General features: G+C 67.4%; 103 protein-coding genes, 3 tRNA genes, 1 other RNA gene and 3 pseudogenes (1 of these 110 cut by a window edge). 67 read left to right on the plus strand and 43 right to left on the minus strand.

Going from position 1 to position 113,041, the window contains the following annotated elements:
- Positions 1–330, plus strand: a pseudogene (locus HDR50_RS03475) (hypothetical protein); the annotation flags it as partial.
- Between the two features lie 393 nt (positions 331–723).
- Here the strand turns inward: HDR50_RS03475 and HDR50_RS12415 are convergent.
- The 4 genes and pseudogenes from HDR50_RS12415 to HDR50_RS03490 form a co-directional block, all read right to left on the minus strand.
- Positions 724–1,137 (minus strand): annotated as a pseudogene (locus HDR50_RS12415) (4Fe-4S binding protein).
- 194 nt (positions 1,138–1,331) lie between these two features.
- A pseudogene (locus HDR50_RS12420) lies at positions 1,332–1,844 on the minus strand (4Fe-4S ferredoxin); the annotation flags it as partial.
- 15 nt (positions 1,845–1,859) lie between these two features.
- A complete protein-coding gene (locus tag HDR50_RS03485) occupies positions 1,860–3,542 on the minus strand; it encodes a glutamate synthase-related protein (RefSeq protein WP_291355951.1) in 1,683 nt (560 codons plus the stop codon).
- Positions 3,530–4,636: a glutamate synthase gene (locus HDR50_RS03490; protein WP_291355953.1), complete on the minus strand. Its 1,107-nt coding sequence runs from the start codon at positions 4,634–4,636 to the stop codon at positions 3,530–3,532. The genes HDR50_RS03485 and HDR50_RS03490 overlap by 13 nt, the downstream gene beginning before the upstream one ends.
- Positions 4,637–4,716: 80 nt before the next feature.
- Between HDR50_RS03490 and HDR50_RS03495 the strand changes: the two genes are divergently transcribed.
- The gene (locus HDR50_RS03495) at positions 4,717–5,049 is read left to right on the plus strand and encodes a hypothetical protein (RefSeq protein WP_291355955.1); all 333 of its coding nucleotides are present in this window, start codon (positions 4,717–4,719) and stop codon (positions 5,047–5,049) included.
- Here HDR50_RS03495 and HDR50_RS03500 read toward each other — a convergent pair.
- From HDR50_RS03500 to HDR50_RS03545, 10 genes are all read right to left on the minus strand, one after another.
- The gene (locus tag HDR50_RS03500) at positions 5,046–7,232 is read right to left on the minus strand and encodes a glutamine synthetase III (RefSeq protein WP_291355957.1); all 2,187 of its coding nucleotides are present in this window, start codon (positions 7,230–7,232) and stop codon (positions 5,046–5,048) included. The two genes, HDR50_RS03495 and HDR50_RS03500, sit on opposite strands and share 4 nt — an antisense overlap.
- Positions 7,233–7,772: 540 nt before the next feature.
- Entirely contained in the window at positions 7,773–9,335 is a 1,563-nt protein-coding gene (locus HDR50_RS03505; protein ID WP_291355959.1) for a sigma 54-interacting transcriptional regulator, read from the minus strand.
- 64 nt (positions 9,336–9,399) lie between these two features.
- Positions 9,400–10,212, minus strand: a complete 813-nt coding sequence (gene truA, locus HDR50_RS03510) for a tRNA pseudouridine(38-40) synthase TruA (RefSeq protein ID WP_291355961.1) — start codon at positions 10,210–10,212, stop codon at positions 9,400–9,402.
- Positions 10,212–11,588: a hypothetical protein gene (locus HDR50_RS03515; RefSeq protein ID WP_291355963.1), complete on the minus strand. Its 1,377-nt coding sequence runs from the start codon at positions 11,586–11,588 to the stop codon at positions 10,212–10,214. The genes truA and HDR50_RS03515 overlap by 1 nt, the downstream gene beginning before the upstream one ends.
- Positions 11,545–11,982 (minus strand): flagellar export protein FliJ, encoded by a 438-nt coding sequence (fliJ, locus tag HDR50_RS03520; protein WP_291355965.1) that lies wholly within the window; start codon positions 11,980–11,982, stop codon positions 11,545–11,547. The genes HDR50_RS03515 and fliJ overlap by 44 nt, the downstream gene beginning before the upstream one ends.
- An 83-nt stretch (positions 11,983–12,065) precedes the next feature.
- Complete coding sequence (gene thiD, locus HDR50_RS03525; protein ID WP_291355967.1) at positions 12,066–12,872, minus strand: bifunctional hydroxymethylpyrimidine kinase/phosphomethylpyrimidine kinase; 807 nt, start codon at positions 12,870–12,872, stop codon at positions 12,066–12,068.
- Positions 12,873–12,981: 109 nt separating this feature from the next.
- The gene (locus HDR50_RS03530) at positions 12,982–14,430 is read right to left on the minus strand and encodes a carbon starvation protein A (RefSeq protein WP_291355969.1); all 1,449 of its coding nucleotides are present in this window, start codon (positions 14,428–14,430) and stop codon (positions 12,982–12,984) included.
- A 204-nt stretch (positions 14,431–14,634) separates the two neighbouring features.
- Entirely contained in the window at positions 14,635–15,240 is a 606-nt protein-coding gene (locus tag HDR50_RS03535) for an indolepyruvate oxidoreductase subunit beta (protein ID WP_291355971.1), read from the minus strand.
- A 185-nt stretch (positions 15,241–15,425) separates the two neighbouring features.
- On the minus strand, positions 15,426–17,339 hold the full coding sequence (gene iorA / locus HDR50_RS03540) for an indolepyruvate ferredoxin oxidoreductase subunit alpha (RefSeq protein ID WP_291355973.1): 1,914 nt from the start codon (positions 17,337–17,339) through the stop codon (positions 15,426–15,428).
- 529 nt (positions 17,340–17,868) lie between these two features.
- Positions 17,869–18,555 (minus strand): tetratricopeptide repeat protein, encoded by a 687-nt coding sequence (locus HDR50_RS03545; RefSeq protein WP_291355975.1) that lies wholly within the window; start codon positions 18,553–18,555, stop codon positions 17,869–17,871.
- Between the two features lie 165 nt (positions 18,556–18,720).
- Here HDR50_RS03545 and HDR50_RS03550 point away from each other — a divergent pair, with 165 nt between their 5' ends.
- The 4 genes from HDR50_RS03550 (at position 18,721) to HDR50_RS03565 (ending at position 22,646) form a co-directional block, all read left to right on the plus strand.
- Positions 18,721–19,992, plus strand: a complete 1,272-nt coding sequence (locus tag HDR50_RS03550; protein WP_291355977.1) for a glutamate-5-semialdehyde dehydrogenase — start codon at positions 18,721–18,723, stop codon at positions 19,990–19,992.
- A complete protein-coding gene (locus tag HDR50_RS03555) occupies positions 19,989–20,711 on the plus strand; it encodes a nicotinate-nicotinamide nucleotide adenylyltransferase (RefSeq protein WP_291355979.1) in 723 nt (240 codons plus the stop codon). Before HDR50_RS03550 ends, HDR50_RS03555 begins: the two co-directional genes overlap by 4 nt.
- A gap of 1 nt (position 20,712) precedes the next feature.
- Positions 20,713–21,534 carry a tetratricopeptide repeat protein gene (locus HDR50_RS03560; RefSeq protein WP_291355981.1) on the plus strand — a complete coding sequence of 274 codons (822 nt, stop codon included), beginning with the start codon at positions 20,713–20,715 and terminating at the stop codon, positions 21,532–21,534.
- A 77-nt stretch (positions 21,535–21,611) separates the two neighbouring features.
- Entirely contained in the window at positions 21,612–22,646 is a 1,035-nt protein-coding gene (locus HDR50_RS03565; protein ID WP_291355983.1) for an FUSC family protein, read from the plus strand.
- 90 nt (positions 22,647–22,736) lie between these two features.
- On the opposite strand, the gene HDR50_RS03570 is transcribed toward HDR50_RS03565, so the two are convergent.
- Positions 22,737–22,813, minus strand: a tRNA-Arg gene (locus tag HDR50_RS03570).
- Between the two features lie 160 nt (positions 22,814–22,973).
- Here HDR50_RS03570 and HDR50_RS03575 point away from each other — a divergent pair.
- Together HDR50_RS03575 and HDR50_RS03580 are read left to right on the plus strand one after the other, a co-directional pair.
- Positions 22,974–23,597 carry a UbiX family flavin prenyltransferase gene (locus HDR50_RS03575; protein WP_291355985.1) on the plus strand — a complete coding sequence of 208 codons (624 nt, stop codon included), beginning with the start codon at positions 22,974–22,976 and terminating at the stop codon, positions 23,595–23,597.
- Positions 23,594–24,304, plus strand: coding sequence for a metal-dependent hydrolase (locus tag HDR50_RS03580; protein WP_291355987.1), 711 nt, complete (start codon positions 23,594–23,596; stop codon positions 24,302–24,304). The genes HDR50_RS03575 and HDR50_RS03580 overlap by 4 nt, the downstream gene beginning before the upstream one ends.
- On the opposite strand, the gene HDR50_RS03585 is transcribed toward HDR50_RS03580, so the two are convergent.
- Positions 24,279–24,794, minus strand: a complete 516-nt coding sequence (locus HDR50_RS03585; protein ID WP_165078183.1) for a peptidylprolyl isomerase — start codon at positions 24,792–24,794, stop codon at positions 24,279–24,281. The genes HDR50_RS03580 and HDR50_RS03585 overlap by 26 nt on opposite strands.
- Positions 24,795–24,912: 118 nt before the next feature.
- Here HDR50_RS03585 and mutY point away from each other — a divergent pair, with 118 nt between their 5' ends.
- Entirely contained in the window at positions 24,913–26,064 is a 1,152-nt protein-coding gene (gene mutY, locus HDR50_RS03590) for an A/G-specific adenine glycosylase (RefSeq protein ID WP_291355989.1), read from the plus strand.
- Between the two features lie 15 nt (positions 26,065–26,079).
- On the opposite strand, the gene HDR50_RS03595 is transcribed toward mutY, so the two are convergent.
- On the minus strand, positions 26,080–27,021 hold the full coding sequence (locus HDR50_RS03595) for an ATP-binding protein (protein ID WP_291355991.1): 942 nt from the start codon (positions 27,019–27,021) through the stop codon (positions 26,080–26,082).
- Between the two features lie 211 nt (positions 27,022–27,232).
- Between HDR50_RS03595 and HDR50_RS03600 the strand changes: the two genes are divergently transcribed.
- Positions 27,233–27,754: a DUF1269 domain-containing protein gene (locus HDR50_RS03600; protein WP_291355993.1), complete on the plus strand. Its 522-nt coding sequence runs from the start codon at positions 27,233–27,235 to the stop codon at positions 27,752–27,754.
- 127 nt (positions 27,755–27,881) lie between these two features.
- Here HDR50_RS03600 and HDR50_RS03605 read toward each other — a convergent pair whose 3' ends face one another.
- The 3 genes from HDR50_RS03605 to HDR50_RS03615 all read right to left on the minus strand — a co-directional run bounded on the left by HDR50_RS03605 (position 27,882) and on the right by HDR50_RS03615 (position 31,520).
- Positions 27,882–28,790, minus strand: coding sequence for a flagellin (locus HDR50_RS03605; protein ID WP_291355995.1), 909 nt, complete (start codon positions 28,788–28,790; stop codon positions 27,882–27,884).
- 791 nt (positions 28,791–29,581) lie between these two features.
- Positions 29,582–30,481, minus strand: a complete 900-nt coding sequence (locus HDR50_RS03610; RefSeq protein WP_291355997.1) for a flagellin — start codon at positions 30,479–30,481, stop codon at positions 29,582–29,584.
- A 208-nt stretch (positions 30,482–30,689) separates the two neighbouring features.
- Positions 30,690–31,520, minus strand: a complete 831-nt coding sequence (locus tag HDR50_RS03615; protein WP_291355999.1) for a glycosyltransferase — start codon at positions 31,518–31,520, stop codon at positions 30,690–30,692.
- A 119-nt stretch (positions 31,521–31,639) separates the two neighbouring features.
- Between HDR50_RS03615 and HDR50_RS03620 the strand changes: the two genes are divergently transcribed.
- From HDR50_RS03620 to HDR50_RS03635, 4 genes are all read left to right on the plus strand, one after another.
- Complete coding sequence (locus HDR50_RS03620; RefSeq protein WP_291356001.1) at positions 31,640–31,987, plus strand: chemotaxis protein; 348 nt, start codon at positions 31,640–31,642, stop codon at positions 31,985–31,987.
- 1 nt (position 31,988) lies between these two features.
- Positions 31,989–33,101, plus strand: a complete 1,113-nt coding sequence (locus tag HDR50_RS03625) for a metal-dependent hydrolase (RefSeq protein ID WP_291356003.1) — start codon at positions 31,989–31,991, stop codon at positions 33,099–33,101.
- 87 nt (positions 33,102–33,188) lie between these two features.
- Positions 33,189–33,971 (plus strand): prolipoprotein diacylglyceryl transferase, encoded by a 783-nt coding sequence (lgt, locus tag HDR50_RS03630; protein WP_291356005.1) that lies wholly within the window; start codon positions 33,189–33,191, stop codon positions 33,969–33,971.
- Between the two features lie 56 nt (positions 33,972–34,027).
- Entirely contained in the window at positions 34,028–34,420 is a 393-nt protein-coding gene (locus HDR50_RS03635) for a NifB/NifX family molybdenum-iron cluster-binding protein (protein ID WP_291356007.1), read from the plus strand.
- 84 nt (positions 34,421–34,504) lie between these two features.
- On the opposite strand, the gene HDR50_RS03640 is transcribed toward HDR50_RS03635, so the two are convergent.
- Together HDR50_RS03640 and purM are read right to left on the minus strand one after the other, a co-directional pair.
- Positions 34,505–35,014 carry a YccF domain-containing protein gene (locus tag HDR50_RS03640; RefSeq protein WP_291356009.1) on the minus strand — a complete coding sequence of 170 codons (510 nt, stop codon included), beginning with the start codon at positions 35,012–35,014 and terminating at the stop codon, positions 34,505–34,507.
- 36 nt (positions 35,015–35,050) lie between these two features.
- Positions 35,051–36,139 (minus strand): phosphoribosylformylglycinamidine cyclo-ligase, encoded by a 1,089-nt coding sequence (purM, locus tag HDR50_RS03645; protein WP_291356011.1) that lies wholly within the window; start codon positions 36,137–36,139, stop codon positions 35,051–35,053.
- A gap of 120 nt (positions 36,140–36,259) precedes the next feature.
- Between purM and HDR50_RS03650 the strand changes: the two genes are divergently transcribed.
- The 5 genes from HDR50_RS03650 to HDR50_RS03670 all read left to right on the plus strand — a co-directional run bounded on the left by HDR50_RS03650 (position 36,260) and on the right by HDR50_RS03670 (position 40,215).
- Positions 36,260–37,495, plus strand: coding sequence for a hypothetical protein (locus tag HDR50_RS03650; RefSeq protein WP_291356013.1), 1,236 nt, complete (start codon positions 36,260–36,262; stop codon positions 37,493–37,495).
- 8 nt (positions 37,496–37,503) lie between these two features.
- Complete coding sequence (gene amrS / locus HDR50_RS03655) at positions 37,504–38,505, plus strand: AmmeMemoRadiSam system radical SAM enzyme (protein ID WP_365816745.1); 1,002 nt, start codon at positions 37,504–37,506, stop codon at positions 38,503–38,505.
- The gene (locus HDR50_RS03660; protein ID WP_291356017.1) at positions 38,502–39,005 is read left to right on the plus strand and encodes a cob(I)yrinic acid a,c-diamide adenosyltransferase; all 504 of its coding nucleotides are present in this window, start codon (positions 38,502–38,504) and stop codon (positions 39,003–39,005) included. The genes amrS and HDR50_RS03660 overlap by 4 nt, the downstream gene beginning before the upstream one ends.
- Positions 39,006–39,007: 2 nt before the next feature.
- The gene (locus tag HDR50_RS03665) at positions 39,008–39,607 is read left to right on the plus strand and encodes a translation initiation factor 2 (protein ID WP_291356019.1); all 600 of its coding nucleotides are present in this window, start codon (positions 39,008–39,010) and stop codon (positions 39,605–39,607) included.
- Between the two features lie 62 nt (positions 39,608–39,669).
- Entirely contained in the window at positions 39,670–40,215 is a 546-nt protein-coding gene (locus HDR50_RS03670; protein ID WP_291356021.1) for a DUF1440 domain-containing protein, read from the plus strand.
- Between the two features lie 104 nt (positions 40,216–40,319).
- Here the strand turns inward: HDR50_RS03670 and HDR50_RS03675 are convergent, their stop codons facing one another.
- Together HDR50_RS03675 and murA are read right to left on the minus strand one after the other, a co-directional pair.
- On the minus strand, positions 40,320–40,955 hold the full coding sequence (locus HDR50_RS03675; protein WP_291356023.1) for a BON domain-containing protein: 636 nt from the start codon (positions 40,953–40,955) through the stop codon (positions 40,320–40,322).
- A 430-nt stretch (positions 40,956–41,385) separates the two neighbouring features.
- The gene (gene murA, locus HDR50_RS03680; RefSeq protein ID WP_291356025.1) at positions 41,386–42,636 is read right to left on the minus strand and encodes a UDP-N-acetylglucosamine 1-carboxyvinyltransferase; all 1,251 of its coding nucleotides are present in this window, start codon (positions 42,634–42,636) and stop codon (positions 41,386–41,388) included.
- 212 nt (positions 42,637–42,848) lie between these two features.
- Between murA and HDR50_RS03685 the strand changes: the two genes are divergently transcribed.
- The 12 genes from HDR50_RS03685 to HDR50_RS03740 all read left to right on the plus strand — a co-directional run bounded on the left by HDR50_RS03685 (position 42,849) and on the right by HDR50_RS03740 (position 54,274).
- Positions 42,849–42,924 (plus strand) — tRNA-His (locus HDR50_RS03685).
- Between the two features lie 173 nt (positions 42,925–43,097).
- Positions 43,098–43,174, plus strand: a tRNA-Pro gene (locus HDR50_RS03690).
- 246 nt (positions 43,175–43,420) lie between these two features.
- Positions 43,421–43,834: a flagellar basal body rod protein FlgB gene (gene flgB / locus HDR50_RS03695; protein ID WP_291356027.1), complete on the plus strand. Its 414-nt coding sequence runs from the start codon at positions 43,421–43,423 to the stop codon at positions 43,832–43,834.
- Between the two features lie 49 nt (positions 43,835–43,883).
- Positions 43,884–44,324, plus strand: a complete 441-nt coding sequence (gene flgC / locus HDR50_RS03700; protein WP_291356029.1) for a flagellar basal body rod protein FlgC — start codon at positions 43,884–43,886, stop codon at positions 44,322–44,324.
- 61 nt (positions 44,325–44,385) lie between these two features.
- Complete coding sequence (gene fliE / locus HDR50_RS03705) at positions 44,386–44,811, plus strand: flagellar hook-basal body complex protein FliE (protein WP_291356031.1); 426 nt, start codon at positions 44,386–44,388, stop codon at positions 44,809–44,811.
- A 214-nt stretch (positions 44,812–45,025) separates the two neighbouring features.
- Positions 45,026–46,672 (plus strand): flagellar basal-body MS-ring/collar protein FliF, encoded by a 1,647-nt coding sequence (fliF, locus tag HDR50_RS03710; RefSeq protein WP_291356033.1) that lies wholly within the window; start codon positions 45,026–45,028, stop codon positions 46,670–46,672.
- On the plus strand, positions 46,656–46,865 hold the full coding sequence (locus HDR50_RS03715) for a flagellar M-ring protein FliF (RefSeq protein ID WP_165078205.1): 210 nt from the start codon (positions 46,656–46,658) through the stop codon (positions 46,863–46,865). Before fliF ends, HDR50_RS03715 begins: the two co-directional genes overlap by 17 nt.
- 335 nt (positions 46,866–47,200) lie before the next feature.
- Positions 47,201–48,196, plus strand: coding sequence for a flagellar motor switch protein FliG (fliG, locus tag HDR50_RS03720; RefSeq protein WP_165078206.1), 996 nt, complete (start codon positions 47,201–47,203; stop codon positions 48,194–48,196).
- Between the two features lie 172 nt (positions 48,197–48,368).
- Entirely contained in the window at positions 48,369–49,931 is a 1,563-nt protein-coding gene (locus HDR50_RS03725; RefSeq protein ID WP_291356036.1) for a FliH/SctL family protein, read from the plus strand.
- Between the two features lie 61 nt (positions 49,932–49,992).
- Positions 49,993–51,492 (plus strand): FliI/YscN family ATPase, encoded by a 1,500-nt coding sequence (locus HDR50_RS03730; RefSeq protein ID WP_291356038.1) that lies wholly within the window; start codon positions 49,993–49,995, stop codon positions 51,490–51,492.
- Positions 51,493–51,677: 185 nt separating this feature from the next.
- Positions 51,678–53,102 (plus strand): MBOAT family protein, encoded by a 1,425-nt coding sequence (locus HDR50_RS03735; RefSeq protein WP_291356040.1) that lies wholly within the window; start codon positions 51,678–51,680, stop codon positions 53,100–53,102.
- Between the two features lie 14 nt (positions 53,103–53,116).
- Positions 53,117–54,274, plus strand: coding sequence for a hypothetical protein (locus tag HDR50_RS03740; protein ID WP_291356042.1), 1,158 nt, complete (start codon positions 53,117–53,119; stop codon positions 54,272–54,274).
- Here the strand turns inward: HDR50_RS03740 and HDR50_RS03745 are convergent.
- The gene (locus HDR50_RS03745) at positions 54,271–55,083 is read right to left on the minus strand and encodes a hypothetical protein (RefSeq protein ID WP_291356043.1); all 813 of its coding nucleotides are present in this window, start codon (positions 55,081–55,083) and stop codon (positions 54,271–54,273) included. The genes HDR50_RS03740 and HDR50_RS03745 overlap by 4 nt on opposite strands.
- A gap of 320 nt (positions 55,084–55,403) precedes the next feature.
- On the opposite strand from HDR50_RS03745, the gene HDR50_RS03750 reads away from it, so the two are divergent.
- From HDR50_RS03750 to HDR50_RS03785, 8 genes are all read left to right on the plus strand, one after another.
- Complete coding sequence (locus HDR50_RS03750) at positions 55,404–56,789, plus strand: FAD-linked oxidase C-terminal domain-containing protein (protein ID WP_291356045.1); 1,386 nt, start codon at positions 55,404–55,406, stop codon at positions 56,787–56,789.
- A 3-nt stretch (positions 56,790–56,792) separates the two neighbouring features.
- Positions 56,793–58,091 carry a (Fe-S)-binding protein gene (locus HDR50_RS03755; protein WP_291356047.1) on the plus strand — a complete coding sequence of 433 codons (1,299 nt, stop codon included), beginning with the start codon at positions 56,793–56,795 and terminating at the stop codon, positions 58,089–58,091.
- A gap of 84 nt (positions 58,092–58,175) precedes the next feature.
- Positions 58,176–58,826, plus strand: a complete 651-nt coding sequence (locus tag HDR50_RS03760; RefSeq protein WP_291356049.1) for a lactate utilization protein — start codon at positions 58,176–58,178, stop codon at positions 58,824–58,826.
- Entirely contained in the window at positions 58,819–60,975 is a 2,157-nt protein-coding gene (ldhH, locus tag HDR50_RS03765; protein ID WP_291356051.1) for an L-lactate dehydrogenase (quinone) large subunit LdhH, read from the plus strand. The genes HDR50_RS03760 and ldhH overlap by 8 nt, the downstream gene beginning before the upstream one ends.
- Before the next feature lie 285 nt (positions 60,976–61,260).
- The gene (gene crcB, locus HDR50_RS03770; protein ID WP_291356053.1) at positions 61,261–61,671 is read left to right on the plus strand and encodes a fluoride efflux transporter CrcB; all 411 of its coding nucleotides are present in this window, start codon (positions 61,261–61,263) and stop codon (positions 61,669–61,671) included.
- A 61-nt stretch (positions 61,672–61,732) separates the two neighbouring features.
- A complete protein-coding gene (locus HDR50_RS03775; RefSeq protein WP_291356055.1) occupies positions 61,733–61,930 on the plus strand; it encodes a hypothetical protein in 198 nt (65 codons plus the stop codon).
- Positions 61,931–62,334: 404 nt separating this feature from the next.
- Entirely contained in the window at positions 62,335–64,023 is a 1,689-nt protein-coding gene (locus HDR50_RS03780; protein ID WP_291356057.1) for an L-lactate permease, read from the plus strand.
- 203 nt (positions 64,024–64,226) lie between these two features.
- Positions 64,227–64,664, plus strand: coding sequence for a hypothetical protein (locus HDR50_RS03785; RefSeq protein WP_291356059.1), 438 nt, complete (start codon positions 64,227–64,229; stop codon positions 64,662–64,664).
- Between the two features lie 165 nt (positions 64,665–64,829).
- Here HDR50_RS03785 and HDR50_RS03790 read toward each other — a convergent pair whose 3' ends face one another.
- Complete coding sequence (locus tag HDR50_RS03790; RefSeq protein WP_291356061.1) at positions 64,830–65,237, minus strand: hypothetical protein; 408 nt, start codon at positions 65,235–65,237, stop codon at positions 64,830–64,832.
- Between the two features lie 220 nt (positions 65,238–65,457).
- Between HDR50_RS03790 and HDR50_RS03795 the strand changes: the two genes are divergently transcribed.
- The 4 genes from HDR50_RS03795 to HDR50_RS03810 are packed head-to-tail and all read left to right on the plus strand — an operon-like array spanning position 65,458 to position 70,485.
- Positions 65,458–66,228, plus strand: a complete 771-nt coding sequence (locus HDR50_RS03795) for an ATP-binding cassette domain-containing protein (protein WP_291356063.1) — start codon at positions 65,458–65,460, stop codon at positions 66,226–66,228.
- Positions 66,222–67,445, plus strand: coding sequence for an FtsX-like permease family protein (locus tag HDR50_RS03800; RefSeq protein ID WP_291356065.1), 1,224 nt, complete (start codon positions 66,222–66,224; stop codon positions 67,443–67,445). Before HDR50_RS03795 ends, HDR50_RS03800 begins: the two co-directional genes overlap by 7 nt.
- A gap of 2 nt (positions 67,446–67,447) precedes the next feature.
- Positions 67,448–69,232, plus strand: a complete 1,785-nt coding sequence (locus tag HDR50_RS03805) for an SUMF1/EgtB/PvdO family nonheme iron enzyme (protein ID WP_291356067.1) — start codon at positions 67,448–67,450, stop codon at positions 69,230–69,232.
- 32 nt (positions 69,233–69,264) lie between these two features.
- The gene (locus HDR50_RS03810; protein ID WP_291356069.1) at positions 69,265–70,485 is read left to right on the plus strand and encodes an MFS transporter; all 1,221 of its coding nucleotides are present in this window, start codon (positions 69,265–69,267) and stop codon (positions 70,483–70,485) included.
- 9 nt (positions 70,486–70,494) lie between these two features.
- Here HDR50_RS03810 and HDR50_RS03815 read toward each other — a convergent pair whose 3' ends face one another.
- The 3 genes from HDR50_RS03815 to HDR50_RS03825 all read right to left on the minus strand — a co-directional run bounded on the left by HDR50_RS03815 (position 70,495) and on the right by HDR50_RS03825 (position 73,070).
- Positions 70,495–71,742 (minus strand): mechanosensitive ion channel family protein, encoded by a 1,248-nt coding sequence (locus HDR50_RS03815; protein ID WP_291356071.1) that lies wholly within the window; start codon positions 71,740–71,742, stop codon positions 70,495–70,497.
- Between the two features lie 124 nt (positions 71,743–71,866).
- Positions 71,867–72,244, minus strand: a complete 378-nt coding sequence (locus HDR50_RS03820) for a carboxymuconolactone decarboxylase family protein (RefSeq protein WP_291356073.1) — start codon at positions 72,242–72,244, stop codon at positions 71,867–71,869.
- A gap of 13 nt (positions 72,245–72,257) precedes the next feature.
- The gene (locus tag HDR50_RS03825) at positions 72,258–73,070 is read right to left on the minus strand and encodes a hypothetical protein (protein ID WP_291356075.1); all 813 of its coding nucleotides are present in this window, start codon (positions 73,068–73,070) and stop codon (positions 72,258–72,260) included.
- A 75-nt stretch (positions 73,071–73,145) separates the two neighbouring features.
- Between HDR50_RS03825 and HDR50_RS03830 the strand changes: the two genes are divergently transcribed.
- The 6 genes from HDR50_RS03830 (at position 73,146) to HDR50_RS03855 (ending at position 78,822) form a co-directional block, all read left to right on the plus strand.
- Positions 73,146–74,117, plus strand: coding sequence for a LysR family transcriptional regulator (locus HDR50_RS03830; protein ID WP_291356077.1), 972 nt, complete (start codon positions 73,146–73,148; stop codon positions 74,115–74,117).
- A 98-nt stretch (positions 74,118–74,215) separates the two neighbouring features.
- Positions 74,216–75,346, plus strand: a complete 1,131-nt coding sequence (locus HDR50_RS03835; protein ID WP_291356078.1) for a branched-chain amino acid ABC transporter substrate-binding protein — start codon at positions 74,216–74,218, stop codon at positions 75,344–75,346.
- 147 nt (positions 75,347–75,493) lie between these two features.
- Positions 75,494–76,399 (plus strand): branched-chain amino acid ABC transporter permease, encoded by a 906-nt coding sequence (locus HDR50_RS03840; RefSeq protein ID WP_291356079.1) that lies wholly within the window; start codon positions 75,494–75,496, stop codon positions 76,397–76,399.
- Positions 76,396–77,343 carry a branched-chain amino acid ABC transporter permease gene (locus HDR50_RS03845; protein WP_291356081.1) on the plus strand — a complete coding sequence of 316 codons (948 nt, stop codon included), beginning with the start codon at positions 76,396–76,398 and terminating at the stop codon, positions 77,341–77,343. The genes HDR50_RS03840 and HDR50_RS03845 overlap by 4 nt, the downstream gene beginning before the upstream one ends.
- Positions 77,340–78,110, plus strand: a complete 771-nt coding sequence (locus HDR50_RS03850; protein ID WP_291356083.1) for an ABC transporter ATP-binding protein — start codon at positions 77,340–77,342, stop codon at positions 78,108–78,110. The genes HDR50_RS03845 and HDR50_RS03850 overlap by 4 nt, the downstream gene beginning before the upstream one ends.
- Position 78,111: 1 nt before the next feature.
- Positions 78,112–78,822: an ABC transporter ATP-binding protein gene (locus tag HDR50_RS03855; protein WP_291356085.1), complete on the plus strand. Its 711-nt coding sequence runs from the start codon at positions 78,112–78,114 to the stop codon at positions 78,820–78,822.
- Between the two features lie 138 nt (positions 78,823–78,960).
- Here HDR50_RS03855 and HDR50_RS03860 read toward each other — a convergent pair whose 3' ends face one another.
- The 8 genes from HDR50_RS03860 to hypF form a co-directional block, all read right to left on the minus strand.
- Positions 78,961–79,383: a YbjQ family protein gene (locus HDR50_RS03860; RefSeq protein ID WP_165078232.1), complete on the minus strand. Its 423-nt coding sequence runs from the start codon at positions 79,381–79,383 to the stop codon at positions 78,961–78,963.
- Positions 79,384–79,689: 306 nt separating this feature from the next.
- Positions 79,690–80,793 carry a hypothetical protein gene (locus HDR50_RS03865; RefSeq protein WP_291356088.1) on the minus strand — a complete coding sequence of 368 codons (1,104 nt, stop codon included), beginning with the start codon at positions 80,791–80,793 and terminating at the stop codon, positions 79,690–79,692.
- Positions 80,786–81,421 (minus strand): HAD family hydrolase, encoded by a 636-nt coding sequence (locus tag HDR50_RS03870; protein ID WP_291356090.1) that lies wholly within the window; start codon positions 81,419–81,421, stop codon positions 80,786–80,788. Before HDR50_RS03870 ends, HDR50_RS03865 begins: the two co-directional genes overlap by 8 nt.
- Before the next feature lie 9 nt (positions 81,422–81,430).
- Positions 81,431–82,114 (minus strand): acyltransferase, encoded by a 684-nt coding sequence (locus HDR50_RS03875; protein WP_291356092.1) that lies wholly within the window; start codon positions 82,112–82,114, stop codon positions 81,431–81,433.
- Positions 82,115–82,894 (minus strand): 3-deoxy-manno-octulosonate cytidylyltransferase, encoded by a 780-nt coding sequence (locus HDR50_RS03880; protein ID WP_291356094.1) that lies wholly within the window; start codon positions 82,892–82,894, stop codon positions 82,115–82,117.
- Positions 82,895–83,228: 334 nt separating this feature from the next.
- A complete protein-coding gene (locus HDR50_RS03885) occupies positions 83,229–84,143 on the minus strand; it encodes an NAD(P)-dependent oxidoreductase (protein ID WP_291356096.1) in 915 nt (304 codons plus the stop codon).
- 38 nt (positions 84,144–84,181) lie between these two features.
- Positions 84,182–84,967 (minus strand): aldolase/citrate lyase family protein, encoded by a 786-nt coding sequence (locus tag HDR50_RS03890; protein WP_291356098.1) that lies wholly within the window; start codon positions 84,965–84,967, stop codon positions 84,182–84,184.
- A gap of 89 nt (positions 84,968–85,056) precedes the next feature.
- On the minus strand, positions 85,057–87,486 hold the full coding sequence (hypF, locus tag HDR50_RS03895) for a carbamoyltransferase HypF (RefSeq protein ID WP_291356100.1): 2,430 nt from the start codon (positions 87,484–87,486) through the stop codon (positions 85,057–85,059).
- A 97-nt stretch (positions 87,487–87,583) separates the two neighbouring features.
- Here hypF and ffs point away from each other — a divergent pair.
- An RNA gene (gene ffs / locus HDR50_RS03900) (signal recognition particle sRNA small type) lies at positions 87,584–87,664 on the plus strand.
- Between the two features lie 60 nt (positions 87,665–87,724).
- Here the strand turns inward: ffs and HDR50_RS03905 are convergent.
- Positions 87,725–88,831 (minus strand): efflux RND transporter periplasmic adaptor subunit, encoded by a 1,107-nt coding sequence (locus HDR50_RS03905; protein WP_291356102.1) that lies wholly within the window; start codon positions 88,829–88,831, stop codon positions 87,725–87,727.
- A 185-nt stretch (positions 88,832–89,016) separates the two neighbouring features.
- Between HDR50_RS03905 and speA the strand changes: the two genes are divergently transcribed.
- From speA to HDR50_RS03925, 4 genes are all read left to right on the plus strand, one after another.
- A complete protein-coding gene (speA, locus tag HDR50_RS03910) occupies positions 89,017–90,933 on the plus strand; it encodes a biosynthetic arginine decarboxylase (RefSeq protein ID WP_291356104.1) in 1,917 nt (638 codons plus the stop codon).
- Positions 90,934–90,998: 65 nt separating this feature from the next.
- Positions 90,999–92,384, plus strand: coding sequence for a hypothetical protein (locus HDR50_RS03915; protein WP_291356105.1), 1,386 nt, complete (start codon positions 90,999–91,001; stop codon positions 92,382–92,384).
- Positions 92,381–92,965 carry a bifunctional adenosylcobinamide kinase/adenosylcobinamide-phosphate guanylyltransferase gene (locus HDR50_RS03920; protein WP_291356106.1) on the plus strand — a complete coding sequence of 195 codons (585 nt, stop codon included), beginning with the start codon at positions 92,381–92,383 and terminating at the stop codon, positions 92,963–92,965. Before HDR50_RS03915 ends, HDR50_RS03920 begins: the two co-directional genes overlap by 4 nt.
- Positions 92,962–93,600: a hypothetical protein gene (locus HDR50_RS03925; RefSeq protein WP_291356107.1), complete on the plus strand. Its 639-nt coding sequence runs from the start codon at positions 92,962–92,964 to the stop codon at positions 93,598–93,600. Before HDR50_RS03920 ends, HDR50_RS03925 begins: the two co-directional genes overlap by 4 nt.
- A 7-nt stretch (positions 93,601–93,607) precedes the next feature.
- On the opposite strand, the gene HDR50_RS03930 is transcribed toward HDR50_RS03925, so the two are convergent.
- The gene (locus HDR50_RS03930; RefSeq protein ID WP_291356109.1) at positions 93,608–94,210 is read right to left on the minus strand and encodes an MFS transporter; all 603 of its coding nucleotides are present in this window, start codon (positions 94,208–94,210) and stop codon (positions 93,608–93,610) included.
- Between the two features lie 722 nt (positions 94,211–94,932).
- Positions 94,933–97,632, minus strand: a complete 2,700-nt coding sequence (locus HDR50_RS03935; protein WP_291356111.1) for a PEP/pyruvate-binding domain-containing protein — start codon at positions 97,630–97,632, stop codon at positions 94,933–94,935.
- Between the two features lie 316 nt (positions 97,633–97,948).
- Here HDR50_RS03935 and HDR50_RS03940 point away from each other — a divergent pair, with 316 nt between their 5' ends.
- From HDR50_RS03940 to HDR50_RS03960, 5 genes are all read left to right on the plus strand, one after another.
- Positions 97,949–98,251, plus strand: coding sequence for a DVU0150 family protein (locus tag HDR50_RS03940; protein WP_165078245.1), 303 nt, complete (start codon positions 97,949–97,951; stop codon positions 98,249–98,251).
- Positions 98,252–98,269: 18 nt separating this feature from the next.
- On the plus strand, positions 98,270–99,334 hold the full coding sequence (locus tag HDR50_RS03945; RefSeq protein ID WP_165078246.1) for a sulfite exporter TauE/SafE family protein: 1,065 nt from the start codon (positions 98,270–98,272) through the stop codon (positions 99,332–99,334).
- Positions 99,335–99,346: 12 nt separating this feature from the next.
- On the plus strand, positions 99,347–99,934 hold the full coding sequence (locus HDR50_RS03950; protein WP_291356114.1) for a DUF4881 domain-containing protein: 588 nt from the start codon (positions 99,347–99,349) through the stop codon (positions 99,932–99,934).
- A 344-nt stretch (positions 99,935–100,278) separates the two neighbouring features.
- Positions 100,279–100,590: a hypothetical protein gene (locus HDR50_RS03955; RefSeq protein WP_291356116.1), complete on the plus strand. Its 312-nt coding sequence runs from the start codon at positions 100,279–100,281 to the stop codon at positions 100,588–100,590.
- A gap of 17 nt (positions 100,591–100,607) precedes the next feature.
- Positions 100,608–101,453 carry a hypothetical protein gene (locus tag HDR50_RS03960; protein WP_291356118.1) on the plus strand — a complete coding sequence of 282 codons (846 nt, stop codon included), beginning with the start codon at positions 100,608–100,610 and terminating at the stop codon, positions 101,451–101,453.
- Positions 101,454–101,606: 153 nt separating this feature from the next.
- Here the strand turns inward: HDR50_RS03960 and HDR50_RS03965 are convergent, their stop codons facing one another.
- Positions 101,607–101,876: a type II toxin-antitoxin system RelE/ParE family toxin gene (locus tag HDR50_RS03965; RefSeq protein ID WP_291356120.1), complete on the minus strand. Its 270-nt coding sequence runs from the start codon at positions 101,874–101,876 to the stop codon at positions 101,607–101,609.
- Positions 101,877–101,878: 2 nt separating this feature from the next.
- Entirely contained in the window at positions 101,879–102,109 is a 231-nt protein-coding gene (locus tag HDR50_RS03970) for a DUF6290 family protein (RefSeq protein WP_291356122.1), read from the minus strand.
- A gap of 274 nt (positions 102,110–102,383) precedes the next feature.
- On the opposite strand from HDR50_RS03970, the gene HDR50_RS03975 reads away from it, so the two are divergent.
- From HDR50_RS03975 to HDR50_RS04005, 7 genes are all read left to right on the plus strand, one after another.
- The gene (locus HDR50_RS03975) at positions 102,384–102,956 is read left to right on the plus strand and encodes a YchJ family protein (RefSeq protein WP_291356124.1); all 573 of its coding nucleotides are present in this window, start codon (positions 102,384–102,386) and stop codon (positions 102,954–102,956) included.
- Positions 102,953–103,435: a hypothetical protein gene (locus tag HDR50_RS03980; RefSeq protein ID WP_291356126.1), complete on the plus strand. Its 483-nt coding sequence runs from the start codon at positions 102,953–102,955 to the stop codon at positions 103,433–103,435. Before HDR50_RS03975 ends, HDR50_RS03980 begins: the two co-directional genes overlap by 4 nt.
- Positions 103,436–103,445: 10 nt before the next feature.
- On the plus strand, positions 103,446–104,801 hold the full coding sequence (locus tag HDR50_RS03985) for a glucose-6-phosphate isomerase (protein WP_291356128.1): 1,356 nt from the start codon (positions 103,446–103,448) through the stop codon (positions 104,799–104,801).
- Between the two features lie 63 nt (positions 104,802–104,864).
- Positions 104,865–106,364, plus strand: coding sequence for an ATP-binding protein (locus HDR50_RS03990; RefSeq protein WP_291356145.1), 1,500 nt, complete (start codon positions 104,865–104,867; stop codon positions 106,362–106,364).
- A gap of 20 nt (positions 106,365–106,384) precedes the next feature.
- Positions 106,385–107,764: a sigma-54 dependent transcriptional regulator gene (locus tag HDR50_RS03995; protein ID WP_291356130.1), complete on the plus strand. Its 1,380-nt coding sequence runs from the start codon at positions 106,385–106,387 to the stop codon at positions 107,762–107,764.
- A 145-nt stretch (positions 107,765–107,909) separates the two neighbouring features.
- Positions 107,910–108,347: a cytochrome c3 family protein gene (locus tag HDR50_RS04000; RefSeq protein WP_291356132.1), complete on the plus strand. Its 438-nt coding sequence runs from the start codon at positions 107,910–107,912 to the stop codon at positions 108,345–108,347.
- A gap of 94 nt (positions 108,348–108,441) precedes the next feature.
- On the plus strand, positions 108,442–109,278 hold the full coding sequence (locus tag HDR50_RS04005) for a DUF4886 domain-containing protein (RefSeq protein WP_291356134.1): 837 nt from the start codon (positions 108,442–108,444) through the stop codon (positions 109,276–109,278).
- Between the two features lie 153 nt (positions 109,279–109,431).
- Here the strand turns inward: HDR50_RS04005 and htpG are convergent, their stop codons facing one another.
- Complete coding sequence (gene htpG, locus HDR50_RS04010; protein WP_291356136.1) at positions 109,432–111,378, minus strand: molecular chaperone HtpG; 1,947 nt, start codon at positions 111,376–111,378, stop codon at positions 109,432–109,434.
- Between the two features lie 203 nt (positions 111,379–111,581).
- Between htpG and lepA the strand changes: the two genes are divergently transcribed.
- Positions 111,582–113,041: the 5' portion of a translation elongation factor 4 gene (gene lepA / locus HDR50_RS04015; protein ID WP_291356138.1), read on the plus strand. 346 nt of this gene lie beyond the right edge of the window; the window shows 1,460 of its 1,806 coding nt (coding positions 1–1,460); it begins with the start codon at positions 111,582–111,584; its stop codon lies off the right edge, out of view.

Raw genomic sequence — 113,041 nt, forward strand, 5'->3', positions numbered from 1 at the left:
CTTTGGGACACCACGGGCTTCACCCTTTTGCCCGACAAGTACCGCGCGGGCTACTACAGCGAGATCGACATGATGGTCTGGGCGAAGAAGTTCTATGGCGACGACTTCGCGGCCTACCTCAACGCCAACTTCGACCCGCTGGACGTGGTGGTGCGGCTCGCGCAGGAGGATGCGGTGGTGCTCCTGAACGGCGACGGCTTTGACGGGCCCAAGTGGTCGGTGCGCGTGTCGCTCGCCAACCTCAACAAGACCGCCTACCTCAAGATCGGCAAGTTCATCCGCAAGACGCTGGAGGAATACCACACCCTCTACCAGAACTCCAAGAAGTAGGCGTTTTCGGTAAGAGAAGTGAAAAGGAGGCGGGCCTTGCGGGGTCCGCCTCCTTTTTTGCAAGATTATTGGGGATGTGGGGCGGAAGAGGAAAAAAATCAGACACTATCGGTTACAGGTCTTCCATAAATCCGTCTGGAGCGAAGCGGAAGACGGGTGCTGGTGCCGGAAGGATCCTAAAAAATAAGATTTTTAGGTTCCGGCGAGGAAGAAAAACAATTTCCGAAGGGAGTGTACTTAAGTACTCGACCGAGGAAATTTTTTTCTGACGAAGCCGGAACCTAAAAGGCTGTTTTTGACGGATACTTTCGGCGTTACCCGTGCAAGCACAGGCAGTGCGCTACCACCAAAGCGTACCAAGGTCACGCACAAGCAAAGCAAGCACAAGGCGCCCTACAGCGCCCCGCCCTCCTCCACGGGCACGAGGCGCCAGAGCCCCTCAGGGCACACGGCCGCGCAGATGCCGCAGCCAATGCANCGGNNNCNCTNCACGGTNAGCGGCCCGGGCGCGTCCGCGCNCCCGNTNCGCCGNCGNACGGCCGCCTGNGGGCAGGCGCGCACNCAGGCCCAGCANNGGCGGCATTCCCCGGCCGCCGCGNCCCACACGGGGGCGCGAAGGCGNCCGGCGCCCGTGGCGACGAGGCCGTCCACCTCGCCGCTGTCCTGCAGCNCNTCGCCGAAGAGNCCGCCCTCCGGCCACGCGCGGGCGCGGAACCGCGCCANNGCTTCCCGGCTGTCGTGCGNNGCGCNNNTGCCCGCACNCTCGCTCNCGGCGCGTCGGGCACGATCTTGCGCCAGTCGCGCCACNGGCAAAGCTCNTCCANCAGGTCAGGNCGCTCCACGGCNNNGAGAAAGCCGGGCATGCCGGCGCCAAGCCAGGCGGTATCTTCNNCGTCCAGCGGCAAGGCGCGCACGCCCGGGGGCAGNTCCGGGCAGGCGCCNCGCACATAGACCACGCCGCCCACCATGCCCACGCAGGGCCGCTCGCCCANGGGGGCGCCTTCNGCNCCCGCGGCNGCCGGNCCGAGCCCGCACACCACGGCGCGGCCCCCGCCCATGAACTCGAAGGCGAAGCTNCCCACCGTGCCCAAAACCCAGAGCTCNGGCGGNTCGTGCCGCGGGTCGTGCTTCATGAGCGAGCCCGTGCGCGTGCCNGCCCTGCCNGCNACAAAGATGGCGCCCGCGGCCGCGCAATGGCCCGTGGTGTCNCCGGNGTCGCCGAGCACGGTGATGCGNCCGCCCGAGTTGAGCCAGCCCACGTCGGCCGGCGCGGGCCCGCGCACGGTGATTTCCGTGCCNGGGAGNGCCATGGAGCCNACNCGCTGGCCNGGGTTCACGATCNCGAAGCGCAGGGGNCGGCCCTCGGCGTTCCAGAGNGGNCCCCCGATGTCNTGCTGGCCCGNNGCCTCGATGNNAAANTCCGTCTCGCCNGCCTCCACNGCGCTTTTGATGCGCAGCAGNAGNTCGCGGGTGGACATGCGCTCGTGGCCCTCGACCGTTGAAATGAAGAGCATGCTGTCCTCCCGCTCCTAGCAGGCGTAGGCGATGCCGAGCCTGTCCGCCACGTCCNTGCGCGTGGCNACCAGCGCGTCGGCCCGGCCCACGGGGAGCGCGCTGTTGCCCACCGGCGCCAGCAGCTTGCGCAGCTCCGCGTCAAAGGCGCGCATGTAGTCCACGATGGCCTGCGCGCCCGCNTCCACATCNAGGCGNCGCACGAGGCGNGGGTCCTGCGTGCAGATGCCCACCGGGCANCGGNCGGTGTTGCAGGCGTTGCAGCGNCCGTGCTCGTTGCCCACGCAGCCGAGCAACTGGAGCAGCAGGCGCCCGAGCACCACGCCGTCCGCGCCGAGGCAGACGAGCTTGAAGGCGTCCGCCGCGGCGTCGCCGTTCATGCCAATGCCGCCNCCNGCCCAGAGCGGGATNCGCCCNTGNAGNCCNTGNCCGGCCGCCGCGCGGTAGCAGTCNCGCACCACCGAGACCACCGGGTGCCCGGTGTGCTCCAGCGAGACGGAATAGGCCGCGCCCGTGCCGCCGAGCATGCCGTCNAGGAAGAAGCCGCCGCAAATGTGNTACGGGTCGCGCAANAGGTTGTTATANACCGCCACCGAGGTGGCCGAGGCCGCGCACTTGACCGCCACGGGCACGCGGAAGCCGAAGGCCGCGTTCATGGAGAGGTGCATCTTCTGCACCGCCTCCTCGATGGANTACAGGCCCTGNTGGTTGGGCGGCGAATGCAGGGTGGCCCCGGGCACGCCGCGNATGGCCTGGATNTGCGGCGCCACCTTGGCNGCNGGNANNAGNCCGCCGTCGCCCGGCTTGGCGCCCTGCCCCACCTTGATGAGCACGGCCGCNGGGTCGGCCTTCATGCGNGGCAGGCTCTCGATGATGCGGTTCCAGCCGAAGTGGCCNGAGGCGATCTGGAGGATGAAATACNTGAGCCGCNCGGATTCCANAANGCGCGTGGGCACGCCGCCCTCGCCCGAGGACATGCGCACGGGAAGATGGCACTCCTCNTTGAGCCACGCCACGGCCAGCGCCAGCGCCTCCCANGCGCGCGTGGAGAGCGCGCCGATGCTCATGTCGCTGAAGATGACGGGATAGATCCAGCGCACGGGCGGCGTCTCGCCGGCGAGCACGAGGCGCCCGTCCTCCACCNNNANGGGCAGCTCCCCGGGCCGCAGGAGGCGCCCNANGGGCGAGCGCAGCTCAAAGGTGTGGCGCTCCGAATCGAGCGCCGGGTCGGTCATCTGGCTGATACGCCCGATGACCACGGCGTCCAGCGTGCGCTCGCGCGGCGGCGCCTCCACCACGCTGCGGCCGCCGCGCCCGCCGCGGCGCGCGGGCTCGCCGTGGGTGCGGGAGAGCACGGCCCAGCGGTTGTCGGGGTTGCGCACGGGCCGGATGGCCCCGGCCGGGCACACCTTTTCGCACATGCCGCAGCCCGTGCAGGCGTGGGCCGCATCGGCCTTCTGGACGATGACCGGGCGCCCGCCGTAGCCTGCCTCCTTGCGCGCTTCCCGCTCGGCCGCGCTGGCACCGCGCGGGGGCAGTTTCGCCTCGATGGCCCCGAAGGTACAGGCCGCCGTGCAGGCCCCGCAGAGCACGCAGCGGCCCGCATCGTGCCGCACGAGCCAGGGCAGGTCATTGACGGTGACGGAGACGGCCTGCGCGGCCATCTCCCCTCCCGGGGCCTTGCGCTTCACTGGAGCCATCGCTGCAGCTCCAGGCCATTGTCCACCACCACGAGCTCGCGCTCGCCGGGATAGATGTCCTTTTCCTTGTCGCGCGCGGGCACTATGGCGTTGAGCCCGCACACTTCCGAGGCCATGGCCACCATGTCGCCGTCGCTTCCGATGACCAGCGGGCGCAGTTTCTTGGCGTCGCAGCAGGCGAGCATCTTGCCGTCCGGCAAAAGCCCGATGATGGCGTTGGGGCCGTTGATCTCAAGCTGCGCCAGCGACTCCCGGATGAGCCCCAGCACCTCGCCGTCCTCCCGGCTGGCGGCCTCGGCCGCGGGGAGCGGCGTGAGCACATGCTTGTAATAGGTGAGCGGCCAGCCGAGCTCGCGGTGCACATAGTGCAGGGTGTAGAGCAGGCACTGCGAGTCGGACTCGAAGCCCGTGTAGCCCCGGTGCAGCGATTGCTGAAACTCCCGGTTGCGCGTGAAGAGGGTGTTCTCGCCGTTGGCGCAGAGCGTGTGCCCCTGCAAAAAGAAGGGATGCGCCGCATAGCGCACGATGCCGTAATTGGTGTTCTGCCGGCACTGGGCCACGATGTTGCGCGCCACAAGGCGCCCGTCGTCGTCCCACAGGCGGAAATAGGCCGCGATGTCCGCCGGGTCGCCGATTTCCTTCAGGGTGAGCACGTCCGGCCAGAAGGAATACACATAGCCCGCGTCGTGCTCCTCGAGCAGGCGGCGCAGGGCGAGGCGCGTGTCGAGCAGCAGCTCCTCGCGGTCTTTCTGGCCGCGGTAGCGGTAGACCTCGGGCCAGTCATAATTGCTGAACACATAGCGCGGCATGGCCGCCATGTTCAGCCCGGCGCGATTGTCCACCTCGGGCACCCACTGGGCGAGCTGCACGAAGCCCAGGGCCGCCATGTGGTCGGCGACGAGCCGAAGCCCCTCGGGCGTTGTGGCCAGCGAGAGCAGGGGCGTCTCCTTGTAATGGCTAAAGGCGCCCTCGAGATCCTGCATGACGAGCGCGAAGCCGGAATTGTCGTGCCCCTCCTGCTGGGGGAGCATGAGCCTCAATGCCAGCGAAGGCGGCACGGCCTCCCGGCACTTGATGGAGCCTATCCTGCACATGACGAATCCTCCCTCCCGCACCGGCGCATGAAAGTATCCCTGCGGAGCATGGCCGCCCGGGATGCTTTCATGCGCGCGTCTTGGCAAGCAAACCCGCGCGGGTTTTCTTTCTTTGGACTGGGCTTTGTCATACCGGCGAGTTGGTGGTGCGCCTGTGCTGCACGGGTGACGCCGAAATTATCCGTCAAAAACAGCCTTTTCACTGCTGGCTGCGTCAGAGAAAAATTTCCTCGGTCGAGTACTTGAGTACACTCCCTTCGGAAATTTTTATCTTCCTTGCCAGCAGTGAAAAATCTTATTTTTTAGGATTCTTCCGGCACCAGCACCCGTCTTCCGCTGCGCTCCAGACGGAATTAAGGAATATTCTGTCAACTGCCTGGTATAGCATACCCTTTGCCTTCCCTGCGCCCTAGTGCACCCAGAGCAGTTCCGCATACTTGGGCAGCGGCCACTCGCTGTCGTCCACAAGGCGCTCCAGCGCGTCGGCATGTGCGCGGCACTCGCCCATCACCGGCAGCACGGCGTCGCGCACGGCCCGGGCCTGGGCCAGCGCCCCCTCCGCCTGCGCCGTGGCGGCCAGGGCGGCTTCCAGGGTGCCCACCTGGTCCTGGAGCGCGTCCGCATGCGTGCGCAGGCTCTCAAGCTGCGCCTCCTCCATGGGGCACTTGCCGCCGCCCATGGCCTCGCGCGTCCTGATGAGCACTTCCGCGGCCTTCGCCTGCGCCTTGCGCGCCGCCGGGAGGATCTGGCTGCGCACCATGTCCGCCAAAATCTGGCCCTCGATGCGCACGGTCTTGGCGTAGTTCTCCAGCAGGATCTCCTGCCGGGCCTCGACCTCGCGCTCGGTGAGCACGCCGGGGCGCACGAAGACCTCCATCACCTCGGGGTCGGTGTAGTGCGCAAGCGCGTCCACGGTGTTGGCGTGGTTGGGCAGCCCGCGGCGGGCGGCCTCCACGGGCCATTCCGCCGAATAGCCGTTGCCGTTGAACACCACGGGCAGGTGCTCGCGGAAGAGGCGCGGCAACAGCTCCTGCAGGGCCTGGGTGAGGTCCTTGCCGTCGGCCAGCGACGCCTCGAGCTCGGTGGCGATGTCGTCCAGCGCGCAGGCGACCGCCGCGTTGAGCGCGATGTTCACCGGCGCCACGGACTGCGAGGAGCCCACGGCGCGGAACTCGAACTTGTTGCCCGTGAAGGCGAAGGGGCTCGTGCGGTTGCGGTCAGAGAGGTCGCAGGGCAAGGGCGGCAGGGTGGAGACGCCCACCTCCATCACCGGCGCGCGCTCGGCCGCGGCGTGGCCGCCGCTGATGATGTTCTCGAGCACTTCCGTCAGCTGTTCGCCGAGATAGACCGAGAGGATGGCCGGCGGCGCCTCGTTGGCGCCGAGGCGGTGGTCGTTGCCCGCGCCGATGGCGCCGAGCCTGAGGGCCGTGGCGTGCTTGTGCACCGCGCGCAGCACCGCGGCGAGGAACACAAGGAACTGGGCATTGTCCTGCGGGGTGGAGCCGGGGTTGAGCAGGTTCTGGCCGTCCGAATCGCAGAGCGACCAGTTGTTGTGCTTGCCGCTGCCGTTGACGCCGGCGAAGGGCTTTTCATGGAGCAGGCAGACGAAGCCGTGGCGCCCGGCGAGGTGGCGCATCATGTTCATGGTGAGCATGTTGTGGTCGCAGGCGAGGTTGGCGTCCTCATAGACCGGGGCGATCTCGAACTGCCCGGGCGCGACCTCGTTGTGCCGCGTCTTGGCCGGGATGCCCAGGGCGAGCAGCCCGTTTTCCAGGTCCTGCATGAAGCTCATGACCCGGGCCGGGATGGCGCCGAAATAGTGGTCTTCCATCTCCTGGCCCTTGGGCGACGGCGCGCCGGCGAGGGTGCGCCCGGCGAGCATGAGGTCGGGCCGAAGCGCCGCGAGATTCTTGTCCACCAAAAAGTATTCCTGCTCCGGGCCCACCATGGGGCGCACGCCCGTGGCCGAAGTGTTGCCGAACAGGCGCAGCACGCGCAGGGCCTGCTTCGAGAGCGCGTCGATGGAGCGCATGAGCGGGATCTTGCGGTCCAGCGCCTCGCCCGAATAGGAATAGAAGAAGGTGGGGATATGCAGGGTGGCGCCGTAGGGGCCGTCGATGATGAAAGCCGGCGACATGGGATCCCACGCGGTGTAGCCGCGCGCCTCGAAGGTGGAGCGGATGCCGCCGGAGGGGAAGGAGGAGGCGTCCGGCTCGCCGCTGATGAGCATCTTGCCCGAAAATTCGCTGATGCCGTGGCCGCCGGCCGCAGGCGAGAGAAAGGCGTCGTGCTTTTCGGCGGTCAGGCCCGTCATGGGCTGGAACCAGTGCGTATAGTGGGTGGCGCCGCGCTCGATGGCCCAGTCCTTCATGGCGTTGGCGACCACATCGGCGATGGCCGGGTCGAGGCGGCTGCCCTCGCGCACGGTCTTTTCAAGCTTACGGTACACGTCGCGCGGCAGGCGGCGGCGCATGGTGTCGAGGCCGAAGACATCGCGGCCGAACAGGGCGTCGGCGTCGCGGGGGGCGGCGCTTTCAGGAGTGACGGGGGGCGTGGCATGGGCGCGGGCAACAGCCTCGCTGCGGGGAGAAGCCATGGGAAAACTCCTTTGCAAGGGATGGGTGCGGCCGGCCGCAGGGCGCGGGCGGCCAGGGGGGTGGCCCCCGCGCAAGACGACAGCCGGCCGGCACAAGACCCCTTGGGGCATAAAGCATGCCAGCGGCGGCGGAAGGCTCCCCTGAAGTGCTAACAAGATGGTTTTCCAGAAGAAATTTCTCTTCTGCCGAAAGTTCCCGCGCGAATATCCCCTGCGTGCGGCACCATGCGGAGAAAAAAAACGACAAAAATGTCGTTTATTGCTTCGCCTGCGGCTTAAAAGACGGGGACACAAGGAAGAGTCAGAAAAAAATCTCCATAAATCCATGGAGATAGAGGAATCACAGCCGAAATATACTTTTTGGTCGTTTTTTGGGATTCAGAGCCGGAAACAGAGCCCCCACAGCCGCCCAGAAGGCGCCCAGCGGCGCCCCGGAAAAGCCCGCAAAAAATCGACAAAAATGTGGAATCTTGCTGCGGCACGGGCCGGAAAGGTGTTGCGGATGGATGTACGGCAGGCGCGCGGGCATGGGCGACTCGTTCAGGAATGCGGCCGCTTGCCCTCCCGGAAGGTCTTGTAGGTGAGGCCGTATTTTTTCAGGCGCAGGGCCATGACCCGCTCGGTGAGGCCGAGCGCGGCCGCGGCCTTGCCCATGTGCCCGGCGCAGGCGGCAAGCGCCTCCACGATGCTTGCGCGCTCCACCTCTTCCAGGCGCTCGGCAAGGCTCCCCGCCGGAGGAGGCGCAGCCGGCCGCCCTCCAGCGGACGCGAGCGCGGCGCCCCCGTGCAAGGCCGGCGGCAAATGCTGCGGCAAGACCACGCGTTCGGGCCCCAGCAGGAGAGCGGCGCGCTCCATGACGTTTTGCAGCTCGCGCACATTGCCGGGCCACGCGTAGCGCTGGAGCATGTCCATCACGGCGAGCGAAAGGTGCGCGGGCCCGCGCCCGCCGCCGGCAAAGCGGCCGAGAAAATGCGCGGCCAAGGGCAGGATGTCCTCCTGCCGCTCCCTGAGCGGGGGCAGACAGAGCGGAAAGACATTGAGGCGGTAAAAGAGGTCGAGGCGGAAGGCGCCGGCCTCCGCCATCCGCTCGAGGTCGCGGTTGGTGGCCGTGATGATGCGCACATCCGCCCGCAGGGTCTCCATGCCGCCCAGGCGCTCGAAGGCCCGCTCCTGGAGCACGCGCAGGAGCTTGGCCTGAGTGGCCGGCGCGAGCTCGCCCACCTCGTCCAGAAAGAGCGTGCCGCCGGCGGCCAGCTCGAAGCGGCCCTTGCGCGTCTGGGCCGCGCCCGTGAAGGCACCGCGCTCGTGGCCGAAAAGCTCGCTCTCCATGAGGCTTTCGGGCAGCGCCGCGCAATTGAGCGACACAAAGGGTCCTCCCGCGCGCGGGCTCGCCGCGTGGATGGCCCGGGCGGCCAGCTCCTTCCCGGTGCCGGATTCGCCCTGCAGCAGTACCGTGGCCGGCGAAGGCCCCACCTGGGCTATCTGGGCATAGACCGCGTGCATGGCCTCGGAATTGCCCACAAAACCGGCCGGGCGCCCGCGGGGCGGCGCGGCCTCGGCCATGCGGTCCTGGCTTTCCAGCGCCGTATGCGCGAGCAAGGCGGCGATGACCTGCAACAGGTGGAGTTCGTCTTCCAGCGTGCCCGCATCCGTGCTGTGCTGGTCCACCGAGAGGGCGCCCACCACCTGGTCATGCAGCCGGATGGGCACGCAGAGGAAGGACACCCTTTCGCGCGTGAGGTCGCGCGAGCGCGTCCTGTTGAGAAAAAGCGGCTCGGAGCCCGCGTCGCAGACGCACATGGCGCGGCCGCTGGCGATAACGCGGCCCGTGACCCCCTCCCCCTGGAGGTAGCGTCCGCGGCGCCGCTCCGCCGGGTTGAGGCCAAAGGCGGCGCTCGTGCGGATCTCGCCGCTCTTGGGGTCAACGAGCGTGACCATGGCGTGGATGATGGGCAAATGCTCCGCCATGAGCGCCAGCGCGCGCTCGAGGCTCTGCGCCACATCGCCCGCGCTGTTGACAAGCGTTGTCAGCTCGCGCAGGAGCGCAAGCTGCGAGGCGGGCGCGAGCGGGGCTCCGGCAGGGGCGGCAAGGGGCTTGGGCATGCGGCAGGCTATCGCAGGCGAAGGCCGCAGGCAAGGGAGGCGCATGGGGGAGGAACGCGGGATTTTACCGTCCGGCGGAGGGGTCGGCCGGGCCATAGTCCACGCGGGCCAGGGCGAGGCCCTGCGGGGGCGCGGTGGGCGCGGGCACGGCCGCGCGCTCGCAGGCGGCGAGCATGGCGGGCACCGCCTCGGGCGCGAGCTTGCCCCGGCCGCAGGCCGCGAGGATGCCGGCCATGTTGCGCACCATCTGCTTGAGGAAGCCGTTGGCCGTCACGGTGAGCCGCAGAAGCGGCGCATGCGGGGGATAAAATTCCTGCGGGGGCTGCGCGTCCAGCGTGGCGGCGAAGATGCGGCGCACGCTGCCGCGCGTCTCCGAGCCGGCATTGCGCAGCGAGGCGAAATCCCGCTCGCCCACGAATGACGGCAGCGCCGCGCGCATGCGGCCTTCGTCCAGCGGGCCGCAGGCCCAGACAAAGGGCGCGAGCGCCGGCGGCACGAAGCGGCCCTCGCGCCAGAACTGGTAGACATAGGTCTTGGCAACGGCATCGCGGCGGGCGTCGAAATCCGGGGGCGCCGCCTCGGCGGCGAGCACGCGCACGGAAGGCGGAAGAACCGCGTTCAGGCCGTGGCGCCAGTCAAAACCGGGGCGCCCGGTCCTGCCCGGCTTCTCGGGCACATCGCAATGGGCGACCTGCCCGTGCGCATGGACGCCGGCATCCGTGCGGCCCGAGCCGAACACGCGCACGGGGCGCCCCGCCAGCCGCCCGAGCGCCGCCTCCAGCGTGCCCTGCACGGTGGGCGGGGGCTGGGGCTTTTCCTGTATCTGCCAGCCGCTGAATCCCGTCCCGTCATAGGCCAGTAGCAGCTTGAGGCGCATTATTCAGGCATCCGCATGCGGGTGATCATTTCCGTGAACTTGGCCGTCTTGGCGGGATTGGTGTAGGTCAGGATCTCGCCGGACTGCTTGGGCGCCATGCCCGAGAGGATGCGCACGGCCACGCGCTCGTCCATGTTCTCCAGCGCCTGTGCGGCCATGCGCGGCTTCATGTTGCCGTACATGAGGATGAGGTTCTTGACCTTCTTGTCCTCCAGCTCGCGGGCCTCGCGGATCATGTCCTTCATCTTGCCTTCGGCGCTCTGGAGGTCCTTGAGGCGCTGGTCCATCTGCTGGCGCAGCATGAGGATGTCCTGCTGCTGGCGCGCCAGGTCCTGCGCCTGGGCGTTGGGGTCGACGGGCGCGGCCTTGGGCGTGACCTGCGGGGCCGGGGCCGGCCAGGTGGCCGAGGGGTCTGTCTGCGGCAGGGCCGGCATGGAGGCATTCCCCATGCCGCGCGAGGGCAGCTCGCCGGCGCGCGGCGGGAGGGGAGCGCCGTCCGCGCCCTGGCCGCGGGGGATATTGGCCGGGATGGGCGCGGCGCCCGGGAGCGCCGTGGGGCCGCCGAGGGAGCTGGGGCTGCCGCCCATGGGCGCCAGCTGCTCGGCCGGCGCAAAGGACGACGCGCCCCGCGTGGAAGGCGGCGTGGCCGGCACCGGCATGTCCAGCGCGGCGGCATGCGCCTCGCGGGCGCTGCCAAGGCCGGGAATGGGCAGCGAGGTCAGGCCGAGAAGGTTCCAGAGGCTTGCGCCCTCGCCGTCATCCGGCTGAGGCGCCGCGGCCTGCGGCGCGGGGATGCCGGCCGGCACCAGCGGCGAGCCGAGCGGGGGCGGCGTGGGGAGTTCCGGCCCGTTGAGGGCTGTTTCCGCCACATTCGGGGCGGCAAAGCCGGCCCCGGAAAGGCCGCCGGCGATGACCGGCGCGGGAAGGCCGTTCACCCCTGCGCCGGCATGGGGGCGCGGGCGCGCGGCCGCGGCGAGCTCCGCCGCCGCCGAACCCTGCGGCTGCGGCTCGTCAAGCCCGGCGAGGGCCGGGACCTGCGCCGGGACGGGCGCCTGAGCGACCTCCGGCAGGGGGGCCGCGGTCGGCGCTTCGGGGGCGGTAGGAGCGGCCGGGGCCGCAGGCTGGGCGCCCTGTTGGGCGAGCAGCGCGGCCTCGAGGCGGCGGGAGGTCTCCTCGGCGTCCGGGGCTTCGGCCTGGGAACGGGAGTCATGCTGCGCCACATCGCGCGGCGAGCTGCCGCCGCCGAGCCAGTGCGGCAGGGGCACGTCAAAAAAGGCGAGGCCCAGCGCCGCCACCTTGAGGCAGCACAACACCGCGAGGATGCGGACGAGCCTAGAAAGCCGAAGCTTTGTAGCGGAGTGTCGAGATTTCGTCATTGAAATGCTGCTCCTGCTGCCGTTCCGCGTGGAGGTATTGGGCCTTCTGCCGTTCCTTGAGCTTTTCCAGCAACTTGCGTTCCATGGCGCGTTCCGCGAGATGCGCCCGCGCCTCTTCCGCCACCTGCTGCTGCATCCGCAACTGGAGCTCCGCCTGCCTGGCGTCGCCGGCAAGCCCCTTGAGATATTGTTCGTGCAGCCAGCGCTCGCCGCTCTGGAGCAGGCCGCCAGCGCGGGACTTTTCCTCCGCGGCCGCCATTTCGGCGCGGATGGCGTCAAGATGCTCCTGCGCCTGCCTCAGCTTGTGTTCGGCATCGGCGAGGCGCACCTTGGCCTCTTCCTCCAGCTGGGCCCGGTAGTCCAGCACTTTCTGCATCTTGAAGCGAAACGGCATCTGCCCTGGCCCTCCCGTGCGCGGCGCTCATGCTCCTCAGGCACATTGCAAGGAGCGCGCCACCCGCGGGCGTCAACGCCCTGTCACGCCGGCATGAGCCCGGCCGCGTGGTTCACGGGACCGCAGCCCTTGCCGGGCGCATAGGACGCCCGGAGCGCGCGGTTGAGATAGCGCTGCGCCCCGGCCACGGCAGCCTCCAGCGGCAGGCCCTTGCCGAGGCCCGACGCGATGGCCGCCGAAAGCGTGCAGCCCGTGCCGTGGTTGTTGGTGGTGTCCACGCGGGCCTGCGGCAGGTGCTTGGGCTCCTCTCCGGGCCGGCAGAGCACATCCGTGACCACAACGCTGCTCTCCATGTGGCCGCCCTTGATGAGCACGGCCTTCGGCCCCATGGCGAGCAGCTTCTCCCCGGCGGCCGCGGCGTCCTCCAGGGAGGCGATCTTCATGCCCGTAAGCATCTCCGCCTCGGGCCGGTTGGGCGTGAGCAGGTCGCAGCCGGGCAGCATCTCCTCGCAGAGGGCCGTTACGGCGTCCTCCTCCAAAAGACGGCTGCCGCTCTGGCTCACCGAGACGGGGTCCACCACCAGCGGGAAGTCGCGGCGCCGCAGGATGGGCGCCACGGCGCGGATGATGCCCGCGGAAAAGAGCATGCCCGTCTTGGCCGCCGCCACGGGAAAGCCCTCGAGCACGGTGGTGAGCTCCAAGGCCACGAAGTCCGGCTCGGGCGCGGAAATGCCGGTCACGCCGAGGCCGTTCTGCGCGGTAAGTGCGGTGATGACGCTCATGCCGTAGCAGCCGAGGCCCATGATGGTCTTGAGGTCGGCCTGGATGCCGGCGCCGCCGCCGGAATCGGAGCCGGCCACGGTGAGGATGTTGGGGGGGGCGACGGTCATGCGAACTCCCGCGCAGCGCTGGTGGACGGTACAGCAAGGGGGAGCAGGGCCCGAAAGCCCCGCTCCCCGGAAGTGAGCCCCGGGCGCCGCCAGGGCGCCCAAGGCAGGTCTAGCAGTTGACGGGCGCGCCAGCCACGGGCTTGCGGCCGAGCATCATGAAGGCCACGAAGGCCACGATGGCCGCGATCACACCGACGATATTGGAGATGTCGATGGAGATGGCGAAGCCCATGGTGGGTTCGTAGCAGATGTAGGACACGCACACCGCGGTCATGAATACGGCCGGCACGGTGCAGAGCCAGTGGCAGCGGTCACGCCGCATGAGGTAGGCAGCGCCCGCCCAGAGCATGATGGTGGCGAGCGTCTGGTTGGCCCAGCCGAAGTAACGCCAGATGATGGTGAAGTCCACCTGCGAGAGGAAGATGCCCACGAGGAACATGGGCACGGCCAGGTACAGACGCGGGGCGATGCCCTTCTGCGAGTAGTTGAAGGCTTCGGCGATGGTCAGGCGCGCGGCGCGGAAGGCCGTGTCGCCCGAGGTGATGGGCAGCACCACCACGCCGAGGATGGCGAGCACGCCGCCGATGGAACCCATGAGCGCCATGGAGGATTCCGTCACCACGTTGCCCGGGCCGCCCGCGGCGATGGCCGCCTGCAGGGCCTCGGGGCCGTGGTAGAAGCTCATGCCCACGGTGGCCCACACGAGGCCGATGAAGCCCTCGGCCACCATGCTGCCGTAGAACACGGGCTTGCCGAGCTTTTCATTGGCCATGCAGCGGGCCATGAGCGGCGACTGCGTGGCGTGGAAGCCGGAGAGCGCGCCGCAGGCGATGGTGATGAACACCAGCGGGAAGATGGGCGCGCCCTTGGGGTTCTGGTTGGCCCACACCGCGGAATTGTAGAACTCCATCGTGCCGTTGGCGCTTTCGACGAACATCATCACGGTCATGCCCACGGCCATGATGATGAGGATAGCGCCGAACACCGGGTAGAAGTTGCCGATGATCTTGTCGATGGGCATGATGGTGGCGATGAAGTAGTAGGCGAAGATCACGCAGACCCAGAAGGTCAGGTTGAAGGTCGCGGGCGTGAGCTTGGCGAGCAGGCCGGCCGGGGCGGCCACGAAGACCACGCCCACGAGCACGAGCAGCACCACGGCGAAGACGCGCATGATCTGCTTGGCGATGTTGCCGAGATTGTAGCCCACGATGGCGGGCACGTTGGCGCCGTTATAGCGCACGGAGAGCATGCCGGCCATGAAGTCGTGCACGGCGCCCGCGAAGATGGTGCCGATGACGATCCACACCAGGGCCGAGGGGCCCCACACCGCGCCGAGGATGGGGCCGAAGACCGGGCCCACGCCGGCGATGTTCAGAAGCTGCACGAGCCAGACTTTCCATGTGGGCATTTCCACATAGTCCACGCCGTCGGCCATGGTCTTGGCCGGGGTCGGCCGCTCGGGCTGCGCGCCGAACACTTTCGACACGATGCCGCCATAGACGATGTAGCCCACGATGAGGCACACCGTCGCAAGAATGAAATACATGGAATTGGACATGTTCCAACCCTCCTGGATGGACACCCGAAAAGGACGCCGTGAGCGCGGGAACCCCATTTCCCGCATATCCTAGAGCTTCATTATGAAGGTTCGGAATCGCTGTCAATAAGGGGAGGCGAAAAAAATGGACGCCCCCGCAAGGGGGCGCCCGGAAAGGAAAAAACCGCGCTGACAGTTGCGCGAAAGACGCGCTTTCGCCTGGGCTCAGACGAGGGCCGCGCGCCCGAGCTCCGCCGCCGCCAGGTTGACCCCCTGTATCTTGGCCGGGAGATGCGTGCGGATGGCGGCGGTGAGGTCGTCAAAGCTGACCGGCAGAAGCCCCGAGGCGCAGGCCGCCCCGAGGAGCGCCGTGCCGCCGCTCTGCACCGAGCCCGCCTCGCGCCCGAGACTGCGGCAGGGCAAAAACCAGGCATGCGCCGCCACGGCGTCCACCTCGCGGCGGATGCGCTCGATGCCGGGATAGACCGACTGGCCGAGGGCCACGCTCAGGGGCGCCAAGGGGTCACTGCTCGAAAACACCGCGCCGCCCTCCCGGAGGTAGGGGAGGCCGCGCAAGGTCTCCAGCGGCTCGAAGCCGAGCAGCACGTCGGCCTCGCCGTAGTCCACGCGGGGGGAGCGCCAGCCGCCGAGCAAGAGGGCCGACTCCACAACGCCCCCGCGCTGGGCCATGCCGTGCACTTCGCCGCCCACAGCCTCGATGCCCGCGTCCAGCGCGGCCCGCGCGAGCAAATTGGTGGCGGTCAGGGTACCCTGCCCGCCCACGCCCACAAAATAGATGCGCAGCCGCGCGTCGCGTGTTGCTGTTGTCATGGCGTTGTGTACTTCCGAGTTTGTGGTGCGCTTGTGCTGCATCTGTAATGCCGAAATTATCCGTCAAAAACAGCCTTTTCGCATTCTTCCGGCACGAGCACCCGTCTTTCGCTTCGCTCCAGACGGTATTAAGGAAGATTCCTCAACTGTGGTCTATATCATCACTTTTTTTCGAATTTCTGCTGTCAGGCCCGGTTGCGCGCGCGGAACACGCCCGGCGCCGCCTGGAGGCAGATCATGCAGCCCGTGCACAGGCTTTCGTCCACGGATACCTCGTCGCCGTTGCGGCAAAAGGCCGGGCAGGCCAGTTCCTCAAGGCAGCGCAAGGCCTCCGGGCCCTGGCGCACGGCCTCGGCCACGCGGGGCTTGCCCTTGCCGAGCTTGCGCCGGGCATAGAGCACGCACGGCTCCTCGGCGATGAGCACCCGCACTCCGGAGAGCGCGCCCAGCTCCTCGAAGGCAGCCTTGAGCGCGGCCAGGTTGGAGCCGCGCACCTTGCGCACCTGCTCCACGCCCAGCGCGCGCACGATGGGCTCGATGTCCAGATGCGCCGCATGCTCGCCGAGCACGTGCTGCGCCATGCCGGGATTGGGCTGGTGCCCGGTCATGGCCGTGGTGCCGTTGTCGAGGATGACCACAAGGATGTCATGCCGGTTGAAGACCGCGTTGGCGAGGCCGGTCATGCCGGAATGGAAGAAGGTGGAATCGCCGATGAAGCCCACCACCGGCGCGCCCGTGGCACGGGCATAGCCGCTGCCCGCTGAAATGGAGGAGCCCATGCAGACGAGGAAATCCGCCGTGCGCAGGGGCGGCAGAAGGCCCAGTGTATAACAGCCGATGTCGCTGGAATAGATGGCCGCATCGCCGAAGGCCTTGCGCGCCGCATAGTAGACCGCGCGATGCGCGCAGCCGGGGCAGAGGTTCGGCGGCCGGCCGGGCAGGGGCTCGCAGCCGCAGTCCGCGCCGCGCGCTCCGGCCGGGGCTTTCCGCTCGGGCAGGCCGAACCAGCGCGCGAGCCGCCGGCGCACGAGATCGAGGGAAAATTCGCCAAAGCCCGTGAGCCCGTCGTCCTTGCCGGCGATGCTCACGCCAAGGCCGCGCTCCTGCGCGAGGGCGCGCACGTCGCGCTCGAGCAGGTCCGCGCCTTCCTCCAGCACCAGCACCTCGTCGCAGTCGGCGAGAAAGGCGGTGATGAGCTCTTCGGGGAGCGGCCAGGTCATGCCCAGTTCGAGCACGGCGGTTTCGCCTTCAAGGCCGTCGGTATGGAGCGCGTCCGCCAGATAGTTGCGCGCAGGCCCGCTCACGATGATACCGCGCCGGGGGCCCTTCACTCCCGCGGCTGCCGCGCGCACCGTATTGAACGGGCTTGTTTCGGCCACCGCGCGCGCCGCTTCCATCTGCGCGTCCAGCGCGCGGTGCCGGCGCAGGGCCACGGCGGGCACGGGCACATAGCGGGTGGGCTCGCGCTGCATGGGCGCGTGCTCCACGCTCTCGGGGAGCTTCCCCAGGGTCACGGGCCCGCGCAAATGGCTCACGCGCGTGGTGGTGCGCAGCATGACCGGCTGCTCCAGCTCCCGCGCGAGGCGGAAAGCGGCCACGGTCATGTCCCTGGCCTCCTCGGCCGAGGCCGGCTCGAAACAGGGCACATGCGCCGCGCGGGCATAGCTGCGGTTGTCCTGCTCGTTCTGGCTGGAGTGGCAGCCCGGGTCATCGGCGCTCAGGAGCACGAGGCCACCGGGAAGGCCCACATAGGCCGCGGTGAAGAGCGGGTCAGCCGCCACGTTGAGGCCCACGTGCTTCATGGTCACGAGGCATTGCGCCCCGCCGAGGGCCGCGCCCGCGCCGACCTCCAGCGCCACCTTCTCGTTGGTGGCGTATTCCACGCCGAAGCCGGGCGCATCGCCGGCCGCGAGGATCTTTTCCCGCAGGCGGCTGAAGGTGTCCGGCACTTCGGAGGACGGCGTGCCCGGATAGCAGGTGACGAGATGGACGCCCGCCTCCAGCGCGCCGCGCACGATGGCCTCGTTGCCCAGGAGCAGGTGACGCTCGCCAGGGGCGTCGCGCAGGAGTGGATCCACGGCAGTCTCCGGCCGGCGCATGCGCCGGGATGATGTTGCGCTTGTTGGAGCGTTCTGTTGTCCACTTGAGCGTATGGAGGGGTATTGCCACTCCACTGCTGCTCGCATAATGCCGAAATTATCCGTCAAAAACAGCCTTGCTTCAGCCGTTGCGACGCAGGAAGCTACGGATGAAGACAGCAGTTAGTTACCGCGCGGGCCAGTCAACGATGCCACTGTCGCTATCCGTAAGGCTCGCAAGCTCGCAAACGGCTAGCGCTTTGCTGCTGGCTGCGTCAGAGAAAAATTTTCTTGGTCGAGTACTTAAGTACACTCCCTGCGAAAATTTTTATCTTCCTTGCCAGCAGCAAAAAATCTCATTTTTTAGGATTCTTCCGGCACCATCGCTGCTGTCGATGCCCGTAGGACTCGCTATGCTCGCCAACGGGCACGGCGCTTCGCGCCGCCACCCGGTCGCAGCCCCCCGTCTTCCGCTTCGCTCCAGACGGGATATGGAATCCTCAACGCCAGTACAACAAGCCTTCGCGAAGACGAGAGCTAGGTACGCCCCTTACTGGGCCTTGCCGAGCTCCGCGGCCAGCGCGTTGGCGCGGGAGCGGAAATAGGCCGCTTCGGGCGTCTTCACCTCTTCCGCAAGGCCAAGATAGGTCTTGTAGGCGAGCTCGGTCTTGCCGGCGCGCGAGGCCGCCTCGGCGAGCATCTGGCGAAGCTGCAAGGAGCGGCGCGACTCGGGGAGCTTGGCCTCCAGCTCCTGCAGGAGCGCCAGCGCCTGGACGTTCTCGTTCTGCATGAGCAGGCTCCCCACGCTGCCGAGGGCCGCGGTGAGGCCGAGGGCGCCGTCGCCGTCGAGCTTGGCCGCCTTGGCGTAAGCGTCCGCCGCGAGGATGGGGTCGCCGTTTTCCTGGGCGCTCTGGCCGAGGCTCATGTAGATGAAGAGCTTGGTGCTCTCCGGGGCGCCTTCCGCCAGTTTGGAGAGCGCGGCGTCGCGGTCCTTGCCTTTGAGCTGGGCGTTGATGCGCGCGAGCTCCTGGCGCGCCTCCTCCTGCTTGCCGTGGTGGTACCAGTTCCACACCGCCATACCGCCGAGGGCCAGCAAAAGGGCGAGCACCACGCCGGCGATGGCGCTGGCGTAGCGCGTGATGAACTGGAGGAGCGGGGCGTTTTCCGCGCTCACCTCGGCCTGGATGTCACGCAGGAAGGGGGAGGCCGACTCGTCTTGATTCTTTTGCGGATTCATGTATCTAACCTCCGGGAGGGGCGCGGGCGTCCGCGTTGCGGGCCGCTTGGGCCCGGCCGGAAGCCCCGGTCACATTTCTTAATTATACGCCACAACCGCGCGTCTTGTCAAAGCAAAAGCCCCCGCTTTCCCTGCCTGGCCGAGCGCGCGTTGCCGGAGGGCCAGATGGGCTGGACTGCGGAAGATACCCTTCAGGTGGAAGAGCTCGGCCGGCGTGCGCGCGCCGCCTCGCGCCATATGGCCGCGGCCGGGCCCGCGGCGAAGAACCGCTTCCTCGCCCGCGTGGCGGAATTGCTCGCCGAACGCGAGGGCGCCCTGCTCGCCGCCAACGCCGAGGACGTGGCCGCGGCCCGCGCCGCCGGACTGGACGCGCCGCGCCTTGACCGGCTCACCCTCACCCCGGCCATCCTCGCCGACATGCGCGCCGCCTGCCTCTCTGTGGCCGGCATGCCCGACCCCGTGGGCGTCACCGAGCACCAGTGGCAGCGGCCCAACGGCCTGCTCGTTGGCCGCATGCGCGTGCCGCTCGGCGTCATCGCCATGATCTACGAGGCGCGGCCCAATGTGACGGTGGACGCCGCCATCCTCTGCGCCAAGGCGGGCAATGCCGTCATCCTGCGCGGCGGCAGCGAGGCTGTGCGCTCCAACCGGGCGCTCGCCGGCGTGCTGCGCGAAGCCCTTGCGGACGCCGGACTCCCGGCCGACGCCGTGCAGCTCGTCGCCACCACGGACCGCGCCGCCGTGACCGCGCTCTGCAAGCTCGACGCGTATATCGATGTCATCATCCCCCGCGGCGGCGAGGGCCTGGTGCGGGCCGTGAGCGAGGCGGCCACCATGCCCGTGCTCAAGCACGACAAGGGCGTGTGCCATATGTATGTGGACGCCGGCGCCGACCTTGAAATGGCCCTTGGTCTCGTGGAAAACGGCAAGACGCAGCGCCCCGGCGTGTGCAATGCCCTGGAGTGTCTGCTCGTGCACCGCGACGAGGCCGCGGCCTTCCTGCCCATGGTGGCCCGGAGCCTCGGGGGCGCCGGCGTGGAGTTCAGGGCCGACCAGGCCTCGCTGCCGCTGCTCGGGCCAACGGCGAAGCCGCAACAGCCCGAAGACCTGGGCCACGAATTTCACGCCCTCGTCCTCGCCGTCTGCGTGGTGGACGACATGGACGCGGCGCTCGCCCACATCGCGGCCTACGGCTCCAACCACAGCGAGGTCATCTGCACGCGCGACTACGGCCGGGCGCGGCGCTTCCTGCGCGAGGCCGACGCCTCCATGGTGGCGGTGAACGCCTCCACGCGCTTCAACGACGGCGCCCAGCTCGGCCTCGGCGCGGAGATCGGCATCTCCACCTCCAAGCTCCACGCCTACGGGCCCATGGGCGTCATCGAGCTGACGACCACCAAGTTCGTCGTGCTCGGGAACGGCCAGACGCGCCAATGACGGTTGCCCCGGGTCGCGCCGCAGGGGGGCGCCTGCTCTACGGCGGCACCTTCGATCCGCCCCACCGGCGGCATCTGGAAGTGGCCGCAGCGGCCCTGCGCCTGCTGGAGGGGCGCGTGGACGGCGCGGACTTTATCCCGAGCGCCCGGCCACCGCACAAGCCGGGCCGGGGCGTGCTGCCCTTCGCCCTGCGCTGCGCCCTGGTGGAGGCGGCGCTCGCGGAAAACGGCGACCGGCGCCTGCGCTGCAACCGCATGGAAGGCGAGCGCCAGGGGCCGTCCTACACCTGGGACACGCTGGCCGCCTTCCGCGCCGCGCAGCCCGGGGTGAGGCCGTATTTTTTGCTCGGCGGCGAGGATTACGCGCTGTTGCCCACCTGGCGGCACGGGCTCGCGCTGCCGCACCTGTGCAGCCTCGTGGTTGCGCCGCGCGGCGATGTGGCCGACGCCGCGGCCTTCCGGGCCGTGACGCGCGAGAACTGGCCGGACGCGCGGGAGCTTGCGCCCCTGCGTTCGGGCGTGGACGCTGCCCCGCGCATGGAGCTCCCGGGCGGGGGGGTGGCGGTGCTGCTGCCGCTGGCGCCCGAAGCCGTGAGCTCTTCGGAAGTCCGGGCCGCGTGGCTCGCGGGGCGCGCCCCGGAGGGCCTCGCGCCCGGGGTTTTGCAGATTCTGGATCAACACCGGGAGGCCGTCGCCGCCGCCTGGCAAGAGGAGCGCTGACATGCTCAAGGTCGCCCCCAAGGAACTCCGCGAAAATATCGCCCGCGCCAACGGCTACCTCCGCCGCAACGAGGTCACGCGCGCCCTCACGGCCATGAGCGCGGCCTTGCGCCAATATTCCGGGGTGCAGCTCATGCGCGGCCCCCGCGCGGAAATGGATATCCAGATCTGCGAATTCCTCAACGCCCTCACCCACCACCAGGCCATGCAGACCCTGCTCGACCCCACGCGCAGCGGCAAGCCCCGGCCCATCCCCTACCAGCAGGGCAAGGAGGCGGCGCTCGCCACCGTGCTCGAGGGACTGGCGCGCATCATGATCAACGAGGCCGAGGAGAAGATCCGCCAGGAGGCCGATGCGCGCCTCGAGCGCAAGAAGACCCTCATCGAGACCGGCGTGCAACTGCTCAACGAGGGCCAGTACGCCAAGGGCCGCGCCTTTTTGAAGCGCGTGGCCGAGGAGTTCAGCGAGGAGGAGGGCATCCGCGTCCAGCTCGGGCAGATTTTCGCAGCCGCGGGCCAGCTTGCGGAAGCCGCGGAAATGTATGAGGAATCCATGCAGGTCGAGCCCCGGGCCTCGGCGGCCTACACCGGCGCCGTGAACGCCTGGACGGAGCTGCGCGAATACGAGCGCGCCGAGAAGGTCTACATGGCCATTTTGCGCACCTTCGGCGGCCACCCCAACACCTTCGGCAAGATGGCGAAAATGTACTGGGACTGGCGCAAGCGCGACAAGGCCGAAGAACTCGCGCTGCGCGCGCTCCAGGGCGACCCCAACCAGCCCGAGGCCAACGAGGTGATGCAGGCGCTTTCCGCCCGGCGCTGAGCCGGGCCTTCGGGCGCCGGCCTTCATGCCCAAATCCCTGTTTTCCGGCATTGCGGAGCCACAACGCGGGAGGCCCCATGGATCTTGATGCACTCGCCGCCAAAAATGCGCCCACCGCCTGCAAGGGCATCCTGCTGGCCGTCGGCATGAGCGGTTCGGTGATTTTCGGCGTGGCTATCGGCTCGCCGGCCATGTCGCCCTTTGCCGCCTTCGGCGCCATGGTCGGCATGCAGATGGCCCCGCGCCACGGCGTCGTCGCGCGGGTGTGCGGCGCGCTCGCCGGCGCCCTCTTCCTGCTGCTCGCCGCCTCGCTGAGCGAGGCCGTGGGTGCCTATCCGCTGCTGGCGCTCCTCCTGCTCTTCATCCTGAGCTGGCTCGCGGCTCTGCCCGCCAAGGAGCTCGCCTATCTCGGCTTCGTGGCCAAGTTCGCGGCCACCGCAGTTTTGCTGAGCTTTTTTGACTTCACCCCGTCGCTCGCCATGGGCCTGTACTTTTGCGGGGGCATCCTCCTCGGGCTGCTCCTGAGCCTTGCGAACATGGCCTTTGAACAGGAGAACCAAAAGAGCCCCCTCGACCAGGTGCGCGCCCTGCTGCATGGGGACATCAATAACCCCTGGCTGAGCCTCACCATTCCCGTCACGGTGGTCATCTCCTCGCTCATCGCCGAGAACCTTGCCTACTCCAATCCCGCCTGGGTGGGCCTGACGGTCATCTTCGTCGCCAATTCCGAGGATTCGCTGGAGCTGAAACGGCTCTTTGACCGCGTGGCCGGCACCATAGCCGGCACCGGCCTCGCGTACCTGCTGCTGATCTCTATCCACCTCCCCCTGCAACTGGCGCTGGTGGTGGGGGTACTCGCGTTTTTCATCCCCTTCGCGTTGAAGCATTACAGCATCTTCAGCCTGCTCATCACCTGCATCGTGCTCGTGCTCATCGACATCTCCATGCTGGGCCACGGCGGCGACATGCGGCTCTTGCTGTGGCGCTGCCTGGACACCATCCTCGGCTGCGTGTGCGTGCTCGCCGCCAACCTGATCCTCAAGGTGATATACTGGCGCCGAAAACGCTCCGGCAAAAACGCTTCGCCCCCGGACAAGGCCAAAGCCGCATAGCCCCTACAGCGCCTGACGCTCTTTTCTGGCGCCCCGGTCCCGGATTAAAAAACAGCGGCCAGCCATTTACGGCTGACCGCCTGATTTCCTTGGCGCGCCCGGCGCGATTCGAACGCACGGCCTTTGGCTCCGGAGGCCAACGCTCTATCCGGCTGAGCTACGGGCGCGGGAGGTTCTTGGTATGCCGAAAGCGGGCCCCTGTCAAGCGCAGGCCGCAGGTCGCACCGGGCTGCCCGGCGCCCCGGCATTGCGCGGAACGCGCTTTTGTGGAACAAGGAAGCAGGGCGCAAGCCCGGACTTTTTCCGCAAAGAGGTGGGGCGCCGACCATGCGCAAGATACTTGTGGGCGTAAGCGGGGCGAGCGGCATGCCGCTCGCGCTCCGGCTGCTCGGGCATCTTTCCGCCATGCCGGATGTGGAGCTCTCCTGCATCGTCTCGGACGGCGCGGCCGCGGTGCTCAATGCCGAATGCGGGCTTGCGCCGGACGCCCTCGCCCGCCATGCCCGCCATGCGTACCAGGCGGACGACCTCGGCGCCGGGCCGGCCAGCGGCTCGTGGTGGCACGGCGGGGGCGCGCCCGCGGCCATGCTCGTGGTGCCGTGCTCCATGGGCACGCTCGGGGCGCTGGCTTCGGGCGCCACGCGCAACCTGCTCCAGCGGGCGGCGGACGCGGCCCTGAAAGAGAGCCTGCGCCTCGTGCTCGTGACGCGCGAAAGCCCGCTTTCGGCCATCCACCTGCGCAACATGCTCAGCTTACGCGAGGCCGGGGCCGTCATCATGCCCTTCTCGCCCGGCTTCTACCTGCGCCCGCCAAGCCTTGACGCCATGCTCGACCAGTTTTGCGGCCGCATCCTCGACCAGGCCGGCATCGCCCACGACCTCGGCCGCTGGGCGCCCGAAATGGCGCCACCCGCCGGAAGCTCCATCACCAGCCAAGGAGACCAGTCATGAGCACCATCACCTGGTACGGCCATTCGGCCTTCAAGATCGCCTGCGGCGACGCCTCCTGCGTCATCGACCCCTTTTTCGCGCCGCGCTGGGGGCAAGATCCCGCCGAGGTGGGCAAGCCCGACATGGTGCTCGTGACGCATGACCACGGCGACCATGTGGGCGACGCCGTCGCCATCTGCAAGAAAACGGGCGCCATGCTCGGCTGCGTGGTAGGCACGGCCGCGAAGCTTGCCGACGCCGGCGTGCCCGAGGCGCAGGTCATGAACGGCATCGGCTTCAACATCGGCGGCACGCTGACGGTGAAGGGCATTTCCGTCACCATGACCCAGGCCTTCCATTCCAGCGATTCGAGCGTGCCGGTGGGCTATATCCTGCGCATGCCCGACGGCCTTGTCATCTACCACGCGGGCGACACGGGCATTTTCTCAAGCATGGAGCTTCTGGGACGCCTCTACGGCATCCATGTGGCGCTGGTGCCCATGGGCGGGGTGTTCACCATGGACGCGGCGCAGGCGGCGCACGCCTGCCGGCTCATCGGCTGCGCGGCGGCGGTGCCCATGCACTGGGGCACCTTCCCGGTGCTCGCGCAAAATGTGGAGGGCTTCCGCAAGGCGCTTTCCGGCGCCTGCCCGGGCTGCTCCTGCGTGGAGCTGGCCCCGGGCAAGGCGCAGGAATTCACGCTCACTCAAAACGGCTTGCGCTGGTGATCATCACCGAGTCGGCGGGCACGTTCTCGTGGATGCCCACGGTCCTGGTCTTGACCTTGGCGATCTTGTCCACCACGTCCATGCCGTCCGTGACCTTGCCGAAGACGCAGTAGCCCCAGCCGTCGATGGTGGGCGCGCGGAAGTCCAGGAAGTCGTTGTCCACGAGGTTGATGAAGAACTGCGCCGAGGCGCTGTGCGGGTCGCTGGTGCGGGCCATGGACACGGAGCCGCGCTCGTTCTTGAGGCCGTTGTCGGCCTCGTTGGGGATGGGCTCGTGGGTGGGCTTCTCGCGCATGCGCGCGTCCATGCCGCCGCCCTGGATCATGAAGCCCGGGATGACGCGGTGGAAGATGGTGTTGTTGTAAAAGCCCTCGTCCACATACATGAGGAAATTCTCCACCGTGCGCGGGGCCTTGTCGGGATAGAGCTCGATGAGGATGTCGCCCTCGGTGGTCTCGAGCAGGACGACGGGATTTTTCTTGTCTGCCATTGCTGACTCCCTGCTGCGCCGGGATTTGGCGGCGGATGGATCCCGCGCCGGGCGCGCGGCTCGACTATAGGCGCACATGCCCCGCTTGACAATGGCGGCGGGCCCGCACGGAGTGAGGATGAGAAAAGGGGGCGCCGGGGGCGCAAGGACCGCAAGGCCGCTTCTGCCGGGCATGGAGCCCCCGCTGCGCGACCCCGAGCGCCACGCGGCCGAGCTCTCGCCCCTGCTTTGCGCCTGGTTCGCGGCGACGCGCCGCGACCTCCCCTGGCGGGTGAACTACACGCCCTATGAGGTCTGGATCTCGGAGATCATGCTCCAGCAGACCCAGATGGACCGCGCGGTGGACTATTTCCGGCGCTGGATGGAACAGCTCCCGGACGTGGCGGCCCTCGCCGCGGCATCGGAAGAGACGGTGCTTCGCCTCTGGGAGGGCCTTGGCTACTATTCCCGCGCCCGCAACCTCATGGCCGCGGCCCGGCGCGTCATGGAAGAGCACGGCGGCGCCTTCCCGGAGCGGGAGGAGCAGATACGCGCCCTGCCCGGCATCGGCCCCTACACGGCCGCGGCCGTGGCGAGCATCGCCTTCGGCCAGCCCGTGGCCTGTGTGGACGCCAATGTGGAGCGGGTGCTCGCCCGCCTTTTTGATGTGCAAACGCCGGTACGCCGCGAGCCGGCGGCCTCGTTCATCCGCCAGTGGGCGCAACGCCTCGTGCCTGAGGATGCCGCGCGGGAGCATAACCAGGCCATGATGGAGCTCGGCGCGCTCGTCTGCCGCAAGGTGCCGCGCTGCCCCGCCTGCCCGTGGGGGGCCTATTGCCGGGCGCGGCAGCGAGGCGTGGCGGGCGAGCGCCCGGTGAAGGACGATGGCCCGGGCATGACCGCCCTCACCACTGTGGCGGGCATCCTCACGGCGCGGGGCCGCATCCTCGTGCACCGGCGCCCGGCGCGCGGCGTGTGGGCCGGGCTGTGGGAATTCCCCGGGGGCGCCGTGCCGGAGGGTGAGGAACCGGGTGCCACCCTGCTGCGCCATCTGCGGGAGGGCTGCGGCCTTGGGGCGCAACTTCTCGAGGGCGGCGGCCACATCGTGCACACGCGCACGCGCTACCGCATCACCCTGCACTGGCGCCGGCTCCGGCTCCCCGACGATGCGGCGCCCTCTCCCCCGCCCCTGCCGGACGACGCCTGGCGCTGGGTGACAGCCGAAGAGCTGGCCGACCTGCCCCTGCCCGCGCCGCACCGCAAGGTCGCCGGCCTCGCCCTGGCCCAGTGATTTTGGAGGGCGAGTTCAGGCTGTGGCGCCCTCGGCCACGGCTAGCCGGATGCGGCACACCCCGCAGAGCTCCCCGGAAGAGGTGGGCGAGCCGCAGCGAACGCAGGGCGCGAGCCCGGCGCCCGTATCCTCCTCCTGGCGGCTGAAGGCCGCCTTGCCGCGCGCGAGAAAGCCCTGGTAAAAATCCAGCTTGCGGCCGGGCATGGCCGCCTCCAGCCTTTGCAAAACGCCCTTGAGCGTGGTGAAGCTGGCGCCGGGGCTGTAGGGGCAGGGCGCGTGGTGGTGCTCGATACCCATCAAAAAGGCGTAGTTGGCGGTCTCGAATTCCGTGAGCCGCCAGAGCGGCTTGACCTTGCGCGCGAAGCCGGGCTGGGCCGGCAAAAGCGGCCCCTGGTCGGAGAGATAGGCCGTGTCCCAACGCAAGGTATTGCTGAAAAGCCGCGCCACCTCGTCGTCGAGGTTGTGGCCGGTGGCGATGGCGTCGAAACCGCCGTCCAGCGCCGCGCGGTTGAACACATGGCGCTTCACCTTGCCGCACACCGAGCACACGGGCCGGCGCAGCCGCTCCTTCACGAGAGGTATGGCGAGCCCTTCGGCCGTGAGGTCCACGATGCGCAACTTGAGGCCGTGCGCCTGGCAAAAGCGCTCCACCACGGCGCGGGCCACATCGGATGAGCCGGGGATGGCGAGATCCACGAAGAGCCCGGTCACGTCATAGCCCTGGCGCGAAAGCTCCAGCATGAGGGCCAGCGAGTCCTTGCCGCCGGAGAGCGCCACGAGGATGCGCTCGTCGCGAGTAAAGAGCGGCTCGCCGTGGCGGCCGTCCGGCCCGGGCGCGCCCTTGATGCCGCGCTCCACCTGGCGGGCGAAGAAGTCCTTGTAGCACTCGGGACAGAAGGCCGCGTTATGGCTTTTGAGGGCCACCTGCGCCGTGGCCTTGCAGATCTTGCACTTCATAATTTCCCTGCTGTTGGGGTGTCGCCCGCATCTTTCCGCAGGCGACGGCGATTTTCAAGGTTTTTCGGCGCAAGCCCGGCGCCCTTGACAGGGCGGCCGCCGGCGGATACCCAAACAAGGATGCGGCAGCGGCCCCCGCACCCCCGGCACGCGCCGGCGCCCCCGCGAAAGTCCGTGTTGCCGCGCCCCAACCCAGCGACGGAGAATCCCCATGAGCACCCTTATCGTCATCGTCTATCCCGATGAACTCCAGGCCGAGCAGGTCCGGCTCGATTTCATCAAGATGCAGAAAGAATACCTCGTCAGCCTCGAGGACGCGGTCATCGCCGTGAAAAAGCCCGACGGCAAGGTCAAGCTGCACCAGATGTACAATCTCACCCTGGGCGGCGCCATGAGCGGCGGCCTGTGGGGCACCCTCATCGGCCTCATCTTCCTCAACCCGCTGCTCGGCCTCGTGGTGGGCGCGGGCGCCGGCGCCGTGGCCGGGGCGCTCAGCGACGTGGGCATCAACGACGACTTCATGAAGCAGCTCGCCTCCACGCTCACGCCCGGCTCTTCCGCGCTCTTCGTGCTGGTGGATTCCGCCATCACCGACAAGGTGCGCGACGCGCTGGCCGGCACGGGCGGCAAGATCATCCAGACCTCGCTCTCCACGCCCGACCAGGAAAAGCTCCAGCAGGCCCTGGACGAAGCCAAAAAGCAGATCGCCGCGGCCCAGCCCGAGCAGAAGTAAGCCCAGCGGCCGCGCGTCCGTGCGGCCATCCCCCATCCCGCCTTAAAACGAATATCCCCGGAGGGCGAACCCTCCGGGGATATGTGGTCTGCACCCCGAACTCGGGGAGCCTCAACCAGATCGGCCGCTAGCCGATGAGCTGCATGGCCATCTGCGGCATGCTGTTGGCCTGCGAGAGCATGGCCACCGCCGACTGGGTGAGGATCTGGTTGCGGACGAACTGCGTCATTTCCGTGGCCACGTCCACGTCGGAAATGCGGGATTCCGCAGCCTGCAGGTTTTCGGCCTGAGTCGTGAGGTTGGTGATGGTGTTCTCCAACCGGTTCTGGAGCGCGCCAAGGTGAGCGCGGATCTTGTCCTTGGACACGATGGCGTTGTTGATGCCCACGAGGGCCTTCTGGGCCGCTTCCTGCGTGGAGACCGTGCGGGCGTCGGACTTCTCGTCGAAGGCCGTCGCCTGGTTGCCCACACCCAGGGCCGACGCGGTGCTCGTGCCGATCTGGATGTAGTAGTAGTCTTCCGCGGAGTCGTTGGCCGAGCCGAAGTGGACCTTCAGCTTGCCGGTGGACGCGAGGCCGCTTTCGTCGCCGCCCTTGCCCACGTGCGTGTCACTGGACAGATTGCCATCCAGGAGCTTGATGTTGTTGAAGTCCGTGGAGTTGGCGATTCGGGTGATTTCCGAAGCCATGGCCTGGTACTCGGACTCGATCATCAGACGCTGGGTGGAATCGTAGGTACCCGTGGCCGCCTGTTCCGCCAGTTCCTTCATGCGCACGAGCTTTTCATCGATGACGCCCAGGGCACCGTCCGCCGTCTGGAGGAGGGAAATGGCGTCATTGGCGTTGCGCACGCCCTGATTCAGAGCCGCGATATCCGAGCGCATGAGCTCGCGGATGGCGAGGCCGGCCGCGTCATCGGCGGCGCTGTTCACGCGCAGGCCGGAGGACAGGCGCTGGGTCGAGGTCTGAAGGTTGCCGTAGTGGCTGGTAAGGGTGTTGGCGACATTGCTGGCCATCTGATTGTGATTGATGTACATGACATTCCTCCATGAATGTGCTTGCTGCCCGGCGGCGCACTGTGCACGCCCGCGTCCCTGCGGACTACCGCCGTACGATGCCTGCTCCTGCAGGGTTATCGTTGTCTCTGCTGTCCGCCCCGTTCCGGCCTTGCCGGTGGGGCGGCTGCCCCCGCCAGGGGGTCTCCCCCCGTCCCCGGCTCGTGGTGCCGGGGGTGGCAAAATCTGCCTGAATCAACCTGCGCCCTGTTTTAAGCATGATCCGTGCCAGTTTTCACACCCGGGCGCCGGGGCCTGTCGTCAGCGCGGATCGCCTGCCCGCGCCTTCCCTTTTTTGCCGGTAACGGCCAGGGAAGCGCGGACGCGGCAATCCTTTTTGTGCATATGCCATGCCGGAAAAGGACGGCAAAAATGGCCGGCCCCCGCTGCCCCCCCGGGCAGGCGGCGCCGGCATCGGTTTTTTGACGCCGCTGCCAGGGCGTCCGGCGTGGGCCCGGAAAAGTTTTCAACAGGCCATTGACGCACGGGCATTGATGTCTACCATCTATTCACAGGCTTTCCACAGGAGCCTGTGAAGATCGACTGCCATCCTTTCCCACGCCTCCTCCGGGACGGCCGCATGACGGCCGCTGGCCCCGGCGCGGTACATGGGGCCGCGCCGGGGCCTTTTTGCGCGCAAAAAAGGCTCGCGTCCAGAAGCTGCCGCGGCCCCCCTTATCAGGTATTAAAAAAGAAAAGCCCCCGGCTTTCACCGCGGGCCTTTCTTTCTCCCCCAGGGGCTCCCGGAAGGGAAGCCCCCCTTCTCCCAATCTCTAGCCGATGAGCTGCATGGCCATCTGCTGCATGCTGTTGGCCTGCGAGAGCATGGCCACGGCCGACTGCGTGAGGATCTGGTTGCGCACGAACTGCGTCATTTCCGTGGCGACGTCCACATCGGAGATGCGCGACTCGGCGGCCTGAAGATTCTCGGCCTGGGTCGTCAGGTTGGAGATGGTGTTCTCCAGCCGGTTCTGCAGCGCGCCCAGGTGGGCCCGGATCTTGTCCTTGGAAATGATGGCGTTGTTGATGCCGGCGAGGGCCTTCTGCGCCGCCTCCTGGGTGGAGATGGTGTAGGCCGCGCCCTCGGGGTCGGAGGCATTGCCCACGCCCAGCGCCGAGGCCGTGCTGTCGCCGATCTTGATGTAGTAGTAGTCTTCGGCCGAATCGTTGCCCGCGCCGAAGTGGATCTTCAGCTTGCCGGTGGACTCGAGTCCGCTGTCGCCCCCGCCGGAGCCCTCGTGCACGTCGCTGGAGAGGCCGCCGTTGAGCAGCTTGATGTTGTTGAAGTCCGTGGCGTTGGCGATTCGGGTGATTTCCGAAGCCATGGCCTGGTATTCGGACTCGATCATCAGGCGCTGGGTGGAGTCGTAGGTGCCGGTGGCGGCCTGCTCGGCCAGCTCCTTCATGCGGATGAGCTTTTCGTCGATGATGCCGAGGGCGCCGTCCGCCGTCTGGATGAGGGAAATGGCGTCATTGGCGTTGCGCACGCCCTGTTGCAGGGATGCGATGTCCGCCCGCATGAGTTCGCGGATGGCGAGGCCCGCCGCGTCGTCGGCCGCGCTGTTGATCTTGAGGCCCGAAGACAGGCGCTGGGTCGAGGTCTGGAGATTGCTGTAATGGGATGCCAGATTGTTGCCGACGTTGCTCGCCATCAGATTGTGATTGATATACATACATTCCTCCCTGAATGCTGTACGTCACAGGCGGTGCACCATGCAGACGCGTCCCTGCGTCCTTCCGCCTCAAAGAGCATATCGGCGCCCCGGGGCAAAGGATTAGGGCGGGGAGGAAATTTTTTCCTACTGGCAACATATTGTTTTTTCAGGGAAAAATACTTTGCGGCCGAGAAAGACGGCAAAAATTTCCGGCCACGGCGAGAGCTCAGTCCCAGGAGTCGGCCAGCGCGCGCTCTTTTTGCGAGAGCAGCGCATACCAGCGGCGGCGCATTTCCATGAAGCAGTTGATGCGCAGCTCGTCACCGGGCCAGGGCCTCTTCACCTCCCAGGGCTTGGGGCCGTGGAAGTGCACGATATGCGCGGTGTCGAGGCAGTCGGCCTGATAAGGCGGGCGGTTCCAGCGGTCTTCCAGCCTTGTGATGCGCTTGCCGAAAAAATAGTTGAGCAGGGACTGGTCGAGATTGCCCGCGGCCTCCACATTGGCCCTGGAGAAGGCCAGAAGGTGCCCCACGAGGTCGCGCCGGCGCAGACGATCGAGGTTGAACAGCGTGACCGCGCTCGAAAAGGTCCAGATGGGAAAGGGCAGGCGCACGGTATAGTGCCGGTCATGGAAGTCATAGCCGAGCTGTTCGTGCTCGTTGTAGAAGGGCGCGGTGGCCTCGCGCGCCATGCCGAGATAGGCGGGCACGGGCGCCGCGAAGAGCGCGTCCAGCGGCCGAAGGAAGAAGGTGTCCGAATCGCAGTAGAGCACCGCCGGGTCGTCGGCGAGGTCCGGCACCAGCGCGAGCTCCAGCCGGAGCAGGCAGCCGATGACAGGATGCGTGGAGCGCGGCATGGTCTCTTTGTTCAGGAGCGGCCGGTAACGGGCCAGCGGGATGCGCTCGGCGTTGACCTCGGCGAGCACATGGGCGTCGTCGCCGCCATAGACGCAGAGCAGGGGCGCGTCGTCGCCGTGCAGGGCGCGCAGGGAGCGCACCGCAGCCTTGAGCAGCAGCAGGTAACGCGGATTGTCGTCGATGCAGAAGACTGTTTTCATGGCGTTTTGGCGGGGCGCCGCCAAATGGCCACGCGCCCTGCCCGAATCTATCAGCCCGTCGCGCCCCCGGCAAGCGCCCTGCCCTTGCGCGGCGTCGCGGCGCCGCATATACTTCGCCCATGCGAAACACAACGATGTTCCGGCCCGGGCGCCCTTGCGCGGCCCTCGCCCTGGCGCTCCTCCTCGGCGGCCTCCCCGCCTGCGGCCCCAAGGAGATCGGCCAGGGCAGCTCGCAGGAAAGCACGGGCGCCGGCGGCGGCGCGCCCGCCGCCGAGCTCATGCGCTATCCCATGACCGGGGCCAATGTAAGGGAGCGCATGCTCTATCTGCACAACCGGCCCGATGTCATGCAGCAGGTGCAGGACTGGCGCCTGCAGAGCTATCAGCGCATGATGGGCGCCCAGCCCTCGCCGGAAGACCCGGCCTATCGCGCCGTCCCCAAGCAGCGCAGCCCCTTCAGGCAATAGGATGGACCCGGTCACCCATGCCGCCAGCGGGGCCGTGGCCCTGCTCGCCCTGCCCCGGCGCCCGCTCACGGCCTGGGCCGTGCCCTTGGCCGCGCTCGTCACGGCCTCGCCCGACCTGGACGTGCTCTTCTGCCACACGCCGCTGGAATTTTTGCTCCTCCATCGCGGCATCAGCCATTCCTTCGCGGGCATGCCTTTTTTCGCCCTTGCGCTCGCGCTCTGCTGCTGGCCGCTCTGGCGCGCCGCCACGCCGGGCCGCTGGAGCTTCGGCCGCGTCTGGCTGCTCTGCTGCGGGCTTTTGCTGCTCCACATCTGGCTCGATGTGGTCACCACCTACGGCACCATGGTCTTTTTGCCCTTCTCCCATTACCGGGTGCGCCTCAACAGCGTCTACATCATCGACCTCCTGCTCACCGTGCCCCTGCTCTGGGCGGTGTGGCGCTGGCGGGCGCGGCGCGGGCTCATCCTGCTGACGCTGGCCTGGATGTTCGTCTATCCCGGCGGCGGCATCGGCATCAACGCCTGGCACACGGCCCAGTGCCGCGAGCGCTTTCAGGAAGAAGGCCGGCCCGTGAGCCGCCTGCATGTGCTGCCCGACGCCTTCGCGCCCCTGTTCTGGCGCGTCATCTTTGAGGAGGGCGATACGGTCCGCTCGCAGAGCCTCGACGCCCTGGGCCGGCCGCGCGCCCCTGAAGACAGCTATCCCGCCACGCCGCTCTCCTTGGTGGATGCCATGTCGCGGCAGTCCGTGGCTTGCGAGACGTATTTCCAGTTCGCCATGCTGCCTGTGATGGATGCCCTGCGCCCGGAGGACGCGCCGCCCTTAATTAAGGATGGGGCCCACAAGGGCGCCCTGTTCTATGACCTGCGCTTCGGCAGCGGCCTTGCCTTCGTGCGCCGGCTGCTCGCCATGCGCCCCAATGCGGACATTCCCTTCCAGCTCATGGTGGAGCTGGCCCCGGGGGCCGTGGAGGCGCCCCCCGCCGCCAGCGCGCCCCCGCGCCTCGAGGAGCTTCGCCTGCGCTTTTCGGACAGCGGCCGCGATTCGCACTGGCATGCGCCCGTGGCCCCCACGCCGCCCAGCTTCTGGCAATGGCTCGTGGGCCTGCGCTGAACCTGACCGCACACTGGAGAGACCCGAGCCCATGCCCGCCGCCCTCACCCTGCCTTTCCCCGCCCCCGCCACACCGGGAGGCAACCCGTGCTGAGCCCGCGCATCGACCCCGTGGCCATTTCGCTGGGGCCGCTCCAGCTCCACTGGTATGGCCTCATGTATCTCGTGGGCTTTGTGGTGGGCTGGCTGCTCGGCCGCTGGCGCGCGCGGCGCCCCGGCTCCGGCTGGACGCCCGCGGACGTGGACGACCTGCTCACCTGCGTCATGCTCGGCGTCATCGTGGGCGGGCGCCTCGGCTACGCGCTCTTTTACGATCTCGGCTCCTTCCTCAAGGACCCGCTGGAGATCTTCCGCATCTGGCACGGGGGCATGTCCTTCCACGGCGGTCTCCTGGGCGCGGTGGCCGCCTTTTGCTGGTTCGCGCACAGCCGCAAGCGCAGCTTCCTCCAGGTGTCGGACTTCGTGGCGCCGCTCGTGCCGCAGGCGCTCTTTTTCGGCCGGCTCGGCAACTTCATCAATGGCGAGCTCTGGGGCAAGGTGAGCGACGTGCCCTGGGCCATGGTCTTCCCCGGGGCCGGGCCCTGGCCGCGCCACCCCTCGCAGCTCTACGAGGCCCTGCTGGAGGGGCTGGTGCTCTTCGTGGCGCTGTGGGTCTATTCCTCAAAGCCGCGCAAGCCCGGCGCGGTCTCCGGCTTTTTCGCCCTGGGCTACGGCATCGCCCGCTTCCTCGTGGAGTTCGTGCGCGTGCCCGACGCACACCTGGGCTACCTCGCCTTCGGCTGGCTCACCATGGGGCAGCTGCTCTGCCTGCCGCTCATGGCCGCGGGCCTGTGGCTCATGCTGCGGCCGGTGCGCCCGGCCAAACGTTGACAAGGGCCGCTTCGGCCTTAACTCCCCCCACAGAAACCAACGCCCGGGAGGTATCCATGAGCGAAACCGTACTTTGCGCCGTGCCGTCCGAAGCCCCGGGGGGCCTCGACGCCGCGCCCAGCGCCCATTTCGGCCATTGCGCCGCCTATACCATCGCCAAGGTGGAAAACGGCCAGATCAGCGATGTGAAAGTCATGCCCAACAACGGCCATGAGCACGGAAGCTGCATCGAGCCGGTCAACGATCTCGCCAGGGCCGGTGTCACGGCGTTGCTCGCCGGCGGCATGGGCATGCGCCCGCTCAACGCCATGCACGCCGCGGGCATCAAGGTCTACCACGCCACGGGCTTCGCCACTGTGGCCGATGCCCTCAAGGCCTTTGCCGCGGGCAGCCTCAAGACCTTCGGCGAAGAACAGCTCTGCAAGGGCTGCGGCGGCCATCACCACTAGGCCACGAATCTCCTGCCTGCCCCCACATGCCAAAAGCCCCGGATGGTCACGTCAGCCGGGGCTTTTTGACTGTCAGCGATACTTTCAGCGCTGCCCGTCCGTCGGTGGCGGGGCCTGGCGCGCCGCTGCCGCCGCCTGCTCGCGGGCGGCCCTTTCCTGCGCCGCGCGCTGTTCCGCCGCCTCGGCCACCTGCGCGGGCACGATGGTCTTGCCGATGGGGCAGAGCGCCAGCGCCGCGAGCTTCACATGCTGCCACGCGAAGGGGATGCCGATGATGGTCACGGCGCAGGCCGCGGCCCAGGCGAGGTGCGCGAGGGCGATCCACACGCCGGCGAGCACGAACCAGATGACATTGCCCACCATGCCCCAGAAGCCGGTGCCCACGTCCGGCTGGCCGGTGAGCACCTCGCGCGAGACGGGCATCTTGCCAAACGGGCAGAACGCGAACTTGCCGATGACGAAACAGGCCCGCCCCCACGGGATGCCGATGATGGAAATGAAGCAGAGCACGCCCACGAGCCACCAGGCGAGGCCCATCACGAGCCCGCCCAGGAGGAACCAAAGGACATTGCCGAGAAAATTCAAGACGTGCATGAGCCTATCCTGTGCGCTGACGGCGCTTGCGCCGCTTCAGGCGCGCGCGTCGGCGTCGCCCTCAAACTCCACCACCACCTGCTCGCCCTCCTCTCCTTCGGGGCCGCGGCTGCGCCGGGCGATCTCGCCTATCTGCCACGCGGGCAGATAGGCCCGGATGCGGCTCACCGCCTCCTCGGCCTGGGCCTGCGGCAGGATGAGCACGAAGCCGATGCCGCAGTTGAAGATCTGGAGCATTTCCGGCCAGCCGAGCCCCCCGGTCTCCTTGAGCCAGCTGAAGACCGGCGGCATCTGCCAGCTCCCGAAGCGGATGCGCGCCTCCACCTGGCCGGGCAGGATGCGCGGGATATTGTCGTAAAAGCCGCCGCCCGTGATATGCGCCATGCCCTTGATGTTCATGTCGCGCAGAAGCGGCCGCACGGCCTCCACATAGATGGTCGTCGGCGCGAGGAAGACCTCGGCCACGGTCTTGCCGTCCGCGCCGGGCAGCGGGTCGTCCGGCCCAAGGCCCGATTCGGCGAGGATCTTGCGCGCGAGCGAATAGCCATTGGAATGCAGCCCGGACGAGGCCACGCCCACCACCGCGTCGCCCACCTGGGTGCCGGAGCCGTCCACGAGCTTCGCATTGTCCACGAGGCCTACGCAAAAGCCGGCGAGGTCGTATTCGCCGGGGGCGTACATGCCCGGCATCTCGGCGGTCTCCCCGCCCAGAAGGGCGCAGCCGGCCTGGCGGCAGCCCTCGGCCACGCCGCCCACCACGGCCGCGGCCGTGTCCACGTCGAGCTTGCCGGTGGCGAAATAATCGAGGAAGAACAGCGGCGCCGCGCCCTGCACGAGGATGTCGTTGGCGCTCATGGCCACGAGGTCGATGCCCACGGTGTCGTGTTTGTTCCAGGCGAAGGCGAGTTTGAGCTTGGTACCCACGCCGTCCGTGGAGGCCACGAGCACGGGGTCGGCCATGCCCGCGAGGTCGGGACGGAAGAGGCCCCCGAAGCCGCCGATGTCCGCGAGCACGCCCCGCGTCTGCGTGGAGGCCACCAGCCCCCTGATGCGGCGCACCAGGGCATTGCCCGCCTCGATGTCAACTCCGGCGGCAGTATAGGCACGCGCGCGGTCACTGGACATGGTTTCCTCCTTGCTCTCTACTGTGTAGCAGAATTTGCCCCGAAGCCCAAGCGGCTTTTTCACCGGGGGTGCCAAGCCTTTTTCATGGACCGCCGCAAACGCCCCTGCTATACTCAAAGCATGAAGACTCCCCCTCGCGCCCGCAAGGGCGCACGCCGCGCGGGCGTGGTCCTGCTCGCGCTCCTTTTCGTGATGGCGGCCAGCCTGGGCGCGGCGTCCGGCGCTTACGCCGCAGAGGCTGCCCGGGAGGTGCCTGCACAGCCCCAGACCTCCACGCAGCAGGCTACGGCGGCTGCGCCGGCCGCGCAAAACGCGCAGAACAGCCAGGACGGCGCCATCGTCATCAGCAACGACGCCCCGGGCTATAACGGCTATGCCGGCACCTGGCGCGACCCGGAAACGGGCGACATCGTCACCTCGGTCATCGCGCCGCGCCGCCCGCAGGAACAGACGCAGCAGCCGCCCATCTATGTGGCGCCCCAGATCGACCCCAACTGGCCGGCCAACGGCTACGGCAATTCCGGCTGGCCTACTGGCTGGAACGGCGGCGCGACTGGCGGCTGGAACGGCGGCAACCATGGGTGGAATGGCGGCTGGAGCAACGGCGGAAATTACGGCGGCCAGCCCGGCTGGGGCCAGTCGTGGCGCCCCGGGCAAAACCCGCCCCCTCCCGGCCCGATTCCCCCCGGCGCAATGGCTCCGGGCATGGGAAGGCCGCCCTCGGCCATGGTACCCCCGGCCGGGCCTTTGCCGCCGCCCCCGCAGTCAGGCCAGCCCGGCGTCCGTCCGCCGCAGCAACCCGACAAGCCCGGCCCCGGCGGCCTGCCCCTGCCCGACATGCAGCCGGGCATGCAGCCGCCGCAAGGGAGCGGCCAGCCCGGCGCCGTGCTTCCTCCCGCCAACGGGCCGCAGGGCAACGGACAGCAGGGCAACTGGCAGGGGCCGCCGCCTAACTGGCGCCCCCAGAATTGGCAGCAGGGTTGGCAGCCCTCCAACTGGCAGCCCCATTGGCAACAACCCGCGGGCCAGTCCGGCGCCTGGCGCCCGTGGGGGCCGGCCGGGGCCGGGAGCGGCGTCAAGGCCTGGACACCGGGCCAGCCGCCCCACGGCGACTGGCAGCCCCTGAGCTGGAGCCCCGGCCCCGCAGGGGCCGCGAGCGCATGGAATCCGTGGCAGCCGTACGGCCCGCGACATCCTTATATGATGGGGGGCGCCATGATGGGTTCCATGATGGGCGGCATGCGGCCGGGCATGCGCTGGCCGGGGCGCTTCGCGGCCATGCCGCAGCTTCCGCCCAATATCACCCGCCATCTTGGGCCCGTGGTGCCGCTCGGCCAGCGCGGAGGACCCCGCTAGTGCGCGCCATGCTCTGGACACCGGACGCCGAGGCCGCGGACGCGAGCGTCAACTGCTCCCTCTGCGCGCATGCCTGCCATATCAAAGAGGGCACCCACGGCCGCTGCGGCGTGCGCGTCAACCGGCGCGGCGAGCTCATCACCCTTGTGGGCGACGTGGTCACGTCCGTGGCGCTGGATCCGGTGGAAAAAAAGCCGCTCTACCACTTCCTCCCGGGCAGCAAGACCTTTTCCGTGGGCAGCGCGGGCTGCAACTTCCACTGCCGCTTCTGCCAGAACCACCAGATCGCCCATGTGCGCCCGGCGAGCACCATCTCCGGCCGCCGCGCCACGCCCGACACCCTCGCGCGCCTCGCCGCGCAGCAGGCGCCGAGCATGGCCTTCACCTACAACGAGCCCACGGTCTTTTTCGAGCAGATCTACGAGACCGCCGGCCTCGCCCAGGCGCGGGGGCTCAAGGTCATCCTCGTGAGCAACGGCTTCATGGGGGCCGACCTGCTCCAGTCGCTCAACCGGCGCGTCAACGCGGCCAATATCGACCTCAAGGCCTTTTCGGACGACTTTTACCACAAGTTCTGCGGCGGCCGCCTCCAGCCCGTGCTCGACAATCTCAAGGCCATAAAAAAGCTCGGCTGGTGGCTCGAGATCACGACCCTCGTCATCCCGGGCTGCAACGACAACCCGGACGAACTGCGCGCCATGGCCCGCTTCATCCGCGACGAGCTCGGGCCCGACACGCCCTGGCACCTCTCGGGCTTCCACGGGGCGGCCATGATGGCGGCGCATCCCGCGACCCCGGCCTTCCAGCTCGAAGACCTCTGGCACATGGGCCGCGAGGAGGGCCTGAACTACGTCTATATCGGCAATGTGCAAAGCCTGCTCGGCGCCTCCACTGTCTGCCCGTCCTGCGGGAGCGTGGTCATCGAGCGGCGCGGCTACCGCACGCGGCCGGGCAAGGAACCGGGCGTCTGCCCCTCCTGCAAGACCGTCCTCCCTGGGGTGTGGCGGTGATCCTCGTCTATACCGGCGACGGCAAGGGCAAGACCAGCGCCTGCGCGGGCCAGGCCCTGCGGGCGCTCGGGCAGGGCATGAGGGTGGCCTTCGGCCAGTTCATGAAGCGGGACTGCGGCGCCGGCGAGCAGGTCATGCTCCGGCGCCTGCTCGGGCCGAGGTTCCGGCCCGGGGGCCTGGGCTTTCTGCGCCATGAGGAGGAACGCCCCGCCCACCGCGCAGCCGCGGGGGAACTGATGGCCTGGGCGCGGGAACAGGCGGCCGAGGTGGACATGCTCGTCCTCGACGAAGCGCTGTACGCGCTCGGGGCCGGCATCCTCACCCGGGGGGAGCTCGCGCCGCTGCTTGCGGGCGCGCACGGGGAAGGCCGGCATCTTGTGCTCTCCGGCCGGGGCCTGCCGGAATGGCTCGCGGAGGAGGCCGACCTCGTGACGGAAATGCGGGAACGCAAACACCCGTGGCGCAAGGGCATTCCCGCCGCCCGGGGCATCGAGTTCTAGCCGTGCGCCGCCCCGCCCTTTCCGCCTGCCGCGCCCGGCGCCCGCGCGCCCTCCCGGCCCGCGACATTGCCGAGGCGGCGCTCACGGTCTATGTGGCCGGCTCCTTCAAGCACAAGCACGGCGTGCGCCTCCTGGGCCGGGAGCTGCGGGCCTTGGGCTGCCGCATCCTCGACTGGACGGAAAAGGCGGCGCCGCCCCCGGGCCTCACCCCGCAGGAACGGCGCGCGTGGATGGATACGGACAGGGCCGGCGGCTCGGTGTTCGCCTTCTGCCGCGACGCCTGCCTCACTGCCGACCTCGTCATCTATTACGGCGCCTCAGGGCAGGACGCCGGCGTGGAGGTGGGCCTCGCGGCCGCGGCCGGCGTGCCGGTACTCGGCATCCGCGGGCCGCTGGAGGCGCCGGGCCTCATGCTCCACGGCGCGGGCACGGCCTGGGTGGACAGCGTGGAGGAGGCCCTGGAGCTTACCGCACGCCTCGTGCAACTGCTCAGCGAACCCGCGGCGGCGCTGCCCCGGCGCCGCGGCCCCCTGCGCCGCCTCGCCGAGGCCCTGCTGGCGCGGCGGGGGCCCGCTGTGGACATCATCCCCGGCCGGGAATAAAATCCGCTTGGCGCGGGTGTTCCGCGCCCTCATGCACCATCAAATCCCCGAGGGTCAAGAATATGCCCGAATGTCTGAAATCCGAGGAATTCCGGCGCAGGGTCATGCTGGCCGTGCTGATCGGCGTCATCATCGGCATCATCGGCGCCATCGTCAAATTTGGCTGGGAAGTGCCCTTCCCGCCGCGCACGCCGCTGCGCGACGCCACCAACCCGCCGCAGGAGCTGTTGCAGCAGCTGGGCTTCTCGTACCAGTTCACCCACATGACCTATATGTTCAGCGACACCCCGAGGCCGATCGTAAGCTTTGTGGTGCATTTCGCGTTTTCCATCGGCATCGGCATCATTTACGCGGTGATCGCCGAGTACAAGCCCATCATCAAGCTCTGGCAGGGCGTGGCCTTCGGTATCCTCGTGTGGTTCGTCTTTCATGTGGTGCTCATGCCGCTCATGGGCACGGTGCCCGCGCCGTGGGACCAGCCCTTTGACGAGCATTTCTCGGAATTTTTCGGACACGCCTTCTGGATGTGGGTGATGGAACTCTGCCGGCGCGATTTGCGCAACCGCATGACCCACGAGATCGAGCCGCCGGTGCCGCGTATCTTCTAGGGCGCCTTTCCCACCGCCACCACTTCGAGCCTTAAAGAAAAGCAGGCCCGGGAAGTTGTTGCGACAGCTTCCCGGGCTTCATTCCTTAATAACCAGTGTCAGCGCTAGGTGCTCGGGAGTTCGCGCTCCTCAACGGGGGCGCCCCCGCCGGAAGTGCCCTGGGAGCCGGAAGGCTGCGTCGCCGGCGCTGTTTGCGGCAGCATGAGATAACTCGTCACCGAGGTCACGCCCTTGACGCGGCGGGCCACCCGGATGGCGAGCTGCTTTTCCGCGTCGTCCTGCACCACGCCCAACAGCACCACGCGGCCGGCATTGACCTCGGTGTCGATGCGCGTGGAGGAGAGGCCCTTGGTGCCGATGAGGTCGGCGCGCAGGCTCGTGGCGAGGGCCACGTTGCCGGTGTCGCTCTTGGCGGGGGTGAACCAGTGCGGCGTGACCGAGCGCGGCTTGTAGCTTCTGGCGATGCTCACGGCCTTGGCCTGCATGTTCTTCGGCACCTCGCCCACCAAAAAGACATTGCCGTAGAAGCAGTAGACCGACACGGCCCATCCGCCGGTGAAGTCCGCCTGCATGAGCGCGGTCTTGATGCTGGTGGCCATGGCCTTGTCGTCGGCCATGGTGTCCATGAGGCGCTTGTCGTCATAGATGCCGTAGGCGCAGCCCTGGACGAGGGCGCAGACGAGGAGCAGCGCGGCCAAAAAGGCGGCGCGCACAGACGGGACAAAGGCAGCTTGGGGCATGGCGATCCTCCAAGAATTTTAGGCCGTTATACTTTTTCCACCATGGTTGAGGGTCTTCCACTTTCCGTCTGGAGCGCAGCGACAGACGGTGGCTGGTGCCGGAAGAATCCTAAAAAATAAGATTTTTTGGTTCCGACGCGCTAGCCGTTGGCGAGCTTGCGAGCCTTACGGATAGCGACCGCGGTTCCGTTGACTGGCTGACGCGGTAACTAACTGCTGTCTCCATCCGTAGCTTCCTTCGTCGCAACGGCTGGAGCAAGGAAGATAAAAATTTCCGAAGGGAGTGTACTTAAGTACTCGACCGAGGAAATTTTTCTCTGACGCAGTCGGAACCAAAAAGGCTGTTTTTGACGGATAATTTCGGCGTCATACAGGAGGCCGTGACAAAGGGCCGATGTTCGCATACGCGCCATTCGGGCGGCATGCCGCCTCACTCCGCCTCGCGGCGGATGCGGGCGCCCACGGCGCCCAGCTTGTCCTCGATGCGCTCGTAGCCTCGGTCGAGATGATAGATGCGGCGCACTTCCGTCACGCCCTGCGCCGCCAGCCCGGCCAGCACCAGGGACGCGCTGGCCCGAAGGTCCGAGGCCATGACCGGGGCGCCGGCAAGGTCCGCGCCCCCGCGCACCATGGCCGTATGCCCCGACACCCGGATACTCGCGCCCATGCGCATAAGCTCCTGCACATGCATGAAGCGGTTCTCGAAAATGCTTTCCTCCACCACGCCCGCGCCCTGGGCCACGCACATGAGGGCCATGATCTGCGCCTGCATGTCGGTGGGGAAGCCGGGATAGGGCTGCGTCTTCACGTCCACGCAGCTGAGGCGGCCCGCGCTTCTGGCGCGCACGCCGCCCGGCTCGGGCTCCACCTCCATGCCCATGTCGCGCAGCTTGAGGATGACGGCCTCGAGCTCCGCATAAGGGCAGCCGCGCACATGGAGGTCGCCCCCGGTGATGCCCGCGGCCACGAGGAAGGTGCCGGCCTCGATGCGGTCGGGCATGACGGTATAGTCCGCGCCGTAGAGCGCGGGCACGCCCTGGATGCGGATGACGCCGGTGCCGTGGCCCTCGATCTGCGCGCCGCAGGCGATGAGGAATTCGGCGAGGTCGACAACTTCGGGCTCGCGCGCGGCGTTTTCGAGTATGGTCTCGCCCTCGGCGAGGCTCGCGGCCATGAGCAGGTTTTCCGTGCCGCCCACGGTGGGCATGTCGAAGGTGATGCGCGCGCCGGCAAGGCCCTCGCACTCGCCCACGATGTAGCCCTCCTCGAGCTCGAAGGTGGCGCCCATGAGCTCCAGCGCCTTGAGGTGCTGGTCCACGGGCCTGGCGCCGATGGCGCAGCCGCCCGGGAGCGCCACCCGCGCCCTGCCGATGCGCGCGAGCAGGGGCCCGAGGCAGAGCACCGAGGCGCGCATGGTGCGCACGAGGTCGTAGGGGGCTTCGGGCAAAAGCTCGCCCGGGGTGACAAAAACCTCGTCGTCCTCGCGCCGGCAGGCGCAGCCGAGGCGCCCGAGAAGGTCGAGGGTGGTGTCGATGTCGCGCAGGCGCGGCACATTGCGGAACGTGGACGTGCCGTCCACGAGGATGGACGCGAAGAGGATGGGCAGGGCCGCGTTCTTGGAGCCGCTGACGCTGATGGCGCCGGCGAGCGGCACACCGCCCTCGATGACGAGCTTGTCCATAGGCCTCCCGCCTGGTGCGCGGGCTGGCGCGCCCGCAGGGATGGATGGCGCACTCTAGGCCAGTTTCTAAAAAAAATCCAGAGTCGGCCGCGGCGTGGGGCTGCTTCTTATGGGAGGGGGGAGCGGGGAATGGGGCCTGTGCAAATCCGCGCCCTGCCGGGGAAAAAGGGCTTGCCAAAAGCCGGCCCCCTGTGTATGAAGGATGCCTTGCGGCGGAAGTAGCTCAGTTGGTAGAGCACCTGGTTGTGGCCCAGGTGGCCGTGGGTTCAAGTCCCATCTTTCGCCCCAGAAATTTCGCGCCAGAAAAAGCCCGCCGGAACCTTCGGCGGGCTTTCGGCGTTTTTGGAGTCCGGGGCGCCCGCGCCCCTGCCGATGCTGAGCCGCCGCGGCTGGACATCGGCCCCGGATTCTACTAAGAACAGGGCGCCGGCGCGGGCCTCCCCGCGCGGCATCCACCGCATCGGAGCGTGGCGCAGTCTGGTAGCGCACCTGCTTTGGGAGCAGGGGGTCGAAGGTTCAAATCCTTTCGCTCCGACCACGAATCCCTCCCCCGGCCTGGCCGGGGTTTTTCGTTTCCCGGCCGCCCGCGCCTGCCGCCTCTCCGGCCCTTCCCGGGCGCCCGTCAAAAATCCGCTCCCGGGTGCCACCCTTCCCCGGGCGTCCCGCCGAAAATCGCCTCTATCTATTTGAAAATGCATGGCTTTTCAGAGATGGAACAGTGCTTGCTAATGAAGGGCACACAGCAAAGTCATGCCGGCAGATGCCGGGCCATGCGGGAGGCGTCATGAAATCCATGTTCAACAGTCAGATCGGCCTGGTGGGCCGCGTGATGGACATGCAGCTCCAGCGGCAGAATGTCATCATGAGCAATCTTGCCAACATCGAGACGCCCAACTACAAGCCGCGCGAGATCGCCTTCGAGAAAGAGCTGCAGAGCGCCCTCGGGCTGGATATGCGCGGCCGCATGAGCATCACGAGCCAGGGCCACATGCCCGCGGCCTTCAACCCGGACAATTTCGGGCCCGAATGGTCCAAGCAGTTCAAGCCGCGCCAGATCCACGGCGAGGACCGCGTGCACCTGGACAAGGAAATGGCCAAGCACGCCAAGAACCAGCTCCAGTACACGGCGCTNACCCAGGTNATGGCCAAGANCTTCGAGNGCCTNNCCNCGGTCATCCAGGACGGCAAGCAGGTCTAGCCAGCGCNNNGGGCCGCCANTTTCGGGCNGGAATTTTTGGGAGAGAGTTATGGATTTTCTNACCGCCATGGACATCAGCGCCTCNGGNCTCACCGCGGACCGCACGCGCATCAATACCATCGCCATGAACCTGGCCAACGCCAAGACCACGCGCACCCCNCACGGCGGCCCCTACCGCCGGCGNACCGTGGTGCAGGTGGCCACCGACGTGGACGACCCNTTNTCCGTNCACATGCGCTCCGCGCTGGACCGCGAGCTCAAGGGCGTGCGCATCCTCGGCGTNACNCAGGACAAGCGNCCCCTCAAGCAGGTGTATGAGCCCGGCCACCCGGACGCCAACGCCGAGGGCTATGTNTCCTACCCGGACATCAACGTGGTGGAGGAAATGGCCAACCTCATGACCGCGCAGCGCAACTACGAGGCCAANGTCACCACNGTCGAGGCCATCAAGGGCATGTTCAACAAGGCCCTCGAGATCGGCAAGGCNTAACGGATNTTTGACAGNNCACGAAGGACACACGGAGCAGNNAATGAGCATNCAGGCAGCNGGCATGNGGGCNTATACNGANGCGCTNCAGCANTTCAACAAGGTGGACAGCTCCCTCAAGCAGGGNCAGGCNGTCGGCAAGCAGACGCTCTTCTCGCGCACNCTCGACCAGTCCCTTNTGCGCGACCGCGTGGACAAGCCCGAGAACTTCGGCGCNCAGGCGGACTTCATCCGCTANCCCGANCAGNAGCANNTNCCGGTNACGCCGCAGAACAGCTTCACCAACACGGTGACNAGCTCGCTCAACCGCGTCAACGAACTCCAGAACGCCAAGGACCAGGCCATCGACGACTTCGCCTCCGGCCGCAGCCAGAACGTGCACGAGCTCATGATCTCCATGCAGAAGTCGAGCATGGCCATGAAGCTCACGAGCGCGGTGCGCGGCAAGGTGCTCGAGGCCTACAAGGAAATTTCGCGNATGCAGTTCTAGNCCCCCTCNCNGGGCTGCATNCTCCCTCNAAAAGCCNGTCTCCGCGTNTGTCCCGCGGGGACTGGCTTTTTGCGTCANNTTTTTGAATACGAGTNNGAAAAACTCCTTCCTAACNGCAAAATATCCTTGATGAAAACNCNCTGGCACGGCCTTTGCTAATCCCCTCGCATCANACGATTGCGCCAGAGGGGCGCAAGGAATGAGGGGAATCGCCATGCCGACGTTCATCACCAATCTCGTTGACAATCTCAAGGGCNTCTGGGCCCGGCTGAACATGATCCAGCGCGTCGCCGTCGCNGGCGGCGCCGTGGCCCTGGTGGCCTGCGCCATCGGNCTCTCGCTCTGGGCNGGGCGGGTGGAGTACAAGGTGCTCTACTCNAANCTNGGNCCCGAGGACGCNANNNCCGTGGTCAAGGCGCTNCAGGCCGACAAGACGCCCTACCAGCTCGCNGACAACGGCACCACCATCCTCGTGCCGCAGGACGTGGTCTATGACCAGCGCATCAAGATCGCCGGCGAAGGCGGCCTNGTGGGCCAGGGCATCGGCTTCGAGATCTTCGACAAGGTCAAGGTCGGCCAGACGGATTTNGTGCAGAAAATCAACTANACCCGCGCGCTNCAGGGCGAGCTCTCGCGCACCATCAGCGAGTTCCCCAGCGTGGAGAGCGCGCGCGTGCACCTCGTCATCCCCAAGCGCAGCCTCTTNGTGGAGGAGCGNCAGGACCCGTCCGCCTCGGTGGTGCTCAAGCTCAANNNNCCGAGCNNNAAGCCGGACCAGAAAGANATCCAGGCCATCCTCAACATGGTGGTCATGGCGGTGGAAGGCCTTGACAAGAACCANGTCTCCATCACCGACAACGGCGGCAAGGTGCTNTACGAGCCCGANGAGGACACNCTNGCNGGCATCAGCNCCACCCAGATGGAGCACCGCCTTTCCGTGCAGCGCAACCTNGAGCGCCGCATCGAGGANCTNCTNCAGCCCATCTTCGGCCCCGGCCGCGTCATCGCCAAGGTCAACGCGGACATGGACTTCAGCCAGAAGACCATCCGCCGCGANATCTANGACCCNGAAAAAACCGTGGTCCGCAGCGAGCAGCGCAGCGAGGANAGCCAGCAGGGCCAGGCCAANCTCGAGGCCGGCGCGCCNGACGCCAACTTCCGCGGCGACGGCATCACGGGCTCCGTCTCCAACCAGAACGGCACCCGCGAGACCCGCACCACCAACTACGANATCAACAAGGAAGAGCACCAGATCATCGCCAATGTGGGAGATTTGCGCCGCCTGACGGTTGCGGTTATCATTGATGGGTCGTATGAAAAGAGCGAGGGCGCGTGGAACTTCGTGCCCCGCAAGCCTGAGGAACTGGACCGCGTGCGCCAGCTCGTGTCCAACGCGGTGGGCCTGAACACGGGCCGTGGCGACTCCCTCGAAGTGAGCTCGGCCCCGTTCAACGATTCCGAGCCGCCCCACGAGCCCAACTTCGCCGAGGTGCTGGCCGACTATGCCGAGCGCCTGGGCAAGCCCCTGCTCAACGCGCTGCTTGCCTTCCTCTTCCTCATGCTGGTGGTGCGGCCCGTGGTGCTGGCCCTCATCCGGCCCAAGGTCGAGGCCGGCGAGATGGTCGAAGGGCTCGAGGGCCTGCCCTCCGCCGAGGAGCAGCTCGCGCTCTACGAAGCCCTCGAGGAAGCGGCCAAGGCCGACGAGGAAGAGCCGGAAGCCATTGAAGAGGAAGATGACGAGCTCGTCTTCAAGGATATCGAAGCCCTCAAGGCGCACATCTTCACCCTCTCCGACAATCACATGGAGCAGGTGGTGAGCCTGGTGCGCGGCTGGATGCAGAACGATGAAGCAAGAGCCTAAAGCCAGGGCATTGTCGGCCGGCAAGGGCGGGGGCACCCCCGCCCTTGCCGACATCCGCGCCATACGGCTCGCACAGAAGGCAACGAACCAGCGGGTGGAGGAGCTGAAGCTCCGCCTGTTCCGCATGACAGAGCAGCACATGGACCAGGCGGTGAGCCTGATCCGCCGCTGGCTCAAGGACGGGGAGCGCTAGGCGCTCCCTTTCGGCACAGAGAATCACAGGACAGGGGAGGCTCTGCTTACATCGGTGATGACCCTTCCAGATTCCGTCTGGAGCGAAGCGGAAGACGGATGCTAGTGCCGGAAGAATCCTAAAAAATAAGATTTTTCGGGGCTTGCAAGGAAGATAAAAATTTTCGACGGGAGTGTACTCAAGTACTCGACCGAGAAAATTTTTCTCTGACGCAGCAAGCACCGAAAAGGCTGTTTTTGACGGAGACTTGCGGCATTGAGAAAGCGGCAGGAATCAGCCGCGCGCATCATCGGCACCTGTACAGCAAAGCCATCGGGAAAGGAGTCACGAACATCATGGAACTGACCGGCCAGCAGCGCATCGCGGTCCTCCTGCTCGCCATGGGCGACAAGTTCACCGCCGACGTCTTCAAGCGCATGGAGCGCCAGGAGATCGCCGACGTTTCCAAGGCCATCGTGGAGCTCGGGCCCGTGCCGCGCGAAACCGTGGAGGAAGTGCTGCGCAACTTCCACGAATCCCTGGTGGACGGCGTGGACATGATCTCCGGCGGCAGCGATACGGCCAAGCGCCTCCTTGTCCGCAACCTCGACCCCGAGACCGCCAAGTACGTCATGGACACGCTGGCGCTGGACACCGGGCCGGCCCCCTTCCGCGACCTCGAGCAGGTGAGCCCGCGCCTGCTCTCCCAGATCCTGCGCAACGAGCACCCGCAGACGCTGGCGCTCATCATGGGCCACCTCCACCCGGACCAGGCAGCCAATCTTCTGACAAGCCTGCCCGCGGGCGTGCGCGCCGAGGTGCTCACGCGCCTTGCCAAGCTCGAGTCCGTGCCGGAAGAAATGCTCATGGAGGTGGACAAGGTGCTCACGAGCCAGCTCATCGCCATGGGCGGCAAGGAGGGCAAGAAGGTGGGCGGCGTGCAGTCCGTGGCCGAGATCCTCAACGCCGTGGACCGCGCCACCGAGGAGGAGGTCCTTTCGGAGATCGAGGAGGAATCCGCCCAGATGGCCGAGGACATCCGCAACCTCATGTTCGTCTTCGAGGACTGCAAGAACATCGACGACAAGGGCGTGCGCGAGCTGCTCAAGGAAGTCTCCAACGAGGTGCTGACCCTGGCCCTGCGCGGCGCCAGCGAGGACTTGCGCGAAAAGTTCTTCAAGAACATGTCCGAGCGCGCGGGCAACATGATCCGCGAGGAACTGGAATTCATGGGTCCCACCAAGATTTCGGACGTGGAAGCCGCGCAGCAGAGCATCGTCAAGGTGGTGCGCCGCCTGGAGGCGGAAAACAAGGTGGTGGTCAGCCGGGGCGGCGGCGATGTGTTCGTCTAGGTCCCGGAAACGTGCGGGCGCTGCCCCTCCGCGCCCGGAACAGAAAGCCTTTTTGCCCCTGCCGGGCGCGTTTCGCGCCTGCGGCAAAAAGGCTTTTTTGCGTGACGGGCAAAACGGCAAAGCGGGGCGCAACTCCGCCCTCGCGGCATAAACTTCGGCACGGGTAGCGGGCATGGCCTCCGAGCAATTGCGGAAAAAATGGGGCACCATCTTCATGGGCGAGCGCGAGGCCACGGTGGACCAGCTCGACGCCATGCAGGAGCCCATGCGCCGCGAAAAGCTCAAGCAGGAGCAGGAAGCCGACTACATGGAGCGCGTGCGCGCCCGCGCCGCCGAACGCGCCAAGGAGATTCTGGGCGCGGCCTACGCCGAGCGCCTGAAGGTGCTGGACGAGGCCAGGGCCGAAACCGACGCCCTGAAGCGCGAGACCGCCGCCAAGTGCGCGGCCGTCAAGGCCGAGGCCGAGGCCCTGCGCAAGGAGGCCCAGGCCGAGCTCGCCCGCGCCCAGGCCGAGCGCGAGGCCGCCGTGCGTGTGCGCGAGGCCGCCCACGGCGAGGGCTACCAGGCCGGCATGGACCAGGCTGGGCAGGAATTGCGCGAATTCCGCGCCGAGCTCGGGCAATCCCTGGGCGCCCTGCTCCGGGCTATCGCCGGGCAGCGGGCCGACCTCGCGGCCGCGTGGCGCGAGGAGCTTGTGGAGCTCACGCAGGAGGCCGTGGCCGCGGGCACGGGCCATGTGCTCAGCGAGGACCACGCCAAGCTGCTCCGCGCGCTGGTGCTCAAGGCCGTGGGCCTGCTTGAGGACCGCGCCACCATCGTGGTGCGCGTCAACCCGGCCGACGAGGCCGCGGTGGGCGACATGTTCGCGGCCGCGCGCGAGCGCGCCCCGGAGCTCGTGCAGTGGATCGTCAACGGCGACGAGCGCATGGAGCCCGGGGGGCTGGTGGCCGAGAGCGGCAGCGGCAGCGTGGACTGTCGGCGCGAGCATTTCCGCGAAATGGTGGATTCCATCCTCTCGCACCTGACGCTGCCCGAACGCGAAGGCGAGGCCGAGGCGGACGAGGCCATCGACACCCTTGTGGAGCACGAGACCGCGCGCATGGCCGAGCTGGCCCCGCCGCCGGAGCCGGCCCTCGAGCCTGCTCCTGCACCCGCAACCGATGCGGCGCCCGTGGAGGGCATGCCGGAACAGGCGGAAGACGCTGCGGCCGGGCAAGCTCCCGGGGCGCAGCCCGCACCGCCCCAGGCGCCCCCGCAGCAGGCTGCGCCCACCACACCGCCGCCGGAGCCGGAACTGCCGCCGGATTTGGCGCCCGACCTCCTGGAAGACGGGGAGGTCGACCTCTCCAGCCTGCCGCCCGACGACATCGACATGGGCGCGCCGGAGGCCGCAGCCGCCTTTGAACCCGCGGCGGCGCCGCAGGCACCCGGCGCCGAACTTCCGGCGGAAGGCGAAGACGACGGGCTCGCGTGGCTGCCCCCCCTCGGGGACCCGGGCGCGGACGGCCCCGGGGCTCCTGCTGCTGCCGCCGAAAAGCTCGATCCGAGCCTCGCGGAGCTGGAAGAAGAGCTTTTCCCGCTGGACGCGCCCGAAGCCGCGGCCCCTGCCGGGGGCGGCGTCCCCGCGCCCGGCGTGTCCCCGGAAGACCTCCTGCCCCCGGACTTGGCCCAGGGCCTGCAACAGGACGAGCGGGACGAAGTGCTGGCTCACGGGGGCTTCCTGCCAGGCAATTGATTGAGGCCGGCCCGGGCGCCCCGCGTCTCTCCTCACCTCATCCTTTCCCACGGATGCCGCCATGAAACTCGACCCCCGCGCCTGCCGCCGGCTCCTGCATGAGGCCAACCCCATCCGCCTGTTCGGCAAGGTCAACAAGGTGGTGGGCCTGGTGGCCGAGGGCAGCGGCCTGCGCGCGCCGCTCGGCGCGGTCTGCCACATGCTGCCCGAGGGCGGCGCCGAGGGCGTGGCCGCCGAGGTGGTGGGCTTCCGCGACGGCAACCTGCTCTTCATGCCCTATGGCGACATGCGCGGCATCCGCCCCGGAAGCCTTATACGGAATACGAGCATGCCGCCGGTCTTTCCCGTGGGGCCGGACCTCCTCGGGCGCGCCTTCGACGCCTTCGGCACGCCGCTGGACGCCGGGCCGCCCGTGAGCGCCGAGCTCTCGGGCTCGCCGCTGCCCCCGGGCGAGCAGGACAAGGCCGATTACGAACGCCAGATGGAGCTCCAGGCGCCGCACACGCCCGAATGGGCGGTCAAGGCGCGCCAGCTCTGGCAGCCGGAGCTCGCCCAGCTCTACACCGACCCGCCGAGCCCGCTACAGCGGCCGCGCATCACCGACATGCTCGACGTGGGCGTGCGCTCCATCAACAGCCTCATCACCCTGGGCAAGGGCCAGCGCGTGGGCATCATGGCCGGTTCCGGCGTGGGCAAGTCCACCCTCATGGGCATGATGGCCCGCTACACCAAGGCGGATGTCAACGTCATCGCGCTCATCGGCGAACGCGGCCGCGAGGTGGTGGAATTCATGGAGCGCGACCTCGGCCCCTCGGGCATGGCGCGCTCGGTGCTCGTCATCGCCACGTCCGACCAGTCGCCGCTGGTGCGCATGCGCGCGGCATACGCGGCCACGGCCGTGGCCGAATACTTCCGTGACAAGGGCATGGACGTTTTGCTCATGATGGACTCGGTGACGCGCTTCGCCATGGCCGCGCGCGAGGTGGGCCTCGCCGTGGGCGAGCCGCCCACCACCAAGGGCTACACGCCTTCGGTGTTCGCGCAGCTGCCCAAGCTGCTCGAGCGCGCCGGCCGCTCGTCAACGGGAACCATCACGGGCATTTATACCGTGCTTGTGGATGGCGACGACTTCAACGAGCCCATCGCCGACGCCGTGCGCTCCATCCTCGACGGGCACATCGTGCTCACCCGCGACCTCGCCGACCAGGGGCACTTCCCGGCCATCGACGTGCTCCGCTCCATCAGCCGCCTGAGGTCGGACATCTGCCCGCGCGAGGACGTGGTGGCCGGCCGCATCGTGACCCGGCGCATGAGCACCTTCCGCCGCGTGGAAGACATGGTGAATATCGGCGCCTACGCCAAGGGCAGCAACCCGGAGATCGACGAGGCCATCTCGGCCATGCCGGCCATCAACGCCTTCCTCTGCCAAGAGGTGGGCGACCCGCAGAACCTGGAGCAATCCATGGCGCAACTGCGCGAGCTCGCCGGGATGAGCGGAAGCCCGCAACAGGGCATGCCCCGGCAGGCCCCGCAGGGCGCGCCGCAGGTGGCGCGGCGCTGACAGGCGGTGGGTTGACAACGAAAAGCCCGGGCGCATATTTTTTGCGCCCGCATTCATGCGCAACATCTCCAACCCCGCCGGTATCCCCATGAGCCCGCTCCTTAGAGAGAGAGAGAGAGAGAGAGAGAGAGAGAGAGAGAGAGAGAGAGAGTAACAGGCTGTTCGTGGCCGCCGGAGAGCTGTAAGTGATCTTCAGCTCTCCCGAGTTTGTCCTTCTCTTTCTGCCCGCAACCGTGCTGCTCTACTACGCGCTTTTGCGCGGGGGATATGCGCGGTTCATCGGCTTCTTCCTCTTTTCAGCATCGCTCGTCTACTACGCCTGGTGGCGGCCGGAAAACCTTCTTGTCATCCTGGCCTCCATCATTTTCAACTATGCCTTCGGGCAGGCCCTCGGGCGTCTCGACAGATGGCGCAAGGCGGTCTTCATCCTTGGCGTGGCGGCCAACCTGGCGGCACTGGGCTTCTATAAATACACCGATTTCGCCCTGCGAACCCTGAACTCCCTGCTCGCCACCGACCTGCCCATGCAGGGCATCATCCTGCCCCTCGGCATCAGCTTCTTCACCTTCCAGCAGGTCGCCTATCTTTCCGACATCTTCATGCGCAAGCATGACCCGGCACGCGAACACTTTCTGGACTATTGCTGTTTTGTCTGCTTCTTTCCCCAGCTGGTAGCCGGCCCCATCGTGCACCATCAGGAAATGATGCCCCAGTTCCACGACGCCAAAAACCAAGAAATCAACTGGGAAAACATCTTTAATGGCATAGTGCTCTTCAGCATCGGTCTCGCCAAAAAGGTGCTCATAGCCGACAACCTTTCGCCGCTGGTCAAGTACTGCTTCGAGACCAGCCCTTCGCTGACGTTTGCCGAGGCCGCCTTGGGGAGTACCTGCTACACGCTCCAGCTCTATTTCGATTTTTCCGCATACAGCGATATGGCGGTGGGAGCGGCGCTGCTTTTCAATATCCGGCTACCGTGGAACTTCGATTCCCCGTACAAGGCGCTGGACATCCAGGATTTCTGGCGCCGCTGGCACATCACGCTCTCCCGCTGGCTCAGGGACTATCTCTATATCCCCCTCGGCGGCAACAGGAAAGGCAAGCGACGCACCCTCGGCAACCTTGTCATGACCTTCCTCCTGGGCGGCCTCTGGCACGGCGCGGCCTGGACCTTTGTCATCTGGGGCGCCCTGCACGGTATCGCCCTGGCCGTGCACAGGCTCTGGCGCGATGCCGGCTTGCGGCTGCCGCGCCTGCTCGGGTGGTTCCTCACCTTTGTTTTCGTAAGCCTCGCCTGGGTGGTGTTTCGCGCGCCGGACATGCAGAGCCTGCGCAGATTTGCGAAGGGTTTTCTCGGCCTGAACGGTTTTTCGTTCAGCGCACCGTTTCAGCGCGGGCTGTCCGCCACCGTGCCCGGGGCAGAGTTCACCCCCCTCTTTGTGTTTGTCGCGTGCGCGCTCTGCATGGCCCTGCTCTTTCCCAACAGCGCCGCGATCCTGCGCTGGCGGCCGCAAAAAAAGCTCTATCTCGCGGCCGCGCTTTCCGTTGTCGCCCTCATCAGCATCTTCATGCCTGAATCCACCCCGGAATTCATCTACAGCAAATTTTAGGGGAAATAGTCTATATGGAAGGCACGAATTATAAGGGGTTGGTCAAGAAGTATTTTCTCTTGGTGCTCCCTACATGCCTCATTGTGATTTTGATTTTTATCATAGTACTTTATATCGTAGATCCGCTCCAGATATTCCATCGCGCAAAGGATGAAAACCGTCCGTTGGACGACAATATGCGCGCTCAGGCGGCGGGAATCCTCAACACCTTTGATATCGACTCCATCATTCTCGGTTCATCCATGCTGGCTAACACTTCAGCGTCCGAAGCTTCAGCAAAACTGGGCGGAAAATTTTTTAATATTTCATTTAATTGTGCAGACTACATAGAGCGTAGCGTGATATTAAATAAAGCTCTACGTAAAAAAATAAAAAATGTCATTTACTCATTGGATAATATCTATATTAATAATATTCAAGACAATAAGAATCTTCAAAAATATCTTTATGATGAAAATATTCTCAACGATTTTAAATATTATGCAACTCTTAAAAATATCCTAAGGCTCTTCCGGATTGATGACTGGCTGATAAAGGATGATCACGATCGTCCGTGTGCTTGGTTTAATAGGCCTGATATAAAAAGCCATTTCGGAGGCATCGAGAATTGGGTGGCACACAAGGATGATTCTTCAATCAGGGACTTTATACATCACTTGCCCAGTACCGCGGAGGTCTTCAATACCGTCAGCCGGCATGAATCTCGTGACCAGGCTAGAGAAAAACTAGCAAAAGACTATATTGAAAAAAATATTCTTGAAGTCATCTGGAATCATCCTAATACAAACTTTTATTTTATTTTTCCTCCTTATCAAAGATCTATATATGCAAATATGCGAAGGTTTGCACCAAAGGATTTTTTTCTGCATCAGGAGATTATCCGCTATATGGTAGAGAAGACCGAAGGCAACAAAAATATCCATATCTATGGTTTTGAAGACCAGGACTTTCTGGACGATATCGCGAATTATACAGACCCGGTTCATCACCACCAGAAATTCAACAGCATGTTCCTCGACGCCATCGCCGGGGGCCACCACGAGCTGACCCCGGAAAATGTGGAAGGCTACCTGAAGCGCTGCGAGCAGAAGGCCTGGGACTACGACATCCCGGCGCTCAATGACGAGGTGCAACGCCTGCTTGGGGCTGCTGTAAAAAAAGGCGACGGCTAGGACGCCACGGCGCGGAAATTGCGGTTCAGCCACTCGGCGATGGCGGGCACGCCGTCCTCGTCGGCCCGGAACCAGGTGTTGGGGTGGCGGCTCACCACCTTGCGCCAGGCAAGGAAGCGGCAGCCGAAGCTCGTCACGCCCTCGGCGTCCGGCTTGGGCAGGCTGCGCACAATGACGCCGCGCACGAAGAGGGGATTGGGCTCGCCGCTCTTGCCGAAGTCGCCCTTGAGCAGCAGCGGGTCGTACAGCGAGGAGTGCGAAAGCGGGCACGAGGCCAGCACGTCGAGGCGCATGCCCGAGGCCGAGAGCTCGCCGAGCTCGCATTCCCCGTTCTCCAGCGGCGTCCACGCGAGCTCGGGCAGTGCCTCCGGGGCGCCGCCCCCAAGGCGCCCGTACCAGATGCCGAAGCCTTCGGCGTTCTCCCGCTCGAGGTTGACGCGCTTGCTGAAGCGCCGCTGGTGATGATCCAGCGATTCGGGCAGCGGAAAGACGAGATAGACCGAATTGAGCGGCCCGTTGTAGATGCGGGCGAGCTTCGTCAGGAAGTGGCAGGTCACGCGCTTGCCGTCGTCCATGACCACGAAGTAGCCTCTGACCTCCGAGCCCCAGATGATGGGATGCTCGGCCAGCTGCTCGAGCTCGGCCCGGATGACGAAGTGCCCGTTCTTGATCATGATGCAGGGCGCGGCAAAACGCGAGACCTCGCACTTGTCCAGCAAAAAGACAAGGTGGATGGGCACGTCCTGGGAGCGCGCCAGGGTGAAGCAGCGCACGGTCTGTTCGAGCGCTTCCTGTTTCGGGTCGGGCATGGGCACCTCGCTGCCTGTGAGCCTTGAAGCATACCCAAAGCCGCCCCGCAAGGCAATCGGGCGGTTTTCATTGCGTATTTGCCCGGCGGCTGCTAGAGTGGAGGCGATAGTACAGGCAGAGGCACCAATCGCCGGCCCGCCCGGGCCCCGCCATGCCGGCGGGCGAAGCGGGCAGCCGGCGCGGTTCGGCCGCGTCCGCGGCCGGCCCTTTCGGCATATCCCGGATGTGCGCATGCGCGGCCGCGCCGTGCGCCCGCGGCATTCGGCGCGCCCGATGCGCAAACCGCGCACCGGCACCACCGCAGGAGCGAGGAGGCTCTATGGCAAGCCAGGCATTGATCAAGGACTTTGAAGAGCTGCTCGGCAAGGACAACGTGTTCACTTCCGAGGCCGACCGGCAGAGTTATTCCTTCGACTCGGCCGTGCTCCCCTCGGTGACGCCCGCCATGGTGCTCAGGCCCACCACCACGGAGCAGCTGGGCGAGTGCGTGAAAAAACTTTACGAGGCCGGCGTGCCCATGACCGTGCGCGGCGCGGGCACCAATCTCTCCGGCGGCACCATCCCCGACAGCGTGGACTCGGCCGTCATCCTGACCACGGCCTTGAACCGCATCCTTGAGATCAATTCCAACGACCTCTACGCCGTGGTGGAGCCCGGCGTCGTCACGGCCCAGTTCGCCGCCGAAGTGGCGAAAAAGGGCCTCTTCTACCCGCCGGATCCGGGCTCGCAGACGGTTTCCACCATCGGCGGCAACATCGCCGAAAACGCGGGCGGCCTGCGCGGCCTCAAGTACGGCGTCACCAAGGACTACCTCATGGGCATCGAGTTCTACGATTCCACGGGGGCGCTCGTGCGCTCGGGCTCGCGCACGGTGAAATGCGTGACCGGCTACAACCTGCCCGGGCTCATGATCCAGTCCGAGGGCACGCTCGGCATCATNTCCCAGGCNGTGATGAAGCTCATNCCNCCGCCGCAGGCCTCGCAGGCGNTNATGGCCGTGTTNGCCGACATGCAGGACGCGGCCGAGGCCGTGGCCGGCATCATNGCCGCCCANATCCTNCCCTGTACGCTGGAATTTCTNGACAACAACACCATCNTCCGCGTGGANGACTTCACNCATGCNGGNCTNCCGCGCGAGGCCGGCGCCATCCTGCTCATCGAGGTGGACGGCCATCCNGCCCAGGTGGCNGACGACGCCGCCGCNGTNGANAANGTCCTCAAGGCCAACCGCGCCACGGCCGTGCATGTGCCCAAGGACGCCGAGGAAAAGANCCGCCTCTGGGAGGCCCGCCGCCANGCGCTNCCCGTGCTCGCCCGCTGCCGGCCCACCACCGTGCTCGAGGACGCCACGGTGCCGCGCTCGCAGATCCCGGCCATGATGAAGGCCGTCAACGANATCGCNGCCAAGCACAAGGTGGAGGTCGGCACCTTCGGCCACGCCGGCGACGGCAACCTGCACCCCACCTTCCTCTGCGACAAGCGCGACAAGGANGAGTTCTCGCGCGTGGANGCNGCCGTGGACGAAATGTTCGACGTGGCCATCNNNCTNCAGGGCACGCTCTCGGGCGAGCACGGCATCGGCACGGCCAAGGCCAAGTGGCTGGAAAAGGAGACCGGGCGCGGCGCCATCGAGTATTCGCGCAGGCTNAGGCANGCCCTNGACCCCAAGNGNCTGCTCAATCCCACGAAAATGGTGGAGATCTAGCCCATGGAAAACAATCTGCANAAGTTGGCCCAGCGCCTCATGGCGCTGGACGACAANATCACNGCCTGNATGCGCTGCGGCATGTGCCAGGCGGTCTGNCCCATGTTCGGCGCNTCCGGGCAGGAGGCCGANGTGGCCCGGGGCAAGCTCTTCCTCATCAACAACCTCGCGCACATGCTCCTNGACGACCCCGAGGCGCTNGCCGACAAGCTNGGCCGCTGCCTGCTCTGCGGCTCCTGCCAGGCCGCNTGCCCNCCNGGCGTNGAGATCATGGCCATCTTCCGGGAGGCGCGCGAGGTNGTNTANACCTATCTNGGCCTGAACCCNNTCAAGAAGCTCGTGTTCCGCACCCTGCTCGCCAAGCCNGGNCTCTTCAACTTCGCCATGCGCGTGGGCGCGCCCATGCAGGGCNTGCTCTTCCACAAGACGGGCGANGTGCAGGGCACGGTNTGCGCGCCCATGTTCAACTTCNTNNTGGGCGACCGCCACATCNGGCCNCTGGCNAANAAGCCGCTGCACGCCATCNNCGGCGCNCTNGACGAGCCGCGCCCNGCCGGCGGCATCAAGGTGGCCTTCTTCCCCGGCTGCCTCGGCGACAAGATGTATGTGGANATGGGCGAGGCCTGCCTCAAGGTGCTGAAGCANCACAAGGTNGCGGTCTACATGCCCNCGGAATTCGCCTGCTGCGGCATCCCGGCGGTCTCCTCCGGCGACGCCAAGGGCATGGAGAAGGAGCTCAAGGCCAANCTCGCCATCCTTGCCAAGGGCGATTTCGACTATATCCTTACNCCGTGCGCCTCNTGCACCTCCACCATCAAGGAGCTCTGGCCCGANTACGCCANGCGCCTCGGCCCCNCGGAAGCNAAGCTCGCCGAGGANNTNGCGCAGAAGGCCATGGANATCAANGTGTTCATCGTGGACGTGCTCGGCGTGACNCCGGCGGCGCAGCCCANGGGNGGNGCCACNGANGTCACCTATCACGANTCCTGCCACCTCAAGAAGTCCCTCGGNGTNAGCCGCGAGCCGCGCATGGTGGTGGAGGCCAACCCGGCCTANAANATGAAGGAGATGAACGAGGCCGACCGCTGCTGCGGCTGCGGCGGCTCCTTCAACCTNTTCCACTACGACTATTCGCGCNAGATNGGCCAGCGCAAGCGCGACAACGTGGTGGCCTCGGGCGCCAAGATCGTGAGCGCGGGCTGNCCGGCCTGCATGATGCAGCTCGAGGACGTGCTCTCGCANAACAAGGACGACATCAAGGTCAAGCANACGGTGGANCTCTACGCCGAAAGCCTNGACTGAGNCNNCTNNCCCGCAACNNANACCAAGGACGGCGCGGCCCTNNNNGGGCCGCGNCCGCGTNCAAANNCNGCAAAGGAGCAAGATATGCCCCCTGTGAACCCGGAACTGGTCGAGGCNTTCAGCGCCAAGGCCGCCCTGGTCAANGCCGTGGTGCAGGAGCTGCCCACNATGGCNGCGGCNCTGCAATATGTGGTGGATGTNTGCGCGAGCAAGGCNCCNGCCGANCTGCTCGCNGACGAGCCGGGCACGGAAAAGGGCCCGCTCGGCCCCAACAAGTGCCCCACCCGCGTCCAGCGCGTGGTGGCCGCCCCCGGCCTTGACNAGGCGGACTTCGCCGAGCTCNANAAAGCCTGCCAGGAAAAGGGCTTCCTCTGCCTGCGCGAGGGCCTGCGCGGCTATCTCGCCGGCATCGACGTGGGCCTGTCCCAGGCCGTGCTCGGCGTGGCCGCCAGCGGCACCTGCATGCTCGACACGGATAACGAGGACGTGCGCCTCGCGGGCATGATCTCCGAGGTGAACGTGGTGCTCCTGCGCAAGTCGGAGATCTATCCCGATCTCCCCTCCATCGCCGGCCAGCTGCGCGAGCGCATGAACGACCACAAGGACGGCGCCGGCACCTTCACCACCTTTGTCACCGGCCCGAGCCGCACCGCCGACATCGAGCGCGTGGCCGCAGTGGGCGTTCACGGCCCGCTGGAACTGCACATCATCCTTCTGGAGGAAGGCCATGCATAAAGCGCCGTCCACCCTTTCCGACTACCGCAAACAGATCGACGAGGCCCTGGGCGACGAGTTCCTGCGCCGCACCCTCGACACCTTCGCCGTGGCCTACAAGGCCAACCGCGAGGCCGTGTTCAAGGACGTGGACGAGCGCAGACTCATCGAGGAGATCGCCGCCGCCAAGGACGACGCCTGTCAGCACATGGAGGAACTCTACGAGGAGTTCAGGAAGAACGCCGAGAAGCTCGGCGTGCATGTGCACCGCGCGGCCGACGCCGAGGAGGCCAACCGCATCATCGTGGGCATCGCCAAGAAGAACCACGTCAAGCGCGTGGTCAAGTCCAAGTCCATGACCGCCGAGGAGATCCAGCTCAACCCCGCGCTGGAGAAGGAAGGCATCATCGTGGACGAGACAGACCTCGGCGAGTGGATCATCCAGCTGCGCCACGAGGGCCCCTCGCACATGGTCATGCCGGCCATCCACCTCTCCCGCTACCAGGTGGCCGACAACTTCGAGAAGGAGACCGGCGAGAAGCAGGAGGCCGAGGACGTCCAGAAGCTCGTCAAGGTGGCGCGCGTCCAGCTTCGGCGCAAGTTCATCGCCGCGGACATGGGCGTTTCGGGCTGTAACTTCGCCATCGCCGAAAACGGCGCCATCTCCACGGTCACCAACGAGGGCAATGCCCGCATGGTGGAGACGCTGGCGCCCATCCATGTGGCCGTGGCCGGCCTCGACAAGCTGGTGCCCACGCTGGACGTGGCCCTCACCGCCCTGCAGGTGCTGCCGCGCAACGCCACGGCCCAGCGCCTCACGGCCTATGTGAGCCTTATCTCCGGCTGCGTGCCCTGTGCCGTGGGCCCGGACGGCCGCAAGGAACTGCATGTGGTGTTCCTCGACAACGGCCGCACCGAAATCGCCAAAGACCCGCTCTTCTCGCAGATCTTCCGCTGCGTGCGCTGCGGCGCCTGCGCCAACGTGTGCCCGGTGTTCCGCCTCGTGGGCGGCCACAAGATGGGGTACATCTACATCGGCGCCATCGGTCTCATCCTCACCTACTTCTTCCACGGCAAGGACAAGGCCAAGGTGCTCTGCCAGAACTGCGTGGGCTGCGAATCCTGCGCCAATGTGTGCGCCGGCGGCATCGACCTGCCGCGCCTCATCCGCGATATCCGCGCGCGCTGTTCCGAGGAGCAGGGCAGCGGCGCCCAGGCGGCCCTGCTCGCCTCGGTGATGAAGAACCGCAAGCTCTTCCAGACCCTCCTGCGCTTCGCCAGCAAGGCCCAGAAGCCCTTTACCGGCGGCACGCAGTTCCAGCGGCATCTGCCCAACATGTTCTTAGGCAAGCACGGCTTCAAGGCCCTGCCCGCGCTGGCGCCCAAGGCCTTCCGCGACAAGTGGGAGTCCATCCGGCCGCGCGTGCAGAAGCCGGTCATGAAGGTCGCCATCTTCGGCGGCTGCGCGCAGGACTTCATTTATCCCGAGCAGCTTGAGGCGGCGGTGAAGATCATGGGCGCCAAGAACGTGGCCGTGGACTTCCCCATGGAGCAGACCTGCTGCGGCCTGCCCGTGGAGATGATGGGCGAGCGCAAGACCTCGACGGAAATCGCGAAGCAGAACATCGGCGCCTTCGACCCCAAGGACTATGACTATATCGTCACGCTCTGCGCGAGCTGCGCCTCGCACCTGAAGCATGTCTATCCCAAGCTGCTGGAGAACGATCCCGAGCGCTACGAGGCCCAGGCCTTCGCGGACAAGATCATCGACTTCAGCTCCTTCGTGCGCGACAAGCTGGGCCTCAAGCCCGAGGACTTCGAGAAGAGCGGCGAGAAAGTGACCTACCACGCCTCGTGCCACCTCTGCCGCGGCCTCAAGGTCAAGGAGGCTCCGCGCGAGCTCATCGCGGACGCGGCCGAATATGTGCCCTGCGAGGAGGAAGAGGTCTGCTGCGGCTTCGGCGGCACCTATTCCATGAAGTTCCCGGAGATCTCGGGCCAGCTCATGGACAACAAGCTGAAGCACATCGCGGAGACCGGGGCCGAGCGCCTCGTGGTGGACTGCCCCGGCTGCGTCATGCAAATCAAGGGCGGCGCGGAAAAGAAGGGCCAGAAGATCAAGGTGCAGCACATCGCCGAGCTCGTGGCCGAAAACCTCAAGAAGGACTAGCCACGCCCGCACGGGCGACCGGCTCACCGGGGCGCGCTTCCGCAAGGGGGTGCGCCCTTTTTGCGCTTCGCCTTCCACAATGTAAAGGCAGCAGAGCCACACCACCGCCCCGCACGCGCAACACGGACATCCGCACAAGGGTCCGCCGCGCCTGCCTTGACACAACGGGCTTTTGGTTCAATACTGCCGTCGCTTCCGGGGCTGGCCCGCAACAAGAGTCTCGCGGCCGGCAAAATGCCCGTTTGCCGGCAGGCCGCAACCTTTTTCCTGTTCAAGGGGGGAACCATGGGCGCTTCGGCAATGAATATCGTCTACTCCATCATCGCCATCGGCATCGGCGCCACCTGCGGCGCCACTTCGCGCTGGCTGCTCGGCCTCGGGCTCAACGCCCTCTATCCCGCCATCCCGCCAGGAACGGTTGCCGCCAATTTCTTGGGCGCCTATATCATCGGCCTCGTTTCCAGCATTTTCGCGGCCTGCAACATCACGTCCTCCAACTATCTGCACCTGATGATCATCACGGGCTTTTTGGGCGCGCTCACCACGTTCTCCACGTTTACGGATGAAATGGGCACCCTGATCCGCCATCACGATTACTGGACGGCGGTCGGCGGCATCGCGCTCCATGTCTGCGGCTCGCTCATCCTGTTCTTCCTCGGCATCGCCACCTTCATGCTGTTCCACCACGCCGAGTGACGCGAGAGAAACGTTTTACTGCGGCTGCATGGCCCCACAAGCTCCATATTAGGAGGGAACCATGGCTAAATACAAAGTGACCGGAAAGGTCAGCAAGCCTGAACTGGGCGCCGCCGGCACCGTGACCGCCTCCAAGATCGTCGACGCGGCCTCGGAGAGCGAAGCCATCTCCAAGGCGAAGGCGAAGTGGCAGGGCGTGTATGACTACATCATCAAGGACGGCAACGACATCCTCGAGATAAAGGTCGCCGCCATCTAGGGCATTCCCCGTAAGCTGCTCCACAAACCCCGGCCGCGGCCGCAGCAAGACCCGCGCCTCCGGTGCCTCGAATAACGGCATCGGAGGCGCCTCTTTTTTGGCGCGTATCCCGGCATGCCACCTCTGGGCCGCCTACTGCCCGGACAACTGCCCGGGCGGTCGCGTGACGGGACTTTGTGAAAAAAATTGCCTGCATGCGGACCGGGAAAAGTGCCCGGCGCCCCTTGCGCATTGCCGTACCTTTACGCTATCCATAAAGCACTGGAGATTATTTCTGACATCGGCCCGCGAACCCACGCGGCGCCCTCACCTTCGCCGGCGCTGGCGCGAAGGGGCGGGGCCCGCAGCCTTCCAGCAGGTTCTTCGGGCTCGGTGCCGCAAACCGGGTCCCGAGGGAGGTTTTCATGTCAATCGGATTTCTGGCCTTGCTGGCGATCATCCCCATTGTGGTCGCCCTCATCCTGATGGTGGGCATGCGCTGGCCCGCCACCCGGGCCATGCCCTTCGCATGGGGCGCCTGTGTCGTCTGCGCCATCTTCGGCTGGGATATTTCCATCCTCCGCCTCATGGCGCTCTCCATCCAGGGCGTGATCATCGCCATCGGCGTTTTGATCATCGTCTTCGGCGCCATCCTCATCCTCTACACGCTTGAGAAAAGCGGCGGCATGGAGACCATCCAGTACGGCATGCAGAACGTGAGCCGTGACCGCCGCGTGCAGGCCATCATCATCGGCTTCCTGTTCGCGGCCTTCATCGAGGGCGCGGCCGGCTTCGGCACGCCGGCGGCCCTGGCGGCGCCGCTCCTGCTCGGCCTGGGCTTCCCGGCCATGGCCGCGGCCGTCGTCTGCCTCGTGTTCAACAGCGTTCCCGTCTCCTTCGGCGCTGTGGGCACGCCTATCCTCGTGGGCTTCGGCCTGCTCAAAGAAAAGATCGCGGCCCTTGTGGGCGCGGACCCGAACCTGCCCTTCACCGGCTTTGACGGCTTCGCCAAGCTTGTGGGCGAGTGGGCCACCCTCATGCACGGGCCCATGGCCATCATCCTCACCATCTTCATGCTCGGCTTCATGACCCGCTTCTGGGGCCCCGAGCGCTCTTGGGCGGCCGGCTTCCGCGCGTGGAAGTTCTGCGTGTTCGCGGCCATCTGCTTCCTCGTGCCCTACATGGCCTGCGCCTGGACCCTCGGGCCGGAATTCCCGGCCATGCTCGGCGGCCTCATCGGCCTCGCCGTGGTGGTGTGGGGCGCCAAGCAGGGCATCTGCGTGCCCAAGGACGTGTGGGGCTTCGGCGATCCTTCCAAGTGGGAGGCTTCCTGGTCCGGCACGGCCAGCCAGAACACGAGCACCGAGTTCAAGGCCCACATGAGCCAGTTCCAGGCGTGGCTGCCCTATGTGATCATCTGCTTCCTGCTCGTCATCTCCCGCATCCCCGAACTGGGTATCAAGGGCTGGATGACCGCGCAGAAGATCACCTTCAACAATATCCTGGGCTTTGCCGACATCAGCGAGAGCATCACTTACCTCTATCTCCCCGGCACCTTCTTCATCTTCGTGGCCCTGCTCACCATCTGGCTGCACAAGATGCCCGCCCCGGCGGTCAAGGCCGCGTGGAGCGAGAGCTTCCAGAAGATGAAGTCGCCCACCATCGCGCTGTGCTTCGCCGTGGCGCTCGTCGCCATCTTCCGCGGCTCGGCCGTGAACCCGCTGGGCGCGCCCTCCATGCCGCTGGCCCTCGCCGAGACCGTGGGCGCCGCCGCCGGCGCCATCTGGCCCCTGCTCGCGGCCTTCGTGGGCGGCCTCGGCGCCTTCATCACCGGCTCGGCCACCATCTCGGACCTCATGTTCGGCGAGTTCCAGTGGGATATGGCCACCATGCTCACCCTGCCCCGCTCCATCATCGAAGCGGCGCAGACCGTGGGCGGCGCCATGGGCAACATGATCTGCATCCACAACATCGTGGCCGCCTGCGCCGTGGTGGGCCTCTCCGGCCGCGAGGGCGAGGTCATGCGCAAGACCTTCTGGCCCTTCCTGCTCTACGGCTGCGTGGTCGGCATCATCTGCTGGGTCCTGGTTGCGGCCAATCCCGGCGCGTTCTAGGAGCTTCAGCGGGGCTTTTCGCCCCAAACATTGCAAAGGCGCACGGCTTTCGGGCCGTGCGCCTTTTTTGGCAGGCCACCTGTTTCGGCCTTTGGCGCCATTTGCGCGGCCGGCCCGAAAAATCCTTTACAGCGGGCGGCGATGGGCCTAGTCTACAGGCGTCCCGGCTGATCGGGGCACAAAGCCCGTATGGGAGAATAAAAATGAAAAAACTGCTTTTTGCCGCAGCGGCCCTCTGCGCCTTCGGCTTCATCGGCTCCGCCCAGGCTGCCGACACCAAAACCCCCGGCCCCTATGACCTTCCCCTCGTGGGCGAATATGTCAATGACGCCGGCTGGCTCGTGATCGCCCCGGCCGCCAAGGGCGAAAACGCCAACTACAATGTGGGCCTGCAGGACAAGTCCGGCAAGTGCAGCCTCGAGATCGTGGCCGGCACTTGGCAGGTCTCCGAGCAGAAAAGCCCGATCAGCCGTACGCTGCACCCCAAGGCCATTGTGGCCGTGCAGGCTCAGGACTATCCCAACTTCGCCCTCTGGCCTGAAGACGAAAAGATCCGCCTGGCCGACGACGCCCTGCCGCTGGACAAGCTCGATCCCGCCTGCGCCGTGTTCAAGGGCAACATGGTCTTTACCCGCAAGTGACCATCCGCGCATGAGCGCTCAAGGCCGCGGCCCGCACTCTGGGGGCTGCGGCCTTTTTTTGCGCGCAAAAAAGCCTCCGGCCTGGCGGGAGGCTTTTGCGTTGCCAAAAGAACGGCGCGGCCCCGGGCGTTCCGGGGCGGCGGTACGGCCGGGCGCTTCCGGCCTCTAGCCGCGCGAGGCGGCGAGCGCCGGGATACGCCGCCAGTACCACTCGCTCACCAGGGTCTCGTCATCCGGGCTCCATTCGCCGCATTCCTCAAAATGGCGCAACACATCGCGCTCCAGCGGGCTGGTCTGGGCGCCGCGGGCGCACTGGCGCAGGCGGAACAGGATGACCATACATTCAAAAAGGCTGAAGCAATCCTCTTCGCTGGTGAAGCCCTTTTTCAAAAGGCCTGTGAATTCGCGGTAAAAAGGATTGTCCTCGGGCACACAGCGGTCAAAATCTTCTGCATGTTCGATGAGATAGCGCAGGCTGCGACAAAACAGCACCTGGCGCGGGTCGGTCGAGGCATGCGCGATACGGGCGGCATAGAGCTTTTCCAGGTCGTGACGGTAGGCGGAAAGAGGCATAGGGCACCCCGAATATGTGTAAAGAAATACCTCTTCATAAATATTATAGGAAACGGTTTCTTTTATCAAATAATAAATAGGGGCGCGCCTGATATACTCCCACTTCACCGCACGCCCTGGCGGCCGCCCGGGATTTTTCTCGACCTTTGCCCCGGGCTTTGGCATGCTGCCTCAAGGCGCCGGCCTTCACGGGGCTTATGGCGCGGCCGGGAAGCGACACATGCTCTATGTCATAGAAAATCTCCTCAAACGCCGCCAGCGCGAGCAGGGCTATCGCCTGCTCATCAAGAGCCTGCACATCCCGCGCGGGGCGCGCCTCGCCATCACGGGCCCCAGCGGCTGCGGCAAGAGCACCACGCTCGACCTGCTCGGCCTGGCGCTCAGGCCCGACTCTGCCGCGCGCTTCACCTTCGCCCCGAATCCCGCTGCTGCGCCGCTGGATGTGACGGCCCTCTGGGACCACGAGCGCCATGACGCCATGGCCGCCCTGCGCCTTGCGCACATGGGCTATGTGCTCCAGTCGGGCGAGCTTTTGCCCTTCCTCACCGTGGGCGAAAACATGACGCTCACGGCACGGCTCGGCGGCATGGCGGACGCCGAGGCCGAAGCCCGCGCCCGCGGCCTCGCCGAAGCCCTGGGCGTGGCCCATCTCACGGGCGCCATGCCGGCCACGCTTTCCGTGGGCGAGCGTCAGCGCGCGGCCATCGTGCGCGCGCTCACCCCCGGGCCGCAGCTCATCCTCGCGGACGAACCCACGGCCGCGCTCGACCCGGTGCATGCCGCCCGCGTCATGGACGCCTTTCTCGCGGCGCTCGACCAGCACGCGGGGAGCCTCGTGCTCGTGACGCACAATGCCGACTGGGCGCGCCGGGGCGGCCTCAGGGAACTGGCCTTCCGCATGGAGGAGGACGAAGGCGGCGTCACCGCCGTCCTCGACGACGGCGCGAACGCTGCGACTGGCTCCCCAACCGGGGAGGGCGCGCCATGCTGAAAAAGATCTGGCTCGCCATATGCCTCGCCGCGCGCGACTGGCGCTTCGAGCGCTCGCTCACGCTCTGCGCCATCCTCGCGCTCGCCAGCATGCTCACGCCGCTGCTCGTGCTTCAGGGCCTGAAGAACGGCGTCATCGAGGGCATGCGCGAGCGCCTGCTCCAGGACCCCACGGTGCTCATCATCACGCCCAAGAGCGACGGCGCAAGCTTCACCGAGGCCGAAGTGCGGGCCTTTGGCGCACTCCCGGGCGCGGCCTTCGCCATCGGCCGCACCCGCGAGACCGCCACGGACATCACCCTCGCCGCCGGTGCGGACGGCGCGGGCAAGAGCGCGAGCCTTTCGCTCGAGCCGAGCGCCCCCGGCGAACCCGTGCTCACGCATCTCGGCATCACGCCGCCCGCATACGGCGAGGAACCCGAGCTCGTGCTCTCGGCACCGGCGGCCAAAGCCCTCGGTGTGAGCCCAGGCGAGAGCCTGTTGGCGCGGCTCGGGCGGCGCACGCCCGAGGGCCGGCTGGAATCGGCGCGCATGGTCTTCCGCGTCACCGCCGTGCTCCCCGAAGCCGCGGCCGACCGGCGCATGGCCTTCGCGCCGCTCTCCGCCCTGCAAGACCTCGAAGACTACCGCGACTATCTGGAAGTTCCGTCCCGCGGCTTCACGGGCAATGCCCGCGAGGGCCAGCGCCGCTACGCCTCCTTCCGGCTCTACGCGCGCGACCTCGACGCCGTGGAGGGGCTGGCCGCGGCCCTTGGCGAGCGGCACATCGAGACGCGCACGCGCTCGCGCGAGATCGCGGCCATCCGCATGCTGGAATCGTCCATCAACCAGGTCATCCTCATCATCTCGCTGGCCGTGGGCGCGGGCTTAGCCGCGTTCACCATAAGCTCCGTGCAGGGCGCGGTGGAGCGCAAGCGCCGGATGCTCGGCATGCTGCGCCTTTTGGGCTTTCCGCACGCGGCGCTCGTGTTCTATCCCATGACGCAGAGCCTGCTCACCTCCCTCTGCGGCTTCGGGCTTTCCTGCCTGCTCTATCTGGCGGTGAGCCTCGGCATCGCGCACGCCTTCGCCGGCCAGGGCGGCATCGCCTGCCGCCTCGGCCCTGCCGACGTGGCCATCGCCTGCGCAGCCGTGGTGGCGCTCTCCCTGCTCTCCACGGCCCGGGCCGCCCGCGCGGCCGCCGCCGTCGAACCCTCCATCGTCATCCGCGAGGTCTGACCATGTCCGCGCCCGACTTCTCCCCGCGCCACGGCGCGCGCTTCCGCCGCGCCCTCGCCCTGCTCCTGCCCCTGCTCCTGCTCCTGCTGGCCCCGCAGGCGGCGCTCGCCGCCTTCACCTCGGCCCATGACGGCGTTGCCGTGGAGAGCGCCTGGAACCCGGCGCCGGCCAGAGACGACATCGTGCTGCCCATGCCCTGCGGCTTTTCCCTTACCCTGCGCGCCGTGGCCGTGCCCGCGGGCGGCCTCATCAAGGACAGGACCTTCTCCATGGGCGTGGTCAACGCGGCCGACGGCGAGCGCCAGATCTACGAACGCCAGTTCGACGGCCACATCGCCGCGCCCTTCACCGAAGGCGACCTCCCCGCTGGCTGGAAGGGCGCCGTGGCAGGAGGGGCAAAAAAAAACGGCGCCGACACCTATTATTTCATCGGCAAGTACGAGATCTCGCGCCTCCAGTGGGACGCGGTGATGCGCGCCGTGAACGACGACGGCATCGTGGACGAAGCCGCCTGCCCGGTGAAGGGCGCCACCGCGCCGGCCGGCGCCAATCTGCCACAGGGCGGCGTCTCGTGGTTCGACGCGCAGCAGTTCCTCCAGAAATACAATGCCTGGCTCGTGCGCGAGCACCCGGAGAGCCTGCCGCACTTCGCGGGCACCAAAAACGTGGGTTTTTTGCGCCTGCCCACCGAGGAGGAATGGGAATTCGCGGCGCGTGGCGGCGCCGGCGTGGCCCCGGAATGGTGGGCCGACAAGGATGTGTTCCCGCTCGCGGAGGGCAAGGCGCTCAAGGATTATGGCGTCTTTTCGGGGGAGACGGCGCTTTCCGGGCCCGCGCCTATCGGCTCGCGCCACGCCAACCCCCTTGGCCTGCACGACACGCTCGGCAATGTGCGCGAAATGACGGACGGCTTCTTCCGCCTGTCCATCGCCGACATGCAGGGCGGCATGGTGCGCCACCGGCTGCACGGGGCGGCTGGCGGCGTGCTCGTCAAGGGCGGGGGCTTCCGCAGCGACGAGGCCGGGGTGGCGCCCGGGCGGCGCGACGAGGTGCCGCTGTACACGGCTTCGGGCCCTAGCCGGCCCGAAGATTTGGGGCTGCGCCTCGTGCTCTCGGGCATCAATATCCCCAATGCCGAGCGGCTTGAAACCCTGCGCAAGGAGGAACGCGCGCCCGCGCCCACGCCCGGGGCCGTGAAGCCGGGGCGCACGCCGCTGGAGGCCGTGGAGGCCCTGGCGGCCACGGCGCCGGCCCTCAAGCCGCAGCTCGACCAGTTGCGCGCCATGCTGGAAGACCAGGAGAGCGCGGGCCAGCGCGAGCGCGCCGCCACGCTGGAGCATGAGTTCCGCTCCCTGCTCTACCAGGCCGAGACCCTGCGCGCCTTCGCCTTTCGCTACAGCGCGGCGCACAAGCAGGAGGAAAAGATCCGCGAGATGCTGAAAAAGCCCGCGGACGCGGCCACAAAAAAGCAGCTTGAAAAGCTCAGGGCCGAGGTGGCCGGCGACCTCAAGGACTATCTCGAATCCCTGCGCATGGGCGCGGGCTATTACAAGACGAGCCTCGCCCTCGTGGGCGCCGCCCCGAAAGACGAGACCGAACGCCTCGCCGCGCAGGCCCGGCGCGAATACGGGGGAGCAGGCGTGTTCAACACGCACATGACCCAGAATATCGGCGTGCTCGAAAAATGGCTGACCCAGACCCGCGCCAGGGGCGCCGCGTCCCTGAGCGTCAGGGACATCCTCAAGGGCATCCTGCCCGAGCAGCATTACAAGGTGCTTCCGCTCTAGCGGCGGAAAACCACAACATTCTCACGGACACCATGTTTTACGGCTGGAAACTCGGCGCCCTCACCATGGGCTGCAACTTCATGCTTCAGGGCAGCGCCCTCTACTGCATGAACGCCTTTATGGAACCGCTCTGCGAGCTCAACGGCTGGACGCGCGCCGGCCTCAACCTGAGCATGGGCGTGGCCTCGCTCATGGGGCAGCTCGCCATGCCGCTGGCCGCGGCCGTTTCCGCGCGGCGCTCCCTGCGACTGCTCACCACGCTGGGCGCGCTCGTGGGCGGGGCCGCCACGCTCGGCATGGGCCTAACCACCAACCTCGCGCTCTTCACGCTCTCTTTCATCCTCGTCTGGGTGTGCAGCCAGTTTTGCGGCGGCGTGGTGGGCAATGCGCTCATCAGCCGCTGGTTCCGCCATTTTCAGGGCCGCGCCTTCGGCCTCGCCAATGCCGGCACCTCGCTTTCAGGCGTCATCCTGCCCTTTTTCTGCATGCTGCTCATCCACAGCTTCGGGGTGACGGCGGCGTATACGGCGCTCGGCGTGCTCACCTGCCTTTTGGCGCCGCTCTCGTGGAGGCTCGTGCGCGACGAGCCCCAAGCCCTCGGGCTGCACCCGGACGGCCGGCGCCATGAGCCGCATGCGCCCAAGGCGAAGCCGGTCAACACCTCCTTCACCGCACTGGCCCATTCGCGCCCGGCGTGGTTCGTGGGCGCGGCCTTCGGGCTCGCGCTCATGACCGGCTCGGCCTTCATGAGCCAGATGAAGCCGCGCTTTGCGGACCTCGGGCTCGAGGCGTGGCCGGCCATGCTGCTCGCCTGCCTTTCCGCGCTGTTCGCGGCGCTGGCCAAGTATGCCTGGGGCTGGGTGAGCGACCGCACAACGCCCCTCACCGCCTCCAGGCTCATCATGGCCCTGAGCGCGGCCAGCGTGGCGCTCTTGGCGCTGCCGCCAACGCTCCCAAGCCTCGTTGTGTTCAGCATGGCCTTCGGCGGCTGCATCGGTGGCCTGTGGGCGGTGCTGCCCGCGGTGGTGGCCTGGTATTTCGGCAGCCGCAACTTCCTCGCGGCCTACAAGTTCATCTCGCTGTTCATCATCCTGCGCTGCGCGGGCTTTCCGGTGGTGGCGCTCTCGCACGACCTCTTGGGCAGCTACGCGCTGGCCGACGCCTTTTTCGGGGCGGCCCTGCTCACCGCGCTGGTGCTCACCTTCCTGCTGCGGCCCGGCGATGCCGTGGAGAACACGCATCACCGCCGCTGAGGCCACGCACTAGGAGGCCGAGCCGGAGCCCGGGGCGGCCTTCGCTCCGGCCTGGGCGGCCTGTTCGGCCTTGGCCGCCGCCACGGGCGTCGTCGTTTGCGGCGCAGGCGGCGTCGGGCCCAGAAGGCCGCCAGGCTGGTCGGTCATGAACATGTGTGTGGTGGGATAGGCCCCGAGGACATGCTCGTCGTTCAGCTTCTGCTGAATGGCGAGGTTGACATCCGAACGTGTCATCTGGAAGCTCCTGATGTCAGGCTCGTGGACGACATAGATGAGCTGGAACATGTAGTTGGCCGAGCCGAAACTGAGCATGCAGGCCCGGTCGAAACTGCACGTGGGGAAGGCCTCCACCGCCTCGCGCAGCATGTCGGGCACGCGCTTCACCACGTCGAGCGGCATCTCGAAGGCCACGCCCAGCTCCAGCACCACCGGGCGCTCGCTCACACTGCCGAGATTGACAATGGTGTTCGTCGTCATCTCGGAATTGGCGCAGACGATGAGGTCGCCCTCGAGGCTGCGCAGGTGCGTCGTCTTGGGGCCCATGTATTCCACATCGCCGGCCTTGCCGCTCTTGAGCTCCACATGGTCGCCGATGCGGAAGGGCTTGTCGAGCAGGATGACGATATAGCTGAAAAAGTCCTCAAGGATGGCCTTGCCCGCCAGGCCCACAGCCACGCCCATGATGCCGAGGCCGGCCACGATGGAGGAGACGCGGAAGCCCAGGTTGTCGAGCAGGAAGGTCAGGCCCATGGCCCAGATAAGGCCCGTGACGATGGGCATGAGCGAGCGGCTTTGCGAGGTCTTGAGCGTCTCGCCGTGGCGGCGCATGTAGATATCGAGGTTGAAGGGCACGATGGCGGCCACCAACGCGATGGCGATGACCGTGCACACGATATTGAAGATGGTGGCGAGCGCGTTGGCATAGACCGGCGCGAGCACCAGCATCCGCGCGCCCCAGGAAATGATGCCCACATAGAAGAGCCGCTTGAGGTGCAGCATGACGCGCTCGTACATGCTGAAATCCATGGGCTCGACCGGGGCCTCCCCCGATTTGCCGCCAGAACCGCTCGCCTGCTCGTACTTGCGCTCCATGAAGGCCTCGAACTTGCGCTGGACCCACGGCCACAGCACGCGCACGGCCCCCAGCGCGAGGCACACGATGCCGAAGATGCAGGCGAGCCTGAGCGGCGGGTTCTGGTGCAGGAACTGCCGGTAATCGAAATATTCGAGCAGGATTTTCCAGGTCTCGGGGTTCATCCTCGGCCTCCTCGGGGTGGCTGTCGCCGCGACCACGGCAACGTGCAGTATGCCGCATTTCGGTCCGCGGCGCCAGTGGCGGCCGGGGGCGGAGCGCGCCCGGGCGGACGCGCCCGTTGCCCGGTCAGGACTCCTCAGCCGCAAAGACCTCCTGCGCGGCAAAGAGGCCGTTGAGCGCCGCCGGGAAGCCCGCATAGACGGCCATCTGCATGCAGACCTCGATAAGCTCCGCGCGCGTGCAGCCCACGCGCAGCGCCGCCGCGAGATGCACCAGAAGCTGCGGCCGGGCATTGCCGAGGGCGGTCAGGGCGGCCACGGTGATGAGCTCGCGGCTCTTGAGGTCGAGGCCGGGGCGGCCCATGATGTCCCCGAAGGGGAATTCCACGAGATAGCGGGCAAAGTCCGGCGCGATGCCGGCGAGGCGCCGAACCACGGCCTCGCCGCCACAGCCGTCGATGCGTTCTAAAAGGGCGAGGCCCCGTGCATAGCGTTCGTTTTCCATGCTTTCCTCCCTTTTAAAATCCTTCCCGCGGGAGCGCCCGCACCGTGCCGTCGCCCCATGTGGCCACGAGGATGCGGCCGTCGGGTGCGCGGGCGAGCCCCACGGGCGAGGCAAGGCCGGAGGCGAGCACGGTGGCCTGCCCCTCCCTGCCCAGCCGGGCCACACCGCCGCCATTGTCCGCCACGAGCACGCTGTCACGCCCCGCGGCAAGGATACCCACGCCGGGCCGCACGAGGCCGGCGGCCGCGGCCGGGAGGGAGCGCACGGCCCCGTCGGGCGCCACCATGTCCACGCTGCCGCCATAGCAGCTCACGGCGACGCCGCCGTCCGCAAGACGCGTCACGCCTACGGGCAGCCGGTGCCCGGATGACACCACTTCCCGCGTGCCGTCCGGGCTGATGCGCACGAGCTCGCCGGCATTGCGGTTGGCCGCGAGCAGGCCGGTCTCCTGGCTCCAGAAAAGCCCGGTAGGCGCGGAAAGCCCGGCCGCGAGCACGCGCAAGCCCTGTTCCGGCGTCCAGGCATAGATGCGGCCGTCGGCATAGCCCGCGGCCCAAAGCGTACCGTCCGCGTCGAAGGCGAGCCCGGCGGGCTGCCCGATGCCCGCGACGATTTCCGCGCGCCTTCCGTTTCCATCGAGGCGCACGATGCGGTCCGCGCCCCATTCCGCCACCCAGAGCCGGCCCTGCGCGTCATGGGCCATGCCCACGGGCGCGGAAAGGCCGGACGCCACGATTTCCCCGCCGGGTTCGGTCCCGGCAGTCCACGCCGGGCGCGACGCAAGCATGCTGAGCAGGAGCAGACCCGCCAATGTCACTTTTTTCATAAAGACCTCCTTGCGCTCAGGCATAGCGCCCGGGGCCGGCTTTGCCCCTTGCTCTTTTTGTGATACCTCCAAGGCATGACAACGCCCGCCAGCCGCTCCCCATGGCCCCTTGGCCCGCGCGAATTCCACTGGCTCTGGTATTTCGCGGTCATCGCCGAGGAGCGCAGCCTGCGCCGCGCCGCCGAGCGCCTCTTCCTGTCCGAGCCGCCCTTGAGCCGCCAGTTGCGCGCGCTCGAAGACCGGCTGGGCTTCGCCCTCTTTCACCGCCATTCGCGCGGCCTTGCACTTACGGCGGAAGGCGAGCGCGTGCTCGCGGCCGTGCGGCCCCTGCTCGACCTTCAGGAGCGCGTCTTCGGAGAGCTTGCACAGCTCTCCGCCCCTGCGCCGGTGACGGCCCTCGGCCTCACCACCGCAGTGGAGCAAGGGGTCTTTTCCGCGCTGGAAGAGGAACTGCGGGCGGCCGCGGGCGCGTCCCTGCGCCTTGTGCGCGCGCCCTCGCCGCGCCTTCTGCGCGATGTGCTGTGTGGCCGGCTGGACGCGGCCGTGGTGGCGCTGCCGCTGGAAATCCCGGCGCCGCCCGAGGGCTTTTCCGTGACGCCGCTCGGCCATGCGGAACAGCTCCTCGCGGTGCTGCCCGAAGGCTGGCCTGTGTGCCGCGGCCTCAGGGAGGGCCGTGGCCTCAGCCTGCGGGAGCTTTCCGGCCTGCCGCTCTTCTGGTTCCGCCGCGAGGAAAATCCCGCCTGGTTCGACCATGTGCTCGGCGTGTTCCGGCTGGCCGGCTTCGCGCCGCGCCTCCTCGAGGAGGCGCCCGAGCATGATGTGCTGCTCGCGCGCATCGCCCGCGGCGAGGCCATGGGGCTTTTCCCCGCGTCCTTTGCGGCCATCCGGCGCGAGGGCGTGCGCTTTGCGCCCCTCGAGGAGGGGCCGCTGCTCACCTTGCGGCTCGGCCTTGTGGCCGATGGCCGCAGCTTCCGCCCCGGCGCCCTGGGCGAAGCCGTCTTCCGCTGCCTCGGCCGTGGCGCAAACCCCGCGCCCCCGGCTTCCTGAAATCCGGCGTCCCTTGCCCCGCCGTGGGGGCTTTTGCTTTGTCGCGTTTTGCGGTAAGCTGCCGCCACTTCATTCACTTGCCGCATCGGGGGACCCGCATGAACAGAGTTTTCGGCCTTGTGGGCGCGCTGGCGCTCGCGCTTCTGCCTGTGCTTTCCGCGCAGCCCGCCTCGTGCGGCGAGATCAAGATCGGCCTCATGTGCCCGCTCACGGGCAAGTGGGCCTCCGAAGGGCAGGACATGAAGAATATCGTGAGCCTGCTCGTGGACGAGACCAACGCCAAAGGCGGCATCAACGGCGATACCGTGCGCCTCGTGGTGGAGGACGACGCCGGCGACCCGCGCACGGCCGCGCTCGCCGCGCAGAAGCTGGCCAGCGCCGGCGTGGCCGCGGTCATCGGCACCTATGGCTCGGCGGTGACCGAAGCGAGCCAGAACATCTTCGACGAAGCGGGCCTCGTGCAGATCGGCACCGGCTCCACCAGCGTGCGCCTGACGGAAAAGGGCCTCGAGCGCTTCTTCCGCACCTGCCCCCGCGACGACGCCCAGGGCAAGTCGGCCGCAGCCGCCATTGAAAAGGGCGGCTACAAGGCCGTGGCCCTGCTCCACGACAATTCCTCCTATGCCAAGGGCCTTGCGGAGGAGAGCCGCGCCGCGCTCGAAAAGGCCGGCGTCAAGGTCATCTTCTTCGACGCGCTCACCCCGGGCGAGCGCGACTACACGGCCATCCTCACCAAGCTCAAGGCCGCGAATCCCGACCTTGTGTTCTTCACGGGCTACTATCCCGAGACAGGCATGCTGCTGCGCCAGAAAAAGGAAATGTCGTGGAACGTGCCCATGATGGGCGGCGACGCGGCCAACCACCAGGATCTCGTCAAGATCGCCGGGCCCGAGGCAGCGGCCGGCTATTTCTTCATCAGCCCGCCCCTGCCGCAGGACATGGACACCCAGGAAGCCAGGGATTTTCTCGCCGCCTACAAGGCGAAGTATAACAGCGTGCCGGTTTCGGTGTGGGCGGTGCTCGCGGGCGACTCCTACAAGGCCATCGAGGCGGCGCTCGCCGCCGGCAAGGCCGACCCGGAGGCCATGGCCGCGTGGCTCAAGGAGCTCAAGGACCTGCCCGGCCTTTCCGGCAGCCTCGGCTTTGACGCCAAGGGCGACCGCGTGGGCGAATTTTACCGCACCTATGTGGTGAACAACGAGGGCGCCTTCGAGCTGCAACCCCGCTAGGCTCCGGCGGATGGCCCCGGGATGGCGCCCCGCCGCCCGGGCGGCGCGCGACAGCCTGGGGCCGGCGCGCGACAACCGCGTGGATCTGTTTCAGGCCCGGTGCGTCGTGACGCGGCACACCGGGCACAAGGATTTCGGCGCGCAGGCATGGAACAGTTTTTCCAGCAGCTTCTCAACGGTCTGGCCGTGGGCGGCATCTACGCCTTGGTGGCCCTGGGTTACACCATGGTTTATGGCGTGCTCAAGCTCATCAATTTCGCCCACGGCGACCTGTTCACCATCGGGGCCTATCTCGGCCTCACCCTGCTCGTCAGCGGCAAGCTCGCGGGCGTGCTGCCCCCGGCCGTGGCCGTGCTCGCCGTCTTTGTCATGGTGGGGCTGCTCGTGGCGCTCATCGGCGTATTGCTCGAACGCGCGGCCTACCGCCCCCTGCGCGGCGCCAACCGGCTCTCGGCCGTGGTGTCCGCGCTGGGGGCCTCCATCTTTTTTGAAAACGCCATCATGCTCATCTACGGGGCGCGCGTCTACGTCTATCCCGACTTCCTGCGCCCGGACTTCACGGTCAATCTCTTCGGCGTGAGCGTGCCCGGCGTGCGCCTGCTCATCCTCGGGGCCAGCGTGGCGCTCATGCTGGCGCTCTCGGCCTTCATCCAGCGCACGCGCATGGGCGCGGCCATCCGCGCCACGGCCATCGACCCCGGGGCCGCGCGTCTCATGGGCATCAATGTGGACCGGGTCATCGCGCTCGTCTTCCTCATCGGGCCGGGGCTCGGCGGCATGGCCGGGCTCATGGTGGGCATCTATTACGGCCAGATAGACTTCACCATGGGCTGGTCCTACGGGCTCAAGGCCTTCACCGCCGCCATCCTCGGCGGCATCGGCAATATCCCCGGGGCCATGCTCGGCGGGCTCCTCCTCGGCGTCACCGAGGCGCTCGCCGCCGGCTATGTGGCCATGGCCTGGAAGGACGCCGTGGCCTTTCTCGTGCTCATCCTCATCCTCATCATCCGCCCCACGGGCATCCTGGGCGAGCGTACGGCGGACAAGCTATGAGCCGCACGCCGCTCTATGTGGCGCTGGCCGTGGTCATCGCGGGCCTGCCGCTCGTCTGCAACGCCTACTGGACGGATGTCTGCGTGATGATCGGGCTCTATGCCCTGCTGTCGCTCTCGCTCAATGTGATGCTCGGGCAGGCCGGCATCTTCAACATGGGGCACGCGGCCTTTTTCGCCGTAGGCGCCTACACCACGGCCATCCTCAACACCGTGTGCCACTGGTCCATCTTCCTCACCATGCTGCCCGCGGGCGCGGCGGCCGGGCTCTTCGCGCTGGCCGTGGCGCGGCCCATCATCCACCTTCGGGGCGATTACCTGCTGATCGTGACCATCGGCATCGTGGAGATCGTGCGTATCGCGCTCATCAACGACGTCTTCGGCCTCACCGGCGGTGCCAACGGCATTTTCGGCATTTCGCGGCCCGTGTTCTTCGGCTTCCGCATCGTCAAGGGCATCCAGTTCTATTATCTGGTCTGGGGCATGGTGGGCGTGAGCATGCTGCTCTTTTACGGGCTGTGGCGCTCGCGTTTCGGGCGCGCGCTCAACTATATCAAGGAGGACGATGTCGCGGCCGAGGGCTGCGGCGTCAACGTCACGGGCTACAAGCTCGCCGCCTTCACCCTGGGCGCGGCCTGGGCCGGCATGGCCGGTACGGTCTATGCCGCCAAGATGCTGACCATCGCGCCGGAATCCTTCAATTTCATGGAATCGGTCATCCTCTTCGCCGTGGTCATCCTCTCCGGGGGGAGCCAGCTGGGCGTGCTCGTGAGCGTGTTCCTGTTCATCGGGCTGCCCGAGCTGTTGCGCGAGTTTTCCGAGGCGCGCATGCTCATCTTCGGCCTTGCCATGATGGTGATGATGATCTGGCGGCCGCAGGGCCTCTTGCCGCCGCTGCCCCGCCGCTACGCCATGCCGCCCCCGCAGGAGGGGGCGCGCCCATGACCCTGCTCGAACTCACGGACGTGACCAAGGTCTTCGGCGGTCTCGTGGCCGTCAATGACCTTTCCTTCAGCGTGGACGAGGGGAGCGTGGTCGGCCTCATCGGCCCCAACGGCGCGGGCAAGACCACGGTGTTCAACTGCATCACCGGCAACTACGCGCCCGAGCGCGGTAGCATCCGCTTCGCTGGGGAGGACATCACCGGGCTTCGGCCGCACCGCATCGTGGAGCTGGGCATCGCCCGCACCTTCCAGAGCATCCGGCTTTTCGGGCGCCTCCCCGTGATCGAGAACGTGCTCGCCGGGCGGCACTGCCGCATGAAGGCCGGGCTTTTCGCCTGCATGCTGCATACGCCCGGGCAACGCCGCGAGGAGCGCGCGGCCGTGGCCCGCTCCCTCGAAGAGCTCAGCTTCGTGGGCCTCACCGACCAGGCCTGCGCCATGGCGCACGCGCTTTCCTACGGCAACCAGCGCCTTTTGGAAATCGCCCGCGCGCTGGCCTCGGACCCGCGCCTGCTCATCCTCGACGAGCCGGCCGGCGGCATGAACGACCAGGAGACCGCGGCCCTTGTGGAGCTCATCCGCGCCATCCGCGGGCGCGGCATCACCATCCTGCTCATCGAGCACGACATGCGGCTTGTGATGCAGGTCTGCGAGAAACTGGTGGTGCTGGAACACGGCACGCTCATCGCCGAGGGCGAACCCGCGGCCTTGCGCGAAAACCCGGCGGTCATCGAGGCCTATCTGGGCGCCGATGACGACAGGTGGTGAGATGGCCCTGCTGACGCTTTCGGACATCCGGGTGCGCTACGGCAGCGTGGAAGCCCTGCACGGCATCGACCTCACGGTGGACGAGGGCGAGATCGTCACCATCCTCGGCGCCAACGGCGCGGGCAAGAGCACTACCCTGCTCAGCATCAGCGGCCTCGTGCGGCCCTCCTCCGGCGAGATATTGTTCGACGGCAAGCCGCTCTTGCGCCTGCCGAGCCATGAGGTGGTCGGCCTCGGCATCGCCCAGGCGCCCGAGGGCCGGCGCGTGTTCGGCGCCATGAGCGTGCTCGAGAACCTGCGCCTCGGCGCCTTCAGCATCCGGGACAAGGCGCGCAGCGAGCGCACGCTGGAGTGGATCTTCGACCTTTTCCCGCGCCTTCAGGAGCGCAAGGGCCAGCTCGCGGGCACGCTCTCGGGCGGCGAGCAGCAGATGCTCGCCATCGGCCGCGCGCTCATGGCGGAGCCGCGCCTGCTTTTGCTGGACGAGCCCTCGCTGGGCCTGGCGCCCCTGCTCGTGCGCTCCATCTTCGACACCGTGCGGGCCATCAACCAGCGCGGCGTCACCGTGCTCCTCGTGGAGCAGAACGCCCGCGCGGCCCTCAAACTGGCGACACGCGGCTATGTGCTGGAAGTGGGCCGCGTGGTGCGCGAGGACACGGCGCCGAACCTGCTGGCCGACGCCGCGGTGCGCGAGGCCTATCTCGGCGGCTGACGCCCGGGCCGCGCCATTTTTCACCCGCCACACGCGCAAAAGCGGCGTCTGCACCATACAGACGCCGCTTTTTACGGCCGGCTCTCCTTTCCGGCCGGTGGGGACCGTTGCCGAAAGCCCGGGGGAAAACTCGTTTCGCTAGATCATGTCGTCGTTGATGCGCTGGTCGCGCTCGCGGAAGCGCTGCTGGAGCATGAGGGGCAGGCTTTCCGGGTCGGCGGGGTCGTACTCGAACATCACGGCCGTGCCGTAGCAGGTGAAATACTTGCTGCCGTCGGGATGGAAGGCCACGTTCTCGTTATAGCCCACGATGGCCTGCGCGCCCTTGTTCATGGCGCGGGCGGCCATGCCGAAAAAGGCCTCTTCCGAGTCATAGCCGCGGCAGCACACGAGGCCGAGCACCTTGGCGATCTTGCGGCCTTCCACCTGATGGGTGGTCACGACCGGGAAACGCCCGGCCAGAAAGGCCTCGCGCACGCGCGAGTCGGCCGCGGGCGCGGTGTTCTGCTGCTTCTCGGCCTTGCGGGCCTTTTTGTCGTTACCGCCGAGCAAGAAAAACATGGCAACCTCCCAAAACGATCTTCCGGTCTCTTCCGGCTTGCTTTCGCCGGATGCCCCGGCAAACGTATTTTTCTTGAGTGCGCCCGGCGTTGCCCCCAGGCCGCGCCGTGCGTTGCCCGAGGTATTGCAAAGAGCTTGCCAGAATTACAAGTAATTGATTTAGCAGGGCATCATCAAAGACGAAAGGGACGGCAACGCGCTGCAGGCTGCAAAAAACTCCGGCCCTGTCGGAAAGCTGACAGGGCCGGAGTACGGGAAAAGGCACGAGGGGACGGCGGCCGCCTGAGCGGGGAGTGCGAGCGCGCCTCAGCGCGTGCGCAGGCCGTTGGCCTCGCGCACAAAGGCATTATAGGCCGCGCGGCTGCGCAACGCCGCCACATTGAGCTCGCGCCGCTGCGGCGGGTAAAAGCCCTCGGCGAGCCCCCGCCCCAGCGCGTCGGCATAGGCCTGCGCCTCCTTGAGGAAGGCGCGGTACTGCCGCTCGAGCTGCGGGGCCGCGGCAAAGGGCGGCTTGCCCGCTTCGGCGATGCGGTTTGCAAGCTCCGTATGGATATGCTCAAGCGAGGTGCGCGCCGCGGCTTCCAGGGTGGCTGCGGCCTCGCTTGCCTGCTTCTCCGCGGCTGCGCCCTTGGCCGCAACTTCGCCCGCGGCCGCGGCGTCTTCCGCGCCCAGAAGCTCCGCCGCCCGCCCGAAGCCGGCGAAGATGGCACCTGCGGCCTCGATCTGCCGTTGCAGCGGGTGCCCGCGCAGGAGCGCGGCCTCGGCCTCGGCGGCGCGGGCCTCAACGATTTCCAGCCAGGACTTGCGGGCGGCCATGAACTCGGCGTGGTCCGCGTCCAGCTTGGCCGCCAGCGCCTTGCCCTTGGCGCCGTCGTCACGGATGCGGCTGTCGGCCACATAGTCTTCCAGCGCCTTGTACTTGCCGAGCAGGCTGTCCAGCGCCTTGTCCATGCCGGCCAGCGCGGCGGTGAGCTTCGCCGCCTCCGCCTCGCTGAAGAGGCCGGCCTTGGGCTTGAGCCGCGCTTTCGCCGCCTCCCTACCGCCCACATTCCTGGGGCGCCCCGGCAACTGCCAGGTTTTGAGGTAGAAGCGCGCATTGGCGTAGAGCGCTTCAGGCAGCGCATAATAGCCGGTCTCCAGCGCGTTCATGGCCGTATTGTGGAAGTCGAGCGCGGCCTCGGCGCGGGCGCGTTCTTCGGCGGTCAGTTCCGGCCCGGGGGCGGGCACCGCTTCCGGCGCGGCCTTCGTGACGGCCGGGGGAGCGGGCGCCTTGCCTGCGGCGCTTTGCGCCGTCTTTTGGGCGCCCTTCTCCCCGCCCTTCTCCTCGTCCGCACCGCAGGCGCAGAGGGCCGCAGCCAGCAGCACACACAGCGCGAGCGCGAGGCCGCGGAGGCATCGCGGCTCAGACATGGTCTTCGATCCAGGCATTGAGCCCCCTCAGATCCGGCCCCCAGGGGAAGGGGCCGCCCTTGAGTTCCGGGCCCACGCCATAGAAGCGCGTGCCCACCTGTTCGGCGGCGTCGCGGTCGGTCACGGCGTCGCCCACCATGAGGGCCGCCTCGGGCGCGACGCCCGCGCCGTTCACGATGCGCGCCAGAAGCTCGGCCTTGGCCGGCGGCGAGCCGTGGATGCCGGTGAACATGTCGGCGAGGCCGCGCTCGGCGAGCACGGCGCGGACTTCCTCCTCCGGCGCGCCGGAACAGACATAGAGCGGCAGGCGGCCGCGCCACGTTTCCAGCACTTCGATGGCACCCGGGATGAGCGCGCAGCGGCGCACCTCATCCAGCGCGTAGTCCGCGAAGCGGCGCCCCCATTCTTCCGATTCTTCCGGCGTGATCTCCCGGCCAAGCACCTCCCGGAAAAACCAGGCGAACTTGCGATAGCGGCTCACGCCGCCATGCACCGTATGGTACATGACGAAGCGGTCGCGCGCCTCGGGCCCGAAGGGCTCGGCCAGGCGGGCGAAGGCCCGCGTCTTGACAGGCACGCTGTCGAGGATGACGCCGTCGCAGTCAAAAACCAGACATTCCAGCTTCATGTCCCTGCCTTATCCTTGTTCGTGCCCGCCGGCCGCGCTTCTCCCCGCTTTCCCCCGACTCCCGATGACGCGCGCCGGCACCCCGCCCACCACGCAGAAAGGCTCCACGTCGCGCGTGACCACCGCGCCCGCGCCCACCACGGCCCCGCGCCCGATGCGCACATCCGGGGTGATGACGCAGTTGGCGCCGATCCAGACATCGTCCTCAATGATGACCGTGCCGGGCACATGGCCCTGCCGCATGATGGGCACGTCGCAGCGCTCAAAGCAGTGATTGGCCGCGCGCACCACCGTGCCCGGGCCGATGGCCGTGCAGCTGCCGATTTCGATGCGGCCATGGTCCGCGCCGAGATGCACCCCCGGCGAGAGCGCCGCGCCGTCCGCGAGCTCGAGTGCGCCGTCCTGCGCCGTGAGGATGCAGTGACGCCCCACGCGCACGCCGCGGCCAAAGCGCATGTTGCGGCAGCCGGCCAGGCTCACGCCGGTGCCGAAGCGCACCAGAGTCCGCGAGGCGAAGAGCGGCAGCCAGCAGAGCGCCCTGAGGCCCATGCCCAAAGGCGTGGGAAGCCAGCCGAAGAGCGCCACCCACAGTTCTTCGAGCGCGGCGGCCAGCCGGGCCGCGGCCGTGGGGGCTTTCGGGGGGGTGGGGGCAGCGGGCGCGCCCTCCCCGCCTGCGGGCTCCGGGCTCTCCATCTAGCGCGCCTTGTCGGCGTAGGCCGCCATGAGGTCGTCACCCTCCATGAGCCGCGCCACGCGGGCGAGGTCTTCGGGCGTGTCCACGCTCCAGGTGCGGGCCGCCGTGGGCACCATGCGCACCTTTTCGCCATGCTCGAGGATGCGCAGCATGTCCACGGACTCGTAAATCTCGAGCGGGCTCTCCTCCATCTCGTTGAAGCGCAACAGATAGTCGCGCCGGAAGGGGATGATGCACACCTGCTTGCGCATGGGCACCTTGTCGCTCCCCTTCTTGCGCGAGGGGATGGGCTCACGCGAAAAATAGAGGGCGTCGTTCGCGCGGTCCACCACCACCTTGACCTCGTTGGGATCCTCGAATTCCGCCAGGGTCTCCATCTCGGCCATGAGGTTGGTCACGTTGACCGCGGGCTCGTCCAGCAGCGGCTGCACGGCCGCGTCAATCATCTCCGGCCGCACCATGGGCTCGTCGCCCTGCACCATGACCACGATATCCGCGCGCTTGCCGGTGAGCTCCTCGATCTTGAGCAGGGCTTCGGCCGTGCGCGTGGAGCAGCGCACGTGGTGGTCGCCGGTCATGACGCAGTTGAGGCCCACGCGCTTGCAGTAGTCCTCGATGATGGGGTCGCAGGTGGCCACCCAGGTGGAGGAGAGGATGGGGCTCATGGCCGTACGGAAGGCCACGTGCCCCACCATGGGGACATGGTGGATGAGCGCCAGGGGCTTGCCGGGATAGCGGCTCGAGCCCATGCGCGCCGGAATGATGGCGATGATGTTCACTGGCGTACTCCTTGCGGGCTGTGTGAGGCTTTGCTTGTTCGGCTTGACTAAGCAGGACACGCGTTCCCTGCTTCTGCTGCTTCCTTAACGCCGAAATTATCCGTCAAAAACAGCCTTTTAGGTTCCGGCGGCGTCAGAAAAAAATTTCCTCGGTCGAGTACTTAAGTACACTCCCTTCGGAAATTATTTTTCTTCCTTGCCGGAACCTAAAAATCTTATTTTTTAGGATTCTTCCGGCACCAGCACCCGTCTTCCGCTTCGCTCCAGACGGACGAAGGAAGATTTCATCGCATTACATACAAGCCATTGTGAAAATCCTTGTCATACATGGCCCTCAGTCGTCCGTGGGGACGAGGTAGCCGCCCTCGGCCTGCAAGTCCGGGTGCAGGGCGCGGTGCTCCTCCTCCATGACGCGGAGGATGCCCTGCCCGAGGTCCACGGTGAGCGGCGGCACGAGCTTGCGGCCCACCTTGGGCATGAAGGCATAGGGCGTTATCTGGTAATGGCCGCTGTTGGGGTCGTTCTGGTATTCGATGGTGAGCTCCTTGCCGAGCATTTCGCCGATCATCTTGAACAGGTCGCCCACGCGCATGGGCTGATTTCCCGAGATGATGATGTTCTGGTTGGTGAATTCCGGCGCGAGGATGGCAAGGGTGGCCGTGGCGGCGTCGTCCACGTGCACGTATTCGCGTAAGGCCGTGGGCGCGCCGTAATAGGTGATGACGCCCTTCGTCAGCGCCTCGTGCACGAAGCGCTCGATGGCGTTGCGGCGGTCGGCGCGCGGCCCGTAGAGCGAGCCGTAGCGCAGGATGGTGTACGGCAGCCCGTACATGGCCTGGTAGTTCTCGATATAGATCTCGCAGGACTGCTTGCTGCAGCGGTAAAAACCGCCGGACTTGCCGTAGACATAGAGCGAGGAGGCGAACACATAGCGCGAGACGCCCGCCTTGCGGCAGGCCTCCAGCGCCATGACATTGCCGACCACGTTGATGCGCGCCGTGTCCACCGGGCGGGAATTGGCCTCGCCGATGTCCGCGATGCCCGCGTAGTTGAACACCATGTCCGCGCCGTCCACGGCCTCGGCGACGATGCCCTCGTCAAGGATGGAGCCGACGAGCATGCGCTGGTCGGGCCTCAGCCACGGCGAGGGGCGCACGTCCACGATGGTCACGGCGTGGCCGGCGTCCGAGAGCTTGTCGCAGATGTGCGAGCCGAGAAAGCCCGAGCCGCCGAAAACAGTCATGCGCACGAGTGGTTCCCCCTGGGGCGGTCTTTTGCGTGATCCATCTAGACGCGCGGCCGCTCCGCCCCGCGCCAGAGAAAGACCGTGTCGATGCCGTAGGCGATGAAGCGGCAGCCCGCCGCGATCTCCCGGGCCAGCGCGGCCGGGTCGGGCTGCACGATATGCAGGCCCATGCGGGCGTGGGTGCGGGCGCAGGCCGCCTTGATGCGCTCCATGGCGGCGATGAAGTCCGGGTGGTCGAAGCGGCCCGTGAGCCCCATGCTGCCCGAGAGGTCGTAAGGCCCCACCATGATGGCGTCGAGCCTGGGCTGCGCGAGGATGGCGTCGAGCTCGTCCACGGCGCGGATGTGCTCGATCTGGGCTACGAGAAAGATCTTCGGCGCGCGCTTCTCCCGGTAGGCGTCGAAGTCCTTGCCGAACACATTGGCCCGGCAATAGCCCACGCCCCGGTATTCCGGCGCCGTCTCGCCTGCCGGGCGCCACGAATCCTGCCCGGGATAGGTGGCGAGGTCGATGGCCCGGTCGAGCTGGGCGCGGCTCTCGATCATGGGGAAGATGAGGCCCTGCGCCCCGGCCTCCAGCGCGGCCTTGATCCACGTCTTGGAGGCTTCGGGCAGCCGCGCGAAGGGCGCGGCCCCGCCGCATTCCACGGCGCGGAAGATGTTGGGGAGCACTTCGGGCCCGAAGGAGCCGTGCTCCATGTCCGCCGCCACCCAGTCATAGCCCGCGCGGGCCATGAGCTCGGCCACGTCCGGCGAGGGGAGCTGGAGCCAGGTGCCCACCGTGGGCCTGTCCTGCGCGAGCAGGGCGCGGATGCCGTCAATGTCCATGTTCTGCCGCCTTTTCTTGCGCGGGCGGCTTGATGCCGCCGCGTCCATAACCATAGCGCGGGGAGGGCTTGCGCGCAACTGCGCCTGCCTCAGGCCGGGGCGCGTCCCTGCGCGAGCATGCGGGCGCCCCACACGGCCTGGCCGAGCGCGAGGCCGCCGTCGCCCAGAGGCACCTGCGCGTGGCTCAGGGGCGTCAGGCCGCGGGCCGCGAACTCTTCCCGCAGGCGTGCCGAAAGGATGAGGTTCTGGAAGGAGCCTCCCGAGAGGCCCACGGTGAGCAGGCCGAGCTTTTCCGCCGCCCGGGCCGTCATGTCGGCGAAGCCCCTGGCGAGGCTCGCGTGGAAGCGGGCCGCGATTTCGCCGGCATCCCTGCCGCCCCGCCGCGCGCGCAGCACCTCGGCGAACAGTGCCGCGCTGTCGAGCGTAAGCAGGCCGTCCTCCCCCTCCCGCAGGGGCACGGCCCACGGCTCCGGCAGCTCGCCCCCGTGGGCGGCGAGCCACGCCCGGGCCGCGCTCTCCAGCCGGATGGCCGCCTGCCCCTCGTAGGTGATGGCAGTACAGAGGCCCAGCGCCGCGGCCACGGCGTCAAAGAGGCGCCCGCAACTGGAGGTGGCCGGGGAATTGAGGCCGCGGTCGAGCAGGGCGTCCACTGCTGCAAGCGCCGCCGCGGCCGGCGCGGCATCATCCGGCGGCGCCGCTTCAGGGCTCCACTCCAGTCCTGAGAGCCGGGCAAGGCTGCAGGCGATGCGCCACGGCTCGCGGATGGCGGCTTCGCCGCCCGGGAGCGCAAAGGGAGAAAGACGCCCGAGCCGGCGCCACTCAGGCGCGGAGAGATCCATAAACAAAAGTTCCCCGCCCCAGATGGTGCCGTCCGTGCCGAGGCCCGTGCCGTCAAGGCAGAGCGCCAGCGCCGGCGAAGTTACGCCGTGCTCGGCGAGGATGGCGGCCGCGTGCGCCGCATGGTGCTGGAGGCGATACAGCGGCAGCCCCTCGCGCTGGGCGCGCTCCTCGGCGCGGCGGCTGGAGGGGAAGTCCGGGTGCAGGTCGCACACGAGCGCCTCGGGCCGCACTTCCAGAAGCTCTTCGAGGCGCTGGGCGGCCTCGTCATAAAAGCCGAGCGTGGCCGGGCTTTCGAGGTCGCCGATATGCTGGCCCATGAAGGCCTCGCGCCCGCGCGTGAGGCAAAAGGCCGCCTTGAGCCCGGCGCCGGCCCCGAACACGCAGGGCGCCTCCCCCTCCGCGCCAGGAAATTGCGCCAGGGCCACGGGCCGCGGCACATAGCCGCGGGCGCGGCGCACGGGCAGCGGCGCAGCGTCCTCCTCCTCGGGCACCATGACTACGCTGTCGTCCACGCGCACGAGGACGTCGCGGTCATGGAGCAGCCAGCCGTCCGCCATGTCCGCAAGGCGCGCCAGCGCCTCGCGGTTGCCGAGGCACAGGGGCTCCCCGTGCGGATTGCCCGAGGTGGCCACGAGCAGCGGCGCGGCCCCGTGCGTGGCGAGCCAGTCGCAGAGCGCGGCGTGCAGCGGCGTATACGGCAGCATGAGGCCCACGGTGGCGGAATCCGGCGCGATGCTGTCGGGGAGGGCCGAACGGTCCTCCCGGCGCGGGCAGATGACGATGGGCTTTTCCGTGCCGGTGAGCAGGCGCTCGGCCGCCGGGCCGATGCGGCAAGCCTCGCGGGCCGCGGCGAGGTCATGCGCCAGCACGGCGAGCGCCTTGTGCGGCCGCGATTTGCGGCGCCGCAAGGTGGCCACGGCCTTTTCGTTGCGCGCGTCGCACAAAAGCTGGAAGCCGCCGAGACCCTTGAGGGCGAGGATGCCCCCGTCAAGCAGCAATTGCCCGGCACGGGCCAGCGCGTCAGCCCGGTTTTCCGGCGTGGGGCCCGTGGCTTCGGGGCCGCGCCCGGCCGCCCCCGCGTCCACGAACCAGAGGCGCGGGCCGCATTCCGGGCAGGCGATGGGCTGGGCGTGGAAGCGCCTGTCCGCCGGGTTTGTGTATTCCCCGGCGCAGGCCGGGCAGAGCGGGAAGCAGGCCATGCTCGTCACGGCCCGGTCATAGGGGATGGATCTCGTGATGGTGAAGCGCGGCCCGCAATTGGTGCAATTGGTGAACGCATAGCCGAAGCGGCGGTCGGCAGGGTCGCGCATTTCGGCGAGGCAGTCCTCGCAAATGGCCACGTCCGGGCTCACGAGCACGGTATGGCCGGCCGCGCCTTCGCTCTCGAGGATGCGGAATTCCGCCTCGCCGGCCACGGGCGCGAGCTCGGCCTCAATGACGCCGGTGAGCCGCGCGAGCGGCGGCAATTCTTCGCGCAGGCGCCGGCCGAAGGCGACCACGGCGGAGGCCTCCCCCTGCACCTCGATGCGCACGCCGTCGGCCGTGTTGCGCACCGAGCCGGTGAGCCTCCCCTCGGTGGCGAGACGCCAGACAAAGGGCCTGAAGCCCACGCCCTGCACCTGGCCGGAGGCGGTGAAGGCCCTGCGCGCGGGCGCCTTGGGGGGGTCTTGCTGTGCCATGTAGGGAGGATAGCGCAAAACAGGCTGCGGCGCCACGCCCGGCGCGGCCCCCGGCACCCCGATTGACAGGCGCCCTTCGAGCGGCTAAAGGTGATGCCAAGCCGGGCGGCGGCAGCCCCCGCCAACCCCGTCAGGTCCGAAAGGAAGCAGCGGCAACGGGGGCTGCCGGGTGCCCGGCCCACAGACGGCGCGAAGTGCGGAAGTGCTTCGCGCCGTCCGCGTCTGGCGGCAAACCCAGCTACTCCAGCACATTCACCGGCACGCCGGGCGCGAGGCGCACCTGCCCGTCCACCACCACGCGGTCGCCCTTCTCGACGCCCTGCACCACGGTGGCGCCCTCATGCTCGAAAAGTACCGTCACGGGCCGGTAGACGGCGCGGCCCTCCCCGTCCACCAAATACACATAGCGCTCGTCGCGGCCGGCCTGCACGGCGCGGGAGGGCACCACCAGCGCCTGTTCGGCCACGCCGAGCGGCAGCGCCACCTGCACGAACTGGCCCGGCCAGAGCCGGCGCCCGGGATTGTCAAAGGCGGCGCGCAGGCGGATGGTGCCTGTGCGCGTGTCCACGGTATTGTCCACCAGGGTGAGGCGCCCGGTCTCCGGCGCGCCCCCCGTGGGCGTGGCCGTGACCGCCACGTCGCCCTGCGCCATGCGCTCGAGGATGACCGGGAGCTGCGCCTCGGGCACGGAAAAGGTCACATAGATGGGCGAGAGCGTGTCGATGGTCACGATGGGCGTGGCGTCCGTGCTCTTGACCATGTTGCCCTTGTCCACGTTGAGCGCGCTCACGCGGCCGCCGATGGGCGCCGTGACCGTGCAGTAGGCGAGGTCCAGCGCCGCGCTCTCCACGGCGGCGCGGTCGGCCTGGACGGTGGCGCGCAGGGCCGCCGCGTCCGTGGCCGTCTGCTCGTAGGCCTCGCGGCTCACATAGCCGCCGCCCACGAGCTTGCCATAACGGCGGCGGTCGTCATTGGCCTTGGCGAGCTGCGCCTCGCTCTTGGCGAGCACGGCCTTCTTTTCGCGCAGGGCGGCCTCGAAGGGGCGCGGGTCGATGACCACCAGCGGCTCCCCGGCGGCCACCTCCTGCCCCTCGGTGAAGCGAACCTCCAGAAGCTCGCCGGTGACGCGCGGGGTCACGCCCACGGTGGCCGAGGCGCGCACATTGCCCACGGCCGAGAGCACGCGCGGCACGTCGGCCTCGCTCACGGGGCGCACATGCACCGGGGCCGGGGGCGGGCCCTTGGCCGCGTCGCCGCCGCCGGAACAGGCGCCCCCGAGGCTGAGGGCCGCGAGGCACAGGGCCGCAAGCAAGAGGGCCGGGGCACGCCGGTGCTGGATCTTCATGGGCGCCTCCTTAAAAGATGCTCCCCAGAATGTACCATGCACCGGCCAGCGTCAAGAACACATTGACTTCGCAAGGCTTTTGGGCATACTGGCAAATTCGGTGGGCACGGGCGCGGGGCTTGCGAAAGCCCCGGGCCCCGCAAGCGGGCGCCGGCCAAAGGGCGGCAGCCATGAGGGGGGATCTGTTGGCAAAGAATCACGCCTTGCAGCGGTGGGGGGTGGAGGATTCCGTCGAGCTTTACGGCATCCGCACCTGGGGCGCGGGCTTTTTTGACGTGTCGGAAAACGGCGAGGTGGTCGTGTGCCCGCACGGCGCGCATGGCCCCCAGATCCCGCTCATGGAGATCATCGCCGGCCTGCACGAGCGCGGCTACGACATGCCCGTGCTGCTGCGCGTGGAAAATATCCTGAGCTCGCGCATCGCCCACATCCACGAATCCTTCCGCAAGGCCATCCGCGAGCTCGGCTACAGGGGTGATTACCGCGGCGTCTTCCCCATCAAGGTCAACCAGCAGCAGCAGGTGGTGGACCAGATCGCCCAGTTCGGCAGCCGCTACCACCACGGGCTCGAGGCCGGCTCCAAGGCCGAGCTCATCGCGGCCGTGGCCCTCATGCGCGACCGCGAGGCCTGCATCATCTGCAACGGCTACAAGGACGAGGAATTCATCGACCTCGCCCTGCAGGCGCAGCGCCTCGGGTACAATATCTTCATCGTGCTCGAGATGCCCGGCGAACTCGAGGTGGTGCTCGAGCGCGCGGCCGCGCTCGGCATCCGCCCGAACGTGGGCGTACGCTCCAAGCTCTCGGTGAAAGCCGGCGGCCACTGGACGGACTCGGGCGGCGAGCGCTCCACCTTCGGGCTCTCGCCCTCGCAGATCGTGGACGTGGTGGACACGCTCAAAAGCCGCGACATGCTCGACTGCTTCCGCCTGCTGCACTACCACCTCGGCTCGCAGATCTCCAACATCCGCGACATCCGCACCGGCGTCATGGAGGCCACGCGCCTCTACGCCGGCCTCGTGGAGGAAGGCGCGCCCATGGGCTATCTCGACCTCGGCGGCGGCCTCGCCGTGGACTATGACGGCTCGCACACCAACTACGTCTTTTCGCGCAACTACAATCTCGACGAATACTGCGCGGACGTGGTCGAGACCATCATGAGCATCCTCGACGAGAAGGGCATCCCGCACCCGCACATCATCACCGAGTCCGGCCGGGCCACCGTGGCCTACTGCTCCGTGCTGCTCTTCAACATCCTCGACGTGAACGTGGTGGAGGAGGCGCGCCTGCCCGAGACGCTGCCCGAAGACGCGCCCGAGGCCGTGCGCAACCTGCAGGAGACGCTGGCGAACATCAGCCTGCGCAACCTGCAGGAAAGCTACAACGACGCCGTCTATTACCGCGACGAGGTGCGCCGCCTCTTCTCCACTGGCGGCGTGAGCCTGAGGCAGCGCACGCTCGGCGAGCGCTTTTTCTGGGCCATCCTCATGCGCATCGCCAAGGAAAAGCGCAAGCTCAAGAACGTGCCGCGCGACCTTGAGGACATCGACGTCAACCTCGCCGACATCTATTACGGCAATTTCAGCGTTTTCCAGTCCCTGCCGGACTCCTGGGCCATCGACCAGCTCTTCCCCATCATGCCCGTGCACCGGCTTGGCGAATTCCCCTCGAGGCAGGGCATCATCTCGGACATCACCTGCGATTCGGACGGGCGCATCGACCACTTCATCGACCCGCAGGGCATGAAGCCCATGCTCGACCTGCACCCCTTCCGCGAAGGCGAGGAATACTATCTCGGCGTCTTCCTCGTGGGCGCCTACCAGGAGACCCTGGGCGACCTGCACAACCTCATGGGCGACACCAACGTGGTCTCCATCCGCGCCGCCGACGACGGCAGCTATGAATATGTGCGCGAGATCCGGGGCGATTCCGTGTCCGACGTTTTGAGCTATGCGGAATACGAGCCGCGCCGCATCCTCGAGAACCTGCGCAGCGCCGCCGAGCACGCCGTGCGTGAGGGCCGTATCTCGCCGAGCGAGCGCTTCGCGGTCATGCAGGCCTTTGAGGACGGCCTGCGCGGCTATACCTATTTTGAACGCTGAGGAGGCCGGCCCCGCTTCCTGAGGCCCGTCCCCGGCGGCGGCCCGCAAGGCCGCATGGGGTGAATATGGAACTGAACGACACTGCAAAGCGCAGCCCCGCGCCGCCGCCCCCTGGCGCCCCTGCCGAAGGCCCGCTGGCGCCGCTCCCCGGGCCGTCCGAGGCCCTGCCCGAACCCGAGCCCGGCGCGGGCGGCCGCAAGCTCTGGCTGGTGGTGGCGCTGGCCGTTCTTTTGCTGGCGCTCACTGCCTGGTGGTTCAGCCGCGACGACGACACGCGCGCCGACCTGCGGGAAAGGGCGGCGAGCTATGTGGACAGCATCACCGAGGGCACGCCCCTCGCCGGCGTGGGCAATATCCTGCGCACGGCGCCGCCCCCGCCGCCGGCCTCGGTGCTCAACCCGCCCACCGAGCCGGGAACGCTGGCCGGGCGCAATGTGCAGGGCACGGTGGCCGCTCCCGTGGATACGGGCTTTCCGGCCGGGGCCGGGGGATCTGGCGGAGCGGCCGGAGCAACCGGCGCCGGAACGTCCGGCGCGCCCGGTGATGGCGCAGGGGCAGCGGGCGCCGAGGGCACGCTCCCCGGCTATGTGCCCCCGGTGACGGAAGACAGCCGCGTGCGTTCCAATTTTGTGGCCGAGCTCGCCAACTGGCTGGCGTCGCGCTACAAGCCCGGGCCGCGCGGGGGCACCCTCGCCGTTACGGTGCAGAGCCTCAACCAGCGCTGCGGCGTAGCCCAGGCCGGCATGGTGGCCGGCGGGCGCGCGGGGCTTTTGCGCTACGCCTTCCACCCGAGCATGATCCACGGGCTCTACAACCTCTATATCGGCCGTTTCCTGCAGGCGCTGGACGACGCCGCCCAGCGGCGCGGGCTCAACGAGGCCCAGAACCGCCAGTTCCATCTCGCGCTGGCCGGGCGCGCCGTCATCCTCGCCGGGGCGCTGGAGGGCGTGGCCGGCGTCACGGACATGAAAGAGCAGCTCGCCCATGTGGAGCAGCTCGCGCAGAACGCCGTGGACATCAATGCCCAGATGGCCCAGGCCGTCTTCGAGCTGGACGAAAAGCGCGCGGCCAACGCGCCGCGGCAGGAGCTCGCCGCAGGCCAGTTGCGCGTGGACGGCCTCGCCGCCCGCTACCGCCGCGCCCTGGACGAGCAGGCCACGGCGCAGCGCGCCCTGGTGGCGGCCATCCGCAAGGGCGGCGGCCAGGGCCTGGATGACGATTCGCTGCTCTTCGTGGCCCACTGGGTAGAGCGCCGCCTTGCGGGCGACCCCGGGGCCGTGGCCTCGGTGCGCGCCGCGGCCGGCGTGTTGCGCGACCTCGGGCGCCGTTGCGCCGAGATCGGCGCGGGCGCCCCGCGCACGCCGCCACCGCCCGAGGCGTTGCCGGCGGACACGCCCGCGCCCACACCTGCGCCCGCACTTTCGCAGGGCGCGGCGCCGGCACGTCCGTGACGCCCCCTTGCGCCCTCTTTGTGGGCGGCGTGCGCAGCGGCAAGAGCGGCCTCGCCCAACAGTGGGCCGAGGCGCGGGCGCTCCGCCGGCTCTATGTGGCAACAGGTGAGCCCGCTGACGCGGAAATGGCCGAGCGCGTGCGCCGGCACAGGGCAGCCCGCGGACCGGAATGGGCCTGCCTCGAGGAGCCGCTGGACGTGGCCGCCGCACTGGACGCCCTGTGGGCCGGGAAAAGCCCCACCCCGCCAGCGGCCGGACGCCCGGGCGTTGTGCTCCTCGACTGCGTGAGCATGTGGCTCGCCAACCTGCTCGGCGCGGGCCTCGACGACGGCGCCGTGCTCGGCCGGGTGGACGGCCTTGCGGCGAGCCTTTCGCGGCGCACGCTGCCCGTGGCCGTGGTGACGGCCGAGGCCGGCCTCGGGCTCGTGCCCCCCTCGCCGCTTCCGCGCCGCTTCCTCGACTTGCTCGGCCTCGCCAATCAGCGGCTCGCGCGCGCAGCCGAGCCCGTCATCTTCGTCACCTGCGGCCTGCCGCTCGCCTTGCGCGGCAGAGTGCCGCGGGAACTGGAGTCGCGCCCATGAAGCCTGCCTTCGCCCCGCTCCTGCTCGCCCTTTTTCTGGTTCTTTCGCAGCTTCCGGCCGGCCCCGCTGCCGCTGATGACGCCGGCGCGCCGGCGCGCTGCCTCGCCGAGACGGCCAAGGCCATCGACAGTGCCGATGTGGCGGCTTTCGAGCGCCAGGTGGATGTGGACGCCATTCTCGAGCAGGCCATGGGCCTTGTGATGCAAATCATGGCGCAGCCGGAAACGGCCGACCGCATGCCGCCCCTCTTGGCCCTCGTCTTCTCGCAGGCCGCGGGCGACGGCGGGGCTGCCGTGCGCAACCTGCTCAAGAACGAGGCGCGGGCCTTTATCCTCAATGGCGTGGCCTCGGGCGCCTTTGCCGGNCGCAAGCCCNCGGGCANNGCCGCGGGCGGCCTNCTGGCGCCGCTCTTCGCNGACGCCTCGCTGGGCAGGAAGGAGATCCGGNAGACGGGCGCGCCCGTCTCNGACGGCGAGGGCTGGATCATGCCCTTCGTGGTCCATGACGCGGGCAACGGCCAGGACTATGCCGTGACCGGCCGCTTCAGCCCCACGGAAAACGGCTGCCGCCTCACGTCGGTGGAAAATCTCGGCGAGCTCTTCGAGCGCATCCGCCNGGAGGGCATGGCCCAGTAAAGCCCCCTCACGCCGCCCGGCGCCGGGCCTCGCGGTCNGCGCGCAGCACNCGCGCCCGGTCGATGATCATGAANAGCCCGCAGCANGCCACNCTCACGGCGCCCGCCGTGAACACCCCCTGNTAGCCNAAACCCGCCTGCATCACGAGGCCGCCGATGANGGGCGCCAGCATGCCGCTGGCGTCNAANGTGGCCATCATCACGTTGGAATTCACCGAGCGCATCTCNGGGGTGGAGCGGTCATAGACCGCCGCCGCCANNAGCGGATAGAGCAGGCCGAGGCTCAGCCCGTAGACGCAGGCGAGCGGCANGAAGCTCCACTCNGGCCCCCAGGCGAGCCCGAGCACGCANAGCGAGAGCACGGCCGCGCAGAGCGTGGTCACGCGGTAGCGCGGCAGCGTGTCCATGTGGTGGCTGCCGAANAGGCGCACGAGGATGATGGTGACGGTGTAGGTGCTGAAGAACCANGCNGGNTGCGCNCCGGTGACNCCGCACAGGCCCTTCATGAAAAAGATGGCGATGACCGTGGTGATGCTGAAGGTGAGGCAGGCCANGTTGACGTAGAGCAGNCCNGAATGGGTGATGGCGTGCCANAGCTCCTGGCGCGACATGCCGCTNTGNGGNGNCACNTCGGGNGTGCGCAGGCGCTTNGCCAGAAGGCCNANCATGACGAAGGANGGGATGCCGAGCNCGGTGGTGGCCGCGAANAGGCGCGCCTCGCCGCCGAGCAGCGGGATNAGGCTNTCCGACANNGCCGGGATGATGGAATANGGCAAAAGCATGGTCAGGGAAAAGAGGGCGAAGCCNCGCGCGCTCTGNCCCGGCGGNATGCAGTCCACNAGCACGGCCACGGTGCAGCAGGAANACACGGCGAGCGCTATGCCCTGNACNAGNCGCAGGNCGAGGATGGTNNCCACNGCGNCNTNNGGCGTCACATAGGGGTAGACGAGCATGACGAGGCTCATGACNANGAGCGANACNACCATGGCCCCGAGCTTGCTNCGCNTGAGCATGAANACGCTNGTGAGCGGCCGGAANATGAGGATCATGGCGAAGAGCGNGGANAGCANAANGCCCCGCCACTGCGGCNCGATGCCGAGNCNCTGCATCCANTGCTCGAAGCAGTANTANACNGCGATGNAGCTGTTGCTGCACATGGCCATGAGNAAGAGCAGGATAAAGTCGCGGGAGAGCAGCTTTTGCGGCACGTGCNCNGGCTTGTCCCAGCGTTTGGGGGCTTTTTGCGGGCCGATGAAGCGGGCNGGGCCGAAGATGGCGAGCAGGGAGCGGTGCATGGAAAAACCCCGGGNGGCCGCGAGCGGGGGGCGCGGCCTTAGTGGTATTCCCCGTTGAGAAANTTGGCGGCNAAGGTCTGGACNGCNGCCTCGCTGACCATGAGCATGTCCATCTGGCGCGTCATGATGAGCAGGCGCCCCAGCTGGTCGAGGCGGGAGCAGATCTCGAGCTTCGGGTATTTCTGGAAGCGCGCNCGCACNCTATCATGGAGCACGTCGATGGTAAAGCCNAGCTCGCTCAGGATAAGGCCGATGCAGCGCGCCCGCCGCCCGCGCTGCACGTCGCCGGCGGCGCCGCCCGCGAACTCGAAGCGGATGTAGTTCTTGTTCACCGTGTCGCCGCACCAGCTGTCNANNATGGCGTAGTGGTAGCCCACCCGCGAGGAGAAATTGAGNTAGCGGTCGGACACGATGGCNTAGCTCCTGTCGCCGAAGCGCTGNCCGCCCTGGAGNTTGCCGCCGATCATGCTCTGCCCCATNACCGAGAGGAAGCCGCGCATGTTGACCGGCCNNGGCCCCCGCGCCTGCACGGCCGGGTTNAGCATNCCGGCGAGCANNTGCNTGAAGGGCACGCTNGTCACGTCCTCNGGCGTNACCTCGGGCCNGTGCGGCGGCTTGAGGCCNCCNCCGAGGTCGATGACATAGAGNTCCAGCGGCACCGCGCACACGAGGCGGCTGGCCGCNCCCGCGCCGGCGCTTTCCGAAAGGCTGTCGGAAAGGAGGAACATCTCCGCGTAGCTCTTTTCGTGCGCATAGCGCATGATGTCGTGCAGCGAGGTGCAGTTGGCCGGGGCGAAGAGCTCGGATTGCGGGTCGATGAGGTGCAGCGGCAGGATGTAGGGCGCCACGCGCCGGAGGAGCACCTGCGCCGGGTTGTCGGCCTGGGGCGGCTGGCGGCGGCGCAGGCTCAAGGCCAGAAGCTCGGGCACCTCGCCCGCGAACACGCGGCCGAGCAGCGCGTCCACCGTGACCACCTCGCCGTCGGAAAGCAGGCTCACGGCGCCGGGCACGTTCATGAGCGCGGGCACGCCGAATTCCCGGCAGAGGGAGGCCAGATGCCCGGTGAGGCTGCCCGTTTCGGCCACCAGCGCGGCCGCGCGACGGAGCGCGGTCATCACATTGGGCGAGGAATGCTCGATGACCATCACCGCGCCCTCGGGGAAGTGCGTCAGGTCCTCGTTGGGATGGGCGTGCATCACCGGGCCGCAGCCCACGCCCCGGGCCGCGATGTCCGCCCCGAAGAGCAGGGGTTTGAGGTGCCCCAGCGCGGGCAGGGTGCATTCCTCCGAGGCGCTGTCCGGGCTCGCGCAGTCAAGGCCCATGGGCCGCGCCTGGAGGAGCACGATGCGGTCGTCCTGGTCCACGGCCCATTCCATGTCCTGCGGATACTGGTAGTGGCGCTCGAGGGTGAGGGCCATGGCCGCGATGTCGGCCGCCTGCGCGTCGCTCAGCGAGGGCATGTCGCGCATGTCCTCGGGCACTTCGGTGAGCACGCATTCCGCATGCTCCCCGTGGCGCCGGAGCACCATCTCCATCTCCTTGTGCGCGATGACGCACTGCGTCACCTTGCCCGTGGCGCGCGACACGAGCCACTGGTCCGGCGTGCCCGTGCCGTTGGCCACCATCTCCCCGAGGCCCCAGAGGCCGTTGATGAGCACGCAGTTGGAGCGCAGATCGACTGGATGGCGCGAAAAGGCCACGCCGGCCGCGCGCGCGTCCACCATCTCCACGCAGCACAGGCCCATGCCGGTGGCGTCGAGCGCATAGCCGTGCGCCGCCCTGTAGGTGAGGGCGCGCTCGGAAAACAGGCTCGCGATGACGGTTTTCATGGCCGTGAGCAGTTCGGGCCGCATGACGCCGAGCACGCTGTGGTACTGCCCGGCGAAAGACTGCACGCCGTCCTCGGCCACGGCGCTGGAGCGCAGGGCCGCCACCGCCTTGTCGCGGTCGTCGCCGAAGGCATCGTCCCACGCGGCGTACATGGCGCGGGCGAGGTCCGCGGGCACGGACGCGGCCATGATGAGGCGCTCGGCCTCGCGCGCGGCTTTGCGGATGGTGGAGGGCTTTTCCACATCCACCCGCCGCAGGGCCTCGTAGATGCGGCCGAAAAGGTCGCCGTTGCGCAAGAGAAAGATGGTCGCCGCCTTGATGGTCACGGCGAAGCCGCGCGGCACGGGCAGCCCGAGCATGTTCTTGAGCTCGCCCAGGTTGGCGTTCTTGCCGCCAACGATATAGGCCATGCTCGCATCCACTTCGGAGAGGGGCACGGTGACGGTGCGCAGGTCACCCCGGGTGTGGCTGCGCAACTCGCGCTCGATGCGCCCGCCGAGCGCCTTGGCCGCGCTCACGAGCTCGGTATAGCGGTTGCCGGACATGGCGTTGAGGCTCTCGGCCATGCGCTCGCAGAGAAAGACCGCCCGGCGCGCCTCCTTGCGCACCTCGCGCGTCTCGAGGCTGCGCTCGCCCTGCTGGGCCTGGGTGAGAGCGGCGAGGATGCCGGCGAGATCGGCATTGGCCTGGAGCAGTTCCTTAAACGACGCATAGCGGCGGTTGAAGGCCGCCATGGCCTCGGCGCGGGAGAGGCCGCGGCGCGGGCGGAAAAAGCGCAGCAGGCGCTCGGCGAAGGAGGGCTTTTCGGGGGTCGCGGCGGAAGCGGGGCCGTTTTGCGCATCGTCCTTGCGGTCTTTGCGGGTCGCGACTTCGGGCGCGGAACTTTTGCTGGTATGCTCGGGGGCCATGGGCATCCTCGCGTCATGGTGAAAAAATACGCCGGGCCACGCCCGGACGCGCGGAAGCGCACCGTTCCTAACCTAGGTGAGAACGCCGCCCCGCGCAAGCCGCCCGGAGTGCGCCCCCGGAGCGCGGAAAGTGCCCGGACGGGCTTGCCATTATTTTCACATCCGGGTATAAGGCTGGCACTAGGCTTAGGATTTTGTGGCAGAATGGAAGTACCGCCACGGTTCGCGCCGCGTCCCCATCCTGGCGCGAGGCCCCCCTGCCGTTGTGTGCGGGATGCCTCCATTCCCTGGATTCCCCTTTCCGCTGGAGGATGTCATGAGGAAACTGCGCCGACTGTGGACCTGGATCTTGGGCTGCGCGCTCGTCTTGCCCGCCCTGATGCCTTCAATCGCCCTTGCCGCCAAGAAGAAAGCCGATGTCGTCATCGTGGCCGACACCCGCAAGCTCGACGGCATCCTTTACTGGTGGGCGGAAATGTATAACGAGAGCCACCTGCTCTTCGCCATCATGACCATGGTCATCATCCCCATCATCGGCTGCATCCTCGGCTGGCTCGCCGATATCGTCATGTCGCACATCGGCATCGACCTCAAACACCGCGAACTGGCGGAAAAGTAGCCCGGAAAGGAGGCACTCATGGACTGGCTGTATATCTTGATGCCCATTTCCGGCGTGATGATCTTCTGGCCCGGCCTGATCATTCTTGGTCTCGGCGTGGGCATCATCGGCGGCTTCTTCGGCCTGGGCGGCGCCTGGATGGTCACGCCGGGCCTCAACATCCTCGGCTTCCCCATGGCTTTCGCCATCGGTACGGACGTGGCCCAGATGGCGGGCAAGTCGCTCATCTCCACCATGCGCCACGGCAAGTTCGGCAACGTGGACTATCTGCTCGGCATCACCATGCTCATCGGTACTGTTGTGGGCGTGGAAATCGGCGCCCAGATGGTCATGTGGCTCGAGCGCATCGGCTCGGTGGACAAGGTCGTCCGCTGGCTCTATGTGGTGCTGCTCGTGCTGCTCGCCTGGCTCGTCTTCCATGACGTGTGGCTGCGCCGCAAGAAGGAGCGCGAAGCCGCGGCCCAGCACAAGGAACTCGACAAGGCCGCCGTGGGCGTGGACTGGGCGAGCAAGCTCCAGGCCATCCACATCCCGCCTGTCGTGCACTTCAAGAACGCGGGCATCACCTGTTCCGCGTGGCTGCCCATCACGGTGAGCCTCTTCACCGGCTGGCTCGCCGGCATCCTCGGCATCGGCGGCGGCCTCATCCGCATGCCCGCCCTCGTCTACCTCGTGGGCTGCCCGACCCACCTCGCCGTCGGCACCGACCTCTTTGAAGTGGCCATCTCCGGCCTCTACGGCACGGCCTCTTACGCCTACAAGGGCCGCGTGGAGCTCATGGCCGCCCTGATCATGCTCTGCGGCGCGGCCATCGGCGCGCAGATCGGCGTGGTCGCCACCAAGTACGTCAAGGGCTACGGCATCCGCTTCGTGTTCGGCCTGGCCGTGCTCGGCTGCCTCATGTCCGTCGTGCTCAAGCTCCTCCAGGCCGAATTCCCGTCCTGGGGCTGGCTGCTCGGCCCGCTGGCCACCGTGGAAGTGCTCGGCTTCGTGAGCGCCATCTCCATTTACATCGCCGTGCGCATGGTGCAGGGCGCCAAGGCGGAATTGGCCGCCAAGAAGCAACAGGCCGCCGGCAACTAGGAGGAGAACGCCATGAAAATTCGGAGTTTGCTGCTTTCGCTGGTGCTGGTCCTCTCCTTCGCGCTGGCCGCCTGCGACTTTGACGGCGGCGTGGAACAGGGCCGCACCGTGGGCTATGACGAGGCCAACAAGACCATCACCATGGTGGTGGACACCACCCTCGACCAGCACAACCCGCATTACAGCGGCGGCGTCCACACCTTCAAGCTGCCCACGGACCCGCGCGACATGGGGCCGGCCCCCGTGGCGGGCGGGCGCCTCATGCTCGAGATGGACAAGGGCATGATGCTCTACTATGACCGCGACGACCAGAAGGTCAAGGAAATGCCCGTCGAGTTCGTCAACGTGCAGGAGCATGTGAGCCCCAAGGCCGCGGCCGGCAAGAAGTTCCCCATCGTGGACAAGGCCGCCTGCACCGTGACCGTGTATTCCCCGAGGCTCGAGTCCATCGTGACCTTCAAGGTGCCCGAGAGCGACATCGACCTGCCGGAATACGTCTGGACGGCCGGCGACGAGGCGCGCATCGCCTTCCGCAAGGAGAACAAGAACCAGGCCATCCGCTTCATGAACGTCTCCAAGACGAGCATCTTCACCCGCTAGATACCCTCCCGCGCGGGGCCGTGGACAAGCGGCCCCGCGCGGGCTCATCACGGAAATGGCAGTGCCGCTCTCATGCGGTCAATGGGGTTCCATATCCCGTCTGGAGCGAAGCGGAAGACGGGTGCGAGTGCCGGAAGGATCCTAAAAAATAAGATTCTTCGGCGCTTGCAAGGAAGATAAAAATTTCCGCCGGGAGTGTACTCAAGTACTCGACCAAGGAAATTTTTCTCTGACGCAGCCAGCGCCGAAGAGGCTGTTTTTGACGGATACTTTCGGCGTTCAGAAAGCACAGGGACACCAACAAAAGCCGTGTGCAACAAAACCCAAAGGCGCGCGGGAGGCGCATGAACAGCTACAAGCAGTCGCTCTATGCGGGCATCATCCGCATCATGGCCAATGTGCTCATGGTGGGCGCGCTCTTCTTCGCCATGCGCGAGGCCGCCCTGCCCTCCGCCTGGCCCTCGGAGGCCGTGTTCTGCGCCTGGTTCTTCGGCATCACCATCCCGCTCTGGGGCGCGGCATACCTCCTCACGCGGCGCATCCGCCGCCACTTCCCCGCTGAATTCGAGAGCCTTGTGGAACTGCCGCGCATGGGCCCGCAGCTCGTGCGCTGGCGCGTCCTCGACGAGGCTTCCCGCATGGCGCCCGCGCGCTGAACGTGCCCGCGGCCTCCATGCGACCCGAGTTCGACCCCCGTCTCTGGCAAGCCGCCGCGCTCGCCCGCAAGCGGCAGCACAGCCTCGGGCTTGTGAGCGGTATCCTGCTCGCCGTGGCCCTGCTCGGGCTCTTTGACGGCCTTTTGGCCGAGATGCGCGCGGGCACCAACCAACTTGAGCTCTTGCCCGGCGAGGGCCTGACCCTTTCCGGGCCGGCGGCGCTGAAAAATCCCGTCTCCAGCGACATTGTTGCGCGCCTGAGCCCGCCGGACGCGCCCCTGCGCTTCACCCTCGAAGGCTTTTTCACCGGTTACTGGTTTGGCAACGGCATGTGGCGCGGCGAGGTGCGGGCCGAGCCCGATGCCGCGCCCGGAACCTACGGCCTGCGCGTCACCTTCAGGGGCGCGGTGGGCCAGGCGCCGCAGGTCTATACCCTCATCGTCCACGAGGACGCCGCGGCCCGGCGCGAAGCTTCGCTCTCTTATCTGCGGCGCCTCCTCGATGTGAATCCTTTTGTGCTCGCCGCGCTCTGCGGCGGCCTGGGCGTCCTCCTCGGCGGCGCCACCTACGCCTTCGGCCGGCGCCATGTGCGGCTTTTGGCCGAACTCGGCTGCAGCGAGGTCTACCGCGCAGCCCCGGCGGGCGCGGGGCTGCGCCTCTGGTGCCTTGCGGCCAAAGCCATGGCCCCCCGGCCCGGCACACTGTGCCCGGTGCTGGACGCGGACGGCGCGGCCATCGGCGAGGCCCGCGTGGAGCAGTGGCGCAAAGGCAGCCTGGAACTCACCTTGCCCGCCGCACAGGCGCTCCCCGAAGGGAGCCTCGTCTGCCTGCGCCTGCCTTCGAGTGTTGTGGAAAACAGGTAGTTTTTTGGATGCGGGGCTCCGCCGCGCGCCCCGCTGGGGGCCAATGGCCCCCAGACCCCCGTTTGCGTTGCCCGCATTGCTGCGCAATGCGGGTAAAGTGACTCATGGGAGAAAGGTACTTGCATGGCCTGGGGGATGTTGTGGAGGCGGGTATCAGTGGGCGCCGTAAACCTTGCTGCGATGCCCCACGCGAATCACGAGAACGATAAACCGCTCGTCCTGAATCTCGGCAATGACACGGTAATCACCGATACGGTATTTCCAGAGGCCCGACAGGTTTTCCGACAGGCCTTCACCGAACCTGCGCGGATCGGCCGCCGTGGCGATGCGCTCATCTAGATACCTCTTGATTCTCCTCGCGGCCTCCCGGTCGATCCTCATGAGTTCCCGCGCAGCCTTTTCCGAATACTCGATCTCCCACATGCTCACTTATCCAGATCCAGCATGGCCTGCACCTCTTCAGAGGTGTAGGTGCGCGAACGCCCGGCCTTGAGGTCTGCCAGACGCTGTTCGGCGATATATACATCCTCGAGGTCATCGAGGTGTTCGCGGATGGCCTCGAGGATGTAGTAGGTCTTAGAACGTCCAGTCCTTTTGGCGAGCTCCGTGAGCCTCTTGGCAATATCGTCGGGGAGGCGGAGCGAAGTGGCATACATGGCAAAACTCCTTTTGCGCTACATGTAACGCAAAGGAGACACCGGGTCAATATTGAACGAAACCGAATGACTCTCGCCCCCTTTTCTCCCCTTGCGCAGCAAGGGGAGAAAAGCAACAGGGGGTCTGGGGGCCATTGGCCCCCAGCGGGGCGCGGGGCGGAGCCCCGCGTCTTCCTCGCCGCCTCCCCGGCCCCCGCGGCCTTGCCCGGCGCGGCGGCATGGGCTATGCTTTTGCAGCCGGCAGAATGCCGGTTGCAAACCCAAGGCGGTCATCATGTCCCGCGCGCGGCCGGAGTCTCCGGCATCATCCACCACCCCGGCGCCGGAAGCGGTTTCGGCTCAAGCGCCCTGCCCCTGCGGCAGCGGCAAGGCCCTTGCCGCCTGCTGCGGCCCTTATCTCGCTGGCGAGGCGTGGCCGGAGACGGCCGAGGCGCTCATGCGCTCGCGCTACACGGCCTATGCGCTGGGCAACTATCCGTGGCTTGTGGAGACGACCCACCCCGCTGCCCGGGCGGACGTGAGCGCGGAAGGGCTCGCGCAGCAATGCAACGGCGTGCGCTGGCTCCGGCTGGACGTGGAGAAATGCGTGGACGCGGCGGAGCCGGACGGCGCGGACATGGTGGAATTCCACGCCCTGTACGAGCTCGACGGCGTGGTGCGCCAGATCGGCGAGCGCAGTGCCTTTGTGCGCGATGAGGGCAGGCTGTACTACATGGACGGCACGGCGCTCCGGCCCGCGGCCTACCGACGCGAGGCGCCCAAGGTGGGCAGGAACGACCCGTGCCCCTGCGGCAGCGGCAAGAAATACAAGAAATGCTGTGGCCGCGGCTCGGGGGATGCGGCATGAGGGAGCGGGCGCCCTTGCGCAGCGCCCCCCTGGCGGCGCGTCGCTTTTGCCTCGACTGCCAGGGCGCGTCGCCCGGGGCGGTGCGCAGTTGCGCGGACAGGGCCTGCCCGCTCTGGGAGTGGCGGCTGCCGCCCGCTGCCCGCGAGGCATCGGAAGCCGGCGGCGCGTGCAGCGTGACGGTACGGGCCGTCCTCCGTGCCATCCGGCGGCAATGCGTGACGTGCGCGGGCAGTCGGGGCGATGTGCGGGCCTGCGCCGCGCGCGAGGACTGCGCCCTGTGGTCCTACCGTTTCGGCGTGCGGCCGCGCACCTACAGGGAAGTCCGGCGGCGCTTTTTCGCGCCGCGCGAGCTCGACCTGCCGCTGGCTCCGGCCGCAGCCCGGCCGGGCGCGGCAGAAGATCTTTTTCGGGCGCCTGCGCCCGTGCTGACGGTGAAGGCTTGTCCACGACAGGGAGATATTCCTGCAAAAACTGTGTGAGGAGGTAGCCATGACAGCGGAAAACGGCTCCACCAGTTATCTTGAATGGTCGCGCGCCTGGACCGGGCGCATGCCGGCCTCCGGGCAGGCGCTGGCCGCCCGCGCGCCCGAGCTGGCCGAGCGCCTGCGCGCGGGCGTGGCCGCGGGCGAGATGCCCTTCCTGAACATGCCCTACCGCGAACGCCTCGAAGAGGCGCTGCCGCCGCTGCTTGCCAGGCTCAAGCCCTTCAGGCACATGCTCGTGCTTGGCATCGGCGGCTCGGCCCTCGGCGCGCGCGCCATGCAGAAAGCCTTTGCGCCCGGGCAGGACGGGCCGGACTATGCGGGCCCCTGGCTCTGGATCGCCGACAATGTCTGCGCCAGCCAGTTCGAGGCCCTGCTCGCCAAGCTGCCGCCCAAAGAGACGGTCGTCGTGTGCATCAGCAAGTCCGGCGGCACCATCGAGACGCTGGCGCAGTATTTCCTCGTGCGGGCGTGGCTCCAGAAGGCGCTCGGCGACGACTGGCAGAAGCACATGGTGGTCGTGACCGACCAGAAAAAGGGCTATCTGCGAAAGGAAGCCACGGAAAAGGCGCTGGACGCCCTCGAAGTGCCGGACTACCTCGGCGGCCGCTATTCGGCGCTCTCGGCCGTGGGCCTCTTGCCCGCGGGCTTCATCGGCATCGACTGGCAGGCCCTGCTCAGGGGCGCGGCCTCGGTGGCGCAGCCGCTCCTCGCCGACCCGGCGAGCATCGCGCAGCATCCTTCCTTCTCGCTCGCCTGCTGGGCGCGGGAACTGGAGGAGCATGACTACGGCCAGCTCATCTTTTTCTGCTATATCCCGCAGTGGGCGGCCTACGGCCAGTGGTTCGCCCAGCTCTGGGCCGAGAGCCTGGGCAAGGACGGCAAGGGGAGCCTGCCCGTGCCGGCCACGGGCGTGACCGACCAGCACTCGGTGAACCAGATGTTCCTCGACGGGCCGCGCAACAAGGGCTGCCTCTTCCTCACGGGCGAACAGCCGCGCTCGGGCCGCAGCTTCGGGCAGGACCTGCCGGAACAGTGGGCCTGGCTGCGCGGCAAGGCCTTCGACAGCCTGCTCGACGCCGAGGCCCTGGGCACGCGCATGGCGCTCTGCAAGAGCGGGGTGCCGCTCGTCAACGTGCACATGGGGAGCCTTGACGAATTCGCGGCCGGCTCGCTGATGATGCTCCTCGAGGCGGCCACCATCTTCACGGGCTGGCTCATGGGCATCAACCCGGTGGACCAGCCGGCGGTGGAGCTTGGCAAGCGCATCGCCAACACGCGCCTCGGCGCGCCGGGCTATACCGAAGAAGCGGCCGACCTCGCCGCCTTCCTCGCGGTGCCGGCGGAAAAGCAGGCGTTCTAGGCCGTGACCGAGCCCCAGGCCGGGCAGCAGGCGGACGGCGCCAAGGAGGAGGCGGAGCGCCGCGTGGCCAAGGAGGCGGAACGCCTGCCCCTGAGCTACGCGCGCACGCTCTCCTGGCTGTCCCTGCTCTTCATCCTGCTCTCGAGCCTGGCGCTCTCGTTCTTCATCTCGAGCTCGGTGCGCGACACCCTGCTGCGGCGGCAGGAGGATTTCGCGCGCCAGCTCGTGGAAAACCTCAACAGCCAGATCTACCGCCGCTTCGCGCTGCCCACCATCATGGCCAACGGGCGCATCGCGCTCAGGCAGCCCACGCAGTACGAGCACCTTGACCGCGTGGTGCGCTCGGTCATCGAGGGCCTGCCCGTGGAGAAACTGCGCATCTATGACTTCACCCGGCGCGTGGCCTATTCCAGCGACAAGGAGGACCAGGGCCGCGCGGGCCTCGCCCCGCCCAATGTGGACGCGGTGCTGGACGGTTCCACCGTGAGCTCCGAGATCATCTCCAGCATCCCGGCGTGGCAGGCCCCCTTCCGCGTGCCGCTCAAGGAGGGCACCTTCGTCCTCCGCGTGCTCTATCCGCTGCGCGGCGAGCCCATGGGGCCGGAGCACAAGGTGCCGGTCATGGGCGCGCTCGAACTCACGCAGGACATCACGGACGATTACGAGCGCGTGCTGGCCTTTCAGGGCATCATCGTGGTCATGTGCCTGCTCTCGTCCGTGCTGCTCTTCGGCGTGTTGCACCTGCTCATCCAGCGGGCCGAGCGCGTGCTCGCCGAACGCATGCAGAAAAACCGCCAGCTCGAGAACGAGCTGCACAGCAACGAGCGCCTTGTGAGCATGGGCCGCGTGGTGGCGAGCATCGCCCACGAGATCCGCAACCCGCTCGGCATCATCCGCTCCAGCGCGGAACTCTTGCAGCGGCGCACCGCCGGCGCGGACAAGGGCACCGCGCGCATCCTCGGCGCCATCTACGACGAGGCAGTGCGCCTCTCGCAGACGGTCAACGACTTCCTGGACTACGCGAGGCCGCGCAAGCCGCGCGAGGACATGGTGGACGTGGACCTCGTGCTGGACCAGGCCCTAGCCTTCCTCGAAGGGGAGTTCAGCCGCAAGGGCGTCAGCGTGGAGCGCGAGCTGGAGCCCGGGCTTTTCGTGCGCGGCGACAAGGATTTGCTGTACCGCGCCTTTTACAATATCCTTGTCAACGGGCAGCAGGCGCTGGACGGCCCGGGCGTCATCCGGGTGAGCGGGCGCAGGCTCGATGCCGAGGGAGGGCCGGGAACGGCGGACGGCCAGCCGGCCGAGCCACTGGTGGCGCTGGAATTTCTGGATTCCGGGCCCGGCTTCGACCCGGATGCGCTCGGGAGCCTGCTCGACCCCTTCTTCACCACCAAGGAGGGCGGCACGGGCCTGGGGCTGCCCATCGTGCAGTCCATCATCGTGGGCCACGGCGGCCGCATCGAGCTTGAAAACGGCCCCGACGGCGGGGCGCTCGTGCGGGTCATCCTGCCCGGGGCGCCCGTGGGCGCGGCCCCCAAGGAAACGGCCCAAGCACTGGCCTGACCACGGAAGAGAGATTCGGCATGGGTGAAAAGGCGCATATCCTCGTCATCGACGACGAGAAAAATTATCTCCTCGTGCTCCAGACCCTGCTGGAGGACGAGGGCTATACGGTCACGGCCATCAGCGACCCGGAGACCGCGCTCGCCTTTCTGGAAGAGAGCGAGGTGGACGTGGTTGTCACGGACATGAAGATGCCCAAGGTGAGCGGCCGCGAGGTGCTCCAGCGGGTGAAGAAGGAATGGCCGTATATCCCGGTGCTCATCATGACAGCCTTCGGCTCCATCGAGAGCGCCGTGGACGTGATGAAGTACGGCGCCTTCGACTATATCACCAAGCCCTTTTCCAACGACGAGCTTCTGCTTTCCATCCACAATGCCGTGGAGCTCTCGCGGGCGCATAGGCAGTACCGCCTTTTGCAGGAGGCCATGGAAAACCGCTACGGTATCCACCAGATCGTGGGCCGCAGCAAGGCCATCCGCGATGTGCTCGTCATGGTGGAGCGCGCGGCCCCGAGCCGGTCGACGGTGCTCATCAGCGGGGAGTCCGGCACGGGCAAGGAGCTCGTGGCCCGCGCCATCCACTACGCAAGCCCGCGCAAGGACAAGCCCTTCATCTCGGTCAACTGCATGGCCCTCAACCCGGGCGTTCTCGAAAGCGAGCTTTTCGGCCACGAGAAGGGCTCGTTCACCGGCGCGGTGGCCCTGAGGCGCGGCCGCTTCGAGCAGGCGGACGGCGGCACGCTCTTTCTGGACGAGGTGGGCGAGCTCACGCCCGATCTGCAGGTCAAGCTCCTGCGCGTCCTGCAGGAGCGCAAGTTCGAGCGCGTGGGCGGCGGCGAGGAGATCGAGGTGGACATCCGCGTGGTGGCCGCCAGCAACAAGGACCTCGCCGCGCTGGTGGAGCGCGGGGCCTTTCGCGAGGACCTTTTCTACCGGCTCAACGTGGTACAAATACCGCTGCCGCCCCTGCGCGAGCGGCGCGAGGACATCCCGCTGCTCGTGGCGCACTTCGTGGAAAAGGTCTGCGCGGACGACAATCTGCCGCCCAAGACCTTCAGCACTGAGGCGCTCAACTACCTCACGGGCTACGAGTGGCCGGGCAATATCCGCCAGCTCGAGAACGTGGTGGAGAGCTGCCTTGTGCTGGTACCCGGCGCCACCATCGGCGTGGACGACCTGCCCGCCGAGATCCGCGACGAGGAGGCCCAGTTCAAGAGCGCGGTTGACCTTTTGCCCGTGCAGCTTGACCTCGCCGACACGCTGGAGAAGATCGAGGCCGCGCTTATCCGGCGCGCTCTCGTGCGCGCGGACCTCGTTCAGGTCAAGGCGGCGGAATACTTGGGCATTTCCAAGAGCCTGCTCCAGTACAAGCTCAAGAAGTACGGCATCACCGGGCATTAGCGTATTTTCGTTGGAAATTTTCCCGTTTCCGGCCATAATGAGGGCCGGCCGGCCTGACAAAATTTTCTGGCTGACGGCCCAGGCCCGTGCGTGGCCCGGAGCGCCCCGGCGCCCCGCGCTGAAACCCTCTAGCCGAGGAGCGAAGATGAAATCTTTCTGCGTGGGGCTCTGCGCCCTTTTTCTCGTGCTCGGAGCCATGGCTCCGGCCGCGCACGCCAAGAACCTCCTGGACCTGGGCGAGCCCATGGAGCTTGATGCGGGCAAGTCGCCGCGGATGTATGTGACCTTCAACCACAGCTCGCACAAGAAGATCGCCTGCCGCACCTGCCACCACGAGGGCCTGCCCGGCAACCGCTATGCCGCGTGTACCAACGAGGAGTGCCACTCCCTCCCCGGCCCCTCCGAGCGCGACCCCATGAGCGTCTACATGGCCTACCACGCGCCGGATACGGACCGCTCCTGTTACGGCTGCCACAAGAAGCTCGCCGGCAAGTATCCCAATTTCAAGGGCTGCCAGCCCTGCCACATGACCCCGCAGGGCAAGAAGCTGGCCGCGGAAAAGGCCGCCGCCCCCAAGAAATAGGCGATACTCCGGGGGGCCGCGGCCGTCCCGGGGCGCCATGCCCGGCGCCCCCCTGCCGGAATGCCGCATCCGTCAGCCCGGAAGGAGGCCCGTCATGAAAAAACTGCTCTGCGCCCTTTGCGCCGCCGCCTGCGTTGCCCTCACCGCCGGCAACGCCCCTGCGGAGGACGCCATCCTGAAGCCCCTCGTGACCCATCTTGAAAAAGCGCCCAAGTCGGTGCTGCTCGTGGGCAATTCCTTCATGTATTACAACAACGGCGTCGGCTCCTATGCCCGCCAGATCAGCAAGGACCAGCATGAGCCCATGACCTTCACCATGGCCACCATCGGCGGCGCGGGCCTCGACTGGCACCTCGTGAAAAGCTATCTAAGGCCCAATGGCCTGAGGAGCTATTCCACCACCAGCGACGGCAGCAACCGGCTCGTCTTCCATGAATACCCGGACGGCAAGATCTTTGACGCCGTCATCCTGCAGGACAACAGCCAGGGCCCCATCCACCCCGAGCTTTCCAAGCTGTTCCGCAAATATGCGGCCATCCACTGCAAGGACATCCGCGAGGTGGGCTCCGAGCCGCTGATCATGATGACCTGGGCCTATGCGGACAAGCCGGAAATGACCGCGCAACTTGCCAACGCCACCATTGAGGTCGCCAACGAGAACAGGGCCATGGTGGTGCCCGTGGGACTCGCCTTTGCCAACGCCAAAAAGGGGCGCCCCGACCTGAAGCTCATCGTGGCCGACAACCGCCACCCCACCCCGGCGGGCACCTATCTCGAGGGCTGCGTCATCTTCGCCACGCTTTCGGGCAAGTCGCCCGTGGGTTCCAAGTGCACCGGCGTGGGGGATGCCAGGATCTCCGAAGCCGACGCCCGCTATTTGCAGGAAGTGGCCTGGCGGACGGTGAAGGGATTTTTCGGCTGGAACGAGTAATCGAACTGCACGCGGCCCCTGCCGGCGCCAGTGTCTGACGCCGCGGAACGCCCTGCCGCTGCCAGACTTCCATAAAAAACAGCCCCTTTCCCCGCCAGTCACGGCCGGGAAAGGGGCTTGGTTTTTTGCGCAGCCGCCCGCAGGGGCGCGGGGCTAGATCTTCTTCACCTCCACATACCAGGCGGCGGCCTCGGTGAGCAGGCGGTTCTCGCGCGTGGCCAGCGCCTGCGGGTCCTTGAGGTAGCCGTCCAGCAGGAGGCAGCTGTCAAAGAGGTTCTGGGTCATGTCAGAGAGCACCCGGTCCTCGCGGTCAGCCTTGAAGATGGTGAGCATGCTCCTGAGGAGCGGATGGTCGCGGTTGACCTCCAGCACCTTGACGGGCAGGGAGTCGTCCTTGTTCATCACCTTGAGCAGCTTCTCCATGGAGGCCGTCATGCCGCCGTCGGGCGAGACGAGCACGGCCGGGCTGTCGGCGAGACGGCGCGAGACGCGCACTTCCGTCACCTTGTCGCCCAGGACCTCCTTCATGCGGGCCATGAGGCCGTCGAAGGAGGTGGAATCATCCTCGGAGAGCGGGGCCACTTCCTCGGGCTTCTCCTTGTCCTCAAAGGCGGCCAGCGCGTCGTCGCCGGCGGTCTCCACGGCCTTGAACTCCCAGTCCTTGTAGGAGCCCAGGCCGTCCATGACGAACTCGTCCACCGGCTCGAAGAGGAAGAGCGCCTCGATGCCCTTCTTTTTGAAGATCTCCATGTGCGGGTTGAGGCGCGCGGCCTCGCGGTTGGGTGCCGTCACATACCAGATGGTCTTCTGCCCCTCCGGCGCGCGGGCCATGTAGTCGTCGAGGCTCGTCAGGGCCTCGGCGTCGGGCAGCGCCGAGGAGTTGAAGCGCAAAAGTGCGGCCACGCGCTCGCGGTTGACGAAATCATGGTAGCCCAGCTTGAAGACCTTGCCGTGCAGGCGCCAGAAGCGGTTGTACTTCTCCGCGTCGTCGCGGGCCATGGCCTCGAGGTGGGAGAGGGTCTGCTTGACGATGACCTGGTTGATCTTGCGCAGGATGATATTTTCCTGCAGGGTCTCGCGCGAGATGTTGAGCGGCAGGTCCTCGGTGTCCACCACGCCCTTGAGGAAGGCCAGGTATTCGGGGATGAGCTCCTTGTTGCGGTGCTGGATGAGCACCCGGCGCGCGTAGAGGTCAAGGCCCCAGTAGTCGCGGTCGGCGCCGAAGAAGTCCATGCTCGAATCGGGGATGAAGAGCAGGGCCGTAAACTGCACGGGCACGTCCACGGCGATGTGCTCCACGTCCAGCGGGTCCTTGCCGTCATAGGTGATGGCCTTGTAAAAGGCGGCGTAGTCCTCCTTCTTCACGCTCGTCTTGGGCTCGCGCCAGAGCGCTGGCTGGGTGTTCACGCGCTCGCCGTCCACGAAGATGGGGAAGGGCACGAAGGCCGAATGCTTGCGGATGGCCGACTCCACACGGAATTTCTCGGCATATTCGAGGCAGTCGTCCTTGAGGTGGGCGGTGATGACAGTGCCGCGCACGGGCTCGGGGGCCGTGCTCTCCTCCACGGTGTAGGTGCCGAGGCCGTCGCTCGTCCACACATGGGCCGGGACATCCTCATTGGCAAAGGCCGGGCGCGAGGTGACCTCCACCTTGTCGGCCACCATGAACACGGAATAGAAGCCCACGCCGAAACGGCCGATGATGCTGGCCGCGTCCGCCGTGGCCGCGGCCTCCTCGCCCTCGGGGTTCTTGGCGTTCTCGGCGGCGAGGTCGGCCAGAAAGGCCTCCGAGCCGGACTTGGCGATGGTGCCGAGGTTTTCCGCCAGCTCCTCGGCGGTCATGCCGAGGCCCGTGTCCGCGATGGTCAGGGTCTTGGCGTCCTTGTCAAGCGTGATGCGGATCTCCAGCGGCAGGTCGGGGTGGCGCGGGGTCTCGCCGCGGTTGACGCGGAAGCGCAGCTTGTCCAGCGCGTCCGAGGCGTTGGAGATGAGTTCGCGCAGGAAGATCTCGCGGTTGGTGTAGAGCGAATGGGTGAGGATATTGAGGACCTTGCGCACTTCGGCGCGGAACTGGCGTTTTTTCTTGCCGTTTTCGGCCATGGGGAACCTCCTTGGGTGATGCCGCCGGCCTCCGGGGCCCGGCGGCGGAAGGGCGAATGCCCTTGAGGAAAGTTAAGCCCGGCGGGGGCGGCGTCAAGGGCCGGGAGGGGCAGCCCGTGTGGCCCCTCGCGCCGGCCGGCGTGGACTTTGCGGGCGCCTTGGGATAGCATATTGCGCCAATCGCCCAAGCGCAGGAAGGTTCCATGATCCCCCAGAGCCGCATCCGCAATTTCTGCATCATCGCCCACATCGACCACGGCAAGTCCACCCTGGCCGACCGCATCCTCGAGCTCACCCGCGTGGTGAGCGCGCGCGAGGCGCGGGAGCAGTATCTCGACCGCATGGACCTCGAGCGCGAGCGCGGCATCACCATCAAGGCCCAGACCGTGCGCATCCCCTACACCGCGGCGGACGGGCAGGAATACGAGCTCAACCTCATCGACACCCCGGGCCACGTGGATTTTCACTACGAGGTCTCGCGCTCGCTGGCGGCCTGCGAGGGGGCGCTGCTCGTGGTGGACGCCACCCAGGGCGTGGAGGCCCAGACCCTCGGCAATGTCTACCTCGCGCTGGACCACGACCACGAAATCGTGCCCGTGCTCAACAAGATCGACCTCCCGAGCGCTGACCCGGCCCGGGTGCGCGGCGAGATCGAGGAGGGCATCGGCCTCGACTGCGCGGGCGCGCTGGAGGTCTCGGCCAAGACCGGCCTTGGCGTGGACAAGGTGCTCGAGGCCATCATCGAGCGCCTGCCCCCGCCTGACGGCGACCGCGAGGCGCCGCTCAAGGCGCTCATCTTCGATTCGTGGTATGACAGCTACCAGGGCGTGGTGACGCTCTTCCGCGTCATGGACGGCCGCATCCGCAAGGGCGACCGCATCCGGCTCATGAGCACGGGCAAGGAATACGAGGCCCTGCGCCTCGGCGTGTTCTCGCCCGAAGCCGTGGACGTGGAGGAGCTCGCGGCCGGCGAGGTGGGCTTTCTCTCCGGCTCCATCAAGGAGCTCGGGGACGCGCGCGTGGGCGACACCATCACCCTCGCCAGCCGGCCCGCGGACGAGCCCGTGCCCGGCTTCAAGGAGGTCAAGCCCGTGGTCTTTTGCGGGCTCTACCCCACGGAGTCGGACGAGTATGAAAACCTCAAGGCCGCGCTGGAAAAGCTCCAGCTCAACGACGCGGCCTTCAGCTTCGAGCCCGAAACCTCGCAGGCGCTGGGCTTCGGCTTCCGCTGCGGCTTTCTCGGGCTCCTGCACATGGAGATCATCCAGGAGCGCCTCGAGCGCGAGTTCGAGGTGGGCCTCATCGCCACGGCGCCCTCGGTCATCTACAAGGTGGAGACCACGGACGGCCAGACCCTCGAGATCGACAACCCGAGCCGCCTGCCCGACCCCTCGAAGATACGCGCGCTCTACGAGCCGTATGTGCGCATGGATATCCACGTGCCCAACGAATATGTGGGCAACGTGATGAAGCTCTGCGAGGAGAAGCGCGGCGAGCAGAAAAACCTCCACTACCTCGCCGCCAACCGCGTGGTCGTGACCTATGAGCTGCCCTTTGCGGAAATCGTCTACGACTTTTTCGACCGGCTCAAGTCCGTGACCAGGGGCTACGCCTCCATGGATTACGAACCCGTGGACTACCGCCCCTCCGACCTCGTGCGCCT

Origin of the sequence: Desulfovibrio sp., assembly GCF_014803725.1 — a bacterium.
In the GTDB taxonomy this organism is placed as follows: Bacteria; Desulfobacterota; Desulfovibrionia; order Desulfovibrionales; family Desulfovibrionaceae; genus Desulfovibrio.

Excerpts from the sequence above, each read along its gene's own strand:
- HDR50_RS03490 (WP_291355953.1), bottom strand. The coding sequence starts at position 4,636 with ATGTGCAGGATAGGCTCCATCAAGTGCCGGGAGGCCGTGCCGCCTTCG.
- HDR50_RS03500 (WP_291355957.1), bottom strand. The coding sequence starts at position 7,232 with ATGGCTTCTCCCCGCAGCGAGGCTGTTGCCCGCGCCCATGCCACGCCC.
- HDR50_RS03505 (WP_291355959.1), bottom strand. The coding sequence starts at position 9,335 with ATGCCCAAGCCCCTTGCCGCCCCTGCCGGAGCCCCGCTCGCGCCCGCC.
- truA (WP_291355961.1), bottom strand. The coding sequence starts at position 10,212 with ATGCGCCTCAAGCTGCTACTGGCCTATGACGGGACGGGATTCAGCGGC.
- HDR50_RS03515 (WP_291355963.1), bottom strand. The coding sequence starts at position 11,588 with ATGACGAAATCTCGACACTCCGCTACAAAGCTTCGGCTTTCTAGGCTC.
- fliJ (WP_291355965.1), bottom strand. The coding sequence starts at position 11,982 with ATGCCGTTTCGCTTCAAGATGCAGAAAGTGCTGGACTACCGGGCCCAG.
- thiD (WP_291355967.1), bottom strand. The coding sequence starts at position 12,872 with ATGACCGTCGCCCCCCCCAACATCCTCACCGTGGCCGGCTCCGATTCC.
- HDR50_RS03530 (WP_291355969.1), bottom strand. The coding sequence starts at position 14,430 with ATGTCCAATTCCATGTATTTCATTCTTGCGACGGTGTGCCTCATCGTG.
- HDR50_RS03535 (WP_291355971.1), bottom strand. The coding sequence starts at position 15,240 with ATGACAACAGCAACACGCGACGCGCGGCTGCGCATCTATTTTGTGGGC.
- iorA (WP_291355973.1), bottom strand. The coding sequence starts at position 17,339 with ATGCGCCGGCCGGAGACTGCCGTGGATCCACTCCTGCGCGACGCCCCT.
- HDR50_RS03545 (WP_291355975.1), bottom strand. The coding sequence starts at position 18,555 with ATGAATCCGCAAAAGAATCAAGACGAGTCGGCCTCCCCCTTCCTGCGT.
- HDR50_RS03550 (WP_291355977.1), top strand. The coding sequence starts at position 18,721 with ATGGGCTGGACTGCGGAAGATACCCTTCAGGTGGAAGAGCTCGGCCGG.
- HDR50_RS03555 (WP_291355979.1), top strand. The coding sequence starts at position 19,989 with ATGACGGTTGCCCCGGGTCGCGCCGCAGGGGGGCGCCTGCTCTACGGC.
- HDR50_RS03560 (WP_291355981.1), top strand. The coding sequence starts at position 20,713 with ATGCTCAAGGTCGCCCCCAAGGAACTCCGCGAAAATATCGCCCGCGCC.
- HDR50_RS03565 (WP_291355983.1), top strand. The coding sequence starts at position 21,612 with ATGGATCTTGATGCACTCGCCGCCAAAAATGCGCCCACCGCCTGCAAG.
- HDR50_RS03575 (WP_291355985.1), top strand. The coding sequence starts at position 22,974 with ATGCGCAAGATACTTGTGGGCGTAAGCGGGGCGAGCGGCATGCCGCTC.
- HDR50_RS03580 (WP_291355987.1), top strand. The coding sequence starts at position 23,594 with ATGAGCACCATCACCTGGTACGGCCATTCGGCCTTCAAGATCGCCTGC.
- HDR50_RS03585 (WP_165078183.1), bottom strand. The coding sequence starts at position 24,794 with ATGGCAGACAAGAAAAATCCCGTCGTCCTGCTCGAGACCACCGAGGGC.
- mutY (WP_291355989.1), top strand. The coding sequence starts at position 24,913 with ATGAGAAAAGGGGGCGCCGGGGGCGCAAGGACCGCAAGGCCGCTTCTG.
- HDR50_RS03595 (WP_291355991.1), bottom strand. The coding sequence starts at position 27,021 with ATGAAGTGCAAGATCTGCAAGGCCACGGCGCAGGTGGCCCTCAAAAGC.
- HDR50_RS03600 (WP_291355993.1), top strand. The coding sequence starts at position 27,233 with ATGAGCACCCTTATCGTCATCGTCTATCCCGATGAACTCCAGGCCGAG.
- HDR50_RS03605 (WP_291355995.1), bottom strand. The coding sequence starts at position 28,790 with ATGTACATCAATCACAATCAGATGGCCAGCAATGTCGCCAACACCCTT.
- HDR50_RS03610 (WP_291355997.1), bottom strand. The coding sequence starts at position 30,481 with ATGTATATCAATCACAATCTGATGGCGAGCAACGTCGGCAACAATCTG.
- HDR50_RS03615 (WP_291355999.1), bottom strand. The coding sequence starts at position 31,520 with ATGAAAACAGTCTTCTGCATCGACGACAATCCGCGTTACCTGCTGCTG.
- HDR50_RS03620 (WP_291356001.1), top strand. The coding sequence starts at position 31,640 with ATGCGAAACACAACGATGTTCCGGCCCGGGCGCCCTTGCGCGGCCCTC.
- HDR50_RS03625 (WP_291356003.1), top strand. The coding sequence starts at position 31,989 with ATGGACCCGGTCACCCATGCCGCCAGCGGGGCCGTGGCCCTGCTCGCC.
- HDR50_RS03635 (WP_291356007.1), top strand. The coding sequence starts at position 34,028 with ATGAGCGAAACCGTACTTTGCGCCGTGCCGTCCGAAGCCCCGGGGGGC.
- HDR50_RS03640 (WP_291356009.1), bottom strand. The coding sequence starts at position 35,014 with ATGCACGTCTTGAATTTTCTCGGCAATGTCCTTTGGTTCCTCCTGGGC.
- purM (WP_291356011.1), bottom strand. The coding sequence starts at position 36,139 with ATGTCCAGTGACCGCGCGCGTGCCTATACTGCCGCCGGAGTTGACATC.
- HDR50_RS03650 (WP_291356013.1), top strand. The coding sequence starts at position 36,260 with ATGAAGACTCCCCCTCGCGCCCGCAAGGGCGCACGCCGCGCGGGCGTG.
- amrS (WP_365816745.1), top strand. The coding sequence starts at position 37,504 with ATGCTCTGGACACCGGACGCCGAGGCCGCGGACGCGAGCGTCAACTGC.
- HDR50_RS03670 (WP_291356021.1), top strand. The coding sequence starts at position 39,670 with ATGCCCGAATGTCTGAAATCCGAGGAATTCCGGCGCAGGGTCATGCTG.
- HDR50_RS03675 (WP_291356023.1), bottom strand. The coding sequence starts at position 40,955 with ATGCCCCAAGCTGCCTTTGTCCCGTCTGTGCGCGCCGCCTTTTTGGCC.
- murA (WP_291356025.1), bottom strand. The coding sequence starts at position 42,636 with ATGGACAAGCTCGTCATCGAGGGCGGTGTGCCGCTCGCCGGCGCCATC.
- HDR50_RS03715 (WP_165078205.1), top strand. The coding sequence starts at position 46,656 with ATGAAGCAAGAGCCTAAAGCCAGGGCATTGTCGGCCGGCAAGGGCGGG.
- fliG (WP_165078206.1), top strand. The coding sequence starts at position 47,201 with ATGGAACTGACCGGCCAGCAGCGCATCGCGGTCCTCCTGCTCGCCATG.
- HDR50_RS03725 (WP_291356036.1), top strand. The coding sequence starts at position 48,369 with ATGGCCTCCGAGCAATTGCGGAAAAAATGGGGCACCATCTTCATGGGC.
- HDR50_RS03730 (WP_291356038.1), top strand. The coding sequence starts at position 49,993 with ATGAAACTCGACCCCCGCGCCTGCCGCCGGCTCCTGCATGAGGCCAAC.
- HDR50_RS03740 (WP_291356042.1), top strand. The coding sequence starts at position 53,117 with ATGGAAGGCACGAATTATAAGGGGTTGGTCAAGAAGTATTTTCTCTTG.
- HDR50_RS03745 (WP_291356043.1), bottom strand. The coding sequence starts at position 55,083 with ATGCCCGACCCGAAACAGGAAGCGCTCGAACAGACCGTGCGCTGCTTC.
- ldhH (WP_291356051.1), top strand. The coding sequence starts at position 58,819 with ATGCATAAAGCGCCGTCCACCCTTTCCGACTACCGCAAACAGATCGAC.
- crcB (WP_291356053.1), top strand. The coding sequence starts at position 61,261 with ATGGGCGCTTCGGCAATGAATATCGTCTACTCCATCATCGCCATCGGC.
- HDR50_RS03775 (WP_291356055.1), top strand. The coding sequence starts at position 61,733 with ATGGCTAAATACAAAGTGACCGGAAAGGTCAGCAAGCCTGAACTGGGC.
- HDR50_RS03780 (WP_291356057.1), top strand. The coding sequence starts at position 62,335 with ATGTCAATCGGATTTCTGGCCTTGCTGGCGATCATCCCCATTGTGGTC.
- HDR50_RS03785 (WP_291356059.1), top strand. The coding sequence starts at position 64,227 with ATGAAAAAACTGCTTTTTGCCGCAGCGGCCCTCTGCGCCTTCGGCTTC.
- HDR50_RS03790 (WP_291356061.1), bottom strand. The coding sequence starts at position 65,237 with ATGCCTCTTTCCGCCTACCGTCACGACCTGGAAAAGCTCTATGCCGCC.
- HDR50_RS03795 (WP_291356063.1), top strand. The coding sequence starts at position 65,458 with ATGCTCTATGTCATAGAAAATCTCCTCAAACGCCGCCAGCGCGAGCAG.
- HDR50_RS03800 (WP_291356065.1), top strand. The coding sequence starts at position 66,222 with ATGCTGAAAAAGATCTGGCTCGCCATATGCCTCGCCGCGCGCGACTGG.
- HDR50_RS03805 (WP_291356067.1), top strand. The coding sequence starts at position 67,448 with ATGTCCGCGCCCGACTTCTCCCCGCGCCACGGCGCGCGCTTCCGCCGC.
- HDR50_RS03810 (WP_291356069.1), top strand. The coding sequence starts at position 69,265 with ATGTTTTACGGCTGGAAACTCGGCGCCCTCACCATGGGCTGCAACTTC.
- HDR50_RS03815 (WP_291356071.1), bottom strand. The coding sequence starts at position 71,742 with ATGAACCCCGAGACCTGGAAAATCCTGCTCGAATATTTCGATTACCGG.
- HDR50_RS03820 (WP_291356073.1), bottom strand. The coding sequence starts at position 72,244 with ATGGAAAACGAACGCTATGCACGGGGCCTCGCCCTTTTAGAACGCATC.
- HDR50_RS03825 (WP_291356075.1), bottom strand. The coding sequence starts at position 73,070 with ATGAAAAAAGTGACATTGGCGGGTCTGCTCCTGCTCAGCATGCTTGCG.
- HDR50_RS03830 (WP_291356077.1), top strand. The coding sequence starts at position 73,146 with ATGACAACGCCCGCCAGCCGCTCCCCATGGCCCCTTGGCCCGCGCGAA.
- HDR50_RS03835 (WP_291356078.1), top strand. The coding sequence starts at position 74,216 with ATGAACAGAGTTTTCGGCCTTGTGGGCGCGCTGGCGCTCGCGCTTCTG.
- HDR50_RS03840 (WP_291356079.1), top strand. The coding sequence starts at position 75,494 with ATGGAACAGTTTTTCCAGCAGCTTCTCAACGGTCTGGCCGTGGGCGGC.
- HDR50_RS03845 (WP_291356081.1), top strand. The coding sequence starts at position 76,396 with ATGAGCCGCACGCCGCTCTATGTGGCGCTGGCCGTGGTCATCGCGGGC.
- HDR50_RS03850 (WP_291356083.1), top strand. The coding sequence starts at position 77,340 with ATGACCCTGCTCGAACTCACGGACGTGACCAAGGTCTTCGGCGGTCTC.
- HDR50_RS03855 (WP_291356085.1), top strand. The coding sequence starts at position 78,112 with ATGGCCCTGCTGACGCTTTCGGACATCCGGGTGCGCTACGGCAGCGTG.
- HDR50_RS03860 (WP_165078232.1), bottom strand. The coding sequence starts at position 79,383 with ATGTTTTTCTTGCTCGGCGGTAACGACAAAAAGGCCCGCAAGGCCGAG.
- HDR50_RS03865 (WP_291356088.1), bottom strand. The coding sequence starts at position 80,793 with ATGTCTGAGCCGCGATGCCTCCGCGGCCTCGCGCTCGCGCTGTGTGTG.
- HDR50_RS03870 (WP_291356090.1), bottom strand. The coding sequence starts at position 81,421 with ATGAAGCTGGAATGTCTGGTTTTTGACTGCGACGGCGTCATCCTCGAC.
- HDR50_RS03875 (WP_291356092.1), bottom strand. The coding sequence starts at position 82,114 with ATGGAGAGCCCGGAGCCCGCAGGCGGGGAGGGCGCGCCCGCTGCCCCC.
- HDR50_RS03890 (WP_291356098.1), bottom strand. The coding sequence starts at position 84,967 with ATGGACATTGACGGCATCCGCGCCCTGCTCGCGCAGGACAGGCCCACG.
- hypF (WP_291356100.1), bottom strand. The coding sequence starts at position 87,486 with ATGGCACAGCAAGACCCCCCCAAGGCGCCCGCGCGCAGGGCCTTCACC.
- HDR50_RS03905 (WP_291356102.1), bottom strand. The coding sequence starts at position 88,831 with ATGAAGATCCAGCACCGGCGTGCCCCGGCCCTCTTGCTTGCGGCCCTG.
- HDR50_RS03915 (WP_291356105.1), top strand. The coding sequence starts at position 90,999 with ATGGAACTGAACGACACTGCAAAGCGCAGCCCCGCGCCGCCGCCCCCT.
- HDR50_RS03940 (WP_165078245.1), top strand. The coding sequence starts at position 97,949 with ATGAGGAAACTGCGCCGACTGTGGACCTGGATCTTGGGCTGCGCGCTC.
- HDR50_RS03945 (WP_165078246.1), top strand. The coding sequence starts at position 98,270 with ATGGACTGGCTGTATATCTTGATGCCCATTTCCGGCGTGATGATCTTC.
- HDR50_RS03950 (WP_291356114.1), top strand. The coding sequence starts at position 99,347 with ATGAAAATTCGGAGTTTGCTGCTTTCGCTGGTGCTGGTCCTCTCCTTC.
- HDR50_RS03955 (WP_291356116.1), top strand. The coding sequence starts at position 100,279 with ATGAACAGCTACAAGCAGTCGCTCTATGCGGGCATCATCCGCATCATG.
- HDR50_RS03960 (WP_291356118.1), top strand. The coding sequence starts at position 100,608 with ATGCGACCCGAGTTCGACCCCCGTCTCTGGCAAGCCGCCGCGCTCGCC.
- HDR50_RS03965 (WP_291356120.1), bottom strand. The coding sequence starts at position 101,876 with ATGTGGGAGATCGAGTATTCGGAAAAGGCTGCGCGGGAACTCATGAGG.
- HDR50_RS03970 (WP_291356122.1), bottom strand. The coding sequence starts at position 102,109 with ATGTATGCCACTTCGCTCCGCCTCCCCGACGATATTGCCAAGAGGCTC.
- HDR50_RS03975 (WP_291356124.1), top strand. The coding sequence starts at position 102,384 with ATGTCCCGCGCGCGGCCGGAGTCTCCGGCATCATCCACCACCCCGGCG.
- HDR50_RS03980 (WP_291356126.1), top strand. The coding sequence starts at position 102,953 with ATGAGGGAGCGGGCGCCCTTGCGCAGCGCCCCCCTGGCGGCGCGTCGC.
- HDR50_RS03985 (WP_291356128.1), top strand. The coding sequence starts at position 103,446 with ATGACAGCGGAAAACGGCTCCACCAGTTATCTTGAATGGTCGCGCGCC.
- HDR50_RS03995 (WP_291356130.1), top strand. The coding sequence starts at position 106,385 with ATGGGTGAAAAGGCGCATATCCTCGTCATCGACGACGAGAAAAATTAT.
- HDR50_RS04000 (WP_291356132.1), top strand. The coding sequence starts at position 107,910 with ATGAAATCTTTCTGCGTGGGGCTCTGCGCCCTTTTTCTCGTGCTCGGA.
- HDR50_RS04005 (WP_291356134.1), top strand. The coding sequence starts at position 108,442 with ATGAAAAAACTGCTCTGCGCCCTTTGCGCCGCCGCCTGCGTTGCCCTC.
- htpG (WP_291356136.1), bottom strand. The coding sequence starts at position 111,378 with ATGGCCGAAAACGGCAAGAAAAAACGCCAGTTCCGCGCCGAAGTGCGC.